Genomic DNA, 115,343 nt, shown 5'->3' on the forward strand with positions numbered 1-115,343 from the left:
TTAAAGGTAAAATAGCAGAGATAGTTAATACAATTTTTTTCATAATGTGTTCCTCAATATTTAATGTCGAGTAAATTGTACCTAACCAACTATTGTTTACGACGAATTACAGAAATTCAAAATAGAGCTCACTGTAAATTATTAATAAACATACATTCATTCGATAAAATGAGCACACTACTATTTTAAATTTTCAATAACATCCCAAATAGTCACCAATAGGAAATCTAAAATCTAAAATCTAAAAGCATATTTGGTACATTAGATGAAAGATGATGAATAATTCCTTTGGCACAAAAAAGGCTCCAATATAGGAGCCATAAGTTTTCAATTAGCTATAAGCTATAAGCTATAAGCTATAAACGGTGGACTATTCACTATGAATAGGATTACCGCCTTCATCTAACAAAGGAGCTTTGGGCTTATAATGCTCAGAAGACAAGCCGATCCTTTCCGGTATTGCTGTACCGATCACTAATGAAGACCAAGTGCCCACAATAATCCCAGCAAACAATGCAAACGCAAATCCACTTAATGTACCGCCTGCGATAAGGCCAATACTGCTTACCGTCAACAACGTCGTTCCAGAGGTCACTAGAGTCCTAAATAATGACGCTCGTATCGCTTGATCCGTAGATTCACTGGTACTCTGATTCGGTCTGCGAGTCAGGTACTCACGAATTCGGTCTCCGATCACAATAGAGTCATTGAGCGAGTAACCGACCACAGCAAGCAACGCAGCAAGAGCGGTGAGATTAAATTCAATCGAAAACACCACAAACAATGCTAGAACCACCAGCACATCATGCAGTAGCGCAGCAATCGCACCCAGAGCTAATCGCCATTCAAAACGCACAGTTAAGTAAAACATAATGGCGATAGACGCAACAATCAGGGCTAAACCACCTTGCTCAAATAATTGCTCACCCACCTGCGCGCCAACAACTGAGCTCGACACTAGATTCAGCGGATGGCCTAGCTCCAACTCTACAGCTCTTAACCACTGCAACAACTCCAATTCGCCTGTTCCGCCAATAGGAAACTGTAACTGCCAAGTTTGGTAGGTGACATCGGGCACTAGATTGGGTAATTCATCAAATACCGTATTCAAGGCTGACTGCATCGCTTCCAAGCTCACCGGGACATCAGCATTGACGACATGGGAAATACCACCGGTAAACTCAAGCCCAAGCGTGAAACCTTTGGTCGATATCAGGACAATTGATATAAACATCAACCCTAGTGAAACTAACAAACCGTTCCACCTTACTTTTGACCACTGAATATCAGCGACTCGTTGGTTAAGCTTTGTCATTGTCATGCCCCCAAAGTTTTGTCATCCACATTTGGCTATAGAGTAATCCCGTAAACATACTGGTTAACAGTCCAATCCCGAGCGTTATTGCAAAGCCCTTAACCGCACCATAGCCAATCGCAAACAAAATAATCGCAGTGATCAACGACGTCAGGTTAGCATCGATAATCGTACTTCTTGCCTCTTTGTAGCCTCTTGGTATCGCGCTCGCTAGCGACCTTCCTGAACGCATTTCTTCTTTGATTCGTTCAAACACCAGAACGTTAGTATCAACCGCCATGCCCATGGTGAGTACAAGGCCCGCAATACCTGGCAAAGTGAGCGTTGCTCCCGGTATCAACGATAGAAAACCTATAATCATGACAATATTGGCGATCAGCGCGGCACATGCGATAACACCGAACTTTCGGTACAAAACCAGCATCGACACAAATGTCAGAGCTAAACCTACCATCACCGCGAGCAAACCCTTTTGGATATTTTCTTCACCTAGGCTTGGACCAATCACTTGCTCATCAATAATGGTCACAGGTACGGTCAATGATCCTGAACGTAGAATTAGCGCAAGGTCTTGTGCATCGGAAATTTGCCCGATACCCGTGATTCTAAAACGACTTCCTAATTGGCTTTGGATCGTAGCAATGTTGATCACTTCATGGCGTTGAACAAGTTGGTTGTTATGATCTTGATGATATTCGCTGTATAAGGTCGCCATAGGTTTACCGATGTTACTACGTGAGAAGTCAGACATTTTGCTGCCTCCCGCACTGCTCAACACTAGGTTCACTTCAGATTGTCCAAACTCGCCAACCGATGCGGATGCACCAATAATGTACTCTCCCGTTAACACCGGTTGCCTAGACAAGCGTACAGATTCCCCATCACGCGTAGTATGAGTCTGTGCAGCTTGGCTTGAATCAACAACCGTATGAAAAGAGATCGTCGCCGTCGCACCAATAACACGCTTCGCTACTTGAGGATCTTGAACGCCCGGAAGCTCTATCAATATACGGTCAGCCCCCTGACGCTGGGTGACGGCCTCAGTAATACCTAAACTTTCAATACGCTGGCGCATAATATTTAGGGTTTGCTGCATAGCGAGGCTTGCCTGCTCTTCTTTAATGCTTTCATCAAGCGAAAAACGTAATACGTTGTCGTTTACACTGATTTTCCATTCAGAAAACTGTGAACGCATGTGGTCGGTTACGTTTTGAATACTGTTTGAATCACGACTACTTAAATTAGTAATAATGACCGAGAATCCATTGTTGTCTATGTCAGCAATTCGACTGCGTATCCCTTCTGCACGAGCCACGTGGCGAGCATTCGTCGATGTCGCTTCTACCAAACTTCTCACGCTATCATCTATTTCAACTTGCAGCATGAACTGCACGCCACCACGAAGATCTAATCCAAGGTTAATGGGTGTTAGCCCTACCTGGCTAAATAGCTGAGGTGCTGCACTGACGAATGAAAAATGAGAATGAGCTAACGGAAACGCCAATGACAATACCTGTTGCGCTTCTCGCTGTTCTTTTTTACTTTCAAAGATTAATGTAGTTTCGTCTTGTTGATTCTCAATACCTAGCGGAGTTATCTGATTTTTAACTAATGTGCTTAACAAAGGCTCAATGGGTAATGAACTATCAGCGTGATTAAGGACCAATGCAGGCTTTTCGCCAAAAAAACTCGGTATAGCGCTAATCAATAAGAGAATTAGCAGGAAATAGGCAAATATTTTTTTCATGTTATCTACCCTATAAGTACACATACTTCACGAGATAAAAGCTACCTTCTGGGGCTTGTAACCAGTTAGTAGCGTTCACATCACCAGGTCGGTACTTCGAGATTTTGATAAGTAAGCTACCATCGAGTTCTCGATGAAAATTCATATTGTCGATATTAGTAATCAATTGCTGACCACCAGCTGCTATCTCGTCACTTTGTCCGTCAATAATAACAATCGACCACAAATCGCTTTCGGCTTCTGCCTTTGTAATTCGATACGTCAGAGATTGATTATTACTGATTTTTTTGACATCACTCGTCGCTTCAATTTGAGGTTCACTGTCATAAATGAGCTTGGCTATTGCAGACACATCCTCCAACATCGAGCTCGAAGACCATGCAAAACTTGAGAAAAAACCGTTTACAAGAAGAGAGAATAACAAAAGATATTTATTGATATTTTTCATTGGGTTGACAACTGTTAATTGATGCTACTTAGATTCTTTTTTGAACCTATCTCCTTTGCTGCATTAGGTTTCCTTTCCTAGAAAACCATGAATGCAGAGATCATAAATAACCAACAGTGTCCTGAATATGGTTTACAGAAATTCAAATATGACTTGAGAGATTCACATTTGAATTTCTCTAATTCTTTGAGTCTTTAAGTGAAATTAAGCAAACTCAATTCAAACGACATTGAGTTAAAAATTAACGTCTAATGCCAACTCAACATTTTCATTTTGGCTGATTATTTAAATCCCGAGGAATCGATAACATGAAATTCAATATTATTTATCTCAATGATCGACGCTATAAGATCTACGATATCGGAGAGGGCCAAAGTGTGATGTTTATTTTCCACAGAGAGAAAAGCATGGCCGATTTAGAAGATATTGTAAGATTGAAGCTAAAAAAGCATCAACGAGTGATCATTGTCGATCTCAGTGATGATTTCCCCAGTGATATTTCAAAAGTGACTGAGGAAAGTTGCCAAGCATTGATTGAAGATCTTCACCTACTTGCAGATATTTACTGGCTTGACGACGTAGCAGTAGAAAGCGATTACATTAACAAGCCAATGATCGCAACGTTGTCGACCCTGTTAGGTAACAGGTGCGTTGCTTTGACTACGTTATAGTTATGTCGGGGTTTCTCGTCATGTTAGCCATGCGAGATCAGCTCGGGTTACAACAAACGGTTCTTATACTGTTCTGGCGTTTGGTTCGCATAACGTTTGAACATGGTAATAAATGGACTCGCTTGGTTATAACCCAATGTTAGAGCGACCTCTTTAACCGATTGGCCATTTCTCAACAAGTCCATTGAGTAGAGGTAGCGTACTCGCAATCGCCACTCTGTAAAGCTCATCCCAAGCTCGGTCTGGCAGTGGCGAGAAAGGGTTCTTTCCGTGGTGTGGACACGCTCAGCCCAATCTTTCAATGTCACTTCATCGGTTGGGTTTTCTTCAACAGAAGCCAGTATAGGCGCTAGGTACTTATTGTCAGTTGAAGGCAAGAAGTGGTGTTCAACTTCACGCTGCGCAAGTTGGTCGAGTAGTACCTGAACAAGCCTTTGATCTTGTTCTGTTTCCGCAACATTGATTCCACGATCGCGAAAGTCATCAATAATCGAAGACACAATCGGCGTGATTTTTATAAGGCTAGTTTTATCTGGAAGATATTGCGTTAGCTCTGGGGCGATATTTAGCGAGCAGTAGTCCAAAGGCTTACGGTTATAACTGCAATGCGTCACCCCGGCCGGTACCCAAATCGCCAAATGTGGTGGCGCTAGAAATCGGGTGCCTTCCGCTTCCATCTCTAATATACCGCCACTGATCAATTGAACCTGTCCCCATGAGTGGCTATGAACTCGGGTTTCCGTGTTCGAAAGAAACGCTTCAAAATTCATAAATACGTTGGATGGTGCCTTATCTATTGATAAGGATGGGTGAAGGTTTCTTGAGTGTTTTTTCAAACTTGTCTTCCTATCGCGCCTGATGTCTTTCTAAAGATACTTGTAAGTATAACGACCTGTCAAACTAGCCGCATCAACTCATTTGCGACGGAATTCACATGCATTATCTCTTACCATTTTTTACAGTCTGTATCTGGGGCGCCAATGCAATCGTCAACAAGCTTGCTGCAAGCACCATAGAACCTAGCGCAATGAGTTTTTACCGCTGGTTTTTTGCGATGTTAATTCTCACCCCTTTCTGTATTCGCTCAGTTATCAAGCAATGGCCGATCATTAAACCTAACTTGTCTAAGTTGGCTTTCCTTGGCTTCTTAGGCATGGTGTTGAACCAATCTCTAGGCTATTACGCGGGCTTAACCACAACCGCTTCTAACATGGCGTTGATCACCTCATTAGTGCCCTTGATCAGTGTGTTCCTTAGCGTTCCTCTGTTGCACAAGTCGATTTCTAGTTTGAGTATTGTGGGTGGTGTATTGTCACTGTCAGGCTTAGCACTGATGTTAGGCAAAGGCGATCCTCTGTTCTTCATCCATCAAGAATTGACCCAAGGCGATGGCTATATGCTGATTGCAGCCTTTGTTTATGCTTCTTACTGTGTGCTATTGAAACGCTGGAAAATGCCAATCAGTAGCTGGGTGGTGATTTACATGCAGGGGCTTTTTGCTGTCGCAATGTTAGCGCCACTTTGGCTTACCAGCGAACAGCTTTTACCACCGCAACAAGCGATCCCATTAATAGCTTACGCCGCGGTGGCCGCTTCGATTTTAGCACCTTGGATGTGGGTGAAAGCGATTGATACCATTGGTGCGGACTCAAGTGCGATGTTCATGAATTTGATGCCAGTTATCGCAATTGTATTAGCTTCCACTTGGCTTGGCGAAGAGATTAACCAGTTCCACATCATTGGCGGTGTGATGGTAATTTCCGGTGTCATCCTTGCTCAAATCAAAAGAAAACCAAGGCTTGAGGCACCTCTCCCTCAACAAGGCTAAACACATTACCCAACGCTCACATTAGGGTAAATATTCAAACTCACTTTTCTCACAGTGCCTACTCCCGAAGTAGGCACTGTTGTTTTATTCACAAGCCTTTCAAATGCTTTTAATACGCGTTCATTGTGGTTGCAACATGTTACCGACTCAGGTTTAATGCATTGAGTACCGTTTAAGTTGTAAAAGGAATTACAATGACTCAACCAACGATCCCTGTGATCATCTCGTCTCTGCTTGCTTTGTCATCTGCTTCAAGCTTTGCTGCCACTGTTCCTGCTGATGTGACATTAGCTGAAGAACTATTAGCTGAGGAACAACATTTTGTGCGTGGTAATGGCGCAGAGCCCAACACACTAGACCCAAGCTTCGTAAACTCAGGTATGCCCGGTGACATTATCGTCAATGATATGTTTGAAGGCTTTGTGATTGAGGACAGTGACGGGCAAATAATCCCAGGGCAAGCCAAAGAGTGGTCTATCAGCAAAGACGGCAAAACCGTGACGTTTGTATTGAAAGATAACCTCAAGTGGTCGAATGGTGAGGCAGTCACAGCGTCTGATTTTGTCTTTGGTTGGCAGCGCGCCGTGTCTCCTAAAACAGGTAACAACACAGGTTTTGTTTTTTCGACGGCTAATATCGTGAACGCTAGCGAGATTCTATCAGGAGACAAAGCTCCCTCTGAGCTTGGCATCAAAGCATTAGATAAGCGCACGGTTGAGATTTCACTTTCAAAACCTACGCCATACTTTATGAGTTTAATGGGCATCAAGACCTTTTTCCCTTTGCCTGCTAAGTTGGTTCAAGAGAAAGGTGACCAATGGACTCGCGCAGAAAATATCGCGACCAACGGTGCTTACACTTTGAGTAAATGGGTGCCCAACGAATACGTAGAAGTCGAGAGAAACCCAAATTATTGGGATGACACATCGACAGTCATCAATAAGGTAACCTATCTCGGCCTATCCTCTCAAAATGCCGAACTGATTCGTTACCAAGCTGGTGAGATCGATATGACCAATCGCGTTCAGCTTGAGTACTACCAAAAATTAATCCAAGAAAGTCCTGAACAAATCAAAGCGCAAGCTCTATTGGGCTCTTACGTTTATTCATTCAATACACGTCAAGCACCGTTTGATGACGTAAGAGTACGCCAAGCACTCAGCATGGCCGTCAATCGTGAGATATTGGTAGATAAAGTCACTGGTCAAGGTGAGCCAGAAGCATACAGCGTGACGCCGAATAATATTCCTGACTACACAGCTCCTTTATCCGAATTCAATTCTTTAGACAGCACGCAGCGTTTAACAAAAGCCAAAACGCTACTTGAAGAAGCGGGATACAACGAAAACAAGCCGCTCAAATTTACCCTGACATACAACACCAGTGAGAATCATAAAAAGATAGCTATTGCGATTGCATCTATGTGGAAGCCACTTGGCGTAAAAGTTGAGTTAGAAAACATGGAGTGGAAAGCCTATGTTGCAGCGAAGGGAAGTGGCGACTATCAGCTAGCTCGCTCATGGGCATTTGGTGACTACCCAGAGCCTTCTGCACTGTTAGAGGCGTTCACTTGTGGTCACACGGCAAATGAAAGTGGCTACTGCAATCCCGATTACGATGAGCTCTTACAGCAAGCAAGTAAAACGGAAGATCAGTCTAAACGCTTTACTTTATACCAGCAGGCTGAATCGCTACTTAACGAATCTGCAGCAGTTATGCCTTTATATCATTACAATCACACCCGATTAGTGCGAAATACTCTCAAAGGCTTCCCTAACAATAATCCGAAAGGAAATATCTACGCGAAGGATCTATACTTTATTCAAGAGTAAAAATGAGCTGAATAACAAATATTTTTAACTACCACTTTAGTGGTAAAAAGACTAAAATAATTTAACTAAACCAGATAAACAGCGGTTAGTTGGCTAAAACAAAATAAGGTACCGCAATGAGTACCAAACGGCTTAGAAACACCTAGCATTACGCTAGGTGTTTTTTTTTGCAATCGACCTTTCTAGCTGTCAGCTCAACATTTATTGGTTCTTACTCAATATGGTTAGGCACCTGCTCAATCTTGCTTCATCCGCGTTTGCCACTCGCCTCTACCGCCTTTAAACATCAATATTCATCCGTTCGTCACCTGTTTGAAAAAATAGTCTTAATCGTGAGAAACACCGCTTTAATTTATGTCATCTTAAGTATATTGTTATTAGCAAGTAACAAGCATGTTATTCAGCACAATAATAATGAAGGAAGATAGATGAGCAGTAACAATAACCGACCAGATGGTAAACGAGACGTTACTCTGCGTTTTTTAGCTGAACCTGGGGATGTGAACTTTGGTGGTAAAGTTCATGGTGGTGCAGCAATGAAGTGGATCGATTTAGCAGCCTACGCTTGTTCTGCTGGGTGGAGTGGTAAATACTGTATTACCGCTTACGCAGGGGGAATTCGATTCGTTGCGCCAATCCATGTTGGCAACCTTGTTGAGGTAAGTGCGAAGGTCATCTATACCGGTTCATCTTCTATGCACATCGCTATCGACGTTCAAGCCAGCGACCCTAAAGAACTCAACAACCGCCTAACGACTCACTGTATCGTTATTATGGTCGCTGTTGATGAAAATGGTAACCCGACCAAGGTGCCGGAGTGGGTACCAGAAACACCAGAAGACATCGAATTAAGAGATTCGGCTATTCGCCTAATGAACATGCGAAAACAGATCGGTGAAGAGATGGAAGCACACGTTAAGTACCTTAAGTAAACTTCACCAACTACGCTACAAAACCTTATTACAATGCCAAGCACCTGCTTGGCATTTACTTATCTAGCTCTACTCCCCTATTTAAACTCTCACAGACAAAGCTTCGTCTTACCCAACACCGCTTACCTCAATACGACTTGTCTCAATACGGCTTATATAGCGTGATACTTAGCCAAGGGCTGAAATGAAGCCGCTATTGTTTAGCAATTTGCTCGAACTGTAATAAAGTCGTCATTTAGCTCTGGTTAAATACCGCCAATCATAATGGATGTATTTGAATTTCCCGGAGCTACTCTTGAGCGTCACACGCCCCACTCTTAGCGAATCTACACTGAATAACCTCAAGGCAGTTGAGTACCAATGGGTCAGAACCTTGTACGTAGAAGGTTACGATAGCAATGAAATTAACCACTATATCCAGACTTGTTTTGGCGGGGATAACACGTTTGCGGATCTCTTTCGCCGTGTCGCACTCGATCAAGAAAGCATCTATGTGCTGTTGCAGCATCTTGGCTGTGCTCCTTCTAGTAGAGAACTCTAATCACAACATCCGATTCCCTCTTACCTTTGAATGGAAAGATACTTCCAAGCAAACCAACAACTACGAGTGATAGCTACTCACAACACATCAACAGTAGCCCGCCGTTATAGACATTTTCTGTGCAATCAGGCTAATCGTTGCATACAAATCATTGAAGTATCACGCATTGAAATATTAGCAATATATCAATAGAGCAACTGCCCTTTATACTGAGTGTCTGATTTGTGAGACTCGTTCATGTCATCCTGTAAGAGGAATGACGCAGGAGAGATTCGGGAGAGAAGTGACTCGAAGCTTTGAACATGAAGCCGTTATGAGCACAAGAATTGACAGGTAAACGAACATCAAGACAAAGTAGAACGCAAAAAGTAGCAGGCATAAAAAAACCCAAGTAAATACTTGGGTTAGAGTTACAAAAACCACTAATCATTAATAGCGTAAGGAACCTGATTAGTAGCCAGCTATGCGTAACCTGAGGGTTATTTTTATTACTGATCGGCGGCCAAACCAAATGATGTAATAAAAATGCCAATACAGAGCGACCTATAAGGTCGCTCTTTGTCTTTCTTATAGGGTACAGCTTATCCTTTTACACCACCCGACGTCAAACCGCCAACTAACCAACGTTGAGCAAGTAAGAATACGATCGTAATCGGAAGTGCTGATAGTACAGCCGCTGCCGCAAAGTCGCCCCATAGATAGTTCTGAGGATATAGGTACTGCTGCATGCCGACTGCTAGCGTGTAAGAGTTCACATCCGATAATAGGATTGAAGCAACAGGTACCTCACCAACAACACCAATGAAAGATAGAATAAACACAACCGCTAGGATTGGCACTGACAGAGGTAATAGAACCAATCTGAACGCTTGCCACGGCGTCGCACCATCCAGTGCTGCAGCCTCTTCCAAAGAATTATCAATCGTCTCAAAATAACCCTTAATCGTCCACACGTGTAGTGCGATACCGCCTAGGTAAGAGAAGATTAGACCGCCGTGCGTGTTCAAGCCTAAGAACGGGATGTATTGACCAAGTTTGTCGAACAGCGCGTAAATCGCTACCAAAGCCAATACTGCTGGGAACATTTGGAAAACCATCATCGCTTTCAAAATAGTTTCTTTACCTTTGAAGCGCATACGAGCAAATGCGTAAGCCGATGTAGTAGACAGCGCCACAATCAAAATAGACGTAATACCCGCTACTTTTATCGAGTTCCACAACCAAGTAAGTACCGGGAATGGAGGTGGCGTTACCGAACCATCAGCGTTGGTCACTGACATGCCCAGAGCTAATTTCCAGTGTTCCAAAGATGGATTATCTGGAATCAAGCTACCGGTTGCGAAGTTACCTTCACGGAACGAGATAGCAATAATCATTAATAGTGGGAAGATAATTAGCGCTAAGAAGCACCACAACACTGCATGCGTTGCCCACACTCGGTATTTAAGGCCTTTACCTTGTACCATAGCCATTGTCGTGCTCCTTAATCTTGAGTCAGTTTAGTGAAACGTAGGTTTAATAACGCGAGTGCACCAACCAATAGGAAGATAAGCGTTGCGATAGCACTTGCTAGACCAAAGTCTTGACCGCCGCCGCCTTCAAATGCGATTCGGTAGGTGTAGCTTACAAGTAAGTCTGTGTAACCCGCGGGCTCTGAAGTGCCAATCATGTTCGGGCCGCCGTTCGTCAATAGTTGAATCATTACAAAGTTATTGAAATTAAAGGCAAATGCTGCAATCAATAGCGGTGTAAGCGGCTTAATCATCAATGGGAATGTGATTCGCTTGAAATTATCAAGAAAGTTAGCACCATCGATTGCTGACGCTTCGTACAAATCTTCAGGAATCGCTTTTAATAGGCCCATACATAAAATCATCATGTAAGGAAAACCTAGCCAAGTGTTAACAATCAACACCATGGTTTTCGCAAGAATCGGGTCGGAGAACCAGTTCGGGCTTAAGCCAAAGATACTCTCAAGCACCATGTTGATCTCACCAAAGCTCTGGTTAAATAGGCCCTTAAAGATAAGAATCGAGATAAACGCTGGGACTGCGTAAGGCAGAATCAGTAGAACACGGTAGATTGAACGACCCTTTAGCTCTTCCCACTGCACAATATTCGCAAGAATCAGACCAATGGCAAGCGTGAAAACAACCGTACAAATAGAAAATACAACGGTCCAGATGAAGATACTGATGAACGGTTCTTTAATGCCGTCATCTTTCCAAACACGTTCAAAGTTAGCCGTACCGATGTCTACAACAAAGCCTGGAGATATTGTGTTACCAATAAACTCTCCTTTCTCGTCAACCGGTTGGTAGAAACCCACTTCCATGTTTGGTTTCAATACTTCACCAGATTCATTGTTGATTAACGTTTCACCGTCACCTTGAAGGGTGTAAAGCGGTGCGACGGCAGCAAACTTACGCAAGCCACTCATACGGATATCATCACCATCTGGCAAGTGGAAGTCTACACCACTGATCGCAGAACGGTTTTGGATGATCGCTTTGATCTTCTCTTTTTCACCTTGTACAGATTCGATTGCAGATAGGTCCATCTCTGTTGCTGTCATACCTGCCAGAGAAAATACATCAGTTGCTAACAGCTGGTCGCCATCTTTCACAACGATCTGGTGACCGTTATCTGTTTTGTACAAAGTAAATGGGTAACTTTCACCGCTTTGGAATGAACGGTCTAAAAGAACGGTTTGAGTACGCTCTAGAGAGAGCTGGTTTTTTGCGCTGTAGTTAGTAAACGCAAGCCCGACGGTGTATGCCAGTGGGAAAAGAATGAATAAAATCATTCCGGCAATACCTGGGTAAATATAACGGTGGGCGTAAGTTTTCTTACTACCAAAAATGTAAAGTGCCAAAGCCGTTAAGATCACAGTAAGAAGCGCAAATGCGAGCTCACCGCGAGAATACATTAAAATTGTAGCGTAGCCATTAATTAAGCCAACACTACCAAGCAACCCCCATTTGATGAAGACGCTTTTACTGCTTGGAAGGCTTGATGGTGCCGGGATCGCATCTGAACCTTGAACTGACTGCATAGAGGAACCTGCTAACGATATAGATAAAAAATAGAAAAGTAAGGAGAGGTTACCCCCTCCTTAAAGGTAGAACTTGAGTATTACTTAGTCATTCGAGCTTCAGCACCTTTCAGTGCTTGATCAACAGTTTGGCGGCCATCAACAACGTTGCCGATCGCTTCTTCCATGCTGTACCAGAATGTAGTGAACTGAGGGATGTTAGGCATGATTTCACCGTTCATCGCGTTGTCCATTGTTGCGGCAATACGCGTGTCACTGTCTAGTTGACGTTGGAAAGAGTTAAGAGCAACTGCGCCTAGTGGTTTGTCATCGTTCAAGCTTTTCATACCTTCATCAGTTAGTAGGTAGTTTTCCATGAACTCAACGGCTAGGTCGCGGTTTGGAGAAGCAGTGCTGATACCACCCGCCCATACACCAACGAAAGGCTTAGACGCTTTACCGTTGAACTTAGGCAGTGTTGCAACGCCGTAGTCTACGCCTGCTTTCTCGATGTTTGCCCAGCCCCAAGGACCATTGATTGTCATTGCAACGTTACCCGCAACGAATTCAGACTCAGCAACTGAGTAGTCCATGTCTGCAGAGATAACTTTGTCTTGTACCATCTTCTCGATGAAACCTAGAGACTTTTGAACACCATCAGTCGCTACGCCCGCATCTTTAATGTCGTAACCTTCGGCTGTTTGTTTGAATGCATAACCGCCGTCAGCTGCTAGTAGAGGCCATGTGAAGTAAGCGCCGCCACGTAGAGGCCACATGATCGCTTTCTTACCGTCTTTTTGAAGCTCAGCGTTAAGTGCTGGGATTTCTTCCCAAGACTTAGGTGGGTTAGGAACAAGTGCTTTGTTGTAGATAAGAGAAACTGACTCAACCGCTACTGGGTAAGCGATTGTTTTACCTTCGTAAGAAACAGCGTCCCATGCGAAGTCTACGATACCTTCTTTAGTCTCTTTAGAAGGTTTGATATCAGCAAGAAGACCCGCTTCTGCAAAACCACCAAAACGGTCGTGAGCGTAGAAGATCATGTCTGGGCCATCGCCAGCCGCTGCAACTTGAGAGAACTTCTCTTCTAGTTTATCTGGGAAAGCCACTGTTACTTTAACACCAGTGTCTTCTTCAAAGCGTTTGCCTACTTCAGCCATTCCTTCATAAGCTTTATCGCCACCAACCCAAATAGTTAGTTGACCTTCTTCGATAGCAGCGTTTGCACCAAATGAACCCAGAGCCACAATTGTGCCTAGAGCTACAGCGCTTAGAGCGTTTTTCATGTCAATATCCTTTTTATATTTATACGTAGGGCGCATTCAATTAAGACGAGCCAGTTTTCGAGGTTATGATCTGAGAAAACAGTCCCTAACTCATCATCCTAGCCACTACGCCCTAGCTATTATGGCTTAATTTCGTGATCGTCATCCGGTCAGATTAGAGAGCGAAGTCACAAAGTGCATACTCATCGTGATCCACATCACCGTTATGTGGTGAATTTATTTGAACTGGATCGCTAATTGGGAGCAACCCCATTTATCTACTCCTCCCCTCCTACTCCCCCTCGTTAAATTTTCATTGGGAGGATGTACGATTGCGCCAATTCACCGAAACTGCATCCATCCAAGAGTGGATAGTAAGAACCCTTTACCAGCGAATGTTATGCGTGAAGCATTGTTCATTTAGTTGGCTTCACTGCCCGCTGTTGTCTTTATTAAGCATCAAGCTAAATCTGTGATTGAATCACGGGGGAGATTTAGCTGGATGTGGGGGAAATAGGCACCAGTTTGGCTATGACGGGTGGGCTTGGTTAAAGAATCCAAGTCTCACCCACTTTTTTTCTTACTCATTCAATACTTACCAATTCCTACAGTTACTGCTGACCCAAAAATTTCTTATAATGATAAGCAGTAAAACTTAAAATTTGATCGATCGAGGACTAGCTAGATGGCGAGTGTCACGTTAAAAAACGTTTATAAATCATATGGTGATGTACAGATTTCTAAGGACGTAACCTTAGACATCAACGAAGGTGAGTTCGTAGTATTCGTTGGACCATCAGGTTGTGGTAAATCGACGCTATTACGCTGTATCGCAGGTCTAGAGGACATTACGTCTGGTGATTTGTACATTGGCGACCAACGCATGAATGACGTTGAGCCTTCAAAGCGTGGCGTAGGTATGGTATTCCAATCTTACGCGCTTTACCCTCACCTTAACCTTTACGACAACATGTCTTTCGGCCTTAAGTTAGCAAACGCAAACAAAGCTGAAATTGATAAGCGTGTTGAACATGCTGCAGAAATCCTTCAGCTTGGTCACCTTCTTGAGCGTCAGCCTAAAGCCCTATCTGGTGGTCAACGTCAACGTGTTGCTATTGGTCGTACTCTAGTTTCTCAACCAAACGTATTCTTACTTGATGAGCCTCTATCTAACCTAGATGCTGCGCTGCGTGTTCAAATGCGTTCGCAAATCACTAAACTACAACGTCAACTTGGTTGCACTATGATCTACGTTACCCACGACCAAGTGGAAGCGATGACAATGGCCGATAAGATTGTTGTTCTTGATGGCGGTTATGTTTCTCAAGTGGGTAAACCTCTTGATCTTTACCACTACCCTCAAAACCGTTTCGTGGCAGGCTTTATTGGCTCGCCGAAGATGAACTTTATGTCTGTTCACATCGAGCAAGCTGAAGCAGAACGCGTCCAAGTTCAACTTTCTAACGGTATGACTTTCTGGATCCCTGTTGATGGTACGACTGTCAATGCTGGTGACCGTATGTCTCTGGGTGTTCGTCCTGAACACTTGTTGTCTGCTGAAACAGGTGATGCGACGATTGAAGCTGAAGTGATGATGGTCGAGAAATTAGGTAACGAAACACAAGTTTACCTAAACCTCGACAGCGCAGATGCTGACGTTATCTATCGCCAGCCAGATACGTTGACGATTGAGTCTGGTGACAAACTAGCGATTGGTATTCCTGCGCACCGTTGTCACTTGTTCCATAGCGATGGTCGAGCATGTCGTCGCTTGTACAAAGAATACGGCACCGACTAGTCGGTTCGCCTTTTTAAGATATAACTTGCCCATATCGAATCCCTCTTACCAAGTAAGGGGGATTTTTTTGTTTAAAGGCGCCAACTACTTTCGCTTTGATTGTTTAACTTTGCGCACAGCTCAGTTAACTTATCGCGCAGCAATAAAAAAGGCCTAGCGGATGCTAGACCTTTATCTGTTTGAGCTAAAAAGCCACCCCATCTAAACGATATAGGTTTGCCCTGCAGAAACTTAGTGGATTGGCGTATCACTTGTTTTGTTGAACTGGCCAAAATGCTTTTCTAACACTTCTGGTGTTAGTTTGCCTTCCGCTTCTAGTCGCTTAAATTCAGCAACGATCGCTTTTTGCTCTTCAATTGATGGCAGTTTTACTTCTGGCTCATCGCCCATCTCTTGAGTCATCTGCTCTAGTTCTTTTTCAAAATCGCTCATGATACTTACCTAAATATTAAACCTAATCAGATTTTACTCATTTACGCTCTGTGATGCTAGAGCGATTAAGTGCAAAGCCCGAAACCAGATCAAGCTAAGGCCAGTTAGAAGAAAACAACCCCGTAAATAAAAAGAGCTGGATTCACGATTAAATGAATCCAGCTCTTCGTCTATGTCTCTTTCTAAGCCAGCTACAGCTTAAAGAGATTAAAGCTTAAACGAGCCAACCATCTTATCTAGGCGAGAAGAAAGGTCGCGAAGCTCTTGGCTAGCTTCAGCAAGCTGCTCAGCGGTACCCGTTGTCACTTCATTGATTGCGTTAATCTCTTCAATGTTCTGGTTGATGGTGTGAACTACGGTTGACTGCTCTTCCGTTGCCGTTGCGACTTGCGTGTTACGATCGGTGATGTCTACGATGCGGTCCGAAATGCCACCCAGTACATCTACGGCTTCATCCGATGCAGCTACACCTTCAAGGGTAATGACTTTACCTGTACTCATTGCTGCTACTGCATCTTTAGCATCGCTTTGCAGCTGGTTGATCATCTTCTGAATCTCTTCCGTTGAGTCTGCCGTGCGACTTGCTAGATTTCGTACTTCATCTGCGACCACGGCAAAGCCACGGCCTTGCTCACCGGCACGCGCTGCTTCAATAGCTGCGTTCAATGCAAGTAAATTGGTTTGCTCTGAAATATCACGGATAACACCCAGAATAGAGCCGATATCTTGTGTTGTTGAAGCAAGCTGCTCCACCACTTGACCCGTGCTCTCAATATCTTGAGCTAAGCGGCTAATTGCATCTTTTGCTTTATTTACAACAGAGCGACCGACTTCAGTATTGCCCGAAGCTTGAGTGGCCGTTTCCGCAGCCGTTGCCGCATTTGATGCAATCTCGCTGATTGTCATGCCCATTTGGTTAATGGCAGCAACCACTTGAAGAGTTTGATCACGTTGCTCTTGGCTATTATCGTGGGTGATGTGTGCTTTGCTAGAAACACTCTCTGCCGCCACTTGAAGCGCTTGGCTTGTCGAGCATACTTCTTTCATAGACTCGTGAATCTTTTCAATGAATCCATTAAAGCCCTTTGAAAGCTGTGCAATTTCATCGTTGCCCTTCACTTCGATACGCTGCGCCAGATCGCCATCACCTTCGCCAAGGTCACCGAATCGCTTAGCCAGAAGTTTAATCGGTTGAGTGATGCTGTTTGCTAGCACTACGCCCATAAGGATAAAGACTAAAGCCACGATAGCAGTCATGATCAGCATCTTCTGCGCAGTCGCATCGAGCTCAGCAAACACTTCACCGGTTGGTACCACACCAATAACGAACCAGTCCATTGACGACACATACAAACTCGCCACAAACAGTTCTTGTCCTTGGCTTTCAGTGGTAATCAAATTGAAACCCGACTTGTTCAATAGTTGGCTTGATTGAGGGCCGTAAAGTTGTTGAAGTGAAGAATCACTGCGAGAACGCTCACGGTGAATCTGTACATCACCTTGGCTATCAGTCAAAAATACAAAGCCTGTATTTTCAATCTTGAAACCGTTCAGCAGGTTAACCATGTCATCCATCGATTTTGATAAACCTGACATCGCCAAACCAGAAGGCTGTTGGTAGTTAGCAAACATCTTCACTTCACCATTGGCTTCTTGGAACATGCTCACCATGGTTGGCTGGCCTGACTGAGTAAAACCAAAGAACCAACCGTCTTGTTGTTGGTTTAGCTGGCGTAAGAAACCATCTTGGTTCCAGTAGTAAGCTGTTTGACGGTTCGCTACCGAGGCATCGTTCAGCTGATATTGGTTACGAACATTGTTCAGTTGTTTAACCAGTTTACTCTCTAGCGCGGCATCGCGTTCGGTCGATTCGATTGCATCAGAAATGAATTCATTTGAAGCAATTTGCTCCGCCGCTAACAATAGCTGAGAGACTTCACGATCAATTTCACCATTGATTCGCTCCAACATACCGGGAAGCTCAATATCAACCAAACGGTGGCTCAATACATCTCTTGCTTGCTGTTGTGCCATCGCGCCGACAATCACTGTCGATGCAAGAACCGCAAAGGTAATTCCAAGTACAACTTTTTGTTTGATACTCAGAGAGTTAGTTTTAAACATATTTGGACCTTTAAAAGAATCGCTCGTTATTGGTATACCCTGAACAGGACTTTTCTAGTGCACTCCAACAAGCAATGCACAATCTGAGTGATGTATCGGCCAAAACCAATAAAACTAGAGACTTTTCTCTCAAAAAACTGCAAATGTGATGTAACGATTCAATCATTTCTTGTGAGGTTGAGATTAATTAGCTAAATACGCCCCCCTTATTGATATTCACCCTTATTATCAAACCCTTTAATTTTTATCTGAGTCAGGCAGCATCACACCTTTGAGCTTTATTGTATAAAAAGCGATTGATATGGTAAAAATTCACTGTTCAGTGATTTTTCTAGCTAAACACTTGTAAATCTTTCCAATTTTGAAAAAATAAATTCCGCAAATGTACTGGAACTTTTTCCTGGTAATCAGTGACCAATACTCAAAATAAGAATCAAATGGCCCCCAGAGAGTCCAAAAATGCATAAAAATAACTTCGAAATCCTTCAAAACTACCTAGAGTCTCAAATCATTGGTCAGCAAGAGCTCGTAAAACAACTGATGATCGCCTTACTGGCAGATGGTCATATCCTTGTTGAAGGGCCTCCAGGGTTGGCAAAAACCCGCGCGGTAAAATCACTGGCTGACTGTGTCGAGGGAGATTTTCATCGTATTCAATTTACCCCTGACCTATTGCCTGCCGACCTGACTGGTACCGATATTTTCCGTCCAGAAACGGGAGAGTTCACCTTCCAATCTGGCCCGATTTTTAACTCACTTATTCTAGCGGATGAGATCAACCGTGCTCCGGCAAAAGTTCAAGCCGCGATGTTAGAAGCTATGGCTGAGAAGCAGGTGACCGCAGGTCGAAAAACCTATGCTCTGCCTGATCTGTTTTTGGTGATGGCAACGCAAAACCCGATTGAGCAAGAAGGTACTTACCCGCTGCCGGAAGCTCAATTAGACCGTTTCTTGCTGCATTTAGAAGTGGCTTATCCAGACATGGAAAGTGAGCTAGAGATCTTGCGCCTGAACCGAGGCGAAGCTCAAGGCAACGAATCTGTTCAGCCACAAGAGATATCTCAGCAAACGATCTTTGAAGCCCGCCAAGAAGTACTCAACATTCACATGGCAGACACCATTGAGCAATACATCATCAGATTGGTAATGGCGACTCGCCAACCTAAACAATACAGCGAACAACTTGATCAATGGTTAGACATGGGTGTCAGCCCGCGTGCAACCATCGCATTAGACCGTTGTGCCCGCGCTCACGCTTGGCTTGCTGGCCGCGACTATGTTACTCCACAAGATGTTCAAGCGATGGCATTCCCTGTATTGCGCCACCGCCTGCTTCGCAGCTACCACGCACAAGCTGAAGGGGTCACTGCAAACCAAGTGATCGCACACCTTATCTCGTTGGTTGGTAGCGCATAGGGATACGCGCATGAATAATCAATTACCCAACCATAGTGACGGCGTCACGTTAAATCTGGATGAACTGCTGCAATACAAAGCGCAGTCTGTTCGCTGGTTGCCTCCAGCCAAGAGCCTGTGGTCGCAACTAAACGGTCAACACGAGAGCAACCGCAAAGGTCGCGGGATGAATTTCTCTGAAGTTCGCCAATATCAGGCGGGCGACGATATCCGCAGCATTGATTGGCGCGTCACGGCGAGAACTGGTAAAGCGCATACCAAGTTGTTCTCTGAAGAAAGAGAGCAACCTGTGATTTTGTTCTTAGATCTGTCGAGCAGTATGATTTTCGGCTCAACCTTGTTGCTTAAATCGGTTCAACTCGCGCACTTTGCCAGCCAACTTTGTTGGTTGACCGTCGCTCAAAAAGACCGTATTGGCGCAGTGATAGATACTGGCCAAGAGATCATTGAGATTAAACCCAGTGCTAGCAACCACGCTCCGCTGCGTATTTTACAAAAAGTCATAGAAATCAATAACGCTGCGCTGACCAATCAAGACAATCACAGCGACACAACCTTAGAGCATGGATTGAAGTCTCTTCATCAGCTTTGCCCAAAAGGCAGTGACATTATTATCCTTAGTGACTTCGTTCGTTACCGAGAAAGTGACTACTCACTTATCAGCCAGATTCGCAGGCACAACAGAGTACGTCTAGTTCATTTTTACGACCCTTTGGAGCAAGGTGAAACTACCTACAAAGGATCTAAACAGGTGACCGATGGTGACAAAACTCAGTGGTTCAACTTCTCTTCCAATAAAGAAAAGGAAAAGCTTAACCAAGCGTTTTCATTAAAGAAGCAGCAGTTGCAGAAACTTGGTTTATCTCTCGCGATACCTTATAGCTCTCTGTCTAGTGCGCAGTCATTAATGAGCCAGATATCAGGATCTCAGTCATGAATCAGTCCTTAGATTTAAGCCCAGTCATTGCACCAGATGCACCGACTTGGTGGCCTTTAGCGTGGGGCTGGTGGGCGGTAAGTATCACGGGCATCGTTCTGATCGCCTTAGTGTTTTTCATTGTAAAACGCAGACAAAAGAACCAAAGCGCGAAGAACGAAGCACTTGCTTGCTTGCGTAATAGTCAGTCTTCAAACACCTTGTCTCCGAGCACAGCTCAAGACATCGTTCGTCAAGCAGCACTAAGCTATTTCCCACGCGAAAAAGTGGCAGGCTTGTCTGGTGATGATTGGTTGGCGTTCTTGGATGCACAATTAGCAAAGCCGTTGTTCGCCGCAAAGCAATCGCAATGGCAACAAGCGCTCTACCAAGATGCAGCTTTAATGAACGACGAACAGAAAAAGGCTCAGCAGCAATTAGTTGATGATTGCGAAACTTGGATTCGCAAAGCCCTTCCTCCAAAGCGAGGTCGTTATGACTAATCTTTTAAACACGAGCTTACTAAATATTGAATTCGTTTGGTGGTGGATGTTTTTCCTCACGCCACTGCCGGTTCTCGTTTACTTGTTCTCTCCTAAGGCGGAATCGAACAATGCCCTAAGGCTTCCGTTTTTGCCCGAGGACAGCAATACCAAAACTCCGAGCAGTCGCTTACCCAAGGCGTTATCGGTCATCATCTGGCTTTTATTGGTAACGGCCATGGCACGCCCAGTTTGGTACGGTGAACCGGTTGAGTTTCAGCCGAAACACCGTGATTTGATGTTGGTTGTCGACCTCTCCTACTCGATGAGCCAAGAAGACATGCAATTCAATGGCGAATACATCGATCGCTTATCTGCGGTGAAACATGTATTGAGTGACTTTATTGATCGACGAAAAGGCGACCGAGTCGGATTGGTGCTATTTGCTGATCACGCCTACTTGCAGACGCCACTGACGTTAGATAGAGACACGCTTTCACAACAACTCAATCAAGCAGTGCTAAAGCTGATTGGTACTCAAACTGCGATCGGTGATGGTATCGGCCTTGCCACCAAAACCTTTGTCGACAGCGACGCTCCTCAGCGTGTAATGATTCTACTCAGTGACGGCAGTAATACTGCGGGCGTATTAGATCCACTAGAAGCCGCGGATATTGCTAAGAAGTACGACGCGACGATTTACACCGTAGGTGTCGGTGCGGGTGAAATGATGGTCAAAGAGTTCTTCATGACTCGTAAGGTCAATACCGCTCAAGATCTAGATGAACGTACGTTAATTGAAATCGCCAAACGCACTGGCGGTCAATACTTCCGAGCGCGAGACAGCAAAGAACTGGCAACGATTTACGACACCATCAATCAGTTAGAGCCCGTGACGAACGCCACTAAGATATGGCGACCGCAACAAGAGTGGTTCGTATGGCCACTGTCTGCGGCAATGTTCTTCGCATTTATGCTGTTAGCCATTAGGAGAAACAATGTCTAACTTTACTTTTATCTACCCATATTGGTTCTTGGCTCTTGCCGTGCTGCCCGCGATTTGGTGGCTTAGCAAGAGACAATCCAAGCAAGGGTTATTGGCGTCCCACATAGCTCGATACTTGGCTCCAAAATCAAGCAAGCCATCGAAAAACCGCAGCACTTATTTCGGTATTTGGTGGTTAGTGGGCGTCATCGCATTGGCTGGTCCAAGCTTTGAAAAAAACGAACAACCAAGCTTTGAAAAAACACAGGCACGAGTTGTGATCATGGATATGTCGATGTCGATGTATGCCACCGATATTAAACCGAACCGTTTAACACAAGCGCGATACAAGGCTTTGGATCTACTCTCATTATGGCAAGAAGGATTGACTGGCATGGTGGCCTACGCAGGCGATGCTTACACCATTAGTCCTTTAACGTCAGACATCAATACCATTAAGAACCTAGTCCCTAATCTCTCTCCGGATATCATGCCCTTTCAAGGCGGGGATGCTGCATCAGCAGTCAAACTCGCGATTAAGATGATGACTCGAGCTCATATCTATAAAGGCGATCTGGTACTTATTGGCGATGATATCGATGATCAAGAGAAGAAAGATATCGACTCGCTACTCTCTGGTAGTAATTGGACGTTATCAGTCTTGGCTTTAGGTACGGAAAGTGGTGCACCGATCTCTCTACCAAGCGGGTCGATGCTGCAAACCGATTCAGGTCAAACAGTGGTGGCAAAAACCAACTTAGAGAACATGCGCGAGCTTACACGCAGCTATGGTGGCACGTTCACTGAGGTGCAATTTAATAACTCAGATATTGAACACATCGCAAGTTACCTCGACCGAGTCGCTACGACATCAGAAGTGACTAAAACCAATAACTCGCTCAACACCAGAGTGAACAACGGTTTCTGGTTATTGCCGTTTTTGTTACTTCCTGCACTTGGGCTATTTCGAAAAGGGGTCATTTGGTGTGGCCTAGCTGTACTTGTCTCGTTCAGCCAACCAAATCCTGCGTTTGCAAATCCTTGGAAAACCGATGACCAAGTAGGTTATCAGTTGTATCAAGATGAGGACTTTCAACAAGCTGCAGAGAAGTTCGAGCAGCAAGAATGGAAAGGCATTGCGCAATACAAAGCCGGTGATTTCGAAGCGGCCGAACAGACGCTGCAAGGTCTTTCTGGCGAAGATGCTCGCTATAACCTCGCCAATGCACAAGCAAAGCAAGGCAAGTACGACCAGGCGATTGAAGAGTATCAACGTATTCTAGAAAGCAACCCTGAACATGCTTATGCGAAGAAGAATCTAGAGATTGTCGAACAGGCTCAGAAGCAACAGCAACAGCAACAGCAACAGCAACAGCAACAGCAACAGCAACAGCAACAGCAACAGCAAGACGATTCTGAGTCCAAAGACCAAAATGAACAAGACCAGCAAGGTCAGCAAGGTCAGCAAGGTCAGCAAGGTCAGCAAGGTCAGCAAAATGATTCTTCGCAAAGCTCGCAGGATCAACAACAAAGCTCAGCTGACAATGGGAAGTCGCAAAGTCAAAGCGACAGCCAAGATCAAAGCAATAACCAAGATCAAAGTGAAAACCAAGCTCAGAATACTGACCAAAGCCAAGCTGATAGCCGCCCTGATTCCAAGGCGGATGAAGAAAACGACAAGCAAGCTGTGCAACAAAACAAAGCGGATCAAGCAGATAAACAGCCACAGGACAAGGGTGACTCAGTATCTCAGGCAGCCCAAGCACAAGAGGCTGCTAAGGAAGACACTGATAACAACGCTCAACAAGCTGCGGCACAAGTATCAGGTCGACCTATGTCGAACGATCCTGATATGCGAAAACTTGAGCAAGTAGAAAGCGCGCGTGATCCGAGCCAACTGCTTAAAGCGCAAATGATTTTACAAGCACGACAAAAAAGTGCTCCTAACAACCAAAACAAAAAGTGGTAACCATGCGATTTTTAAACAAGCCATTTTTATCAATGCTACTGACACTGCTAATCGGTGTTTTCTCGACACACTCTGTATTCGCAGCGACCGCTGTGGCGAGTGTTTCGCAAAACAGAGTGACCAAAGATGAAGTCTTCCGACTTAGAGTGGCTACCGATGAAAAAGTATCGTCCGGTGCTTTAGATCTAACCTCCCTTCAGAAGAATTTCTACGTCGGCACCCCAAGCTTTGGGTCATCGATGCGAATCGTCAATGGTCGCCGCACTGTGTCTAGCGAATGGAATATTACCCTTGCCCCACTTCGATTAGGCCGATTAGAGATTCCTAGCTTTGATATTGAAGGCGCTAAAACTAAGCCGATCACCATCCACGTTACGGTTAATAAAGCCGCTCCAAAGCAGAGTGATATGGCCGAGTTTCAACTTAATCTGAGTAAAGACTCGCTATACCCTCAAGAGGTCGCGGAGCTTGATGTAAAACTCATCATTAAGGCTGATCCTAGAAGACTGCAAGATCCTAAAATTGCGCCACCAAGTTCAGCGCAATTAGACGTGGAACCGATTGGAGAGTCTAAGCAATTTCAAGATGTTATCAACGGACAAGAAGTCACGGTTGTTCAGCAATCTTTCCATATATCGTCACAGCAAGCAGGACAATTTCAGCTTCAAGGACCAAAGTTAACCGGTGCCGTTGTTTACTCAACCAACAACTCAAGCACAACGCGCCTTTTCCAGCTCGACACGCCTGTTGAAACCTTAGATGTAACCGTCAAAGAGCTGCCAAAAGGCTACCAAGGTGAGTGGTTACCAACATCGAACTTTAAGCTGATACAACAATGGTCAGACAGCCAAGGTAATGAGCTGACCAATAACACCGATTTGAGCAACGATAAGAAACAAAGCGTTGAAATGGAAGCGGGTGATTCGTTAACTCGAACCATCACCATGACAGCCAGTAACTTGACTCAACATCAGTTACCAAAACTGAACATCACCTACCCTAAATCGGTGCGTGTTTATGAAGAAAAACCACAATTTGGCACCACCCAATCCGGTGATGCTGTCGTTGTCTATAAGCAGGTACTAATCCCTAAGGAATCAGGAAGCATCTCTCTGCCTGATGTTTCTCAAGCTTGGTTTAACACAGGCTCACAATCACAAGAAACCAGTAAAGCTCTTGGTCTTGAGTTGTCGGTTCAGGCAAGTGAACGCGCTAGCTCAAGCTCGCCAGCTCCTGTTATGGAGACACCAACTCAACAAGCTAGCCCGACGATTGTTACCGTTGAAAACCCTGGAATGTGGCCTTACCTAACCGCGCTATTTGCTGCTTTATGGGTAATTAGCTCTGCGGTTACTTTTTACTTCTGGTCACGCCGCGGTACAGCAGTAAAACCAAAGCAAAAAGATGAACGTCAATCCGATACGGCAGAAGCGCTTATTGCCGCTCTGAAAGCGAAAGATGGTGTGAAGACGAGAACTTTGTTCGAACAGTGGAAAACAGAAAACAAAGACTTGAGTGGTGAGACGTTAGAAACAATCGAAGCCGAGCTAACGAAGCTAAATCAGAGCCTCTATGCTGAAGCTGGTTCACCAAGTCAGTCATGGGATCCTTCTGAGGCAATCAAAGCGATTAAGAAGCCAAAACGCATCTCGAACAAAGCACACAAGAGCACATTAGAAAGGCTTTAATTAACCAGCGTTCTAAGTAAGCAGAAAGCTAACTAAGCAGAAAATCTAAGTAAACAAAAAAGAACGAAGCCGTGATGATCACATTGTGATCATCACGGCTTGAGTCGTTTTTGAGATAGGGAAAACAAACGCCAAACTAAATCAGTGGCGTCGCGACCTTTCTTCGCTTTAGAGCAGAGACAATTCGATTTCGCCCTGAGTCTTTGGCTTGATACAAAGCTTTGTCTGCCTTGCCATACAGTAGATCGAAATCGAATTGGCGTTGATCAGAGGTGATTGAAGCATAACCGACAGATGCGGTTAAATACTGGCTAGTGCTGCTTTCACAATGAAGGATCTTCGCCTCCTCAATGCATTTTCTGATCGACTCTGCACGCTGTTTAGTTTCAGAGTGATGAGTGCCTATCATCAACAACATAAACTCCTCACCACCAATACGGCAAAAGGTTTCCTTATCGCTATGAACATGGGCATTGAGTATCTTGCCGATGGTGCGCAGAGCAGCGTCACCTTCTGTATGCCCATAAACCGTATTGTACAAACCAAAATGATCAAGGTCGACGAGGATCAATCCGAATGTGACTTCATTTTGTATGGCAAACGCCCCTCGATCGTCACAATTTAGATCATCTAACACCTGCGACAACATACGCCGATTTCCAAGACGTGTCAGCGGGTCTAATTTAGAGATGATATCCAACTGCTCATTGGCTCGTTCAAGCTCTTGAGTGCGCTTGCTGACCTCTTGCTCTAGCGTCTCATTAAGCTTTTTGAGTTCCTCTTGCGCCATGGTTCTCTGTAGCACCTCAGCTAAACTAGAAGCGAAGATACGTATCACTTCACGCAGTTGTGACGTTAAAGGGCTGCGAGTTAACAAATTGTCCGCGGCTATAAACGCAATCGGCTCACCCGTATTGGTGGTGAGCATCGTCATTGCCGTCCAACCGACTCCCACAATATTGAAATCGTGATAGATAGGCACCGATTCTTCAAAGGCGACTTGATTAGGGCAAGCGCGAGCTGCGGCTACAATGTCACGCTCCACCAGCTCAGAGCGGTAATAGGATTCATCAACAATGTCGCCTTTTATGTCCGTGCCCCACGTGCCTTGCATGTAACTGCAATTTTTATCGGTGAGGAAAACCGCCAATCGATCAATGCCTAAATGCTGAATCGCAAAGCTTACCGCCGATTTGCACACTTCACTGACGCTATCGCAACGAGACAGCTCCACCATACTTGAGTGCAACATACGGATGTTCTGTTCTTGCCGTTTGCGGATGTAGATTTGAGAAAGCAGAGAACCAAAGGATTCAAGCATCTGCTTTTGGTAATTGGTAATTGGTGAACGGTGGATGTAGTTATCCATTGCAATCCAACCCACGGGTTTATCACCTTCACGTAAGATCAACATTCCATTCCAGCCCTGCCCTACTACTTTTCCTTCGGTGTAGAGAGGTGCCTGTTCGATAATAACCAAGTTGGTGTGATTGTCTGACAACGCTTCAATGTATTCCGCTTCGAGTTGATGCAAGTCGTACTGGGTATGATGTTCGCTGTTGGTTTTACCGGCCTCATCAGTACCATAAGTGCCGCTAAAACAGCGCTTTTTCATATCGAGTAACATGAAGATCGCACGGTCAAAGCCTAGACGGTCGCGCACTGCCTCAACAGAAGCCTTATACAAAGCATCCAAAGAGTCAGGATTAGAAAGCTCTAACGCGACCTGATGGACTAGTTTCATGTTCTCAACAAATAGCTCTCGCAGCTTAATTTCATCAAGGTACTGCGCTTCACGTGTGTCTCTGTATTTGATCTCAAGTGCCGCGTTCTTTTCCGCACGAATACACTGCCAGCGAGCTGCGGCTAGTTGAAGGACATCAAGATCTTGGTCGAACGTTTGGTTGATCTGCTGAGCATTGCAATTTTGAACAATTAAATAAGTTCTGCAGGCAGGCGCGTTGTCTAGCATCATGATGAACGACTCACCACCCAGCACCTCCATGTGTTCCCACTTACAAGTATTGATAGACATTGGAAGCACACCATCTGCGGTATCAAACTGGGAAACCCAAGGCCAAAATGTTGAGGGATACTTGTCGAGGGAGGTTAGCTCACCGCAAGAAAACAAGGGTAACGAATCGCCTTCTGGTGTTGGCTCGGCAAATACTCCGATCCCTTTTGGGGCAAGTACCTCAACAAGGTAACCAAAAAGAGATTCTGCCAACAGACGGTGGTCGCGAGTAGCAGATATTTGTTTTGCAAAGGCTTTAACAGGCACAGCTTCCGTCCATTGGCTAATGAGATTGAAGCAAAAATACCGAAGCCTTGATATGCAATCAATGTAACTAAAAATGAGATGTTAAGCGGGTCGCAATTTCACTTTTTACATTATCACAAGCATGAGAAGGACGACAAAAATGGGATTTCCTGCCCAAAATTTCATCGACATTAAGACTTTTTTAACGACATAAAAAAGCCCCACATTAGAGTGGGGCAAAACTTCCATCGCTTATAGTTATAGTGATAATTCTGTCGAACGATTTGATTATCTAACCTGCGTTTCAGTTAGCGTGCTGTCCTTTAAAAAACTACAACAGCACTGAGTTAATCTAATTAACCAAAGTCACCGTTTACGTAACCTTTGGTACGATCATCTTTTGGTTCGCTGAAGATAACACTCGTTTCGTTGTGCTCTACAAGCTCTCCCATTAGGAAGAAAGCCGTGCGGTCTGAGATACGACGCGCTTGCTGCATTGAGTGCGTTACGATAACGATCGTGAAGTCTTTCTTCAGATCTTCCATCAATTCTTCAATCTTGTGTGTCGCGATTGGATCGAGTGCCGATGTAGGCTCATCCATCAGGATTACATCCGGTTCCATTGCAATGGTACGAGCGATACATAGACGCTGTTGTTGGCCACCAGACAAACCAAACGCGTGTGCTTTAAGACGGTCTTTCACTTCGTCCCAAAGTGCCGCACTACGTAGTGAACTTTCGACTACTTCATCAATGTGTTTCTTGTCTTTGATACCTTGAGCACGTAAGCCGTAAGCGACGTTCTCGTAGATACTCATTGGGAATGGGTTTGGCTTTTGGAATACCATGCCGACACGAATACGTAGGTCAGCCACATCAATATTACCGTAGATGTTTGTGCCATCCATATCCAGCTTACCTTTAATAGTAACGCCTTCAATTAGGTCATTCATGCGGTTTAAACAACGTAGCAGCGTCGATTTGCCACAACCAGATGGACCAATCAGAGCCGTTACCTGACGCGTTGGAATTGGCAGGTTAATAGACTTAAGCGCTTGGTTTTCACCGTAAAACAGATCTAGGTTCTCAATATCAAATTTGTTCATTTTCGTCTTCTCTAAATTCTTAAATTCGTGTCTAACTTGATGCTTTCTTTATCACGGAGGCTCTTTTTATTGTTGAGCCAGCTAATTAGCTTAGTAAGTTGCCGTGTTGAAGCGTCTCGCAATCAGTTTTGTAACCATGTTGATCAAGAGAACCAATACGATTAGGACTGTCGCCGTGCCGTAGGCTTGGTTCCACTCATCGATAGTAAATAGCTCTGTTGTCAGCTTATATAGGTGAACCGTTAGTGTACGGCCAGAATCAAATACCGACTCAGGAACACGTGCCACCATACCTGCTGTTAAAAATACAGGTGCTGATTCGCCAATTACACGACCAATACTAAGAATGACCGAAGTTAAGATACCTGGCATTGCGCTTGGTAAGATCAAACGCCAGATAGTGTAGATTTTTGAAGCGCCAAGGCCGTATGAACCTTCACGATAAGTTTGTGGTACTGACATCAATGCTTCTTCTGTAGTACGAATGATTACAGGAAGAATCAGGATACTTAGTGTTAGTGCACCCGACAGAATCGAGAAGCCAAGACCAAGAATCGAAACAAAGAAGGTCATACCGAACAGACCAAAGATAATCGATGGAATACCCGCTAAAGATTCTGTACAGAAACGAATCACTTTAACCAGTTTACTGCCCACTTTTGCGTATTCGGTTAGGTATATTGCCGTCATAATGCCGAGTGGCGCCGCCACTGCAATCGATGCGATTACCATGTAGATCGTGGCAATGATCATTGGGAAAATACCACGTTCTTCACCGGTTCGAGTGTAGTCGTCGGTGATGAAGTTCCAGTCTACGTATTGCAGGCCATTCGATAGGATGTACCAAATGATCCAGAATAAGAAACCAACGGTGACTGCTGCTGCCGCCCAGATAAAGCCTTTCAAGACATTATCTTTCATTTGACGTGCTTGTTTTAGTTTTACGCGATCCATATTACTTATCCTCGCCTACTTCGTTTTTTCACGATTAAGATAAAGCAGAGCACCATTCAACATCATGATGAATACCAGAAGCACAACGCCGGTTGCGTACAGTGCACTCGCGTGAATACCACTTGCGTAAGACATTTCAATAGCAATGTTTGCGGTTAGCGTACGAGCCGAATCCAAAATACCTTCTGGCATTGCTGGCGCATTACCCATCACCATGATGATTGCCATCGTTTCGCCAAGTGCACGACCGATACCCAGAATCACACCCGTCATAATGCCTGAACGTGCAGCAGGAACGAGTAACTTAAAAATCGTGTAGATTTTCGAAGCACCCAGTGCAAGTGAACCTTCTTTGTACGTACGAGGTACAGCGCGGATCGAAGTTTCAGAAACCGTAATAACGGTAGGAAGAATCATGATACCCAGAACAATGATACCCGCGAAGATAGTGTTACCCGCTGGTACTTGGAAGATGTTCTGAATCATAGGAACGATGATTACTAGACCGAAGAAGCCGTAAACTACCGACGGGATACCCGCTAGAAGCTCTACTGCTGGTCGAATAATATCGGCAAGACGCTTAGGAGCAATCTCAGCAATAAAAATAGCGGTTAATACACCGACGGGTACACCAACAACTACGGCGCCAAGCGTCGAGACAATCGATGCAACAATCATGGTTGCAACACCGAATAGAGCTGGCGGTAACCAATCCACACCCAGAACGATGCCAGAAACACCGGCCTCTTGGAATGCAGGGATACTCTCTGCAACGATAAAGTAAGCGATAACGGCTAGTGATACGATGCCGATTACAGCACTCGATAAGAACAAGCCGTGGAAGATTCTTTCTCTCCAGTCGATGCGCTTCTTAGCACGTAGACTTGGCTTGTTGATTTGAGTCGCTTCAGTATTCATAAGCTTTTCACTATTTGCGATGGTCATATATAAAATCTCAAACTTTGTGGCTCAACAAGAGCTCGAAATAGACAAAGTTGAAAGAAAAGGCTCAGCCTAAGTTAGGCTGAGCAATAATTAAGTGTTGGTCAGTTAAGATTAGTTAACTGTGATGTAGCCTTTCTTGTCAGCGATAGCTTGAGCTTCATCTGCAACCATCCAATCTAGGAATTGTTGAGTTTCAGCTGTTGGAGCGCCGGCTTTGTAAAGAACTAGGAAAGGACGAGCAACTTTGTAAGAACCGTTCTTTACGTTCTCAACTGATGCTGCTGCGCCATCGATACTTAGAGCTTGAACTGTGTTATCTACAGTACCAAGAGAGATGAAGCCGATAGCGTATGGGTTGCTTGCTACAGAAACTTTAAGTGCGCCGTTACCGTTTGCAACTTGTGCACGTTGAGAGATAGCCGATACTTTCTTGTCGCCAATCTTCTTCTTAAGCTTCATGATGTCTTCGAATGCACCACGTGTACCAGATGCAGTATCACGAGTGATTGCTACGATTGGCTTGTCAGCACCACCAACATCTTTCCAGTTAGTGATGTCGCCTTTGTAGATTGAAGTGATTTGCTCAGCTGTAAGAGCAGATACTTCGTTATTTGGGTTAACAACAACTGCGATACCGTCACGAGCGATAACGAGCTCTTTCAGGTCAGCTGTTTTCTCTTCTTCTTTTAGGTCACGAGAAGAGATACCAAGGTCAGCACTTCCATTTTTTGCTGCTTTGATGCCTGCAGAAGAACCTGGTGCTTGAATTTCGATGAACACTGGTTCGCCTTTATTCATGTAGGTTTCTGCAAAAACTTCAACCAGTGGAGAAGCACTGTTAGAGCCAACTACAGAGATAGTTTCTTTAGCTGAAGCTGTATTCACTGTTAGAGCGCCTAGTAGTGCGATTGCACCGATAACTGTCTTTTTCATCACAAATTTCCTTTAGTGGCGTTATTGCCGTAATGTTTTGCTTGAACGAGGCCTACTTTAGAATCCGAATGTGACAGTTGTGTTTCACTTAATTGAAGCCTATATGACAACTACAATTTATTTTCTTGTTTTCCCCCTACCAAATAGCCTTGAAGTAAAAAATTAGCCTCACTCATAGGCACTGAATATTCATTCCAACTTATTTAAGCCAAACCGCTCAATATCTCGCCCCCTGTCATTACCTAATACCGCACAAGGTTCCTCGTCAAATAACCCTATCTTAAAAATGGCTAAAGCCTTGTTTGTACGATAAATAATCAGAATTTATGAAATATCTATCGCATATATAAAAATAGCATCTATTACTGATTGAATTGTCATTCTCAATAGTTAGAATCACTGATTAATAACAATAATAACAATTGCTTCTGCTCATTTACTTATTCATAGAAGGACAATACATGCGCCAACTTCTCAGTGGCTTATCAATCAAAATACAAATTCTGATTCCAGTACTCTTTTCCGTCGTACTACTTTTGACGGGTGTCATTATCGGTGGTGACAAACTGGAAAATGCTTTTAAAGATGTATCAACAGCAACAGATCAGCTGATTCTACATAAAGAAGAACTTAGCGAGATCGTCGACAACAGCTACGGCATGCGCATCAAGGCGATCTATAGCTTATTTAATCCTGACGACGTCAAAACGCTTGTCGAAACGCTAAATCAAAAACGTGACCAAAATACTCGTCTACTGAACTCGCTTGATACCGTACCAGGCATGCAAGATGAAGTAGCCGCAATGAGCAAGGCGATGAATCACTACGTCGACTTTTCTCGCACCACCATGCTTCCTCTATTAAGAGCGAAACACGGCGATGCATCACTCGCTTCAGATTTTGATAACCGCTACCAGATTGCAATCGACCAATACCGTCACGCGGGTAATGAAATGGTGCAGGCTATCAACCTCCTTTCAAAGCAACTAAACCGTATTGCCACTCAAGAAGTGGACATCAATGGCCAGCAACACACCAGCACACTCAATACCGCAACCATCGCACTGTTAGTGATTCTTTCAATTGCATTAGTCATCAGCTGGACGCTGGCTGGCATCATTGTTAAGCCGCTTAGCAATATCCAAGAAACCATGCGCGAAGTGGCAAAAGGTAACCTGCTAGTAAAAGCCGAAGAACATGGTGACAACGAAATATCTCGCCTTGCCCAAGACGTAAACAAATCTGTTGAGCAATTGCGTGACACGGTAAGCTCACTGTCTCGAATCAGTATTGAAGTAGCGTCTGCGTCTACAGAACTGGCGGCAGTAATGACGCAATCAAGTGCTAACTCTGATCAAGAGAAGCAAGAGGTTGAACAGGTTGCTTCTGCTGTAAATCAACTTGAGAGCACAGCATCACACGTCAACGAGAATGCAGTACAAGCCGACTCCGCTTCCAAGCAAGCCGACGAAATGGCGACACACAGCATGAGCTTGTTTAATGAGAGCAACCAAGCAAACGAGCAAATGGCGATTCAGCTTAGCGAAGCTGCGAACGTTGTAGGCACGCTAAAAGAGCACTCTGAACAGATTGGTAAAGTGATTGAGGTGATTCAAAGCATCTCTGAACAAACTAACCTACTTGCGCTTAACGCAGCAATTGAAGCCGCTCGTGCAGGTGAAAGCGGTCGTGGTTTCGCAGTTGTTGCCGATGAAGTTCGAATGCTGGCGGCACGTACCCAAGATTCAACCAAAGAGATCCAAGCAATTATCGAAGGTTTGCAGGTTCAATCGGGTAACGCCAATGAGAGCATGAGCAGTTCACTGTCTATGTTAGAGCACAACCAAACGCTCTCGGGCGAGGTAAGCGCAGCCCTTTCTGGTATTGCGAACTCGGTAACCGACATGACTGAAATTAACACTCAGGTTGCCTCTGCCGCAGAAGAGCAAAGCCAAGTCACTGCAGACATCAACCGTAATATCTCAAATATCTACAGCCTAGTAAGCCAAAACGTAACCGGTATTACCCAAGCCGCTGCAGCAAGCCACGAGCTATCTAACCTAGCCGAGCAGCAAAAGCAGCAGTTGGATTATTTTAAGGTGTAAGGTTTAAGGTGTAGGCTTCAAGGTCTGAGGTCTAAGGTCTAGGTCTAAGACTTAAGTTAAGACCTATATACCAGAACCTTAAAGGCCGTGGAAAACCACGGCCTTTTTATTTACGCATTAAGAACTAAATCATTCTGCAACTAATAAGACGCTAAATTTATATTGTGCGGCGTTGTACTGGTAAACCTCACCATTAATCGAATCAAACGTCATCACGCTCTGACCATCACTCGCAGGAGTTGAACTCCATATATAAACGGCTAAGTTTCCAGCTTCAACGTTAAACGTATCACCAAACACCTTGTGACTCATTGCTGGAGAGTGGCAAGCCACTTCTTTTAATGACACTAACTCTTTGATGTTTGGCATGCGCCACTCTTTTTCACCACCGAACTGATGCAACGCATGACTGCCACTTTGATCATTGATTGATTCAACCATAGAAAGCGCACTCTGCCAGTGGTACGTTTCAGCTGGCCCACTACAAGCTAATGTCTTCGTATCCCAAGTTTTACCCAGTTGGCAGCGCATCCAAGTTAATCCTGTCAGTTCATCGCTAAACGTCCCATTATCATTCGCGACATAACGCGTGCTCGGCGCTGATTTTTCCATATCTAAACTGCACTCTTGTGCCATTGCACCCGCAGAAAACAGAGCCATTAAAGTGATGGCGAGTAAATTTTTCATATCTATTGACCTTGTAGTGAAACTAAACGAACTGGGAATTGGTACGAGTCATAATTATCTGAAGAATCTACATCACCCGAATAGATCTCTATAGAACCAACAACCCCTCTATCTGAGCCCTGGGTTCCAATCTCGTTATAATAGAAGCCACCTTCAACAGCAGTGTTTGTATATTGACTATAAGTAATGGATTGAGTCCATACCGAGCCAGTGTAAGTCGTATAGTCAATACCAAGGGTTTGATGTGGGAAGTACTTGTAAGTTAAACCATAAACTTCACCGTCCGAGTTGGTTTCGGTCTCACCGAAGTCGAGCACGTTGTAGAATTCATTGAACGTTGGCAAGCGCCAATCTGACTTGCCGCATAAGTTCATTGCATTGATATGTTCAACGTAATCTTGAGTGGTACATATCGCATCGCCTTTCGTTTTACACGTCGCTAAATCAACATCTTGATCGTAAGGCGTTACTAGGCCGGGTAGCTCAAGCGCTAATATGCGATCTTTATGTTGAATAGAGCTTTCATCATCCGTTTTCGATTCCCAAATCAAGCCACTGCGTTGATCCAAAACACAAGACCACTCCGCAGCACCATCAGCAAGCACCTGACCACTTGAATCTAACTTCGCGAACTGGAAACCATTGCCGGCATTGGCATTCAGCTCTGTTTTATCAAAGCCGTATTCTGCATCTTGACCTGGGAATGAACTCTGTGGTTCAACGACATCTTGTGTGTCATCGATATCTGAGAAATAGCGTAAAACCCCCGTATCATTCAATGCTGTCGCTGCTTTTAGCTCTCCTTCGAGGAAATTTGCAAAAGCAGTAACTTGCTCATTATCTAGTACTCCACCCACATAATCGGCCGCACTCTTATCAAATTTCGCACTCAATTGAGCCAGCATGAACGCACGATTAGAGTGCTTAAACGCCTTAATTGTTGATACGACATTTTGTTCCAGACTCGCGAGTTCAGATGCCGATAAGTCGTCTTGAATATCGCCAGAGATCGTGATGCCACTTTTCGCCAACTGAGCTTTTAATTTGTTATTTGCTTCAGCAACCGTCAACCCGTCCGCGACATAACCCGCCAATAGTGAACTGATACCATTAATCTCATTTCCAGTATTTTTTTGAAGACCGGGAGCAGCAATATAAGCGTAAGAAGATGCAGAGCTGTTCGTGCTATTGGCTGCAATCCCCGTATCCACCTCAGCTAACAAAGGAACCGATAAAATCGACTTCTTAGTGCTGGTGATACTAAATTCGCCATTCGCGTTAGTCGTCGAGCTTGGTTCTCCACTATCACACATGTAGTTTTGATTTATGTCTGCACAGGCCTTACTTTGTAAATCTATATTCTGTGCTGTCACTGTACCTGACACGGTATAAGTTGGTGCCGCCGACGCAGAGGTATCGGAGCCGCCCGAACCACCGCAGCCAGCAAGAGCTAAAGAGATGGCCAAAATTGTCAATTGAGGTTTCATAGAGTTATCTTCTTGTTTTGTTTTTAAAGAGCCTTGCCATTAGAGACAAGTAACGCGTACCAAATGACCTGCCGAACGAGAGCAAGGACATGAATAGAATTGATATGAGTGAAGCTGAACCACCAGAAGAGCCACTGGTAACTGTTGGTTCTTGTGGTGAAGTCGTTGTTTCTCCACATTCGTATTTCGAAATCGTGCCAAGCCCCCACCGTTTTAAGTGCCCAGTTTCACCATTCACATAATCGGCGATTTCCAAACGCCAAGACCCGTTAATAGACTCACCCTTAAACGAATCAAGAACCGAGTCATGTTTAAGCGAGAAGTAACCATCAAAGCCAGAAAATCGTGTCGATTTATGGTTAAGTAAATCGACTCGTGTTCCCTTCGGTGAAATCAGAGTGACCACTAGATCGCTTAAACGAGAGTGTTCGATATCTAGGTACACTCCGAAATTTTCGTCTGCAGTTTGAGCCGTGCTATTTAGGATGAAATTGAATATTTTAAAGCCAACGATAGGCTGATTGGTCGAGCTAAACCGGCTATCAGGAAGGTAACTGTTCACTTCTTTGATATCGGATTCGAGTACAGGTAAGCCATATACAAGAGACAAATCATGCTGCCAATTGTGTAATTTGAGGGCGTCGCTGTATCGGTAGTCGACACTCGTATTCATCGCGACTGAAGAACCACAAACCTCACCAGTAGGAAGTTTTGCCTCTATCGAAAGTTGGTTAACCGGATCGCTAACGAATGGCTGTGTTAATGTCGATATTTTGATTTTGCCATCGACCTGTGCCTGTCTGAGTGTTGGGTACAACTCGATCGCTAGCGCTTTTTCTGGATCAACATAGCGACTAACAACTTCAACCTTAAACGGTTCTATTACCAGCCCATGCACATCAAATTTTTGCTTCAATATTTCGGTATAATCGCGATTTGGATACAGTTGTTGAGCCACAAAAAGTGTGCTTTCAGCTAGGTCGTGCATTTTCAACCCGCGACCAACCCCGTACATAGACTCGAGTATGATTGAATCGAACTCTTTAAAAGCGAGCTCACCATACTGTTCAACCGATGCTTTCAAAGCTTGGAACAATGGCGTTGACCAAAGCTCGTCACCTAGCTCACCCGCAACACTTTCATGAGGGCGATATTCTGCTTGTCTAAAGTAACGTGCTCTTTGGTTCCAAAGGCTGCGAGTGGTATTCCTTACCCCGAAGTAACCATCCCAGTTAAAGACAGTATCAATCTCGAACTCTTGTCCGCGCGTCTGTGCATTTTCATACTGAGTACGAAAGCTAAAACTACCCGCCCAGTAGTCTCCAAACCCTTCACCGATGGCACCTGTATGGCCGTAAGCCCAATCTTTTACTATGTGATAATGAATCCCATGGCCAAGCTCATGCAGAATCACATCACCATCTAATGCATCAGGTGAGCCACCGCCAATACCAAACAAAGCCGCTTTGGAACCATAATAATACGTCGAGTTATCTGCAGATAAACCTCTGCCATCGAACTCAAGAGGGGCATCAAACAGATCAAAGCCCAAGCTGCTGATATAGCGTAAAGACTGATCTAGATGAGCAAATACCATCAATTGTAGGAATCGCACATCTTGCCAATCCACATTTTGCAGCTCGTTCAGATCGGCAAACTTTGTAACACCTTCAGCTGCGAGAAAGTTTGAACTGTCACGGTTTATGACAGCACCTGAGTCGGAGTCAATCGAATATAAGGCCGCTGCGTCGACCTGAGATACACGAGCATTGGTAAGGTAAATTCCATCATTATGATCCAACACCTCGACATCGGCTTGCATGTAATGTGGGAGACTTGGGTATTGGCTCACATCAGTTAGCAAACTTACTGGTGGCTCAGCTCTGTCCATGGTTCTCAAATCAGGACTGAACACATTCACATGCGTCGCAACAATTTGCCCACTGCTTAAGCTCGGCGCACGCTCTGCTTCTAATAAGCGAGGAGCTTCCAGCTCAGCAGCCGTTGTCGGATTTCCGTTGAGTAACACGGTATTTTCTAAGCTTCTGAAAACGCGTGAAACCTGCTCGTCAGAATTAGTGGATAGAACCACAGATTTCTGTTGTTGGTACTCACCTTCGATCAATAAGTCGAAGTTGTAGTGATGTCCCAACTTAGACTGCGTTGCATAGCGAAACCTCAGCGTACCGACCTCTGGGTAAGCTTGTTCTAAATACGCTTTGGCTTCCTGCTGCGTTGATACAACAGTATTACCGAGAGGGTAATCCCACTCGGCGGCACTGCTTGTTACTGAAACCAAGAACAAAGCAAGGTATAGAGGACTCTTTTTCATATGTCCTCCTTAAAACGCATACTTGGCGTTAACGGTGAAGTAACGACCAGGCTCTGTAGAGTAAACTTTATTACTATCAGCTATGCCCGCGACATCTTGGTAACGGATGTATTCTTTGTCGAAGAGGTTGATAACGTTGGCGCTGACATCCAAACCAAAGGTCCAAGAGTAACTTACACCAAGGTCAACACTCGCCCAGCCAGAAGTAGTCGCACAGTCAGTAACGATACCTAAATCATCTTCACATTGAGGCACGTTGCCCATCGCTTGTGCCCAATTAACCTGTGCATACGCTGATAATGCATTGTTGTCATAAGCAATGCCGGCATTACCTTCCCAAGGCGTTAGTGTGCGAACTTTTTCTCCATCCTCATCTTCTCCATCAACATAGCCGACTTTTGTATTCACACTCCAAAATTCGCTTAAACGGTGTGCGACAGAAGCCTCAATGCCATACGTCTCGACTCCATTTACGTTTTGATACTGCTTGTAGTAGTTACCTGTATTTGGGTCCGGTACAAACGTGACCTGTTTAACGTCGATAAAATTATCGAACTTCTGATAGAAAACAGCCGCATATAACTGTGTTTGTCCATTATCAAACTTACTGCCCAGTTCAAACGAATCACTGGTTTCAGCCTCAAGGTCCATATTTGGCACAATGACAAATGGGGTAATTGGGACAAAATCATGGTTCTGATAACCATAAATTTTGTCATAACCCGGTGCTCTAAAGCCGTGGTTGTACGAAAGATAGGTATTTAGCGAGTCTGTTAACTGATAGCTAACCGATAAGCTAGGAGAAAACTCGTTCGAATTTTGTTCCTTCACTTCGTAGCCATTGATTGTGCTCTGTGATTCAGGCTTCAACTGGTGTAAATCAAAACGGGCTCCTGCCGTCACAGTCCAATGGTCAATTTCAATCGCGTCACGAATAAAACCAGCAAAGTTGTACGAGCGGGCTGGAGCAAAAGGGACATCCGCGTTAAGTGACACTCCGTTCCAATCTAAAACAGAAGATTGACTTGGACGCTCATGGAGGTTGGTTTCCATACTCACGCCATAAGACAAGGTATGGCTCATGTTTTGATGTTGGAATGCGCTAATAAAATCGGCGTTTACACCGAGAAGCTGATCCGTAAAACCACGAACATCAATCGTTCTACGTAACTCAGAAACGTTATTGTTGGTTCGAGACATCAAACGATTGGTGGTATCTTCATTAGTCATATCACGCCAATAGATCTTGGCATCTAATTCCTCAAACCAAGTATTGGCAGGTAGGTACTCAAACCCCGCATACGCAGAGAACGTCTCGGTAGAAGACTGTTGGTCAAAATCTTCAGTGTCCCATTTACCGTCCTTTTGGATCTTAGAAGACCCTTCTTTACGACTTGAGTTCTCTTTGTAATACTCAATATTACCTTTGAGCATTAAGGCGTCACTTGACCAGTAGTTCAGGGTGTAACCACCACCGACGCCATCGATACTTCGGTTATATAGGTCTTCATCAAAATTACGGGTTTCTTCACCTTCCCAATAAGAAAGATTGACCAAGCTTTCGAATTTCCCCGAACGGAAAGCAAGGTTTGTCGCGCCTTTGTATTTATTACTGATACCGGTATAGGTTGCAGAGACGTCGCTATAGAAATCTTTGTCGTCGAGGTAGTCTCCCGGCTTTTTAGATCTCACAACCACAACACCACCAATCGCACCGGACCCATACACAGACGAGCTCGCACCTTTGATGACTTCAATACTGTCGAGGTTCGACATATCGAATGAGTTGCGCCCTATTTTGTCGTTGATGTCATTAGCCCCAAAACCATCAGCAGATTTTATCCCGTCTTTAACAATCAAAATCCGGTTACCTGTCATACCGCGAATAGTAATGTTTTGCGGTCGTCCTGCCCCCCCAGAAACACTGACTCCAGGTTCACTCTTTATTGCGTCGTAGAGTTCTGTTGCGCCTTTTTTTTCTAGGTCTTCACCCGTGATCACGGCAACTGAACCTGCTACTTCAGATAACGGTTGCTCTATTTTGTTCGCCGTTACGAGCACCTCTTCAAAGTGGTAAACCTCAGATTCGGCGTGCACGACGTTGGCAGCAAGTACACTCAGTACTGCCGCTGATAGGGGGGAAAGCTTCATTTACTGCTCCGCTTTAATGTCTTTCAGGGTAAGTGATAAAAGGAATGCGTATTCAAACGCTTGTTGTGCTAAGGATTTTCGTCTATCTGTCGAATGTCCTTGAGTAAAGTGTGTCGACAATAAATAGGGCCCACTTCCAGTCGTTAGCTCGCTTAATTTTGCGTAATACTTAGCCCCTTCCCAATAGGGAACGCGGCGGTCATTCAGTCCAATCTGAATCAATATTGGTGGGTAGTTTTGTTCGCTAAGATTCAGGTAAGGGTCATATTGCTGCATTACCTTCAATTCATCAGCAATGTTTGGGTTGCCCCACTCACCGTACTGCTGAGCCGTTAAAGGTAATGCAGAATCAGACATGCTGTTCACAACGTCGACAAAGGGCACTTTAAGGACAGCACCATCAAACAAGTCAGGAGCCTGATTTAAGGCTGCAGCAACAAGAGTGCCACCAGCACTTCCACCCATTGCGTAAATAGAGCGCTTACCTAGATTGTATGCTGTCAAATCACGAGCAACTGCGATGAAATCCAAGATGGCATTTTCTTTTTTAATCCTTTTACCGGCTTGATACCAAGACTCACCATAAAACCCGCCCCCACGAACATGCGCAATTGCATAAATAACACCTTCATCAAGTAAGCTAATAATTTGTGGCATGAAATAGGGCTTCATCGTCATGCCATAAGCCCCGTATCCATACAAAAACACTGGTGTGGTCTTAGTCAATTTGTCTTTGCGATAAGCCAAAGTGACTGGAATCGTTACCCCACCAGAATTCACCATAACTTGCTCGGTTTGATACGCTGATTGTTGGTATTGAGGGTAATGGTCTTGAGAGAAGCGTTCTCGTTGTAAAGTATCAGTATTCAACCGGACCCACTTCGCAGGCTGAGTCAGAGACATGCTGCGAATGTGCAATTTGTTACTTTGGTAGTCGCCCACTTGGCTTACCCAAGCAACTTGGCCCACGTCAGCCAATAACTGGCTTGAGCGATATCGGTTATCTTTGTCGAGAAAGTTTAGAGACTGAGACGCACCACTTTGGCTAACAACCACAGCGCCGGACTCAAACAGATAAAAGTTACTGATTCTGGAATCGTCATTAGGTGCATAGATCGTTTGCCACTGAGTTACTTGTGCAGCCTGACTGAGTGGAGCTGAGTAAAAAGCGAAATCACTACGGGTATGGTTACTATTGGCATACAAGGTTGAACCCGCAACATCAACGTAGTATTCCACTCCCGCTTTACGTGACAAAAGTGGTTTGGAGATCTCGCCTGTATCGAGATTTAGTAATCGTTGCTCGCTGGAGTTTTCACTGTTTGCCTGAACCACAGCAAATTGCTTATCACTGGAAAGGTAATACGAAAGCAACCAAGCGGGATCTAGCTCTTCGATTAAGCGGATTGGCTTGGACTCGCTTAAGAAATTTAGGGTTAACGCATACGGTCTCGAAGTATGTTGTTCAAGCTGAATTAAATACAGAGACTGACCATCTTTCGACCACGCAATCGAACTGTCTACATTTTGAGCTACTGGTGTCACTTGACGACTTTGAAGATCAACAACACTGACTTGGTAGTGCTCTGACCCAGTTACATCTTCTGCAATCGCGAGCTTTGTTTTACCTGAATTTAAGGCCCAACCACCTAGCTGATAGTAGTCAAAACCAACAGAGCGAGCGTCAATGTTAAGCAACTCAACTGAATTCGCACTCCCAACTTGTCGAGAGAGTAATACTCTCCCATTGTTACGATTTTGGATCGCGTACTCAAATCCACCGATTTCTTTCCATGGTTTATCTGCACGCACGGGACGATGGTCTTGCCAATTTTGTTGTAAGGATTCACTCAGAGATCGAACGCGTTCTTGATAAAGCTGAGTTTGATCATTCTGTTTATTAAGATAATTGAGTACTTCGCTAGCACTACGTGAATCATCCCTTAGCCAAGAGAACTGATCCGAAGCACCAACTCCTCCCGAAAAGGCGAGAACAAAAGCTAACAACACAAACGCTTTCATAAATAAAACAAATCCATACGCTAAATTAATAAATTTCGCGCATAATGCACCCAAACGATAATGAGATCAATTATCATTTACAGATATTCGTGAGATTAATCACAAGAAGAGTATCAATTAATGATGGATTACTATTGTAATCTTGGAAGGAATTTATATTTAGATAAGCTTGAAAAATTAGTCGATAGTGTTCATTTAATTCAGAAAATTGACCATTTACAGAATAAGCAAACGTTTACTAAGTTTGTGACACGACTATCTCCACTAAGGAAATTTTGAAAACTTGAATAACTTCGTTAACTCAGCAAACCTTACTGACCGTTCTCAGTGGCTCTGATTCTCTCAATCGCTTCTACCCTTCTAAGTTGCTGGGGCTGAAAATGAGCTTCTCGAAGCTGGGCAATCGTCTCTTTTTGTTCAATTTCAGAGAGTGCTGAGTCATTCAAAATGTCATTTCGTTCGACAAAGTAGACCTCTAAAGCTCCATCAAAGTCCGCCCTTTGTTGATCAAGCGCTTCGAGCCTCTGTGTCGCTTCTTCGCCAACCAGTTCGCTTCTCTTCAAGTATTTCCCTTGTTCATCTAGGCCTTGTGAGCTGGATAGGTGCGGGAGTAATACTTGATTTTGATGGCTGACTTGAACGTAATCCGGCTGCTCAGATAGATAAGACTCAAGCCTTTGTTGATATTCCGACTCGTCTAACCCTTCTTGTTTCAGAAGTAACTTTTCTAAAGCGACTTCCCTCATTCTGTTGTCATGGGTAAATAGAATACTTATCTCGCTCTCACTGAAAAATTGAGATTGGAGGTCGAGCAACGCTTGATTGAGTGCGCGTAGGTCCTCAGCGGATATTGATGTGGTGTCAAATTGGACATCTAATGATGTCAGTGCCGACTTGTACTCAAGATACTTTGCGAACAATGCTTCATCGACAATAGCAGCTTGTGATTGTTCGTGGTGATTCGCCACATTGTCACGAATCTCTTCAAGGGTTAACTCGGTGTTGCCTGACACGAAATATTCCATCATGTCTTTGGCTGATGCATTATCGATTTCGGTATCTTGTTGAGAAGCAACTTTCAAGGAAGAAACCTTTGGTTCTCTATTACCGTTTGGATCTAGGTCCTCTTTTACGACAATGAAAAAGACCGCCGCTGCACTCATCAGGGCTATTGTGGTTATCGACAAAATGGCGGTCTTTTTCATTGTATTTTCCTTGTTCTCTTATTAAATGGGCAGAGCCACCTACAGGCCTGCCAGCTTCAATCGATTCGCATGTTGACGATATAGCGTCACAGGATCGGTCTCAAAAAGATGGTGGATACCCAACAAGCCATTGATCTCGTCTAGGTGATTCATTTTATAATCGTCACCAATCACTTTGCCCAAATGCGCGCTGCATGCTCCCACTAAACCATCATTAGGTTCATTGAATGCTAAGCCAAGGATTGTCATCGCCCCATCAGTAGGATCAAGAAGGTTGGTAAAATTGGAAGACCCTGTCCACGAGTAGTAATAAACGCCATTACTCGCTTGCCATTCGCCATCACCACACTCAGACGTAGGAACGCCTTCAGGGTAAAACTGATTGAATGCTAGCGAACCTTCGGTGGTCAAAGCTTCAAGAGAGGCAAGCCCGTCTTGATCCAAATCTGAGCCACCAGACAGCAAGTTAATAAGCGTGGTCAATCCACCAGCCAACTTAACCGCAATACCTTCTGTCGCAGAGCCTTCATCTACGGTTCCACGCACTAAGTCAGCCACCTTTGAGCCTTTATGAACCCCGCCAATACTCGTCACGGACGCAACAAGATCAGGTCGAACCGACGCCACATAACGTGCAGTCGGCCCTCCGTGGCTATGACCAACCAAATTCACTTTGCTTGCCCCAGTCGCAGCTAACAGAGTCTCTACTTGAGCCAGTAACTGCTCTCCACGTATTTCAGAGCTGTTGGTCGCTGATACTTGCGCTACATACACACTCGCGCCATCTTTGGTTAGGGACTCAGGTACGCCATAGAAATAGTCCACACCCGCTAATGTATCGAAACCAAACAGACCATGTACCAACATAATCGGGTATTTAGTTTCTGTGTACCCGCTGACTTCTAATGCCGATGCGCTTGTTCCGGCATAGACACCAAAACTCGATAGACAGGCTATTGTCCAAATTAATATCTTTTTCAATGCTCTTTCCTTAAACAGATTAGACCTCTGATGAGTAAAGGAACCGTAGGTTATAATTTTATAAAATAAAAAATTCGAGATTGATATTTGTGATGATGAGCTTAAATTAAACAGGGGTGATTAACATTGAAATATGTATCCCAATAGACAGTTTTTTTTAACTCTTTGATTAAAAGAATATTACCTTGGTTTTTGGCACATTTTATAAAGATCACATTAGATCTAACAACTTACGAAAACCGCACAGACTGCTAATTTACCCTCACTGCATACCTCTAAAACGGATACCAAAACCTTCAAAAAAAGTGACGAATTTCATCCTGTACTTGAGTGTTCTAACAACAGAAAACACGTTGAAAATTTGATGTTTATGCCAGTTATAACCGACGGACAGTTGAATGTATTGACGTGAATTATTGATGTTAGATATAGGTCTTACCAGTTATTCGCTATTCAGTTATTAAAAGTAACAGGCAACAAGAAACAACGTTTTTTTGGCTTACCTAAATACAATAAGAGAATGCAGTGATGAAAAATACGGCTTTAATACTCGCGTTATCCATCCCTTTTGGTGCTCATGCAGCTGAAGATTCTATACCCACTCCAGAATCCATAACATCTGCACAGGTTCTAAAAACGCAAGGGGAACAAACTTATTCGTATGTTCGATGTTGGTATCGAACCGACGCATCACACGATTCCTCAGCCACTGATTGGCAATGGGCAAGAAAAGAGAACGGGGACTATTACACCATCAACGGATATTGGTGGTCTTCAGTCTCGTTCAAGAACATGTTTTATAGTGACGCGCCTCAATCCGAAATAAAGCAGCGTTGTGAAAAGACGCTCGACATCCAACATGACGTCGCAGATATCACCTATTTTGCAGCAGATAATCGCTTCTCTTACAATCACTCCATCTGGACCAACGATAACGCTGTGCAAGCCAATACAATTAATCGTATTGTCACTTTTGGTGATAGCCTTTCCGACACTGGCAATCTATTTAATGGCTCTCAATGGGTTTTTCCGAATGCTGATTCGTGGTTTTTGGGACACTTTTCAAATGGTTTAGTCTGGACTGAGTACTTAGCAAAAGCTAAAGACCTTCCTCTGTATAACTGGGCAGTGGGTGGAGCAGCAGGCACCAATCAATATGTCGCGCTGACTGGTGTTTATGACCAAGTCACGTCTTACTTAACCTACATGAAAGTGGCTAAAAATTATCGCCCTGAGAACTCGTTATTCACTTTGGAGTTTGGTCTGAATGATTTCATGAACTACGACCGAGAAGTCGCTGATGTAAAAGCTGATTTCAGCAGCGCTTTGATTCGATTAACAGAGTCTGGAGCGAACAATATCTTGTTGTTCACATTACCCGATGCGACCAAAGCGCCGCAATTTAAATACTCGACCGAGCAAGAGATCATTAAAGTTCGTGGCAAGATATTAGAATTCAACCAATTCATCAAAGCCCAAGCCGAATATTATCAAGGTATGGGGAAAAACGTGGTGTTATTCGATGCAAGTGCACTCTTCGCGAGTATTACCGATAACCCTGAGCAGCATGGCTTTAGAAATGCGAGTGACGCTTGCCTAAATATCAACAGAAGCTCATCAACCGACTATTTACGCAGTCATAGTTTAACCAATGACTGTGCCACATACGGCTCTGATAGTTATGTGTTCTGGGGAGTTACGCATCCAACGACGGCTACTCATAAATACATCGCAGACCATATCTTGGCGTACTCATTCTCTACCTTTGATTTCTAACGAGGAAACCTCGTCGAGTATCATCAAATACCGTCTGTAAGTACCAGAAGCTAAGGGCTTACACGAAGTTCAGGTACAAAAAAACCGCCATCATTGGCGGTTTTTATTTACGTTAACTTTTATAAAGATCAGTTTTTATAAACATCAGCTTTTGGGTCACGCAAGTTGATTACTCGTCATCCACTTTTGGTGCGACTTTCTTCTTAGGGATAAACACGGTATCACCCACTGCCACATTTTGGTGGAAGCTCTTATCACGCTTAACTGGTTTCTTCGGCGTTTTCTTAACTTGAGTGCTGGTCTTCTTCTTCGCAGGTCCGCCTTTAGCAAAAGCAGGTTGACGAGGCTTAATACCTTTGAATTTACCTTTTAGACCGTCAAGCACAGAGAAAGTAAGATCTTGTTGAAGGTAAAGCTCAACACGCTTAAAGCTGTCCCAGTCTTTTGGACCAACCAAAGAGATTGCATCACCTTTGTTACCCGCACGACCAGTACGACCAACGCGGTGCACGTACTCTTCTGTATGCTTAGGCATATCAAAGTTGATAACGTGGCTTACGTTTGGAATATCGATACCACGCGAAGCAACATCGGTTGTTACCAAGATCTTGTAAACCGCACGCTCAAATTGACTCATGATCGCGTTACGTTGCGTTTGGTTTAGGTTGCCACTCAATGCAACGGCTTTAAGCTTCTTCTCGTTTAACTTATCCGTTAAACGATCAGTATCGGCACGAGTTGCAGTGAAGATCATCACCTGACGGTATTCAGCTTCTTCAATCACACGATCCAAAATCGCTTCTTTATGATCGAGATGGTCACAAAGGTAGAATTTCTGAGTGATATCAAGGTGCTGCTCGTTAGAAACACCAACAGAGATACGCTTAGGTGCGTCTAGCATTTCATTTGCAATGCCATTCACTTCAGCGTGATCAAGCGTCGCAGAAAACATCAACGTTTGACGACGACGGTGCTTAGCTGCATTCGCAATGCGACGCAATTCAGGCGCGAAGCCTAAATCCAGCATACGGTCAGCTTCATCAAGAATTAGCGTTTCAACACCATCTAAAAACAGTGAGCGGTGCTCAAGGTGATCGGCCAGACGACCTGGAGTCGCAACAATAAAACGAGGGTACTTACGCAGGGCTTTAACTTGGTCGTTAAAGTTTTCACCACCCAAGATAAGTGTGGCTTCGTAAGACAGACCGCCAAGCATGCTACGCAGCTCGCCGTAAACTTGTTTTGCTAGCTCACGAGTAGGAGCCAAAATTACACCACGAGGATCTTTAGCAGAAAACGCTTTTGTTTTTAATGCTTTATGTATCATCGGCAACACAAACGCCAATGTTTTACCTGATCCCGTTTTTGATGAAGCCAATAGATCCTTACCAGCAATAGCAACAGGGATCGCTTTTGATTGGATCTCTGTCGCCTTCTTGAAGTCGTAATGTTTTAAGTTCTTCAGTAAGCGGTTATCTAAGCCTAAATCTTTAAAGTGCAAAGGACTCTCCAGTCATGATGGTATTGAATAAAATTAATTTAACGTGACATGATACCGCGAAAGTACTTTATAAGGATAGAGATCACAGTAAATTTATCCTTTTATCTGATGTTAACTAGAACATTGTATGCGTTGCTAACAAAGGGAGCACTCTCCAAAGTAGTATCAAAACGGCCTCGAAACCCCTACTCTCAGAAATGAGACAGAACGTGATGCTTGGCTAATTACCTCAAAAATTTAGCAATTTCTTTAGTTATTGTTTTTGCAGTTAAAAAATTAGTCGCTACAATCATTAATGAAGCGACTATATGATAAAGAATGTATAGCGCATCTTTTGATGGTAAATAAGCAAGGAGTTCTTATGAATAAGACGTTAATCGCAGCTGCAGCCTCAGTATTTATTTTAGCTGGTTGTTCTTCAGAGCCTGAAGAAGCAGCGGTATCAGAAATGGACCAACTAACTAACCAAGTTGCTGAGCTAAGCAGCGAAGTAGAAGCACTTAAGAGTGACAAAGCGGCTGCTGAAATGAAAGCTCAAGAAGCATCAGCTGCGGCTATGGCAGCAAAAGAAGAAGCGGATCGTGCTAACGACCGTATCGACAACATTGCTGAGTCTTACACTAAGTAATTGAGATAGAAACTCAATGAAGCTGTAGATTTCAAAAGACGTATATACATGCAGTAAATTGAAAACACCACCTCTTTCGAGGTGGTGTTTTTTTATTGAGGGAAAAGAAAAAGAAGGCTATTGGGCTTTACTCACAACCGATCAAATTAGAACTCAATCACAGGCGGTGCAATTTCAACAGGCACACCATTTTGAGCAAAGATCACTGCTTTGGCTTTTGAATTAGGAAGATCAGCGTCTTCAAGCCACCATTTTAGTTCAACAGGGATTTGCAGTAATTTCTTAGAGCCATCACTTCGCGTCAAAGGTTCGTGAGCTTCAACAAATACACTTCTATCTGGCTCTAGAGACACCTTAATCGGCTCATCGATTATTGTGACTTGTTCACCACGACTCACCTGTTCAAAAAGCCATTCAATATCTTTAGGTTCCATACGGATACACCCTGAGCTCACTCGCAAGCCAATCCCAAAGTCTTTATTGGTACCATGTATCAGATAATCACCAGCACCATAAGCAAGCCGCAATGCATATTCACCTAAAGGATTTTCAGGCCCAGCAGGAACCACTCTTGGTAACTCTATGCCTTTCTCTAAGTACTCTTTGCGAATTGAGCTTGGAGGAGTCCAGGTCGGGTTAGGTCTTTTTTGGCTTATCTTAGTGATCATCTCGGGAGTATCACGCCCTACTCGACCAATCCCGACGGGGAATACATGCACCTGATTCATCTCAGGCTCAAAGTAGTACAGCCTCAGCTCGGCAAGGTTAATCACAATGCCTTTTCTCGGAGTATCCGGCAGAATCAAACGGCTAGGAATGCTTAGCACATAACCTTCAGAAGGAAGAAAAGGATCGACACCTTTGTTTGCCGCCATTAAAGAAAGAAAGCCAATATCGTATTGCTTTGCAATGATCGCCAAGGTTTCACCCGCCGCAACTTCGTGTTGCTGTATTCTGCCCACGATACGGCTTTCTGTTGGTGGCAACTCAAAAGTTGCAGCAGACACCCACGACGAAATCGTCGCGCCAGCAAGCAAAATAATTACCCGAGCAAGTAAAGCAGTTCTCACAGCAAACAAAGTCGTTCTAGCAGTAATCAATGTGGACTTAACAGCAATTAATGTCGATTTAGCAGCGACTAACGCTAGCTTATGTAACCTTGTTTTCGTCTGTAACTGTGTTTTCATCGAGTGCGAAGGCGTCGAGTTAGCGCAATACGACATACAATTCCTTGGTTTGTCTCTTTATCAAAGTTTAGATTATCGCTGATCAAACGTCTCTACAACGTATTGTTGCCTCCAAGGCAATATGCAACAGATTTATATTTCGAGCTTTATCTTTAAATATCGTGCAATTTACCCATACAAAATCGATTGCCTTTACGCTTTCAACATATTTGGTTATCAATATTAATAAAACTATAATGGCAAAGCGGTTTTGTGACTAAAGTCTCATGGAGCCTCGTTTTAACTCGCTAATATTGCCTCAACAAAACGAATTCAATTCAACAGAATCGGTAATTGATTAAATCCTGTTCCTATCATTACCGTTTAAACTTTGGAGAACGACCATGGCTACACCTCATATTAATGCTCAAGCTGGTGATTTCGCAGAAACAGTACTTATGCCGGGCGACCCGCTTCGCGCAAAATACATTGCAGAAACATTCCTTGATGACGTGAAGCAAGTTTGTGACGTTCGCAACATGTTTGGTTACACAGGCACTTACAAAGGTAAGAAAGTTTCTGTAATGGGCCACGGTATGGGTATCCCATCATGCTGCATCTACGTACACGAGCTTATCGCTGAATACGGCGTGAAAAACGTTATTCGCGTAGGTAGCTGTGGTGCGGTACGTGACGACGTTAAACTAATGGACGTTGTTATCGGTATGGGTGCTTCTACTGACTCAAAAGTAAACCGCATTCGTTTCAACAATCACGACTTCGCTGCAATCGCTGATTTCGGTCTTCTAGAAGAAGCTGTAAACCAAGCACGTGCACAAGAAGTTCCAGTTAAAGTTGGTAACGTATTCTCTGCAGACCTTTTCTACACTCCAGAAGCTGACCTTTTCGAAAAAATGGAAAAGCTAGGCATCCTTGGTGTTGATATGGAAGCAGCTGGTATCTACGGTGTTGCTGCGGATCTTGGTGCTAAAGCCCTAACTATCCTAACAGTGTCTGACCACATCATCCGTGGCGAGAAATTAAGCTCTGAAGATCGTCAAAAATCTTTCAACGACATGATGAAAGTTGCTCTAGAGACTGCAATCAACATCTAACAGTTTGATAAAGATACATTGAAAAGCGTTACCTCGCAGCCGAGTTCACTTGGCTGCTCAAATAATCCCGAGGGGGAGATCGTGTCTAACGACAAGCTGCCAAAAGATGCGGATGGTTTGCAACTCAACTTTTGTAAAACATTGGCGTGTGACAACTTTGGCTTGAGCGATGCAAAACGGTATGTTTTGCAACACGCGAACCCTAAGCGTCCAGCGATGGTTTGTCGTGAATGTGGAGCTTTCCCCCCCTTACTTAACAATCGTGAAGTGTTAAGCGAACTTCATCGCCTGCGACAACTTCACAGCGATGGCCTTCCTGCTTGCCGCAATGATGATTGCGATAACTTTGGCCTATCGGTTCATACCCACAAACATCTTTACCATGCCTTCGGCTACAGTGGCGACAGGCAGCGTTATCGATGTAAAGACTGCCAGTCAACCTTCGTTGACAAGTGGTCTGGATCCAATAAAAAACTTCAGTTTCAAGAAAACCTCATGGGCTTATTGTTCATGGGTTATTCCGTACGTGAAATCTGCAGAAAACTTGAGATCAACCCAAAGACTTTCTATGATCATGTTGACCACATCGCGAGCCGTTGCCGCCGTAAATTAGCGATGATCGATGCACGATGGGTTAATCATGCCAAAGATTATCAATTCGCTTCTCACTATCAACGTCTGCAACCGCAAAGCAACAATGGTGTGGTTTGGATAGCAACGGGTGAGGCGCATTCTGGCTATATCCTTTGCCAACACGTCAACTATTCTCAAAATGAAGAGCCTTCAGGGAATGTTGACCACAATCCTTACGATGATGTTGCGCGTTTTGTATCCAAAGATCACTCATCAGAAGCGAACCTCGAACAACCTCAGCCATCTGACAAGTTGAAAGAGCGTATTGAACAGCAGTACCAAGTGATTCTAGCGAGAGGTAACGTTGAGGATCCTATGGGTAACCTCACCACATTTAGCTACCCTTCGAAAGGCGCGCTGATTCGACCGCCTTATACCTCCTATGCTCACTTCTTACATGTGCTTGATATGTGTAATGAAGACAAGCATGTTGCTATCTATATGCCACAAGATCCATTACTAAGATCTGCCGCTTTAAGTGTATGTTTGCCGCGCATTCAGAGTCAAAATATTGACCTTATGTATGTAGAGGAAGATCCTGGGTGGCAAGACGATCAAAGTTTCGAAAAGATCGACATCGTTCACATGAGCTGGTGGCGCGATCGTTGGGCTATCGCAAATCAAGGTGATAATCAGAAAGGTATTTGCTACCTGACGGGTAACAATCCAGAACCAAAACAGTGGTTTAACACTGCCTCAATTCAGCAAACCAAGTTCTATCAACAACGCTTCCAGCTGTTATTTGATAGCTTCATTAATGAGCCCAGACGTAAGCTTCGTCCTGGGGGCATTCTTCCATTACTCGACATATTCAGAGCTTGGCACAATCTGTGCTACCAAGATAAGCAAGGGCTCACGGCAGCGCAGCGCTTAGGTGTAGCAGAGCAGCCATTGACCTTAAAGCAACTACTTTCATAGACACGTATCAGCTAGATAATTATTCGGGAACTCATTGATTTTAAAGCAACAACATGAGGTAACACCCATAATTAGAAAAGATACATGTTCCTTTGACGCTCTAAGAAAGATAATTGGTGCTTATCTCAAATCACACACTTATAATGATTGTGTTATCAATATGTTCGATAATTATGGATCTAAGTCTTGGACAAAAACCAGTACCTTCTTGAAACAGAACTAGAACAACTCAAAACTCGTGTCGACTCTGAGCCATCGGTGATCCTTGAGATTGCTCAACAGTGCCTAGTCCGATCGGAGCAAGTTCTGTTTGAAGAGGGTGCTATCCAGTCGTTGATGTTAATGGCAAGGTGTAGCTGGAACCTGATGGATTACCAAAAAGGTTTGAAGTACATCAAGGAAGCCTACAAGCGCCAGAACCGATTAGATACCGACCTTTTCCTCCCTGAAATACTCCATTTACACGCGCTCCAGTACTGGGGACAAGCCAAGTATTACTCCGCCCAACAGTTCTGGATCAATGCCTTAGAGCAATCTGCACTGGTTGATGAAGTCGAGATTCAAATTGAATGTCTCATTGGGCTTGGCAACATTTGGCGAATGACTCATGAATATAAGCTTGCACGTTCTACCCATCAGCTTGCCGTTAAAGTGGCTAACAACAGCCGCATTGGTTGGCTAGAGGGCAAAGCAAGAATACTGCTCGCTTGGGATTACTACCTGCTTAACAACTATGTTGAAATGCTGTCGGTACTCGACGGTGCAGAAGAAGCGTTAAAAGAGCATAAAGATAACACTTGGCATGCCGAAGTATGGGACTTTCGAGGCCTTGCTCTGCTTGGGCTTGAACGTCTAGATGATGCAGAGCGCGCGACAGCCAAAGCGCACAATCTAGCCGTAGAACACAACCTCGTTTGGATGAAAGCGCACTCTTACATCAGTCGAGCTCGATTGGAGCTCCTGAGAAAAAGACCAGAACATGCGGCAGAATTGCTGAAACTCGCTGAACACTCTGCAAATGAATTCGATAATGGTGAGTTGCTTAGCCAAATTTGTTACCAACAATCCTTGGTTGCCGAAGAAAACCAAGATTTCAAAGCTGCGTTGGTCGCCTTTAAAAAGTACCGTCAATATTCCATCGGTATGCTTAAAGAGCAAACTAATCGTGTCGGTTTAGACAAAGCGCGCAGTTCAAAACGCCAGCTTGAACAGAGAGCACGAAAGCTGATTAATCGTATTCGTGGCCAGCATGAATACGATCCTGAAAAGCACCTCTCTTATGTCGTCTCTGAAACCTTTTGGTGGGAGAAGCTGGTCCTCTTTAAAACAGAACTTAAGCGTTCGAACCACAGCATCATTATGTTCCATCATGTCGATACCGATTACTTAGATGTCTGTACCGAGATTGCTCATACCTTGTGTAATCAAAACGACTTCATCGCTAGGCTGAGTTCAGAGCGTGTTGCTATGATGCTTTCAGAAAAAGGCGAAGCCGCAGAACAAACCTTCCAAACTCTCAGCACCATGCTAGAAATATATCCATGGCATAGAAAAGGATTAAAAGGTTCGAGACCTACCGTCAGCCTCAATGATATTTTGACGTTCCCGTTCACTCTTGAACAATTAGAAGAAGACGATGCTGAGGTAATAGAATAATGGAAACCCTATTACGCAAAATCACAGATGCTGGTTTAGACCCTTCATCGGTATCGGGTGAAGAAGCGATCATATTCTGGAACCACATTCGCCAGCACGTTTCGACCACGCAAACAGAGCAAGCGCACTGCTATATAATCAGCTCTGAGTACCGTGCCGAGTTGCAACAAAATCAAACCAGTATTGAAGAACTCAGGCTTGCACTCGACCTACTCCACCTTCCTGTAGATATCGAAGACATTCTCACAGTAAAGACCAGCCTTAGTGACCGCTTAGTTGAAATTGGTGATTACACGTCAGCACTGAATGAATTCGTCAGTTCATCGACAATCGCGGTTGAACATGGCCATATCGATGAATATGTATTAGCAATTTTAGGCATGGGGAACCTGTGTGATGCCTATGGCGATCACAACAGAGCTCTTCGCTATTACCAAAAAATCAGCAGTATAGACCACGCGATTAGCAGTCGCTCACTTCGCCTCAAATTCAAGCTGCATATGGTAGCAAGCCTACTTCTGCTCAACCGCATTACCGCGGCCAGCGATTTACTGAATGAGTGCGAAGAATTAAGTATTCTAGTGAGTGACAAGTTGCTCACAGCTCAAATATTGCTCTACCAAGCGAAAGTGCTTCGTGCTAAGAAAAAATACCATGAAGCCTTACGTTGCCTATCAAAAGTTCAATACCCAGCCAACAGCACTCAAGCAAGCTGGCTCGCGACCATGACTCGTCTCGAGTTAGCACATTGCCTAAGTGCAACCGGAAAGCAAGACTATGCGAGCATGATTTTGTCGAGCACAGACAAACGTGTAAAAGCCTACTCATCGCCAGTGCTTGCAAAGCGTTTCTATGACTCTTTGAGTGACGTATGTATGAATCAGGGCCGTTTTCAAGAAGCTCTGAGCTATGAGAAAAAAGGTTACCGAATTGAAACGGATCTGATGAAGCAGATCCCGATCAGCGAACTCGGTGCAAGCCAACTACGCCGCCTATCGCGTTTTGAGTTACAACTAAAACTCATTCTCTCTGAACAAGAAAATAGAGAACTCAAAGAGACGACTGAACAGCACAAGAATACAGTTGCTCAACTACAACAAGATGTTTTCACCGACCCACTGACCGGGTTACACAACCGTCGATGGTTAGATGTAAAACTAAAAGACCTGTTGCTTCACGAAGCACCTTTCGCCTTGATGGTTGTTGATATCGACCACTTTAAGTCTATCAATGATGAACTAAGCCACTTAGTGGGTGATAAAGCGATTGTCAGCGTTTCTCAAGAGCTGCGCTCATACTTTAAGTTTAGAGGCGCGTCATGTGTCAGATTTGGTGGAGAAGAGTTCCTCGTCATTCTAGAGAACACGGATCTTCCTAAAGCAGAAATGCACTCTGAAAATTATCGAGAGCGCATCTTCCAATTCGGATGGCATGAAATACTCGGAGAACGCGGTTTAACCGTGAGTATCGGTATCACTTTACATCGCGATGGAGAAAATACTCAGCGTACCTTCTACCGTGCCGATAAAGCGCTATACCGAGCTAAAGCCAACGGCCGTAATCAAGTGTGTACAGAGTAGTTGTATGTAGCTCTGTGACTCTATAGATCTGTAGCTCTGTAGCTAAGCCCGCACCTTATTGATAAAAGAACAGAGAAATACCAGCAAGGGCAGCAAGCGTCCCTATGACGCTTTGCTTTGACACCTTCTCCCCTTTAATCGCATAAATCACCAAAATAAAGACCGGGCTGGTCGCTATCAACGTTTGTGCAATCGCAGGGTTCGCATTTTTCAGCGCCACTTGTTGAAGCCATAGAGCGAGAAACGTCCCGACAAAGATTGCCCCTAATAACCAAAGTTTATCGAGCTTGGTCATTTCCCATAAATCTCTTTTTATCGATGAATACGGCTTCTTTTCAACAAAAGGGATAATCAGCATTACGGCAAACACGCCAATCGTCAGGCGAATCAAAGCACCTAACAATGGTGGAATGTCACCCGCCACTAACGCGTAATGAGAAATAACCACACCAGATGCCTGACAAACACTCGCCACAAGCCCATAACCAATGCCACCCCACTGTGCTTTGTCATTCGATTCACCGCTCGCCGGTTTTGATGGCTGAAAGACAACAAAGGTCACCGCTAATGTTGTAATCACGACTCCGAGCCAACTTTGCAACGTTAATGCGGCACCAAGAAACATGAGTGCCAGCACGCCAGAAAGAGGCGGTGCTAAAGATTCCAGTAACAGCGTCTTATTAGCACCGATTCTTTTCAACGCCGCAAAATAGGCGCTATCTCCAATCGCAATGCCAATCACACCTGAAATTGCCAATATCAGAAAATGGTTGGTACTCAATTCAAATTCAGGCATCGGTATTAACGGCATGACTAACAGCATCATGCCAGAGGCTACAACACCCTTAACAATGTTCAATTGCATCGCAGAGAAGCGATGTCCAAATTGCCCATAGATCCATGTCGCACACGCCCACACAATTGCAGCGCCAATGGCCGCCAATTCACCTATATACATCCGTATTTGCCCCTTGTGGTTATGCACGTCATTTAGAATCGTAGCTGTCATCATTTCAGCTGAAATACCAACCAGAAAGCCGAAATAGCCTCTTCAAACGCGATGAGATTTTATAAGATTTATCAATGCTTTTATTCGCATTAGAAGCGACAACACATTATTTTCAACTCGGTAAATCATTTTTATAACAATTACTTGGATGATAGCGTAGTATATTTATAACTAATATCTAACATTACAAGGATCTGTTATGTTTTTAGACTACTTTGCGCTCGGCTTACTTATTTTCGTAGCATTAGTCATCTTTTACGGCATCATCGTTATTCACGATATTCCTTACGAAATAGCGAAAGAACGCAATCATCCTCATCAAGATGCTATTCATGTTTCAGGCTGGGTTAGCCTATTCACTTTGCACACAATTTGGCCGTTCCTATGGATTTGGGCGACACTATGGCGCAAAGATCGTGGCTGGGGCTTTGCTAAATTAGAAGAAGAACAACACGACATTCATCATCGTGTTGATATTTTAATCGATCAGGTTAGCACGCTTCAGGAAGAAATTGCTCAACTCAAACAAGCCGATTCAGTGAAAGAGAATCAAGCTAAAGATCAAAATAACGCTCAAGATCAGGAGGCTAAATAATGGATTTACTGCTGATAATGACCTATGCGGCGCTTTGTATCACCATTTTCAAGGTGTTCAATATCCCGCTAAATAAGTGGACAGTACCCACTGCCGTACTTGGAGGTGTGATCATAGTAGGTACCCTAATTCTACTAATGAACTACAACCATCCATTTACGCAAATCGGTAACCAAGTTTACTCAACAACGCCAGTCGTTTCAGGCGTTAGGGGTAAAGTTATCGAAGTTCCTGTAGAAGCAAACAAACCTCTGAAGCAAGGGGATATTCTTTTCAAAATCGACCCAGTTCCATTCGAAGCTGAAGTCGCAAGGTTAGAAGCCAAGGTAAAAGAAGCAAGCCAAGGTGCGCTTGGAATGGAATCTGAAGTGGCTGAAGCAGAGGCTTCAAAAATCAAAGCCATCGCAGAAAGAGATAAAGCCAAACGTGAGTTTTCTCGTTACAAGCGCGGTTACGACAGCGGCGCTTTTACCGAGCAGCAATTGGATACTCGCAGACAAGCTTACAAAGCATCGGAAGCGGCCGTGAAAGTTGCGGATGCAAACCTAGAACAAACAAAGATCGCCTTGGACTCTGAAATAGGTGGCGAGAATACAGCGGTTTTAAGCTTATTAGCTGAATTACGTAAAGCTCAGTTTGATTTAGAACAAACCGTGGTTCGAGCTCCCACAGACGGATACGTTACGCAACTAGCATTACGCCCAGGTGTAATGGCAGTACCACTTCCTTTAGCTCCCGTGATGACATTTGTTCACACAGAAGAACAGTTCTATACCGCTGCATTTAGACAAAACTCGCTACAGCGCCTACAACCAGGTTACAAAGCTGAGTTCCTATTTAGAGCATTGCCAGGAAAAGTATTTAAAGGACGTATTGATGAAGTGATTCCAGCTATTGGTGAGAGCCAATTCCAAGCTAGAGGCGCGCTTCTAGGTACTGACGCATTGCGCACCAGTGGTCGTGTGTTTGTTAAATTGAGCATCACTGATGATCTGTCTGACTACCATTTACCTATGGGTACTGCAGTCGAGGTTGCCGTTTATTCTGACAGCTTCACTCATGTGTCTATCATGCGTAAGGTCCTTATTCGCATGAAGAGTTGGCAAAACTATCTATATCTAGACCACTAACTATACCTAGACCACAAAATGGTCGTAGATATACGATGAACCCACTTAACACATTGTTAAGATGAATCAAAAAGCCAGACCCGTTCTGGCTTTTTTGTTGCTTGATTAACCGTAAAAGTGGGCTTTTTACATGATATTTGAGTGTTCGGATGGAATTTTAGACATCTAGACACTTACCTTCCCTTATGGAAGGGTTCTACTGTATAATGCGCGCCTTATTTTTTATATTTGCCCAAAAAACGTTCTCCTTGAGACACATATTAATAATGGCGAATATTCGTTCTTTATCATGCTTTATCTTTCAGTATTCGAGGTTATCTATGAACTTTTCAGCTAAAACAGTGGTCGTTATCGCCATTGGCGCGGCACTGTACGGCATTGGTGGTTTACCTATGTTTGGTGTCCCTGTGTTTGCTAACACGACATTGAAACCAGCAATGGCAGTCTTAGCACTATTTTCTGTTTTGTTCGGCCCTATCGTTGGCTTCTTGGTTGGCTTTATTGGTCACTGGGTAACGGATTTATTTGCTGGTTGGGGCGTATGGTTAACTTGGGTATTAGGCTCAGGTATCGTAGGTATGGTTATCGGCTTGTTCCCTATGATGACTAAGAACCGTCTTCAACAAGGCGAACTACCAATGAAAGATTTTGTATTATTCGTGGTACTTGCCCTTGCAGGTAACGTTGTAGGCTACGGCTGTTCCGCGTTCCTAGACACTATCCTATACGCAGAACCGTTTACTAAAGTCTTCACTCAACTGTCTATCATCGCAGCGGGTAACACCGTTCTGATCGCTGTTGTGGGCTTCCTGATCCTAAAATCAGTCGCTAAACGCAACAAACAAAGCCGCAACCTGACTGAGGCATAAGCGCCAATGACTATAGAATTTTCGAACTTCTCTTTTAGATATGAGTCGCTGGATAAACCGACGCTAAAAAATATCAATCTAAGGATAGAGAAAGGAGAGAAAATCGTCATTATTGGACCAAGCGGAAGCGGTAAATCTACCCTAGGTCAATGCCTCAATGGCCTAATACCTCATGCAATTAAAGGTGAGGTAACTGGCTCTTTAGAGATCAACGGCAAGAATATCTCTGAATTTTCGATGCACGACTATACCGAGCAGGTAGGCACAGTATTGCAAGATACTGACAGCCAATTTGTGGGTTTAAGCATCGGCGAAGATATCGCATTCGCATTAGAAAACCAGTTGATGTCGAACATTGACATGTACCCGTTAGTTAAGTCGACGGCAAAAATGGTTGACCTAGCGGACATGCTTGAGCGATCGCCACACGATCTTTCAGGTGGTCAAAAGCAGCGAGTATCGCTAGCCGGCATCTTAGTTGATGACGTTGATATCTTGCTGTTTGATGAGCCTTTAGCCAGTCTTGACCCTAAGACAGGTAAGGCGACCATCGAGATCATCGACCAACTTCATAACGAAACCAACAAGACTATCGTGATTATCGAGCATCGCCTTGAGGATGTCCTGCATCGCGATATTGATCGTGTGATTTTAATGGAGCGCGGTGAAATTGTCGCGGATATGACTCCCGATGAAATTTTAGCGTCTAAGTTACTTGATACGCATGGTATTCGTGAACCTCTTTATCTGTCTGCGCTTAAAGCAGCGAAAGTACCTCTGACTAGCGAAGATAAGCTTTCAAACCTCAAAGCGTTGGATTACAAAAGATTCCGCCCTTCAGTACAAGGTTGGTTTGCTGAACGCCCTGCACCGCTAGCAGAGAAGCAGTACACGCCTTTACTCGAAGTACATGGCCTGACTTATTCTTACGATGGCGAGAAGAACGCACTCGAAGATGTGAGCTTCAAGATTGGCAAAGGCGAGTTTGTTTCGATTCTGGGCAAGAACGGTTCGGGTAAATCTACCATCACCAAACTCATCATGGGTGTGATCGATGCCGATTCAGGCTCTTCCTATCTAAATGGTGAAGACTTATCTGAGCTTTCTATCTTCGAAAGAAGCCAAAAGGTCGGTGTAGTAATGCAGAACCCAAATCATATGATCTCGCATCATATGATTTTTGACGAGATTGCTTTTGGTCTTCGTAACCGTGGCGTTGCAGAAGATGAGGTCAAAGAAAAAGTTGAGAACATTCTTGAGCTGTGTGGGCTGAGTAAGTTCCGTCACTGGCCTATCGAAGCTTTGAGCTACGGTCAGAAAAAGCGTGTAACCATTGCTTCTATCTTAGTGTTGGAACCTGAACTCCTCATCTTAGATGAGCCAACTGCAGGCCAAGATTACCGAAACTACACGTCAATGTTGGCGTTTATCCAAAAGCTTAACCGTGATTTGGGTATTACTGTGGTGATCATCTCACACGACATGCATCTCGTTCTAGAGTACACCACACGTTCGATCGTAATCGCAGACAGCAAGCTTATTGCCAATGCCGCCATGACAGAAGTGTTTAGTCAGCCATCGCTTCTAGAACGTGCAAACCTCTGTACCACTAGTATTTATGAACTCGCGACTATGATGAAAATCGACGATACCAATGCGTTTATGCAGTACTTCATCGACTACGAGAGAAGTTCTCTATGAACGCATCAAAAGTAAAATTCGGCATCAACTACATTGATACCAAATCCCCCCTGCACGCATTAAATGGCATCACGAAATTTGCACTCTTCTTAGCTTGGGTAACCGTGGTATTGACTACGTTCGACCTGAGATTGATTACGCTGCTTATTATGACTGGTTTATACCTATTAAAGCTCACCAATGTACCTATACGCGTGTATAAGCCTTTGTTATTAGGTACGGCGAGTGTCTTAAGTCTAAATGCTTTATTCATGTTCCTGCTTGCTCCGCAGCAAGGCACTGAGCTCATCGGTAGCGAAACTGTATTACTGACATTACCGGGTAACTACTCGTTGAGCCAGGAGACTCTGTTTTACTTAGTCACCGTCACGCTTAAGTACATGAGCATGTTTCCGATAGCGTTAATATTCGTCTTCACTACGCATCCGACTGAGTTTGCCGCAAGCCTCAACCGTATCGGTGTTCCGTACAAGATCGCCTATGCGGTAAGCTTAACGCTGCGTTACTTGCCAGAGGTTAAGAAGGACTTCATCAATATCATGCATGCTCAGCAAGCTCGTGGTGTAGAACTCTCGAAGAAAGCGCCCCTAATAACTCGAATCAAAAACGTGGCTAAGGTTCTAGGGCCGCTCATTTTCTCTAGCTTAGACCGCGCAGACGAGATTTCAAATGCAATGACGCTTCGAGGCTTTGGCCGACACAAGGCGCGTACTTGGTATAGCTATGCACCTTTGAAACGTATCGACTTTGTCTGTTTAACAGTTATTACATTAGCCGTGATACTCGCAATCACAAAGAGAGCACTCGAAGATCAACTGTTCTGGTACCCTTTCTAAACTTCGCAAACTCTACACAAACATACCCAATACAAACAAAGGCCGCTTACTCAAGCGGCCTTTATTATTCATAAACAACTATTTACGTATTAAATATGGATAAATTATATTTTTTTATGTGTGATTTTTTGTTTTTTAAGGTCTATTCCCAGATAGTTTGCTAATATCCTCAATCCGTAATTTATATACAGAATGTCACACTCAATAGAGATTTGTAATGGCTCGAATTACTCAAGTACAGAAACTAGAAAATCAAAAACACTACGATGAGATCGTACTAAACCTTTTTCTGGCTGAAGGACATGAAGCACTAACTTATGCAAGGATTGCTCAAGAAATTGGCATTAGTTTGACGACGCTTCAGGGCTATTATCCATCGACCCGCGCTATCCGATCAGCGCTACACCAACACATGCTATCAATTGTTATAGAGAATCTAGAGTTCTCGTCGGAAGAAGTATTCATTCAATCTTGGCAAAACGCTCTAGATAATGATCAATTTCGATTCGTGATCAAATTGATGTTTTTCCATGCCTCCCAGGTCAAGAGCCCTGAACAGTTTAATATCAGTTCAGATGGTCAATTCCGCGAGATAATGTTTAATAGCTTTGGGCTTGATACCGTTCGAATCCTTGAGACTGTCGTAGGACGTTCAATGTTCTATCTCACAAACTTCAAGCAGCAATAAACCAAGCATTAGAAATACAAAAATGGGAGCCTTTCGGCTCCCATTTTCTTTTTAGTTATCGCTTACTTCAACTTATAGACCTAATTTAGCTTGTAAAAAACGGTCGATAACGGTGGTAAACGCAGCTCAATCGATGTGTCTAAGCCTTCGCTTTCTACTGATTCAACCTCAGCAACCGGCTTCACTTCAAAGCCACTGCCTGCATAATCCGCAGAGTCTGTATTCAATAACAAAGAGTACTGACCTTGTGCTGGAACACCTAAGCGGAAGTGCTCATGAGGAACGGGTGTAAAGTTAGAAACCACCAATACACGCTCGCCTGATTCACTGATACGCTCATGAGCTAAGATACTCGCTTCAGCTGAATCCTGTAGACGCCATTCAAAACCTTTCGGGTCGAAATCAAGATCATGCATTGCAGCTTCAGAACGGTACAGATTGTTCAAATCTTTCGTTAAGCGCTGAACACCTTGATGACGTTCATAATCTAGCAAAAACCATTGCAGTTGATCATCGTGGTTCCATTCCGCCGTCTGACCAAATTCAGCACCCATGAAGTTCAGCTTCTTACCCGGCTGCGCGTACATGTAACCCATGTAAGCACGTAGATTTGCCGTTTGCTGCCACTCATCACCAGGCATTTTTTCGTGGATAGATCCTTTACCATAAACCACCTCATCGTGAGATAGAGACAATACATAGTTCTCACTGTGTGCATAAACCAATGGGAAGGTAATTGTATCGTGGTGATATTTACGATTGATTGGATCTTCTTGGATGTAAGACAAACTATCGTGCATCCAACCCATGTTCCACTTAAAGCCGAAGCCTAAGCCGCCCATAAAGGTTGGGGCTGAAACACCAGGGAAAGCCGTTGATTCTTCAGCAATCGTCATCGCATTCGGGAAGTGCTTGTACACTTCTTCGTTCATCCACTTAAGGGTTGCGATAGCATCGTAGTTTTCGTTGCCGCCGTCTGCATTCGGAATCCATTGATCATGGCTACGCGAATAATCGAGGTACAACATCGAAGCAACCGCATCAACACGAATGCCGTCGATATGGAATTGTTCAAACCAGTACAGTGCGTTTGCAACCAAGAAACGGCGCACATGCTCTTTGCCTAAATCGTAAATGTACGAATTCCAATCTTGGTGCCAACCACGACGTGGATCTGGATCATGGAACAAAGGTGTTCCATCAAAGTTGGCTAAGCCGTGATCATCACTAGGGAAGTGTGCTGGAACCCAATCCAGAACAACACCCAGACCAGCTTGGTGACATTGATCGACGAAGAATTTGAAGTCATCAGGAGAGCCAAAACGACTCGTTGGAGCGAACAAGCCTATTGGCTGATAGCCCCAAGAACCGTAAAACGGATGCTCTGAAACCGGCATCAACTCTACATGCGTGTAACCCAAGTCCGTTAAATATGGGATCAATTCAGCAGCAAGCTCACGGTAGTTTAAGAATTCCCCTTCAGCGTTACGCTTCCAAGAACCAGCGTGCAGTTCATAGAACGAAAGTGCTTCTTTACGCTTTTGCGTTACTGGGCGATTCTGCCACTGAGTATCTTGCCACTCGTAACGAGCGTGATCGTAAGTCACAGAAGAAAATGAAGGGTACTGCTCAGAGTAAAAACCCCATGGGTCAGCTTTGTGTGGTAAGCCTTCGCCATCAGGTCCTTTTAATTCAAACTTGTATTGAGCGCCTTCTTCCAGTTCAGGAATGAATAGGCCCCACATGCCATAATCTAAGCGTTGCATTGGATGACGACGACCATCCCAAGCGTTGAAGTTACCCACTAAGCTTGCCGCTGTTGCATGCGGTGCATACACCAAGAAACGCGTACCTGAAATCGTCTGTCCATCACGCTCTAGCGTAATAAACTGAGCCCCCATGTGATGATACATATCTTTAGGTGTATGGAGATCTTCATAACTCGCGTACAGATCGTGGTACTGGTATGGATCATCGATGATCTGCTCGACTCCAGCCCAATCAACCGCGAGCTTGTAGTGAGTAAAACGTAAATCTCTCTCTTGCTTAAGAATGAAACCACTTTCACCCTCTCGCGCTAACTCAATACGAGGTTCCTTTCCAACAATCAACTCGACTTTATTTGCCCCAGGAATCCACACACGTAATGCACCTTGCTCAGAAGGTAGGTATGGCCCTAAAAACGCAAATGGGTCAGTGAAACAAGCCTGTGATAGTTGGGTATATATTTGTTTTTGCTTTGAAATCGAACTTAGTTCCAAAACGCTTCTCCCTAACCAAACATCCAAAAAATATAATACAAAAATGCCCGCTATTAGTGCGGGCAATATAACGACGGTTTATTCTACCAGATGAGCATTCATTATTGAGTGACCGAGGTTGTAGTTTCGTACGGCGTAAGCAAAAAACCACCGATTTTCAAGCCACTCAACGTCATTACTTAGCTGCTTTTTCTCGAACGTCAGTCAGCTTAGAAGCGATACGATTTACCCCTTCGTGAGCAAATATTTCGTCCAAGTTCATTGATAGTTTACGACGCCAGTTAGGGTATTCATCGACAGTACCAGGAATGTTTACTGGCTTGTCCATCTCTAACCAATCTTCCAGTTGAACACTAAGAAGTGTCGAACCACCAGCCGCAACGTGCAGTTGAAGTGCTTCAGCAAGATAAGAGTCCATCGGTACTTGGCTTGCATCACGACCAACACCTTCAGGTAAGAAGCCATGCCACGCCACCGAATCTAAGATACCTTGTTTGCATTCCAGACGGTCATCGAACAAGGTTTCTAGCTGTTCTGCATCTGGGTATAAACCAATCTCTTGACCCATTTTCAAGTCATCACAATGCCAGAAGCCGCGAAGCGTTGGCATATCATGAGTACAAAGTGCCGCCATCGATTGTGGCGCATAATGTTTCGGTGAGATAAAGCCACCGTCATCTTCTGATGTTTCGAAGAAGAATACTTTGTAAGAATGCACACCCGCATCCGCTAGAATATCGACGATTTCATCCGGCACAGTACCTAAATCTTCACCAATAACGCTACATTGGTAACGGTGAGATTCAAGCGCCAGAATTGACAGCATGTCTTGTACTGGGTAGTAGATGTACGCACCCTTGGTTGCGTTTTCGCCTTTTGGAATCCACCACAAACGCAGTAGGCCTAAAACATGATCAATACGAAGTGCACCACAGTGCTTCATGTTGGCACGAAGTAGCTTGATGTAAGCGTCGTAGCTCGTTTCTTGAAGCACTTCAGGATTAAGTGGTGGTAAACCCCAGTTTTGACCTAGAGGACCAAGCACATCCGGTGGAGCACCGATGCTCGCATCCATCACTAGGTTGCCTTCATCGGCCCAAGTTTCGCTGCCTGAATCAGCAACACCAACAGCTAGGTCACGGTACAAACCAACGGCCATGCCTTTCTCTTCAGCAAGAGACTGTGCATCGTTGATTTGGCAATCCGCTAACCACTGCAGGTACATGTAAAGATGAACATTCTCTAGGTTCTCTTTAATGTATTTCTGTGTCGCTGGGCTTTCGAATGTACGATACTTCTCTGGGAATACTGGCCAGCCCCACATACCTGAATCTTCGGCATGTAACTCACCGTGCAGAGCATCAAACGCCGCTTGATGCATCAGGCTTTCACCACCTTCTTCTACAAACGCTAAGAACGCTTGTGCACGATCGCTGTTCTTGTCTAGATGACGAGTCTTAAATTCTGCGAATAACAGAGGCAAGATGCTCATCTTAAGCTCAGACACTTCGGTGTAATTTACCCAGTGCGCTTCACGAGCTTTTTGTAGACGCTGTTGGAATTCAGCGCTGCCTACCGTTTGTTGTGCTTCAGCACTTAATGCGAATTCAGGTACTGAGCTCACATCAATGTATAAGATGTTCAACCAACGACGTGACGACGGGCTGTATGGGCTCGCGCCTTCTGGGTTCGCTGGGAATAATGAGTGAATTGGGTTTAGGCCAACAAAATCACCACCGCGAGAAGCGATATCAGCAACAAGCTGTTTAAGGTCACCAAAATCACCAATACCCCAGTTGTGCTGAGTTCTTAGTGTGTACAGTTGAACACTTGGTCCCCAAAGCTTTTTGCCTTGCTCGATTGGTGACTGCTTGAAACACGCTTTTGGCGTAATGATCAATGTCATCTCGTAAGGCTTCTTACGGCGCTTACGGCTCACAATCAACTTGTGATAACCCCATGCCAAATCACTTGGCAATGCAAACACTAAAGGGCCACCCTCGGCACGCTCGTCACGAACGACTTGAGATTGAAGATAGCCTTCAAGTACCTCTCCTTGCTCGGTTTCTAAGCGCCAGCTGAACTCACTTTCACGAGCACTTACACCTAGATTAAGCGCCACTTCTACTGGCTCACCGTCACGCAAGACAAGAACTGGGTCTAGTACATCTTTTTTGTGTTTTCTTTCTGCAGATTTAAGCAGTGCATCATCGCTGCTTGTATCGTAGCCCAATGAAGCCAATAGAGACGTAATCGTCTCTTCTGATACTTGTGCTTCATCGCCCCACGCACTAACGTAACTGTCGGCAATATTTGCCATTTCTGCGACTTGTTTTAATACGGTCTGTTCTTTCATCGCTCTCTCCGAAAACGTTCTGACGCTTTCAATTTTGTAGGGTTGTTATTTAATTTGTTACTAATCAATTAGCTTGTGACAATCAGTTTGTAAGCATCTTGTTTATAAACGACAAACCTTTAAGCCTTTCGTTTGCTCACAAGCTAATTGAGCCAAGGCAGAAACTGCCTTGGCTACTTTGGAAGTATTAACGGTTAACCGCTTCAAGTTTCCAAATGTTGTTCACGTAATCGCGAATAGAGCGGTCTGATGTGAACTTACCAACCAATGCTGTGTTAAGAATCGCTTTCTTAGCCCAACCTGCTTGGTCTTTGTACTGCTTGCCCATGTCTTCATGTGCTTTCACATAAGATGCGAAGTCAGCAAGACATAGGTACGGGTCGCCACCGTCTAGTAGGCTATCAAACGTTGCACGTAGAAGGCCTGGTTGACCTGGAGAGAACTCATCGCCAGTCAGTAGGTCTAGAGATGCTTTCAGCAGTGGGTCTGCGTTGTAGTAATCGTATGGGTTGTAACCCTGAGCTTGCAATGCCACTACACCATCAACGTCTAGGCCAAAGATGTAGATGTTTTCATCGCCAACTTCTTCACGAATCTCAACGTTTGCACCATCCATCGTACCGATAGTTAGCGCGCCGTTTAGCGCCATCTTCATGTTGCCCGTACCCGATGCTTCTTTACCAGCCAGTGAGATTTGCTGAGAAACATCTGCCGCAGGAATAATGATTTCAGCCATGCTTACACGGTAATCAGGGATGAATACCACTTTCAGCTTGTTGCCAATGCGAGGGTCGTTGTTGATCTTCTCTGCAATCTTGTTAACCGCGAAGATGATCTCTTTCGCTAGGTGGTAACCCGGTGCTGCTTTCGCTGCGAAGAAACATACGCGTGGCTCACACTCGAAACCAGGTTCGTTAAGAATACGGTGGTACAGAGATAGAATGTGTAGCAAGTCTAGGTGCTGACGCTTGTATTCGTGAAGACGCTTGATTTGCACGTCGAAGATAGCGTTCGTATCTAGCTCGATACCCATGTTCTCTTGAACCCAATCAGCAAGGCGCTGTTTGTTTTCTTTCTTAACAGCCATGAATTCTTTTTGGAATTTCGCGTCTGTTGCAAACTTAGCTATGCCTTCAAGCTGCTCTAGTTTTGCTGGCCACTCAGTGCCTATCTTGCCAGTAATTAGCGTAGATAGCCCTGGGTTACAGAACTTCAACCAACGACGTGGCGTAATGCCGTTCGTTACGTTAGTCAGTTTGCCTGGGAAGATTTCGTTGAACTCAGGGAACAAGTCTTTCTTAACCAGTTGAGAGTGAAGCGCAGCTACACCGTTTACTTTGTAAGAGCCAATCACACATAGGTTTGCCATGCGAACCATGCGGTGGAAACCTTCTTGGATGATAGAAAGCTTCGCTTGCTTCTCACCGTCACCAGGCCACATCTTGCGAACTTCTTGCATGAAGCGGTGGTTGATTTCAAAAATGATTTCCATGTGACGTGGAAGAAGACGGTTGATCAAAGATTCAGACCAAGTCTCTAATGCTTCTGGAAGTAGTGTGTGGTTCGTGTATGCGAACGTATGAGCACTGATTTCCCAAGCTTGGTCCCAAGTTAAACCTTTCTCATCGATCAGGATGCGCATCAATTCAGGGATAGCGATCGTTGGATGCGTATCGTTCAGTTGAATCGTTTCTTGCTTAGGCAGATCTTCTAGAGAGAAACCTGCTGCTTCGTGACGACGTAGAATATCGCGAACAGACGCTGCTGAGTGGAAGTACTGCTGCATTAGACGCAGTGTCTTACCTTTCTCGTGGTTGTCGTTCGGGTAAAGTACTTTAGTGATGTTGCCTGCATCGATTAGCGAGTGTTGCGCTTCGAAGTAGTCGCCGTTGTTAAAGCTTGCTAGTGAGAATGGTGCGATTGCCTGACATTCCCAAAGACGCAATGGGTAAACTGTGTTTGACTCGTAACCTACGATAGGTAGATCCCAAGGCATTGCTTTCACTTCCATACCCGGAACCCAAGTACGAACTTCTTTACCGTCGATATATTCAACTTCTACATGACCGTAAAAACCAATGTGTTGTGCTAGTTCTGGACGAGCTACTTCCCATGGGTAACCTTCAACACCACGCCATGCGTCAGGTGCTTCTTGTTGACGACCGTCTTGGAAAGACTGTTTGAATAGACCGTATTCGTAGTGAAGACCGTAGCCTACTGTTGGGTATTCTTGAGCGGCACAAGAATCCATGAAACAAGCGGCTAGACGACCAAGACCACCATTGCCTAGTGATGGGTCGCGTTCTTCTTCTAGAAGATCAGTTAGGTTTTGACCTAGCTCTTCCATTGCATGAGTGATCTGTTCGTACAGACCCATGCTGATCAGGTTATTACCTGTTAAACGACCAATCAAAAACTCTAGTGAAAGGTAGTTAACGCTCTTCGCGTTCTTAATTTTTTCGTCATTTTCAGTTTCTAACAGATCAAATGTTGTCAATTCTGCTAGCGCACGCCCCATTGCTAGGTACCATGCGCGGCTATCTGCGTTTTCAATCGTTGTTGCGTAGGTTGCAGATAAATGCTTCTTAACGCTTTCTTGGAACGACACTTTATCGAAAGTTTTTTGCTGAGTTGGTTTCATTTCAGAAATCTCGCTTTTAATAGTTCTAATTCATCTGTCACATATCGTGCATGGTCACCATTAACTAAACATCCTCCCGCTAACGCGACAAACTAGGAGTAGATGGGAGGGCGTAGGGGGCGTACCGACATAGGGTTAGTGATCTGACTCTCATGTTCTGACTTCGAACAAAAACTTGGAGTGACTAAGATCACAAGCTCCCGTTCGATAACTTACCTTCAATTGATGTGACTTTTATTTAACCGGATTAAAGTCATTATCAAATTTGATATTCAGATCACGAAAATAATTTCTTCCTCTCATCTTTTGCATAGATTTACGTGTTGGGATGAAGGAAGTCACATTCACAAACCAACCCGCTATGTGAGCGGAGTCTCAAATAAAGGGCGTAGAAGCCTAAAAACATGCAGGAGTGCAAGGTTTCTGAGGAGGATCATAGTCGGTGCCGTTTTGCTTCACGTAATATGATTGAAGACTTAAGTAATTAGGCTGATGTCATTCGATTACACTCAACGATAGATTGAGGTAATCCAGAACATAAGCCACGGAATAGGTGAAAAACTTCGACATGTGGATCCCTTCGAAACTGACTCGTCCCGGCCGCTTACATAATGCAATCCTACGACCTAGGGTTCTCGATCTGCTCCAACACGCAGATTGCTATAAGCTTGTATTATTCCGCTCTCCAGCGGGGTACGGCAAAACCACAATGGCAGCTCAATGGCTGGTAGATAAGCCCAATGTGGGTTGGTACAGCATTGATGAAAGTGACAACGATGCCTTTCGCTTTATCAACTACCTAATGCAATCACTCAATAAAGCGACTCAAAATGCCTGCCCTAATGCCCAAAAGCTGGCAGAAAAGCGACAATTTTCATCGTTGCATTCTTTGTTAAGTGAAGTGTTTGCTGAGATGTCTGAATTCCATCACGAATGTTTCCTTGTGTTGGATGACTATCACTTGGTCAACAATGACGATATCCACGAAGCTATGCGCTTCTTCCTTAAACACATGCCTGACAACCTGACGCTTGTTGTGACTAGCCGCGGGACACCACCACTTGGCACTGCAAACCTTCGTGTTCGTGATCTGATGATTGAAATTGGAAACGATTCGCTGGCTTTTGATACTGAAGAGACGACGCGCTTCTTCAATCAACGTGTCGCCGATGGCGTAGATGACACGACCGCTGGTAGTATCTGTACTTATGTTGAGGGGTGGCCTTCGGCATTACAGCTTATTGCCCTTCAAGCTCAACATCAAAAACGTACCCTTGCGCAATCTGCAGAATCGTTCTCTCACTTTAACCATGCCCACCTTTGGGATTACTTGGTTGAAGAAGTATTCGATCTACTGGATAAAGAAACCCGACAGTTCTTGATGCAGTGTTCAGTACTTGATCATTTCAATGACGAATTAGTCTGCGCGCTTACACAGCGTGAAGACGCACTGGGTATGATCGAATCACTCAACCGATTTGGCTTATTCATCTACCCGCTTGAAGGCGAGAAAAACTGGTACCGATTCCACAATCTATTCGGTGAGTTTCTTGCCCATGAGCGCCAAGCTCGAATTCCGCAACAAGAAGCCGAGTTGCACCGGAGTGCCGCGAAAGCGTGGATCAAACAGAAAACGCCTCATCAAGCACTGCGACATGCACAACGTGCTGAAGATCCAGAGCTGATCATCCAAATCCTGACTGAACACGGTTGGCCGATGTTCAACCAAGGTGAGCTTTCATCATTAGAGATGGCGATCAAGCAACTGACTACGGATCAACTATACAGTGAGCCGAAGCTATCAATGCTGCGCGCTTGGCTGGCACAAAGTCAGCACCGTTATGATCAAGTGGGTACTTTGTTGGAAGAGGCTGAGACTCAATATCAAGCTCGAAACATTGAACTCGATACTCAGCAACAAGGCCAATACAATGCCTTGCGTGCCCAAGTTGCCATCAACAGCAATGAGCCTGAGAAAGCATTGGAGTTGGCTGAGCTTTCGTTGAGCCAGTTAAACACTACGGTTTATCGTAGCCGCATTGTGGCAACGTCTGTTGTTGGCGAAGTAAACCACGTAATGGGCAACCTCAGCCGTGCGCTACCGATGATGCAACAAACAGAAAAACTGGCACGTCAGTATCAGGTTTACCATCAGGCTCTATGGGCAATTCTTCAGCAAAGCGAAATCTTGATTGCTCAAGGTTATGTTCAAGCTGCATTTGAGCTACAAGACAGCGCATTCAAATTGATCGAAGAGCATCAGCTTCAATACGTTCCTCTACATGAATTTTTGCTGCGTGTTCGCGCTCAGATCTTCTGGTGTTGGAACCGACTAGATGAAGCGGAAGAATGTTGCTACAAAGGCTTAGATATCCTTGGTCACCACTCTCCGAGTAAACACCTGCACAGCTATTCTATGCTGGCTCGAATTTCATTGAGCCGCGGCGAGATTGATAAAGCGTCGAAGTTTATCGACCAAATTCAACACCTGCTACGTCAATCAACTTACCACGTAGATTGGACCGCAAATGCTTCTTTGTCTTTGATTCTTTTCTGGCAAGTAAAAGGCAATAAAGAGGCAATCCGTGATTGGCTAAGCGTGGCGGTTCGACCTGAATCGGCGAGTAACCACTTCTGTCAGCTTCAATGGAGAAACATCGTACGTTCTCACATCATCCTTGAGCAGTATGAAGATGCGGAAGAAGCGCTGACTTTCCTTAAGAGTGAAGCGCAGCGTTCACATCTGATTACAGACACCAACCGAAACTTGATCGTTGAAGCGGTGTTGCGTACACAAATTAACGATGAGGACAGCGCACGCGTGCTACTTGAAGAAGCGCTTCATATGACCAACCAAACCGGTATGGTTGGTAACTTCTTGGTCGACGGTGGGACTATCGGGCATATCTTGGATAAATTGAGCAACAAGCCAGGCTTAGGTGACTTAGAACGCCATCGCGCTCAACAGATCATGAAAGATATCTCAACCACCCAACGCAGCCGCTCGGTTCACTTCGATGAAGACTTTGTTGAGAACTTGGTTAATCACCCGAATATTCCTGAGCTTGTGCGCACTAGCCCACTCACCCAGCGTGAATGGCAAGTACTTGGTCTGATCTATTCTGGGTTCAGTAATGAGCAAATCGCTCAAGAGCTCGATGTAGCGGGGACCACGATCAAAACTCACATCCGTAACCTTTACCAAAAGCTCAACATTGCTAACCGCAAAGAAGCAATCAGCACGGCAGAGAACTTGCTGCAGTTGATGGGTTACTAAAACGGATTCGAGATTGATTCGAGAAAAGCTTAAGCTAGTCACCAATGGTGGCTGGCTTTTTTTTCATCTGAGGTTAGAGCTTAAAAATGTAGGAACTGGAAAAGAAAAAAGACAATCACCAAACGACAGGCAAAAAAATAGCCAACCGCAATAATCGCGATTGGCTCTATATATTTGTGAACAAATCAATAGGTTCACTAACAACGTCAGTTGGCTAGGTGACCCTCGGCTTAAGAAGGGTCAATGTACATAATGCAGTTAGCGTGCCAACTTTTATTCGACGTTTTATAAGCCCTGCATCGCATAAAAACCATGAATTTGTCATGCGAATTGCAAAGTGCATTTGCATAATGCAACCAAGATGCAATATCGATAAGAGATCAGTTTCATCTCTGCTCTTAATGACAAATTACTAAGTGGTTGTATTTTAAATGTTAGGCAAATGTTCAGTTCAACTTATTGCCTTACAATTAAGAGAGTAATAAAAGCCCTTCCCCAATGGCATATTCATACTTTTTTTACACTAAAGTTTGTATACTGCACAAAATCACCCTCAACTCTATGAAGCAATGAACTACTTAAGTACTTTTTTCAAAGGCATGGCAATGGGCGCAGCAGACGTTGTTCCTGGCGTGTCGGGCGGAACCATCGCATTCATCACTGGTATCTACGATACGCTGCTAGAAAGCATTCGAAGAATTAACCCTAGCGTACTTGGCTTATGGAAACGCGAAGGCTTCAAAGCCGCGTTTAACCACATCAATGGTTTCTTCCTGATTTCACTGTTCGCAGGCGTATTCACGAGCATTGCGACATTTGCAAAACTAATTTCTTGGTTATTAGTCACCCACCCCGTTCCACTGTGGTCTTTCTTCTTTGGCCTGATCTTGGTGTCGGTTTTCCATATTCTTAAGCAAGTAGAGAAGCGCGATATGATTCGATTCGTGTTTTTGCTGCTTGGCGTTGCTTTCGCCTATAGCATTACCGTGCTTAAGCCGCTACAAATGGAACCAACCAGCATCAATGTTCTCATTGCGGGTGCGATTGCGATCTGTGCGATGATTTTGCCGGGTATCTCGGGTAGCTTCATTCTGCTATTGATTGGTATGTATGGGCCGGTTCTTGGCGCGGTTAAAGAGTTCCAAATCGATGTGCTTGCGCTATTCCTTAGTGGCTGTGTGATTGGCCTACTGACTTTCTCGCACGTACTTTCTTGGTTACTGCGCTCATTCCGCGATTTCACATTAGTGTTCTTAACTGGTTTGATGATCGGTACGCTGCCTAAGATTTGGCCGTGGAAAGAAACCATCAGCTGGCGTACAAATTCAAAGGGTGAGCAAGTTCCTCTGATTCAAGAAAACCTGTCACCGTTTGATTTTGAAGCCGTAACCTCTCAGCCTTCTCAGTTAGTAATGGCGATTGTGATGATGTTTGTTGCGATTGCATTGGTTCTAGGACTAGAGAAATTTGCAGAGCGCAACGCTGACTAATCATTCAACCAACTTCTGGAAAGCGTTTAAAACGGATAATGCTTAGAAATACTAAGCTCACCTCTCGATTAAACAAACAAAAGCGAAGCCAATAGCTTCGCTTTTTTAGTTCTACCATACGCACAAAATTGCTTTTTGATACAAGCACGTATTGAGGGGTATGATAACATCGCCGCTCTTATAAAATTAGATGAGAACACGACATGCACCCAGCATTAAAGGTGGTGGCTCTTGGCATAGCTCTCGTGGCAGGTTTTTATGGGCCGCAAGTATTTCAAAAATTTAAATCGATGATTGAGCACTCAACTGCCGAAGTCAACTTGGATGACTACTGCATGCTTTCAACCATATCGTGTGAGCAGGAATCCATTTCAATGTCGCTTGACCGAGAAACCGCACAACCTCTTCTACCCACAAAGATAAAGGTAGTTTGGGAAGGTGCTGCATCTGAGACACTGATTTTATCGCTCACAGGTTTAGAAATGGAAATGGGATCAGCGCGTTTTCAATTAAAGAGCATTGGCAATAATACCTATGAAGGTGATGTGATTTTACCTGTATGTACTTTAGATAAAATGACATGGGTCGGTGAGCTCACTGATGGTGTCGATACTGTAAACCCTGCAATAAGGATGGCAAGATGAGTAGAAATTGGTCGTTAGCATTGGTTGTCGCTTTTGTACTTGGCTTTGGTGTCAAAAGCTATCTTGATGGGCAAAACGAAGTTCAAGAACAACACGCTGCAAAACAAGAGTTCTCCGCAACGACTCTTTTCGGCAAAGACAACCAGCCAACGGAAATCTTTGACCAAACCGATGACAGAATTCGTATCGTTTACTTCGGTTTCACACGTTGCCCAGATGTATGCCCTACTTCTTTAGCTATGTTGGCCGGAGCACTTAACCAAGTATCTGATGAAGCAAAAGCAAAGATTCGCCCAATGTTTGTTTCTCTCGATCCTGAACGTGATGCCGCTGAAGCCTCGTATGAATACGCGCAATACTTCCACCCGATGATGGAAGGACTAAGTGGTCCATTGGATGTCACCACTACTCTGGCTCATAACTACGGCGTTATTTTCAGAAAGACCAAGCTTGAAGGTTCAGAGTTGGAATACACCCTAGACCACAGCTCATATTTTTATTTTTTAAAGCCCGACGGTACCTTGATTACCAAAGTACCGCACACGTTGACGCCAGCGCCAATTGTTGAGGCTATCAACAAGCTGACGCAGTAAAACGTAAAAACAAAGAACTTACTCAATAAAGTTCAAAAAAAGTCAGGTCCCAGACCAAAAACATAAAAATTAAGGACAACAACATGAAGTTAAAAGCACTTGCTCTAGCAGGCTTATTGCTCACCCCTTTTGCTCAGGCTAGTAGCGACATTATGGTTCATGACGCGTATGCTCGTGCAACCCCGCCTTCAGCAGTGAACAGCGCGGTGTTCACGACTCTGATGAACCACAGCGATAAAGATCGCGCTATTGTTTCTGCAACAACACCTGCAGCAGGTAAAGTAGAACTTCATGATGTAATCATGGATGGCGATGTTATGAAAATGCGCCAAGTTCAAGAGATCACCATCCCTGCGAACGGTGAAGCAGTACTTAAACCAGGTAGCCTACACATTATGTTGTTCGACCTAGCAAGCAGCCTAAAAGAAGGTGAGCAAATCGAGATGACACTGACTTTCGCTAATGGTGAAACGCAGACCTTCGATGCGCCAGTTAAGAAAGTAATGAGCGGCATGAAGAAGATGAATCACGATCATCATTAATCGTATTCACAATTGATAAAATCATTTAAGCCACGATGACTTCTCGCCATCGTGGCTTTTTGTTAAACTGAGTTCGCTTTTTATTCAAAGCCTGAACACATAAATAACCCAAGGAGAATAGAAGATGATTGTAATGAACACACTAAAACTGGCAGTAAAAGTAGCGCGTTAATTTGTTTGGTTAATCAAACTTAAATACCGAGCGACCAACACCTCGTCACCCGTGACGACCGCACACTTTTACCCGGTTTACTATTGATCGTAAGTGATCAATACCTGCATGCCCAATAGCGCATGACTAAATCCGGGGTCCTATCTATTTGAATTCGACCCAAGCTCAAAACATTTTTGACGTCTCGACGCTTTTTAATCTCAGCAACTCTTTTTGATCTCATCAATGCTTATTGATCTCATTAATAACCTGAGATCTCACAAGAAGTTAATGCTCTCATAAGAAAAGAAAAGAAAAGAAAAGAAAAGAAAAGAAAGCTCGCACGTCTGGGTAAATAGACATGAATTCACAAAACGCATTTTCTCATCCAATGTCACTTCAACAACTTGGATGGCAACCTGTATTCCAGCAACAACTGACACTCGAAGACTATGACCATTCCGTCATTGCTCGCATTACCGCGCACCATCGCAGCGGATATACGCTTGCGTCAGAACAAGGCGAAATCATTCTACCCGTTCATCAAAACCAACCGGCAATGACGGTTGGTGATTGGGTAATGTTGAACTCTGATCTGCAATTCGACCGCTTACTTGAGCGTCAGTCGCTCTTCAGCCGTAAAGCTGCAGGCAGTCGCGTAGCTGAACAATATACTTCATCCAATATCGACACCGTGTTTATCGTGGTCTCGCTAAATAATGACTTTAATCTAAGCCGCATCGAGCGTTATCTCGCTCTCGCCAATGAAGCGCAAGTTGAAACCGTTATCGTACTCACCAAGAAAGACTTGTGTGACGACTACCAAGACAAAGTACAACAAGTTCAAAGCTTAGATTCTATGCTGATGATCGAAGCCGTTAATAGCCTAGACCAAGACTCTACTCAAGTATTATCACCTTGGTGTAAAACGGGCAAAACGGTGGCTTTGATGGGGTCGTCTGGTGTTGGGAAATCTACGCTGGTCAACTCACTGCTTGGGGAGACTCACCAAGCCACGGGTGGCATTCGTGAAGACGACAGCAAAGGCCGTCATACAACCACGTCACGATCGCTCCACTTGCTAACATCGGGCGGTTTATTGCTCGATACTCCTGGTATGCGAGAGTTACAACTCGCCGATTGTGCTGAAGGAGTAAGTGAAACTTTTTCTGATGTGGAAGAGTTAGCGATACATTGTCGCTTTTCTGATTGCAGTCATGAGTCAGAACCAGGATGCACAATACGCAAAGCCATTGAAAGCGGTGAGCTTTCTGAAAGGCGATTCTCTAACTATGAGAAGCTACTCAGAGAGCAAGCAAGAAATGGAGCCTCATTGGCAGAACAGAGAGCGAACAGTAAACAGCTTTCTAAAATGTACAAAACCGTGCAGTCAGAGAGCCTTAATATCAAGAAATCGTCTAAATAGCCGATTATTGGATTAGGTTTACAACACGTAAATAAGCCCTATGTCCCTATCGCGTATTAGCTCATTAATTCATGAGCTCTTTAACGCATTGGGCTGGGGCTTCTTTGTATCAACAGGTCTTCTTTATATCAACAGGAACCCAATGGGATCATTTCTGCACACAATGATCTTGCTAATCGACTCTGACGGCACCAGGACCAGAACATTGACCCGAATGAGTATTATCATGCAGATTTATATCTCAACAAGAGTACAAAAATTTAACATTTAGCTCTAAAAACACCACGTAGCGCAAACAATCACCCTAAAAGTAAACTATTCCTAGACACCCTCTTAGATCCCGCTAATATGACCGCCCATTCCACTAGTGTATAGTTGGATTTGGTACAACTTTATAAAAAAATACATCACTATAATAAATTAACAATTGCAGGTATTTTATGCAAAATCACAACATGCTCGCCCGCATCGCTCGTGGAAATCTCGTTCTACAGATCCTTGCTGGTATTGTTTTCGGTGTCGTTCTCGCCATGGTTTCTCCTTCAGCAGCTCAAGATGCAGGCCTATTAGGTAGTCTGTTTGTTGGTGCTCTGAAAGCTGTTGCCCCAATTTTAGTATTCATTCTTGTTGCAGCTTCTATCGCAAACCAAAAGAAAGGTCAGCATACTCATATGCGTCCAATCATTGTGCTTTACCTGATTGGTACGTTCTCTGCTGCATTGACTGCGGTAGTACTGAGCTTCATGTTCCCAACCACTTTGACACTGGTTGCTGGCGCTGAAGGTGCTAACCCTCCTCAAGGTATTGCAGAAGTTCTTCATACGCTTCTATTCAAGCTTGTAGATAACCCAGTTAGCGCACTAATGAACGCTAACTACATCGGTATTCTTGCTTGGGCAATCGGTCTTGGTCTTGCTCTGCACCACGCATCAGCAACAACAAAAGCGGTTTTCGAAGACCTAAGCCACAGTGTTTCACACATTGTTCGCTTCATTATTCGTCTTGCGCCATTCGGTATCTTCGGCCTTGTTTCGACTACATTCGCAACAACGGGCTTCGATGCACTAGCAAGCTACGGTCAACTGCTAGCGGTTCTACTAAGCTCAATGCTGATCATTGCTCTTGTCGTTAACCCACTGCTTGTCTTTGTAAAGACAAAAGAGAACCCATACCCACTTGTACTACAATGTATTCGTGAATCTGGTGTAACGGCATTCTTCACTCGTTCAAGCGCTGCAAACATCCCAGTGAACATGAACCTTTGTAAGAAGCTAGAGCTAGATGAAGATACTTACTCTGTATCAATCCCTCTAGGCGCAACCATCAACATGGCAGGTGCTGCAATCACCATCACTGTGTTAACGCTTGCAGCTGTACACACTATGGGTATTGAAATTGATATCTTCACTGCGATTCTACTAAGCCTTGTTGCTGCAGTATCAGCATGTGGCGCATCAGGCGTTGCCGGTGGTTCACTGCTACTGATTCCTCTAGCTTGTGGCCTATTCGGTATCTCAAACGATGTAGCGATGCAGGTTGTAGCGGTTGGTTTCATCATTGGTGTGATTCAAGATTCGGCTGAAACAGCGCTTAACAGCTCAACTGACGTAGTGTTCACTGCGGCTGTATGTAAAGCTGAGCAAAACAAAGCTTAACAGCTCTTGGATATTAGGCTTTAACTCTAAGCTCTAAAAGCAAATAGCACACAAATAAAAAGGGAAGCATTCGCTTCCCTTTTTTGTTGTCTTGGTTTTCTAGATTACGGTTAGAAGCTTCATAGCTTCAGTCATTCTTGTCCAACTCATCAAAGCTAACCAACACGTTTTAGTGGTTGCTTTTCCAGCTTGGATCCACTGCTGCCTGACTGAAATCTAGAGAGTTAGGGCTTGCTTCTTTGTTATGCGTTGCTTGATCGCTGGGTGACCCTTGATTCGCAGCTCCGCTATCATGGTTTGGCGTCGCCTGCTGGCTGTAATCGACGTTAGAAGCTTGCTCACTCGACGCTTTGGTCTCTAAATGACGACCATCGACATTTAACTCCTCACCTTCTTCATCGGAGGCTTCTTTAACCTTCTTAGGAACAGGCACATTGCGTTTGTAGAGCTTGTTGAGCGCCTTAATGATTGAGTGCTTAGTGATCGCTTCTTGGGTCAGCTTAGTCATTATTGGCTTAGTCAGAGCCTGTAAGCCCACGACGGCATCGACACCAAGTTCCCCGCCGACTTTATCCCTCAAATGCTTCGCTTCTGCGTAGCCAAAATGAGCTGATAGGAATAACCAGATATAAGCGATGGCGTTGCCGTGTTCACCATGGTCAATCCAAGCTTCGCCTGCTCTAAACATCGCTTCTGCACTGTTCTTTTCTGCGGCCGTCTCAAACCAGTAAACAGCCTCGCCATGGTTAGGCTCAACACCAATACCGTTCAAATAACTCATACCAAGTTTGATCTTGCCGTCTAAGCTATTCTTTTCCGCGGCCTTTTGGTACCACTCGACAGAGCTTTCGGCAGAGTAGTCTGGGTTTTCTTTATCTAAACACCAGTCACCGATGAACAGCATCGCTTCGGTATTACCACCAGCCGCAGATTCTTCGATATAGGTGTAACCTTTAGGGATATTTTTATCAGTTCCACGACCAAAGACAAGTGCTTTACCCATCTCAAATTTCGCAGACACGTCATTGTCCAATGCGGATATCGCAAGCTGCCAAAAGTTGGCTTTCTCTCTTAAAATCAGGTCTTCTTTGCGCTTCATGCTTAGGCGCACAATGCCGTACATGCCATTGATATTATCGAGTTGCGCCGCTTTGTCGTACCAATACAGAGCTTCCTTAATATTGTTACGTTCCGCCTCCTTCGCCAAATACAGAATCGACGGAACATGCCCGGTTTCGGCTTTGAAGTGACGCTCTTTTTGCTCTTGTATACGCGCTTTTTCAATCGCTTTTCGATAAGCGACAGCACGAGCCTTACGTTCTTGTTCCAAGCGCTGCTTTCTTAGCGATAAAGAGATCAGCCACACGGCGACAAGTATTAACGAAAGAGCCGTCGCACCAATTGCGATTCCCATTGTACTCATAAAATATTTTAACCTAACTCGGCTGATACTAGCCCCGATACCGGGAAAGTGATCAACCCATAGTGAATGGTATGTTTCTAGTTACAGGGAAAAGCGCCGTTATTAAAACGTTCCGCCCTAAAATGAACTTAGTTCAGTATCTCAGGAATACATAGCGATAAAAAGTCTACTAAGACCTATCCTTATGCACTCCATAAATGGTGTGATCTTGCTTCAATAGAGTTCGATAATGAAGACCACCTTTAAGCAAAATAATCTTAAAAAACGACAACGAAATTGATGAATACCTATCAGCAATCCCATGTCGCTTTAGTTAGTTCAGTTGGCCGTATATGTAAGCCAGTTCAGCAACCGTTTTAGCAGAAAATTTCTTCATTAAACTCGCTCGATGCACTTCCACCGTTCTCATCGCGATACATAACTCATCAGCGATTTTTTGGTTACGTTTTCCGTCGATGATCTGCTTAAGAATATCGATTTCTCGGTCAGTCAACGATGCATACGCTTGGCGGTAAACATTCATGTGTAAATGCTTTTCAGAAGCGTCCAAACCTTGTTTGATCGCCTCAGCTAACTCACCGCCTTTAACTGGCTTTTGAAAGAAGTTCACCGCGCCGGCTTGTAAGGCTTCAACCGCCATTGGCACATCACCGTGACCCGTCAGGTAAATCACCGACAGTGGGCTCTGCGCCTTCACCATCAACTCATGAACTTGTTGCCCTCTCATTTCAGGCATTCGGCTGTCTAACACCACGCAACCTGGCGCACTCAAATCCACTGAGTCCAGAAAGCTCGGGCCATCTTCATAGGCTGACACCGTAAAATCATGCTCTTCCAATAAGAACACCAATGAGTCACGCATCGACTCATCGTCATCAACCACATAGACCGGCAACGTTTGATGAAGTTCAGACATAACAAGATTCCTTATGAATCATTTGAAATAGAGGAAGGTAGTGTCACCGCGACATGACAACCATGAGGAGTCAGTGAAGCAATGCTCATTTTGCCACTGTGGTCTTCAATCACATCTTGGCAAATCGCAAGCCCTAATCCCAAGCCGTTTTCTTTGCTGCTCACAAAGGCTTGAGTGACTTGTTGCTCGGTAAAATCTAAGCCCGTGCCGTTATCGATAACCGACAGCATCATTTTATCCGGTTGATACTCGGTAATCACTTTAATTGTCGATGGTTCGTTATTTTTGTTACCAATATCAGACGTAGCGCTTTGTTCGCGATGCATCTGAGCATTACACGCATCAGTCGCATTGTTGATCAAATTTACAACTACCTGCTGCAATCCGACAGGGTCAACATATAGCGTGATAGGTTTACCCACAACATAACGTTCAATGGTTATCTTGTGTTTCTCTAATCTAAACTGCAGTAGCTCGATGGTATCTGTAAGAAGCACTTCTATATCAATTTGAGATTTATCTGATGAGCGTTTTTTGATCATGTTTCTTAGGCGCTGGATGATCGCATCAGCACGGTCCACTTGAGACTGTATCTTCTCAAATACAGGCTCTATGTCAGTCAGCGGTTTGTTCTTCGAAATCCGCAGTAAACCACCTTCGCTATAATTCCGAATTGCTGCCAGAGGCTGATTAATCTCGTGTGCCAAGCTACTTCCCAGTTCACCAACTACCGCGATACGTTGTGAGTGCTCTAGTTGTTCACTCTTACTTTTCAGCTTATACAGCGTCGCTTCTAGTTGCTTTTTGCTGCGACTGAATTTGTATTCCAACCAGAAGTGGTAAGCATTTAGAGACACGACAAGAATAAAGAACGCCCATGCCCACTGTTGATTGTACTTGAGCCAGATTAACGCTTCTTTCCACCAAGGTTGTTGCAGTGGATGCACGTCGAGTTGTTGATATAGCTTATCGATCGACAGCAGGCTTGTCGGTGACGTCCAGCCCGATGCATTCGCTGCAATGGCTGGCGCACTGCTTTTTGGCATAGCAAATAACACCTGACTCATTTGTTTCGCCAGTGCCGAAGACGCTCGCTCTGTTCTGGCAAACGACCAGTTAGGGTACAACGGTGTAGACACCTGACATCGGAACTCTTCTGGTGCTTGATTCTCGATAACACGATATTGACCCGCCACCAGCAAACCTTCGCTGATCATGCTCTCGACCAAACACGCAGGCACCACCGCAGCTTCAATGTGCCCTTCACGCAGTTGATACAAGCTAGCATCAATAGGGAAACCTAAGAACTGGGTATTAGAGAAAAAGTGATTGGGGTTGAGCCCCTGTTGCATCACTTGGTAACGCATAGTGAGGTAACCACCAAAAGCATTTTCAGAGACTGCCGCAATCGGCTTACCGCTGAGTTGTTCGAGAGAGATATAAGGCGACATTCTTCTCACCACCAAGGCGGAACCAATGCTGCGTGTATTACTGGTGCCTTGAGCTTCAAAGTTATGACTGGTCATGGTTGCCATCCAAGAAAGCGCATACTGGCGTCCTAATCGAACCGCCTGACCGGGGTTGGTGATAACAAAATCAACAGTCACATCTTTTACCGCTTCGGCCATCTCTTCCAAGTTGAAAGGCTTAAGAACAAAGTGTTTTCCGGGAATGCGCTCAGACAGCCAATCCATTGTCGGCTGCCAACGCTGCTGCGCCGCAAGTTTGCCTCGGGTCGCCAACACACCAACCTCGATAACCTGATCGGGTTCATCTGTGTTTTGGTTTGGGCTTGAGCTTGGGGCTGCTATCGCTTGTTCAGATTGAGCTGCTAAACACACTCCTGCGGTTAGGCTCAGCCAACAAAGGCTAACGACTGTCATTAGGTTTCGAACGGTCACTGAAATCTCTTTCTCCAAGCAGATTGTTTATTCAATTTATTCTCTCGTCATTTCACTTTTTCTTGAAGCTGACGACATGTTCAACGCTTAACTCACCCTTTAGAGCGCTTGAGATAAGCCTCTAAAACAAAGCATAACAGCTAGATAGCGAAAACCACATTTGTTCTAGATCAACTTTGATCTGGGTATGTGGAAATCCACAATACCCCATGTGCGGTCAAAAACTGACAATGAGCCTAACAGATCGAATACCCATTTATAGGTACCTCTATGGACTCATTGAAAAGACGGTTTCTCAGCCAATTCGGTAAAGTTTCCGCCAGCGCTGCGCTCATTCCCATTACCGGAATCAACACCGCAGTCGCGAGCACAGCCGTTCGCAATAACAACCAGCCTGACCGCAAAGGCGAAGTAGGCAAGCGCTACGCGATGGCGATTGATTTACGTAAATGCGTTGGCTGTCAGGCATGCACTGTTGGCTGCAGCGTGGAAAACCAAGCGCCGATTGGCCAGTTCAGAACCACCGTAAAACAGTATGAAGTCTCCCTTGATGATGGTTCGACAGCTCAACAAGACGTGAAATCATTCATGTTACCTCGCCTATGTAATCACTGTGACAACGCACCCTGCATCAAGGTTTGTCCTGTTCAAGCGACCTTCCAGCGTGAAGACGGCATTGTGATGGTGGATAACGAGCGCTGCGTAGCCTGTGCCTACTGTGTTCAAGCTTGCCCTTACGATGCTCGCTTCATCAATAACGACACCCTTACCGCTGATAAATGTACCTTCTGTGCACACCGCCTTGAAGACGGCTTACTGCCCGCTTGTGTAGAAACTTGTGTCGGTGGCGCGCGTGTCATCGGTGACCTTAAAGATCCAAACAGCGAGATCAACCGTCTGCTTAATGAAAACCAAGACGACATCAAGGTGCTCAAGCCAGAGCAGAATACCAACCCCCATGTTTTCTATATCGGCATGAACGAGCGATTCGTTAGCCACATTGAAGGCCAACCTGCGATTTATGATCCAGCCGCCATCGATAACTCATCCTCTAGCAAACAAGAATTGGCAATCGCGACACAAGGCAAACAAGGAGAGACAGCATGAATATCACTGAGGTGTTAGTTCCCGCTCAAGAGATCGCTTGGCTACCGTGGGCGGTTCAATATTTCTTCTACATCGGTTCGGCTTATGCGGCGGCTATTCTGTTTTTAATTGCACTGATATTCAAAAACTCAACCAGCCATCAATTCCGTTCAGCGCTTGTGCTTGTGATGGCCATCGGTGCGATTGTTGGGCCATTAGCATTAACCGGTGATTTGCACCAACCGGGACGTGCTTGGCACTTCTATGCTCACATTACGCCTTGGTCATGGATGTCGTTAGGCTCTCTATTCCTACCTTTGTTCTCTGGTCTGGCTGTTGCGACAGCTTGGGTTTACCTGCGTGACGACATCGCACAGCTTAAAGAGAGTGAAAACCCGCTTCTAAAGCGTTTGTCTTGGCTCACACTGGGGCAATGGCAGGTTTCAACAAAACTGATGATTGCACTCGCTGCTGCTACCGCTATTTCTGGCTTAAGTATCGCGCTTTACACCGGTGCCGAGATTGCAATTTTGGCGAGCCGACCGCTTTGGCATCAACCGGCTTCCCCGCTGCTTTGGTTCACAACAGCCTTCTTTGCTGCAACAGGCTTAACGTTATTGATTTGGGCTCTACTGCCTTCAAGCAAGCCAAGTTTAAAACCCACAGATCTCGCTCTAGTGCAAAGAACGATTACGTTAACGGGCGGCCTTGCCATTATTCTTACGTCGATTTGGGCATCTAACCATGGTCACTTCAATTTGTATGAGAACGACGCGTGGGGCATTAATTTAGGCATCATGACTACTAGTATTTTACTTTGCATGATCTTGGTTCTCCCGCTGCAGCGTCTATCGCAAAGCAAACTAGGAATTATCTGTGTTGCGCTTGCTACCATCGTTTCAGCATGGGCGGTGCGTTGGGTGACCATGATGGAGGTTCAAACCATTCCACGTTTTGATGTAGGTCCATTCCCCTATGAACTGCCAATGGGTAGCGCTGGTTTACTTGGCATTGTTGGTATGTGTGGCCTTTGGTTAGCACTTGCGTTGTTCGCCTCTGAAATCGTGTCTACTCGAACTGTTGGGTCTACAAGAGCAACTGGCTCTGCGCCAAAGGCAACATCAAAGCCTAACCAAAATACACCTTCACCACTTAACCGCTCACATAGCTTGTAGTCTGAGGAATCATCATGGATAACAAACGTCGTCAATTTTTGAAAACAGGCCTTGCTGCCGGTGGTGTTGGAGCTTTTGCTGCAGGTTATGCGACAACCACAAAACACATGGTTCACGGTGCTATCGATGGTACCGCTGGTAAAAAAACCAACCACATCCACCACGGTAATTCGCTAGAGACGGAATACAGTGTCGATGAACAAGGTAAAATCACACCTAATCCAAACCAACGCGTTGCACCCTCAATGTGTTTTGGTTGCTGGACACTGTGTGGCTTGCGTGTACGTATCGATAATCGCAATGACGAGATCTTGCGTATCTCGGGCAACCCGTATCACCCGCTATCAAGTGACCAGCAGATCCCGTTCAAAACGCCCGTAAAAGACGCCTACATTGGCTTGTCTGGTGAATCAGGTATTAATAACCGCTCGACAGCCTGCGCCCGCGGTAACGGCATGTTAGAAATTCAAAACAGCCCATACCGAATCACTCAACCGCTAAAACGTGTTGGCAAACGTGGTGAAGGCAAGTGGGAACCAATCAGCTACGAACAGCTTATATCTGAGATCACCGAAGGTGGTGACTTGTTTGGGGAAGGCGAAGTAGAAGGCCTACGTTCGATTCGTGATATCGAAACACCACTCGATCCAAACAACCCTGAATACGGACCAAAAGCCAACCAACTATTAGTAACTAATGCCGGTAATGAAGGTCGTGATGACATCTTGAAGCGTTTTGCGTTTAACAGCTACGGAACACGCAACTTTGGTCATCACGGCTCTTACTGTGGTTACGCATTCCGTGCAGGTTCTGGCGCGATCATGAATGATTTAGACAAGTTCTCGCACTTAAAACCAGACTTCAACAACGCAGAGTTCATTCTTTTCATCGGTATGTCTCCGGCTCAAGCGGGTAACCCGTTCAAGCGTCAAGCAAGACAACTGGCTGAAGCTCGTACTAATGGAAAACTGAGCTACACCATTGTGACTCCAAGCCTTCCAGCAGGATCATCGAGCCTTGCGGCGGGCGATCGTAACAACTGGCTACCGATCAAACCGGGCACTGATTCAGCATTAGTCCTGGGTATGATCCAATGGATCATCGAAAACCAGCGCTACAATCACGATTTCTTGTCTCGCCCAAGCGCACAAGCGATGCAAAAAGCAGGCACCACGCATTGGTGTAATGCTTCACACCTTGTGATCAGTGACGAAACACACCCACAAAATGGACGTATGCTCCGTGCATCGGATATTGGATTGCTAGAAACAGGCGAACCGATGTCTGACGATGACGGATTTATCGCACTAGATGTGACAACGTCACTCATATCATCGCATATTCAGGTGAATGAAGCGGCTCTGTTCGTTGATCAATATGTAGAAATCGATGGTCAAACCGTTCGTGTTAAGTCTTCTCTACAAAGATTGAAGGAAGAAGCCTTCAAATATGACCTTGCTTACTACAGTGAGCAGTGTGAAATTCCACAAGATCAAATTATTGCGCTGGCGAAACGCTTTACCAGCTACGGAACGAAAGCAGTCGTCGATACCCACGGTGGCAACATGCACACCAACGGCTTCTACAACTCGTTCTCTATTCTGATGCTGAACGCGCTGATCGGTAACATCAACGCGAAAGGCGGTGCGATGGCGAAAGCAGGCGGCTACCCAACTTCTGTTGCTGGTCCACGTTACGACTTTACCAAATTCAAAGGCAAGACTAAGCCTCAAGGCGTGTTCTTATCTCGCAGCAAATTCCCGTATCACAAGACCAGCGAATACAAGCGTCGCGTTGCAGCAGGTGAATCACCCTACCCAACGCGTGCTCCGTGGTACCCAATCTCTGCGCCGCTTTTAACCGAGCATTTATCAGCTGCGATTGATGGCTACCCTTACCGTGCAAAAGCGTGGATCAACCACATGGCAAATCCACTTTATGGCGTTCCGGGTTTAGACAACCTATTAGGCGAGAAGCTTAAGGATCCAAAGCAGCTTGGCTTGATCGTCTCTATCGATGCCTTCATCAATGAGACAACAGCATTATCAGATTACCTTGTGCCAGACACAGTAACCTACGAGAGTTGGGGCATGGCAACACCTTGGCATGGCGTTGCAACTAAAGCGATCACTGCTCGTTGGCCGATTGTTGAGCCTAAAACTTCCCGCACTCAAGACGGACGTGCCATCAACCTAGAGAACTTCTTTATTGATGTGGCAAAAACACTGGGCTTAGGTGGCTTTGGCGACAACGTAATCAAAGACAATCAAGGTAACTGGCACGGTATTCATAGCGCTGAAGATTTCTATCTACGCTCTGCAGCTAACTTGGCATTCGTAAAAGGCGGCGTACCGAATGTAGACGCTGAAGATATCGTTTGGTCTGGTCTAGAGCGCCTTATACCTGTAATGAACAAAACGCTTAAACCAGAAGAGATGCTCAAAGTGGCGTATATCTTTGCGCGTGGCGGTCGTTTTGAAGACGCAACCAATGCCTACACCAATGAAACCATGAAGTACAAATGGACCAAACCATTGGCTATTTGGAATGAAAAACTCGGTACGTCTCGTAATACCATCAGTGGCGAGCAATACATGGGTTGTCCTACATGGTATCCACAAAAGTTAGCAGACGGTACGCCTTTGGTAGAGCAGTTCCCAGTAACAGAGTGGCCATTCACCCTAACCAACTTTAAGTCCAACATTCACAGTGCGGTGTCTAACTTGTCACCACGATTGGAATCTATTAAAGGCGTGAACCCGGTTTACATTCACCCGCAAGACGCCTCTTCTGCTGGCATCAAAACAGGCGATGTATTTGCCATAGAAACACCGAGTTCAACCACACATGCGTTGGCGATGGTGATTGATGGTATAAAACAGGGAACATTAGGCTTTGAACACGGCTTTGGACACAAAGAGCTCGGTGAACGTTCACACTGGATTGGTGACACACAACAACCAGTGAAGATGAAGTCGAACGATGGAGTTAACATCAATGATATAGGCTTGATTGACCCGACGAGAGAAGGCAAAGGCGTCATGTTAGATTGGGTTGTGGGTGCAGCAGCAAGACAAGCGCTTCCGGCTAAGATCTACAAGGTCTAGCTTAAACTCTGTAAGCTCTAACTTAAGCACTTAATCAAAACACTTCTTTATCTGATTTGCAGATGAGAACACAACAGGGCAACTTCGTCATTCGAGGTTGCTCTGCTTTTTCATCCCCTTGATCTGGAAAAGCACCCTATTTGGATAAAACGCCCAATCTACATACAGCATCGGAACTAGATAAAGCATCCGGTCTAGATAGAGTAATCAACCCAAAGCCATTAGGTAATCTTCATTTCACCACAACTTTTTTAGCCAGCATCCATAAAGCAGCTATGCTTATACAATCGGTGCCATAAAAGAGCCTTAACAAGCAGTTACACCGAGGCGAACATGGCAGTTCCCTTGCATTTCGTAAACAGCGATTGGATTGGCCTAACGGAATTCACATCAATACCATTATGGTGGTTGAGGTTATTAATGTGAGACTCACCTCAAATTCAAAGTGAATTAATGTGGAAATCCACAATAGCGCGAACAATCAATTATGTCGAAAATGCGTGCACTACAACCAATAGCGACGCCTCATGACTAAGCTGAAAATTAAACCTCAAACATTAACGCTTTGTATCGCAGCTCTGGGAAACCTTTCTTTATCCGGTTTGGCACAAGCAGCGCCTAATCCAATGCCAGAAGCTGCAGAAACCTGTAGTGGCTGCCACCAAGCTGACGGTAAAGGCATGCCCAACATTGCCCCTATGCTAGCAGGGCTCAATGCTGACTACCTTGAACATCAACTGGTTCTATTCTCTAGTGGTGAGCGTCAAAGCGCGATCATGAAGGGCATGGCGGATGGTGTGTCAGATCCTGCTATTCGTCGTGAAGTAGCAGAGTACTTTGCTTCACTACCTTCATACGAATTTAGCGATTTAGAACAGCGCGGCTCACAAGCGGATATTGATAACCCCTACCGTAAGCTTGTATTCCAAGGAGATTGGGATCGAAACATTCCTGCGTGTGCAACCTGCCACGGCCCAAGTGGTATGGGCGTAGACAAATTCCCACGCCTAGCGAGCCAGCACGCCGACTACATTCAAACTCAGCTCAATGCTTGGAAAAACGGCACTCGAAAGGGTGATGATTTGAACATGATGGGCAATATCGCCGGTAAGTTAACTGACGATGAAATCAAAAACCTGTCTTACTACTTCGCATCTTTCCGATACTAAAGGGCTCGCATGAAAACATTACTTTTAATTACCGCAACCCTTGCCTCTGGAATCACTTATGCCGAAGCAGAGTTGCCTGATCGCCAAACCGAGCTGCCAGCAATTGAGAAACCTCAAGATAACAAATATCTGGTGCCACGAGGCTTGGTTGATATCCCAGCTGGGGAATTTGGTGACAAAGTCAAACTGGGCTATTCGCTGTTTGTCGATTCTCAGCAGATGCGAGGTACGTTCGTAGGCAATGAGCAAAACTGTGTAAACTGCCACATGCAAGCGGGCATGAAGGCAAATGCTGCACCTCTTTGGGGAGCGTACATGGCTTACCCTGCTTACCGTAAGAAAAACGACAAGGTAAACAGCTACGCGGAACGTATCCAAGGTTGTTTTACCTATTCAATGAATGGCTTACCACCAGCAGTAGGCTCAAAAGAGATGGTCGCGCTCACGGCATACTCATATTGGTTGGCGATGGGTGCCATCTTAGATAAGAACGGCATGCAAGACACGCCCGTCCCTGAGATCAGCGATGCGGATTTACAAGTCGGAGGAAAAGCGGAGAGCTTCCCTCTTCCAGAAGAATTGCTAAGCAAATACCCAATTGATGACCGCAGCAAGCTGGCAGGTCGTGGCTACCCTAAGATTGCTAACCCTGAACAAGAGCCGTCGATAGCGCGTGGTGAAAAGGTTTACCAAACCAGCTGCCAAACCTGTCATGGTCAAAATGGTGAAGGAATCAAAGGAGCAGATGGTCGCTCATACCTGCCACCACTTTGGGGCGAGAACTCATTCAACTGGGGCGCAGGTATGCACCGCGTGAACACCGCCGCCTACTTCATCTATGAAAACATGCCGCTTGGAAAGAGCCAACAGCTTTCAATTCAGGATGCATGGGATGTGGCCGCTTTTGTGAACAGTCATGAACGCCCACAAGACCCACGATACAAGGGTGATGTTGCAGGCAATGCTAAGCGTTACCACAACCACCAAGGTTACTATGGTAAAGAAGTCGACGGTGATGTGCTGGGTTCCAAAGCGTACCCAAGCGGCAAGGAAGCGATTCACGAGCACTGATCTCGAATCATGAGCCTCTCTTTTCGAGAGTAAGAACCGCTCACGCCAGCTATAGCTAAGCTTTACATTGTAAATCAGTGTTCGCCGGAATAATAAAAAGGAGCCAGATCGTGTGACGATCTAGCTCCTTTTTTAATTTGAACTATTAGAAACACAACTAACCTTGCTGCATCTTCTCCCAAATGGTCGGAGAGCCAATATAGTCTTGAACCGTAGTAATAAACTCTTTGACCAGTTTGGTCTGCTTACGATGCGGATAGACAGCGTAGATTGCGGTATCAATCGTAGAGATCGGATAATCCGGCAGCAAAGTGACCAAGCCAAGCTCTTTCATTGAGGCATACAGGTTTGATTGATCAAGGAAGCCATAACCTAGACCATCTTTCACACAAGACACCATAGTACGAACATCACTGACCTTATAGTTGCCACGAATCGTTAGGCTTTGGAAAGTGTTGCCATGCGGCTCTTCACTGATGCGCAGATGATCGACCGTCATATCGCCATTGGTATAAATTACAGCGGGTAACGCGAGTAGATCTTGTGGCGTCTTCGGCTCACCATGCTGCTTCACAAAGTCGTTCGATGCAACAAGCATGAAGTTACTGTCGGCAATCTTCTTGGCAATCAAGTTCGATTCAACAAGCTTACTGAAGCGAAACGCGATATCAAACTGCCCAGCAATGATGTTGGCGATCTTATCGTCTAGTGAAAGTACAATCTGAACATCAGGGTACTTTCTCATGAACTGAGTGATGATAGGTTGCAGATATTGCTGACCAAAATAGATCGGTGAAGTAATTCGCAGCACGCCTTTGGGTTCTGACTGGTATGAATCAGCAATGCCTTGGATCTGATTGATAGTATCTTTCAGCACATAGGTTTGCGCGAGAATATCTTCCCCTGCCGACGTCAACGAGAACGAACGCGTAGAACGGTTGAGCAACTGAACACCTAAATCTTGCTCGAGTTTTTTTATCTGTTTAGAGAGTGATGAGTTGTCCATATCATGCAAGGTTGCCGCTTTGGTAAACGACCCTTGTTGAACCACATCTAAGAACAATAACAACTGATTAGTATTTGGCACTGCGCTTCTCCTGAAATAAAACTCGACTAACGTTCATCTTTGGGTGTATCCATCACAACCATGGTGGTAATGGATTGAACCTGAGCACATTCCCCAAGCACATCGGCATGAAACTTCTTATAGCCCGGTAGATCTTTGGTCTCAACTCTAAGCAAGTACTCGTTAGCACCAGTAATGTTATGGCACTCCACCACCTCTTTTTCCATACTGACATGCTGTTCAAACTCTAACTGAGCCGCTTTGCTGTGGCTCGATAAACCAATCGAAACGTAAGCAATAAAGCCAACGCCCATCAGGCCATTATCCAGAACAGCTCGGTAACCTTGAATGATCCCTTTACGCTCGAGATCTTGTACTCGCCTTAAGGTCGCTGAAGCAGACAAACCAATTCGTTCTGAAAGCTCAATGTTGGAGATTCTGCCGTCCAACTTAAGCTCTTGCAATATCCTTTCGTCAAATCTATCCATAGGTACTTATTATTGTGCATTTAGTGATAATAAGTGAAATAAAAGCACATAATTGCCTCACTTTCCACCTACTATGCTTCTCAACACGTGAAAGTCATGACCGGTCAGTCACTTCGTTCATTTTATTGTAGGAGAACCATTATGCCTTTAGAACAACTTAGCGCACTTGCCTTGTTTGCGTTTGTCTCGACCTTCACGCCGGGTCCAAATAACATCATGCTCATGACATCAGGTGCCAATGTTGGCTTTGCCCGAACTATTCCGCACATGCTTGGGATAGCTCTAGGGTTTGCCGCGATGTTGTTGTTGGTTGGCTTCGGTTTAATGGGCATTTTCAACGCTTATCCTGTCTCTCACCAGATCTTGAAATATCTAAGCCTGACTTATCTTGTGTACCTAGCAATTAAGATAGCATTGAGCGGCAAAGCAAAAAGTACAGAGGCTTATAAGCCCATGACCTTCATTGGCGCTGCCAGTTTTCAGTGGGTAAACCCGAAAGGTTGGTCAATGGCACTGACTGCGATTTCAGTGTACAGCAGTGGCAGTTCATGGTGGGAGCTTGCGATCATCGCGGCAATATTCACGCTAGCCAACTTACCATCTGTGACATTCTGGACGGCAGCAGGCAAACAGCTACAACACTGGCTAACAACACCAGTACGCATCAAAAGCTTTAACTACGGTATGGCGGGATTACTGCTCGCGTCGACCATTCCAATGCTCTAATTTCTAGTTATTGATTCATCTAGCTTCTAGATTCTAGCCATTGAGCCAAAACGTTATCTGGATATCTAACGCTTTCACACAGCTGAAAATTCAGTTCACTTAAATGCTTAACTGCTCAATAACTCAGTTAACCAATAATTTAGTTAGCAAATGGTTTAGTTAGCCAATAAGTTGGCAAGGATAGGCTGTAACACGGCTTGTCCTTGCGCCGTCAAAGCCCACGCAAAACCACAAATATTCCCAAAAATCGACATCCATAAGATGGCTTTAAATGGCTGTTTCTGAGTTTTATGACGTAACTTCGCTTGCGCCAGTAACGCCCCAGGCCAACCTCCCAATAAAGAAAACAGGTGTAACGTACTTTCCTTGGTTCGCCACTGACCTTTTATTGCCGCTCGCTTATCTTTCGCGTAAAGCGCAAAGGTCAAAAGGCTCATCACAATGTAGGTAATAAGAATCTGTACATAAGACGCAACAAACAACATGCTCACTGCAACAATAGCTAGGTATACAAAACTGAAAATAATTGAGATAAACAAAAATGAACCCTTAAATTTACTCGGTATATATTTGATTTATATATCACTTATCGAAGTATGGATCTGACATGCTTAGCTTAGCGACTCAAACCGTCAAATAAAACCCAACTACGCCCTTAAATCTTTAATAAAGGAGGAGTAAGCTTTTTTACAAATACGTTAGCCTAAATGCCTTATCCATCCCTACATAACATGATGGAATATAAAGGAATTATAACAATGAATGATAAAAAACATGCTATCTATCAAGTTTTTACACGTTTGTTTGGCAACAAAAATACCACTAATACTCCATGGGGCACGATGGAAGAAAATGGGGTAGGAAAATTCAGTGATTTCACGCATCACGCTCTGGCTGAAATAAAAGACCTTGGCATTACTCATATTTGGTATACCGGCGTTCCGCATCATGCTGTCATCAAGGATTACACCCATATCGGTATTACCAATGATCACCCAAGTGTCGTCAAAGGGCGTGCTGGCTCTCCTTATGCAGTCAAAGATTACTACTCAGTAAACCCTGATTTGGCTAATGACCCTGCATCACGCCTTGAAGAGTTCGAAGCGCTAATACAAAGAAGCCATGAAAACGGCTTAAAAGTCATTATAGACATCGTACCCAATCATGTTGCGCGCCAATACAAAGGGGAAAACAACCTGCTTGGTATCAAAGATTTCGGTAGCCAAGACAATACCAGCGTAGAGTACCACCGCGATAATAACTTCTATTACATTCCTGATGCTGCGTTTGAATTGCCAGACATCATCTCCGAATTCCTGCCTCTTGGTGGAGAAGATCATCCAAGCCTAGCGACTCCATTTATTGAAAACCCAGCCAAATGGACAGGTAATGGATCTCGCCTTTCCAAGCCAAATTTCGACGATTGGTACGAAACCGTTAAAGTGAACTATGGTATTAAGCCCGATGGCACCAAAGATTTCCCGGAATTACCTCGTGACTTTGAACACCGCGATTACATGGATCATTATCACTTTTGGCTTGAATTTGAAGTCCCTGACTCTTGGGTTAAATTCCGAGACATAGCCCTATACTGGCTATCTAAAGGCGTGGATGGTTTCCGCTATGATATGGCAGAAATGGTGCCCGTTGAATTTTGGAGCTACCTCAACTCATCGATCAAAATGAATAATGCAGAAGCGTTTTTAATGGCCGAAGTATATCAGCCTCACCTTTACCGAGATTACATCAAGCTCGGAAAAATGGATTACTTATACGATAAGGTCGATCTGTATGATGGTTTGAAGGCGATTATGCAAGGCAAAGCATCAACCGCAATCATTCCGGAGATTCAGCATCAGCTGCAAGACATTGAACACCATATGATGCACTTCCTTGATAACCATGATGAGCAAAGAATTGCTTCACCAGAGTTTGTCGGTAATGCCAATATTGCTAAGCCTGCAATGCTAGTCAGCGCTTTATTGAGTAGCTCACCAACTATGTTGTATTTTGGTCAAGAAGTCGGTGAATCAGGGGCTGAAAATGCAGGGTTTGGGCAACCTTCACGCACTTCTATCTTTGATTACATTGGCGTACCTCAGCACCAAAAGTGGATGAATGACGGGAAGTTTGACGGCGGGCAACTCAATGACGATGAAAAGCAACTTCGTGCCTTCTACAAAAAAGTGATGAATTTCACCCTAAAACATTCATCCATGACAGGTGCTTATGTCGACTTACATCAATCCAATCATTTAAACGATTCATGCTACGCGTTTATCCGCCATGACCAGAATGAACTGGTGATTGCTGCGGCGAATTTCCATCAACTGAACTCCGAGTTCATTGATCTCGCCATTCCGCAAAACGTCCTTCAAGACATTGATTTAAAAGAAGGAACATATGGTATGAACGAATGTATTGGTAACCATTCAACGGCTACATTAAAAGTGAACAACCACGGGGAAGGTTTCATCAGTTTACAATTAGAGCCACTAGCAACCTCCGCATTAGTTTTGACTCTACCACTTTAATGAAGCAAATTTAGTCCATAAAAAACGAGCTTAAAGAGCAAATCTAATACTGATTTTCGCACTAAGCACCCCCAATAAAGGGTGAATGAGTCACCCTTTATTTTCGATAAAAAACAAGATCGCTCTATATCGGCATTAAACTCACACTTCTGAGGAGTAGAGCTCATCCTCACCTCCTACTCCCATGCACTACGCCTTTACCTCATGAATAGTTAATTTGTGAGCGACTGATCAAACGTAATATTCATTTTAGTTATACAAAGCGTGACGACCTCACTGTATTTTCTAAATTTCCCTATCAAAAATAACTTTGGATATATCGCTCACACACCGTTCGACCTATTAAACACTACGATATTCACCTGAAATAAAAACTATATGGATATCAAACGTGAATACAAAAACCTTTAAGCTATCGACCTTATCCAAGGCTATGCTGCCAATTCTAACGGCAACAGTGATTGCGGGCTGTAATGATGATGACTCATCAAGTTATACCGCTCCTACACCATCAACCTCTGTACCCGCTGAAGTTGAACTTGCACCGAATGTCGCTCTCCCCGCTGCTGCTGCAACACCCGCAGCCACCGAAATTTCGGTTAGCTACATTGCAGATACAACATCTACGGTTTCTCGTATGGCGAATGCCACCACCGATTTTAGCCAATGGGTATTGGAGTGTGGTGATAAATCATTCACTGCAGCATCGTCAGATAACTTCGGACCGACCTGGCTAGTAACCGCAACAGAAGCACAAGGCGCGTGCAGTATTTCAGATGGCACAACCCAACAGGCAACAGTCACGTTAGACAGCAGTGATGCAGGTAAGTCATTGGGTGTGACTCACACTGGCGACAAAGTTGAAGGTTCTCGCCAAGACACCATGATGATGGCTCACGGGCTTGACCAAACCGGTACTGATGTAAAATTGCCCGAAGTCGCAGCCCCTGGTGAATTGCCAGCTCCACCGTCTGGTCACTTTGCATTGCACCTATACGATGCACTAGGTGATTACAAAGAAGAAGGTGCAGAGAAAAACGGCTACGCAAACTTAAACCTGCATATCTGGAATAACGCAAATTGTGCCGCAGCAGGTGAAGACTACCTAAATGGTGGATGGGACGACGTAAGCGTAACACCAGATGCCTCTGATGAGTTTGGTCCCGTTTGGTATGTACCGGTTACTGATGATGCCACTCAATGTTTCAACGTAATTTTCCGTAATGCCAACAAAGATAAGCTTATTGGTAACGACCTTGTGATTGATATTTCAGGTCAAGCAGATAACCCAGGCGTCACTTATATTCCTGGCAGCGGAACGTCTTACCCAACCCGAGATGATGCATTTGCAGTAGGCGGTCCATCTTCAGAATTCACTATTGATACCGTTGGGGCAATTTTACTTGATGACAACACCATGGTGTGGCGTGCAGGCAGCGGTGCTGACCTTGTGCAAATCATGTTCAGCTCAAACGGCAAGTACGATGTATCAGAAAACGGTGTCGTCACCGGTGCCTCAATCAAGCTTACTGGTGCAACACTAACAGAAGCGCAAAAAGCACAATTCCCACACCTTGCTGACTACCCAGCATTTGAGGTGCCAGATCTTCCAACGGATCTGTCATTGGCTTCTTTGATGAAAGGCAGCTTAATTGCGATTGCTTCTTCAAACGGTGCTGCGAATGAACCATCAGAGCTGCGTTCTTCTACTGCGATTCAGTTTGCTGGCGCAATTGATGCTATTTTTGCTGAAGATGCAGCAGACCTAGAATACGGTCCAATTTATGGTGATGACGGGGTGACCTTCCGCCTTTGGGCTCCAACAGCTTCTGAAGTTGAATTGGTGGTTTACAACAGCGACAAGTCTGAAGCTTCACGTCACGCAATGACTGAAGATACTGCTTCTGGTAGCTGGAGCGTTGAACTAGAAACTGACGCGGTAGACAACAAATTCTACCGTTACGCAATGAAAGTGTTCCAACCAAGAGAGCAAAAAGGTTACGGCTACGAAGTAACTGACCCGTACTCAGTGAGCCTTTCAACAAACTCTCTATACAGCCAAGCCATCGATTTAGATTCAGATGATTTGAAACCTGCTGGTTGGGACGGTTTAGACGCACCACACTCTCAAAATCCTGAAAATGGTGATTTGTCTAACATGGTGATTTACGAATCTCATGTCCGTGACTTCTCGGCTCAAGATGCAAGTACAGACAACAAAGGTAAGTACCTCGCCTTCACCGAGCAAAATTCGGTTCCAGTAAACCACCTAAAAGAGCTAAGTGATGCGGGTATGACTCACCTGCACTTAATGCCTGTGTTTGATATCGCGACGATCAACGAAGACCCTGATCAAGTTGCTAATATCAACGAACCATTTAGCAAACTATGTTCACTGAATGCGTCTGTTGAAAAAGATGACCGATTCAGTGGCTACTGTACAAGTGGTGGCACTATTGCTGACGCATTTGAAGAGCTAAAAGCAAGCGATTCAAAAGAGAACCCAGTGGTTGAAGGGCTTAACGAATACGTCCGTTCAGTCGACTCATACAACTGGGGCTATGACCCATTCCATTACACGGTTCCTGAAGGTTCATACTCTAGCGATGCAGAAGGTACCGCGCGTATCCTAGAATTCCGTGAAATGGTGAAGTCAGTTAAAGAAGACATCGGCATGAACGTCGTTGTGGATGTGGTGTACAACCATACCAACGCTTCAGGCATGAACGACAAGTCGGTACTGGATAAAGTGGTTCCTCTTTATTACCAACGCTTAGTACCAGATACAGGCCTAGTAGAAACATCAACCTGTTGTGAAAACACAGCACCTGAAAATGCCATGTTTGCCAAGCTGATTGATGACTCTATCCAAACTTGGGTTGAAGCTTACAAAATTGATGCTTTCCGTTGGGACTTAATGGGTCACCACCCACTTTCACAAATGGAGCAAACTTTAGCGGCAGCTCGTGAAGTCAACTCTGAAGTTTACTTCTACGGTGAAGGCTGGAACTTTGGTGAAGTTGAGAACAACAAACGTTTTGTACAAGCAACTCAACCGAACCTTGGCGGCACTGGTATTGGTTCATTCTCAGACAGATTGAGAGATGCAGTACGTGGCGGTAGCCCATTTGATGAAGCTAACGGCATCCGTGAAACTCAAGGTTTTGCTACTGGTGCAGCAGTATTACCTAATGAGTTAAGCCGAGATGCAGAAGGCAATGTGTCTGATGCAGAATTAGCTCGCGCACTTCACCAAACTGACTTAACTCGCTTAGGTATGGCTGGCAACTTGAAGAAATTCAAGATGGTCGATTACGAAGGGACCACTCAAGTAGGTTCAAGCATTGACTATAACGGCCAGCAAGCAGGTTACGCAGAACAGCCTTGGGAAGTTCAAAACTACGTTTCTAAGCACGATAACCAAACGTTCTGGGACATCAACATGTACAAAGTGCCTTCAGAGGCATCAGTTGAAGTTCGCGTTCAAATGCAGTCTGTTGGTATGGCGACCGTTCTACTAGGTCAAGCAATGCCGTTCAACCATATGGGGGGGGAACTGCTACGTTCTAAATCAATGCAGCGTGACTCTTACGACTACGGTGATTGGTACAACCTTGTCGACTTTACTCTTGCAGACAACAACTGGAACAAAGGTTTACCTGCAAAAGATAAAGACTTCGCTAACTATGATTTGATCAGCCAAGTAACGGCCGACGTTAACGCGCACCCACAAGCTAAAGACTTGGAATTGATGTACTCAAATTACAAAGAAATGCTACGCATCCGTAGTGCTTCTGATTTGATGACACTGCCAAGTGCTGAAGAAATCATGAAACGTGTCGACTTCCGTAATTCAGGCAAAGGTCAAACACCTGGTTTGATTGTGATGACTATTGATAACGGTTCAACACAAACGACGGACCTAGATTCTAGTCTTGATTCAATCGTAGTGGTTATTAACGCATCACCAGAAACTCAAGTAGTGGGTGACTTCGTTGACCATGAGAGCAATGCTATCGAACTGGCTGGATTTGCATTAAGCGAAGAACATGTGGATGGCGGCGTAGCCGGTGCTTCACAATTTGCTGAAGGTAAATTCTCGGTTCCAGCTTGGTCTAGCGCAGTGTTTGTACAAGCTCGTAATGGCGAACGTGGGCTAGGTTTACCAGTGAGTGAAAAACTTGATGATTTACCTCCATTTGGTAACACCAAGATCTACATTGCTGGTGACTTCCCTGCTGCATCTTGGGATCCATCAACTATCGAAGTACCTTACGCTAATGGCGGTTTGTATACAGTTCAACTAGGTCTTGCTAAAGATACTGGCTACAAATTTACTAAAGGCTCATGGGATACAGAAATTAGCTGTGGTGGTGATAACTGCCCAAGTAACTTCTCTGAAATGGGTATGTACGAGTTTACACTTGATGCAACCAATGCTGAGACACCAGTTGTGGTTGATGCAGTATTAAGTGAAAGCTATGTAGGCAAAACTTGGTTCATTCCAGGTACTATCTCTGGAGATTGGGCACACGGTGATGCACAGAAAATGACGTCAGATGCTGATAAGCCTGAAATGATTTCATTTACAACAGCGGAGCTGACTGCCGGTGAAACTACTCAGTTTAAAATGACTTGTGGTAACTGGGGCGAATGTGAACATGCCTTTAATGATGTTGTTCAGGGTTCTGAATCTCTAGAGATTACTGACTCAAGCGGCAATATTGCTTTCACTCCTGCAACAGCGGGTAGCTACCAAGTGGCATTCAACATACTAAACAAAGAGCTAACAATTACGGCTAAGTAACTTTAGTCAATGTAATATGAAAGCGTAATGTTGGGCTGCTCTAAAACAGCACCAACTAAAAGCAAGCGCCAACCTACATAAGGTTGGCGCTTTTTCGTTTCTAGACCTTTGTTTTCTAGTGCATTAATTTCTAGTGCATGAGTTTCTAGAAACGTAGCTTCAATAGCCTTAAGCAAGTCGCTATATACAAATCAGTTTTTGGTTCAGCTTGAAGCTAGGTTTGACATAGCTTGTATCTTGATTTGGCATAGCTTAGAAGCCGCCTTACATAACTGCTTTAAATTGATTCCTGCAAAATCTGCACAAATCGTTGTATCTTTTGGTCATCAATACCTTGCTTGGTATAGATCCCGACATTACCTAACCTTTCTTCATTCACCAGTAAGGTTTCAATCTCTCGCTCTTTCATCCAAGCGCACATTTTCTGACTATATGGCATCACCGCATCGGTCATTTTCAACATATCAATGCTGGCGAAAAGTGAATCTACATCATACACATCGCGCCCAACCAATTGGCTTTCCATTGCATCTTCTTGGGAATTAACATGATCAGAGAGAACCGAATTGTGCCTTGAATGCTCAGGCGTCACTCGTAATAACGGGTACTGTTCTTGACTCTTCAATTGATCACTAATACCCAATTTTTTCTTAGTCAGCAGCGGGTGATCTTTTCGAACAAAAATGGCTTCTTTATCTTGAAACAAAGGGTGAAATGTCACTTTACAGCGTTCATGTAAACCTGTCACTTCATGCCCCACAAACAAATCGATATCACCTTGAACAAGGTGGTGCATCAAAGACAAGTTATTTCCAAATTCCAAATGCAATGAGCAAGCGGGCTCTATTAGTTTGTATTCTTTAACAGAGTGGCAAACAAATTGTTCCCACCAAGCTTCCCCGGTTCCGAGCTTCAATTTACCTAATTGTCGCTGCTGCATATCAGTAAAGCGGTGCATCAACGACAGATGCTTTTCTTGCTGTTCTTGTGCAAACTCCCGAAACAACACCCCGTACTCGGTAAGCTCAACGCCTTTTGACTTGCGAGTAAAAATAGCAACACCAACATCACTCTCTAATTTCTTGATCGCCGCGGTCAAGGAGGGTTGGCTAATATTCAGCTTTTCTGCTGCACCTTTAATGCTGCCTGTATGCGCAACCATCAGAAAGTATCGGTATAGCTTGTTCATAGGATTCTCTTAGTTTGCATTCGATCACAAAATGCGAGGTTAGAAATTCAACAAATTAAACCACTGAACACAGTGCGCAATGGATAGAGCTCATGATATAGGATTTTTCTATAGAGAGCATTAGTAATGCTATTTCCCACAGAAAGGTGAAATCACTATAGTAAAGTCAATTAACTCATTAAGTGGACATTGAGATGGAACAGAAATGGTGGCATGACGCAGTGGTCTACCAAATTTACCCGCGTAGCTTTTTAGACTCGAATAATGACGGTATCGGTGACCTAAATGGAATCATCAGCAAACTGGATTACCTAAAGGAACTTGGCATTAATGTCATTTGGCTATCTCCAGTTTATCAATCTCCAATGGATGATAATGGCTACGACATCTCGGACTACCAAGCGATTGCTGAAGAGTTTGGCACGATGGAAGAGATGAAACTCCTGATGGATGAAGCGAAGGAACGTGACATTAAGATTGTTATGGATTTAGTGGTAAACCATACGTCAGATGAACACCGTTGGTTCGAACAAGCACGCTCTTCAAAAGACAATCCGTATCGAGACTATTACATTTGGCGCGATGCGCAACCGGATGGCAGTGCACCGGATGACCAAGGCTCTATCTTTGGCGGAAGTGCTTGGCAGTGGGATGAACTCACACAACAATATTACTTCCATCTATTTTCGAAACGTCAGCCAGATTTGAACTGGGAAAACCCGAAGGTTCAAGAAGAAGTTCATACTATGATGAACTGGTGGATTGACCTTGGTATAGGCGGCTTCCGCTTAGATGTGATTGATCTTATTGGTAAAGAGATCGATAAAGGAATCACTGGGAACGGACCAAGGCTGCACAAGCTATTACAACAAATGAATCAGGCGACCTTTGGTAACAAGGATTTGTTAACCGTAGGAGAAACTTGGGGCGCGACACCAGAAATAGCCAAGCTATACAGCGGACAAGATAGAAATGAACTTTCTATGGTATTCCAATTTGAGCACATCACCCTGACATGGGAAAACGGTGACAAATGGAACCCTATTCCGCTTGATCTTCGAGAGTTCAAAAATGTGCTGACTAAGTGGCAGCTCGAGCTGGCTGATGGTGGCTGGAATTCCCTTTTTTGGAACAACCACGACTTACCACGTTTGGTGTCAAAATACGGTGATGACAAACACTTCCGAGTTGAGTCAGCAAAAATGCTGGCAACGTGTTTGCACTTCTTAAAAGGCACACCTTACATTTATCAAGGTGAAGAGATTGGCATGACCAATGTCGCTTTTGACAATCTAGACCAATATAAAGATATTGAAACGCACAATTTCTATAAAGTAAAAACGGAATCGGGTGTCACTCATGAACACATGATGGACGCCATTCACGAGAACAGCCGTGACAACGCTAGAACACCAATGCACTGGAACAACCAAACTAACGCAGGGTTCTCTGAGGGAACACCGTGGATTGAGCTGAATCCAAACTACCCAGAGATAAACGTCGAAAGTGCGTTGGCCGATCCAGGCTCAATATTTTACCACTACAAGACATTGATAGAGTTACGAAAAGCTCATCCAGCGATTGTCTACGGTTCATTTATTCCTGTTTTTGAAGAACACGACAAGGTTTTCGCCTACGTGCGTGAGTTGGATGGTGAGCAACTATTTGTCGTATGTAATTTCTCTGGTGACTCATTAACGCTTGACGTCCCTGAGCAATATCGTACTCAAACAGCAACTTGCCTAATCAACAATTATGGTGAGGTTTCGAGTCTCGACACGCAACTAAACTTAGCCCCTTATGAAGCATTCACTTTAAAACTGTAGCTATGGAGCTATGTCGCCATAAGAACTAACCCCCGAATAAAGGCAAGGTACCCCCTTGCCTTTTTTGTTGTTCTTTAGCGCGTAAACTTAACTGTCATAGCCGCATACCTAGCCGACATCGCTGTGTATTAGATCCAACATAAACATACATTTAACTCAACATGTCCGCATATTGAATCCGACATCGCATAAGCCAATATACGCAACGCTCTGCTTAGCGAGCGATAGCCAAATCACCATTAATTTGTTTGAGCCCGTCTTCACATTTCTTTTCACGTTCAACATCACAAAAGCTACACACTACCTCCAAAACACTAAGCTCACAATAATGATATAGATTTTTACTATACCTCTTAGCTGTTTACCTATTTCTCAAGAAGGGACGAAACCGATAAAATCACTCTCAGATAATAAGAACTGATAGAAGTGATTATCGTTATGGATAACCTTCTGAATATGGAATGAAACTATGAAACCTCTATTGAAAACACTGTCTATTTGTACCCTTGCTGCTCTTTTCAATGCACCGGCTTTTGCTATGGAAGAAGGTGAAATCACAATCTGGATCAATGGCGATAAAAGTTATGCTGGTCTTGCTGAAATTGGTAAACAATTCGAAGAAGATACTGGTGTAAAAATTAACGTTCAGTACCCAGATTCACTGGAAGCTAAATTCCAACAACACGCAGCAACAGGCGGCGGCCCTGACATCATTTTCTGGGCACACGACCGTTTTGGTGGATACGCAGAATCAGGCCTACTTCACGAACTTAATCCAAGTAAAGAATTCAAAGAAAAGCTTGTCGACTTCAGTTGGGATGCGGTAACAGTCAACGGTAAAGTTGTGGGGTACCCTTTAGCAATCGAAGCACCTTCTCTAATCTACAACAAAGACCTACTTCCAAACCCACCAAAAACATGGGAAGAGCTTGCTGCCATTCAGAAAGAGATGGCTAAGCAAAACAAAAAAGCCATCATGTGGGATGTAAAAAATGCGTACTTCACGTGGCCGATGATCTCTGCCGGTGGTGCCTTTGCGTTTGAAAAAACAGCAACAGGGTATGACGCCAAGAGCACAGGAGTTAACAATGCAGCAGGTGTTCGCGGCCTTCAATTCCTGGTTGATATGGTAAACCAAGGGGTAGTTAACCCGAATATGGATTACTCAGTAGCAGAAGCAGAGTTCACTAATGGCAATGTGGCAATGACCATTAATGGCCCTTGGTCTTGGGGTAACTTAGACAAGCTTGGTGTTAATTATGGGGTTGCGGAGCTGCCGACATTAAATGGCGGTAAAGGTAACCCATTTGTTGGAATCCTAAGTGCGGGTATCAATGCTGCGAGTCCAAATACTGATCTTGCTGTCGAGTTCTTAGAAAACTACCTATTCCAAGACGACGCTCTGAAAACCATGAATGATGACAAGCCTCTTGGCGCGGTGACACTAAAGTCATTCCAAAAGATTCTTGAGAGCGATGATCGCATCAAATCAACCATGACGAATGCTGAAAACGGCGAAATCATGCCAAACATCCCGCAAATGACGGCTTACTGGTTTGCTGAAGGTGCGGCTATCGATAACGCAATGCAGGGTAAGCAAACCGTTAGAGAAGCACTAGACACAGCAGCAAAACAAATTACCAAATAACCTTTATTATTATTATTAATATCCTATTGTCCTTTGGCACAGCGCATGCTGTGCCTTTTTTGTTTTGGAAATCAACTCGCTATGCAAATCCCTACTCTTTACCTAAAAGGTACGTTCAATGGCTGGGGGTTAGACACCCCATTGTTCAAAGAGCAAGACGGCTCCTACAGAGCAAACTTATGCTTATCTACCGACCTTTATCGCTTCAAAATTTCGGATTCAGATGGCACCAAGCAATGGACACTTTCAGGGCATGAAAGTGAAGCCACTCTCTGTGAATTGGAACAAGCAATGCCGCTTATCAATACACAAGGTATTGGCAATGATCTGCTGCTCTCTCCTGTTGTCGCTGGTCAATACTCCTTGAAGGTGCAATTCGGCTCTTCGACGCCAACGATCACCGTAACCAAAGGGGAATACAATGATCTATCAACACCTCAACGAAAGCCTGTTAACACACGTCTGATAGAGGTTGAGACAGAGGAGTCGCAGCCTAGCTGGCAATACCCTGAATTTTCAATGCCACATGACCAACTGTTCCAAGAGCTCACCATCTCAGAGACACAGTCATTCCCGTTTGTGTTCGGGGATAATGTCGATGGTTACTATCATGGAGCAACCTATAGCTATATAAACGGTGGCAGATATCGTCATCACCAAGGTTGGATACTGGGAACCTTCTCCAGCTATACCAACGGCAAATTCAATAATAAGTTAGAGGCTGAGCGTGCCAGCCTGACGCCTTATGGTATTGAACATCATTATGAGAATAGTCGAGAGTCACTGAGCCTAATTCAAGGTTCTAGACTTGTATCACTTACGGTTTCGTCCAACAAACCGAGCGCTTTAAGCCTAATTCCAGAACTCAACATACCGACAACGCACTCTAAAGTTCATACCTCAGACTCAAATATCGTCATAGAACTCAGCCCTCAAGTTTGCCCAGACGGCTGCCCAAGGTTTGTCGCCATCGCAAGCAATCATGCAGTACATGCACGAGAGATCTCGCTAGACGCTCAGCCTGAACTTCGCGACCTAGTTCAGCTCTCAGAGAGCAATACAAAGCTCATGCTCACGACGTCAGATAAACAAACTGAACTTGTCGTCTACCTCGGCTTTGCTGAAACTCTTGAAACCGCTAGCTCATTGGTTAATCAAGCGGTCAAAAATAACGAACACGTTCTTCACCAACAGCGGATTTATGAGTTCTTAACCAATAATTATTTGTGGACCAACGACCTTGAATATAACCGAGCCGTTATGTGGTCACGCCTTGCAAGTCGAACCTTTGTGAGTCATGAGTTCGGCACGGGCATATGGGCTGGCTTACCTTGGTTTAAGGACTGTTGGGGTCGCGATACCTTTATCGCCTTGTCGGGAACAAGCTTGGTCAATGGGCTGTTTAGTGAAGCAAAAGAGATCATTGAAAACTTTGCGTCCATGCAGATGCTCGACGAAAATTCCGCGAATTACGGGCGAATACCGAACCGAGTGACCAGTAAAACGAACATCATTTATAACACCACCGATGGTACTCCTTGGATGATTCGTGAAGCCCTTGAGTACATCAACTATTCTGGCGATGTGGCTTTCGCTAAGGCCATTTACCCTACTCTCAAGCGTTTCATCACGGGTGTCGAAAAACACTACTTGAATAAAGATGGCTTAAATGAAGATTATTCGAATAAAGATAGTCTGATGGCACATCGCCACCCTGATACGTGGATGGATGCAAAAATTGACGGGATGACACCTTGGTCTCCTCGCGGGCCTAAAGCCAATGACATCCAAGCTTTGTGGTTTGAAAGCTTAAACTGCGCGATTCAACTCGCTAATCTGGTGGGCGACTCTGAATCAGAAAAGAGCTGGACAATCCAAGCAGGAAAAGTGAAAGAGAGTTTCGCCACTAAATTTTGGGATGATAAAAACCATCGCCTAGCCGATCATTTATCGCAAGGTGATGTGCCTGATTATAGCGTGCGCCCGAATCAGTTGATGACGATTTCAATTCCTCAGAAAAATCAGCTTAATCAGAATGAAATAGAGCAATATATCGTCAAGAACGCGATAGAAACGCTATTGTTCCCATGGGGCATCTGCTCGTTGCAACAAGAGCATGTCGATTTTCATCCTTATCACGACAATCAAGCCATGTACCACAAGGACGCGGCTTATCACAACGGGACGATCTGGGGGTGGAATGCGGGCTTTACCATTACGGCGCTCAACAAGTTTAAGCAGCAAGATCTCAGTTACCAACTATCCAAAAACTTGGCAAAACAGATCCTTACACAAGGCTGTAGAGGGACAATGAGTGAAAATTTAGACGCTTTCCAAGATAGTGACCGCGACCTTGTAGAATCAGGCACGTTTGCTCAAGCCTGGTCTGTTTCAGAATACGCTCGTAACGCGCAACAGGACTATTTGGGATATTGCCCGCGCTTATTGGACAATCAGATACACCTAACACCAAATTTCCCAAGTTGTTGGAGCGAATTAGTGGCTTCGTTGCCTTTTGGTCAAGGAAACCAGCTACGACTGTCATTTGAATCTAAAAATGGGATTTCTCATTACAAGATTCAGTCAAATCTAGAAGATACGGTAAGTCCCGAAATCACATTAGTTCTTAAACTGGATATCGACCAAAAATCTGTGGCTGTTATCTCAACACCATTAGCACAATCGTTGGAGATCATGATCGACAGTCATCAACAACAGGTCACGGTTAACGACAAACAAGCGCAGTTTGAGATTCAACCAAAGCCAAATAACGCCATCTTACGCGATTTACAGTTTGCCAAGCCCGACTTTGCAAGACAACACAACAGCTTGATGAGTAAGGACTACTTGTTGAACAAGCGCAATAAGCAAAAATTGTCAGCAGCTAAGGACTAACTTCGCTGATATTAAGCCTATCGCTTTATAGACGTATAAAGCGATAGAAAAGCAGGCCTAATACACCGGTTACGAAGACAAGAACGGAGTTAGGCCTTCTTTTATTATCTAAAAATAAAGTCGATAAAATCCGGGAATCGCAACGACCAAGCCAGTTCATTGTGTTGATGACCTTGTCCTTCTTGATAAAACAGCGTCACGTTCGGCTTTTGAGTGAGTAACGTGTTCATTGCCCTTGAACCACTCAGATAAACGTCAGCAAAATCTACGCTTGCCTCTTCACGAGCTTCATTCGTTCCCATATCCATATATATTTTCGTTGGAGACAGAAAGCTAAACTCTTTCATATACTCGAAGTATGAGGGTTTATTGAACCAAAACGCCGGAGAGAAAACCCCAAGCACGCCAAAGGTATTCTGGTACAGTGAGCCGCCATACAAGCTTATTAACCCGCCCATGGAACTGCCAGCAAGATACGTAAACTCTCGGTTCGGCTTTGTTCTGTATGTTTGGTCTATATAAGGTTTCAATGTTTGACAGATAAACGCCATATACTCGTCCCCTTCACCACCAAATTTAAGTAACTCCTCACCAACACCCAACTCTTTTATCTCTTGATTGGCGCGCCAAGGCGAATACTCATTATAACGCTCCATGCCATCAAGCTCATGACTGCTGTCGATTGCGACAACAATTAACCCTGATAACTTACCGAGCCTTTGCAACTCATTGAGTGTCGTTTGTGCATCCCAACACATCCCATACGTCGCTGTAGACTTCTCAAAGACATTCTGCCCATCATGCATGTATAAGACAGGGTAAGCGTGCTCTTCTTGGTGATACCCCGCGGGAAGATAAATGCGGAGCGTTCGAGTTCGATTCAACTGTGGAATAAAGAACTCATCGATAATAATCAATTCAGATTGCATAACGACCTCTAAACTTGAAGCGTCTATAAATTCGGATACAAAAAACGCCCCTTTAAAGGAGCGTTCTATCTTTATCTTTATCTAAGCGACTAAGATACTGGGCTGCTAAACCATTCAGCCTACTAATCTATTACGTTATTAAGCTAACAAGCTATTTTGCGTTGACGGCTCGCACAAAAGCTTCTTGTGCGCCTTCAACATTAAGTGCCTTCGCTTCATCTAGCAAACCTAAAGCTTTCGGTATGTCACCCGATTTCACCGAATTTTGTATAGCGGACAAATAGAAGTCTTTTGTCTCTTGCTGCACACGTATCTGCGTGTCTGCTTTCTTCGGTGCTACTGCTGTAGTCGTTGCCAGAGCGACAGGTGCCGCAACAGCAGCCACTGGTACTACAGCAGGTTTAGCACGGTAAGGGCGAAGCTTTAGAGTTTCGACTTCTAACTCTAGACGCCCACCTAGTTGGTTGGTGTATACAGGATCGGTGACCATAGGCATCACTTCACCAAACTCTTTCGCGCGAACTTTCGCAGGATGATCAACTTTAATCGCTTTTCCTAGCTCATCAGCTGGTGTGTAGATAATGATGTAAGGTGTTTTACTTGCATCAACACGTAAGCGTTCAATGTAACTAGTGCGTGTAAACGCATCGGATGCTTGAACCTTAAAGTCTTCAAACTTCAATGTTTGCACTGGCTTAAAGTTCTCATCGAGAAGTATAGCTTCTGGAGCAAAAACCGAATCATCGATCATCAAACTGGATAGCTTAACTACCATCTCACCTGAGCGTTCGCTGAACTTGAACGCTGCAAAGTGGCTATTACCGGTCGTAAATGTACCGACAGGTGAACCCAAGTCGATATCAAATTTTAAATCTTCATTGTCATTTAATCGAGCGTATGGGAATTGCGAAAAATCGCTGCAGCATACTTCTGCATTAGTAGGTGCATCTAATTTAGTTTGAACCTGAACATCTGAAGCACAACCGCTTAGCAAGGCACCTAGTACCACGGCTAACATAGAGCTTTTATTTGTCATTTTAATCTCTCTTACTATTGGTTGTTTGGAGGAAACAGAAAAAGGCAGCCAGTTGGCTGCCTTCTACTGCAAATGGTTTAGAACCAAATTTCAGTGTGCACACCGAATACAAACTGGTCATTACCGTTTTCGATACCAATTTGCTTAGCACTTGCATCGTCATCAGCTTTGATGTAGCTGATGTAAGGTTTTACCTGTGGACGACCGAAGTAATCTGAGTTTGCCGTAAATGCTGTAGCAATCTCTAAGTTAATGATGTTACTTTCTACATCGTCACCTGTACGACCCCAGTAACCTTCATCACCTTCTTCGTGACCGTAAGAAGCTGTTGCTTCTAGACGAATGTTGTCATTCAGTTTGTAAGAAGGACGAGCTGCAACAATATAACGTGTTAGGCCTTTAGCGCCCCAAAGTTCGTCAAGAGCTGTGATATATGTCGCTTCTGTACCAAGCTGCCATCTTTCTGAGATGTTTAGCACACCGTAAGAAGTCAAGAATAGAGACTCGGCATCATCATTACCGCCAGACCAGCCACCGAAGTTAACACCACGGTTTTGCATTACACCAGTACCGTATGCAATCGCGTTTTGTGTCCAACCGTCTAAGCCATAGTAGCTTGTATTAAGCGTTACAGATGCTCCGATACCGTCTTCGTTTTCATCGCCGTTTACAACTTTTTGACCGTATTTCAAATCAAAGTCTAGAGAGCCAATACCTGCATCTACTCCGTAGTAATATAAGTCTACAGAAGAAGCAGTAGTGCGCTCTGCACCTGGAGTTGAAGAACCAGCATCAGGGTCAGCCATTACATATGCGATACCAGCTGTGTTGCCACCTAACTTAGTTTGAATACCTGCACCGATACCAGATGATTGTTTCCAGAACTCACCAGACAAAATACCTGCAGCACGGTTTAAGAAGCGTTGACCACCCCAGATTGAAGTGTCGTCACCTAGAATACCACCTAACTCAACATATGCTTCTTTTACTTCAAATTGTGCTGTGGTGTTATCTTTTTGGCTACCGGATGAAGAGTAAGCGTAAGAGTTACCATTACCATACTCAGTACGTAGAACGTAGTCAGCCCAAACACCATTTTGGTATTCAGAGTGCTTCTTAACTACAAACTCAACTTGGTTTGTACTCTTACCGTGAGTACCAGCCGTTTTGTAATCTGGCTTACCAAATTCAGTGTCTACTGTTTTACCATCTACTACACGAACGTTGGAAGACATATAACCATGCACTTCCCAACCGTCAGCGATAACATCAGTAGGGTTTTTCACCTCTACTTCCATTGCAGAGTCACCGCTTGTTACATCCAGTGCAACTTCATTCTCAGCAAATGCAGAACCAGCCATAAGTGCAGTAGTCACCGCTGCAGCAATCAAACTTACTTTTTTCATTCTTAACTCCATTAAGGACGATTTATTATTAGGTTTTATATTTTTGCTCTCTTGCGACAACCAAAGGCAGTTATGGCGGACGTAAGATAGAGAGGTTTAGGGTTGCCCCTGATTCGTTTCAACGGAGCCAATATTAAGAGGGGATGACAAGTTTGACTTCCTCCGCCCTGAACTAAATTAAGGGGGATGAGAAGGGAGTAGAAATTATACGGAACGGTGTTTACAGGAGTTAGATCACTTAATCTAGGAGGAGTAGGCAGCACACAGATCTAATTATTCACCTTAAGTGAGATCTACTTCAAATATATAATTTGAACCTAATCGGTAAATTATTTTTTTAACAATAATTATTCTGTGAAGTTGCTTGACCTTACTGTGACAAAGCTTTTTACTTATAGTTCACTGATGTCGATAAACGAACAAGAAATCAAGCAATGACTAGAACGCTCGCTCGCCCTTATCCGCTAGGCGCAACGCTAGGTAACACTGGCTGCAACTTCTCAATTTTTTCTCCTGACTGTAAATCACTTTCCCTCGCACTCTTTGACGAGAACGATGAGTTCACCACTTATAAGTTGGAAAATGAATACGCTGATATCAGATATGTGTTTATCGACGGTATAAAAGCAGGGCAAAAATACGGCTTCATTGCTGAAACTGAAAATGGTCCAATCCTGCTTTCAGACCCTTACGCTAAAGCAATCAGCGAACCGCTCGATTACGTCACGCCGTATACCAATGAGAAAAGCTTTGCTATGGCGAAATGTGTTGTTATTGATGACACTTTCGACTGGCAAGATGTAGAAAAGCCGCGTATTAGCCGAGAAGAGACCGTTCTTTTCGAAACCCATGTAAAAGGCCTATCTAAGCTTCACCCTGAAGTCGCACTCCATACTAAAGGCCGTTACTTAGGGTTAGTTAGCCCTGAAATGCTCGCGTTCTACAAACAGCAAAATATCAACTCTCTACAACTTTTACCTATTGCTGCGTGCATGCATGAGCCTCACCTACTAGATATGGGGAAAGTGAACTATTGGGGTTACAACCCATACTTATTCATGGTGCCTGATCCACGCTACGCCGAAAAGGACGCCGTGAATGAGCTCAAAACTGCGATTCGCGAACTGCACCGTAATGGCATCGAGGTCATTCTAGACGTCGTGTACAACCACACAGCAGAAGGCGGTGAAGGTGGAACTACCTTCAACCTAAAAGCACTGGATAGTCGCTACTACATTAAACATGGTTGTCATTATGCGAACTTTACTGGTTGCGGTAATACGGTCGACCTAACCCACCAGCCAGCACTCAACTTAGTGATGGATACGCTTCGCTATTGGGTTAATGAGTTTAAAGTTGATGGCTTCCGCTTTGATTTAGCAGCAACGCTAGGCCGTGAAGGCGATAATTACAATCCTGAGGCCGCTTTTTTCAAAGCCGTTGCTCAAGATCCTGTACTTAAAGAAACTAAGTTAATTGCAGAACCTTGGGACATCGGCCCGAATGGCTACCAAGTTGGTAATTTTCCTTTAGGTTGGAATGAGTGTAACGACAAGCTCAGAGACATTACACGCAGCTTCTGGCGCGGTGATCAAGGCTATCTGAAAGAGTTTGCGACTCGTTTGATGGGATCGCGTGACATCTACAGTGCTGCGCACTGGCCGTACAAATTAACCGTCAACTACATCACTTATCACGATGGCTTCACCATGCAGGACCTTGTTTCTTACAAGCATAAGCACAACGAAGAGAATGGTGAGAACAATCGCGATGGGCACGGTGACAATCGCTCTGAAAACTATGGCGTTGAAGGCGAGACTGAAAACCTCTTGGTCGTCGCAACACGTGAAAAGCAGAAGCGTAACTTCATGGCAAGCCTGCTGTTCGCCTTTGGTATTCCGCATATTCTGACAGCTGATGTGTTATCTCATACTCAAAAGGGTAACAACAACGCTTACTGCCAAGACGGCGTAACCAGCTGGTTGAACTGGGAAGATTCTGAGCGTAAGACTTACTTCAAGACTTGGCTGTCTGAGATGATATCCGCACGTCAGCAATACATGGTGCCTTTTATTAAGGCATTCAGTGGCGAAAAGCGTAACTCTAACCGCATCTTCTGGAGCCGTGTCGATGGCACTCTCATGGAGCATGATGATTGGAACCGTTTAAGCTCGGTTGCGTTGCATTTAGGTATTGGTAAAGATGGTGACGAGTTGATCTATCTGATCAACCAAACCAACGCACCAGCGCGTTTTTCTTTACCTAGTGACCGTGAGCAAAACTGGGTGACTATCTGCGATACTAACCTACGAAATGTAAAACCAGGTCATGCTGAAGGTGAAATGCTGCTATCTCCAGCTTCAATGGCGATTCTGCACTATTCGCCAGACAAGACTGATTTAAGTTAAGTTAAGTTAAAAGCTAAGCCAGCTTAATAAACCACCAGAAACCATAGGAGCCAGTTATGTTTATGACTGGCTTTTTTGTTAGCCGAATATCACAAAAGCCATTCATTTATATGGAATCATTTGCATTGATGTGATTACGAAAACTGTTTAGTATGGCCGTACTATAAAAATGAATCTATAACGTCTTTGGATATCATGGCTTTACCTAAAACATTAATTCGGCTTTTTAAACCATACATTATTTTATTAACTGGAGGGATGCTCTATCTTGCTGTGGCTCAGCTTGAAAAAGTAGAAACAGCAGCAACCGAACAATCATCATCAAATATTCGAATCGCAAGCTCCACGATTCGTTCCAACATCGAAGCCACATTTGGCAAGCTCTATTTTTTAGAAACCAGTCTAGGCTTACCTCAAACGGCTCCAATCGGTGATCGAAAATTCAGAGAACTGAGTGATAACATTCTAAAAAGAACACCTAACTTCTCCGATATCATTCGATACCAACCTCAAACTCAACAATATATATCAAGTCGTGGCTTACCTCTTTCCAACGAACAAGTTGGATCCATCAAATGGAACCCAATAGACAGTGTTGTTGACGATTTTTATATCTCTTCTATTTATCAAAAGCCCGATGGTCGTTGGGTATTCGCGGTAAAACATACAGCGGAAAGATTGAACGAAGAGATATGGATTGAGTTTGATCTATTGCACACAACCCAAGGGTTAAGAGACTTAAAAACGCTTAATCACGGCTATGTGTTTGTGGTTGATCGAGCAACAGAACGACTTGTCTTTCACCCTAATCCGAAACGTATCGGCTCTAAATCTATCAGCTACCACGCTGGAATAAGCCACCAACTCTCGCAAGGCGAAACCGTCGGTAAACACGAATACTACTATCAAGATAACTTCAAAATATCGGTATTTGACGCTGACAACAGCTTGAACTGGGTATTCATCGCGGGTACCGATCGTCACGATATCCTAACCAGCTCATATCAATTCACATTAACTGGTGTCGTACTTGGTTCTCTGATTCTGTTGTGGGTTGGGGCAAACTATTTGTCTTATCGCTTGAACGTATCTTTATCTCAACTGAATAA

General features: G+C 44.4%; 83 protein-coding genes (2 of these 83 cut by a window edge). 45 read left to right on the forward strand and 38 right to left on the reverse strand.

Going from position 1 to position 115,343, the window contains the following annotated elements; translation table 11 throughout:
* The 4 genes from AC3CID_RS22120 to AC3CID_RS22135 form a co-directional block, all read right to left on the reverse strand.
* Positions 1–43 carry the 5' portion of a hypothetical protein gene (locus tag AC3CID_RS22120; protein WP_488527479.1) on the reverse strand. The gene continues 641 nt to the left of window position 1, outside the view, so only the first 43 of its 684 coding nucleotides appear in the window; the start codon lies at positions 41–43; the stop codon falls past the left edge of the window.
* Between the two features lie 327 nt (positions 44–370).
* Complete coding sequence (gene secF / locus AC3CID_RS22125; RefSeq protein ID WP_488527480.1) at positions 371–1,315, reverse strand: protein translocase subunit SecF; 945 nt, start codon at positions 1,313–1,315, stop codon at positions 371–373.
* On the reverse strand, positions 1,302–3,062 hold the full coding sequence (gene secD / locus AC3CID_RS22130; protein ID WP_488527481.1) for a protein translocase subunit SecD: 1,761 nt from the start codon (positions 3,060–3,062) through the stop codon (positions 1,302–1,304). The genes secF and secD overlap by 14 nt, the downstream gene beginning before the upstream one ends.
* 10 nt (positions 3,063–3,072) lie before the next feature.
* A complete protein-coding gene (locus AC3CID_RS22135; RefSeq protein WP_488527482.1) occupies positions 3,073–3,510 on the reverse strand; it encodes a DUF1214 domain-containing protein in 438 nt (145 codons plus the stop codon).
* Between the two features lie 308 nt (positions 3,511–3,818).
* Here AC3CID_RS22135 and AC3CID_RS22140 point away from each other — a divergent pair, with 308 nt between their 5' ends.
* Positions 3,819–4,181 carry a hypothetical protein gene (locus AC3CID_RS22140; RefSeq protein ID WP_054545834.1) on the forward strand — a complete coding sequence of 121 codons (363 nt, stop codon included), beginning with the start codon at positions 3,819–3,821 and terminating at the stop codon, positions 4,179–4,181.
* A 47-nt stretch (positions 4,182–4,228) separates the two neighbouring features.
* Here the strand turns inward: AC3CID_RS22140 and AC3CID_RS22145 are convergent, their stop codons facing one another.
* Positions 4,229–5,017: an AraC family transcriptional regulator gene (locus AC3CID_RS22145; protein WP_488527483.1), complete on the reverse strand. Its 789-nt coding sequence runs from the start codon at positions 5,015–5,017 to the stop codon at positions 4,229–4,231.
* 98 nt (positions 5,018–5,115) lie between these two features.
* On the opposite strand from AC3CID_RS22145, the gene AC3CID_RS22150 reads away from it, so the two are divergent.
* From AC3CID_RS22150 to AC3CID_RS22165, 4 genes are all read left to right on the forward strand, one after another.
* Entirely contained in the window at positions 5,116–6,009 is an 894-nt protein-coding gene (locus AC3CID_RS22150) for a DMT family transporter (RefSeq protein WP_114634747.1), read from the forward strand.
* Between the two features lie 194 nt (positions 6,010–6,203).
* Positions 6,204–7,841 (forward strand): peptide ABC transporter substrate-binding protein, encoded by a 1,638-nt coding sequence (locus AC3CID_RS22155; protein ID WP_488527484.1) that lies wholly within the window; start codon positions 6,204–6,206, stop codon positions 7,839–7,841.
* A gap of 428 nt (positions 7,842–8,269) precedes the next feature.
* Positions 8,270–8,773, forward strand: a complete 504-nt coding sequence (locus AC3CID_RS22160) for an acyl-CoA thioesterase (protein WP_004732005.1) — start codon at positions 8,270–8,272, stop codon at positions 8,771–8,773.
* Positions 8,774–9,041: 268 nt separating this feature from the next.
* Positions 9,042–9,314, forward strand: coding sequence for a hypothetical protein (locus tag AC3CID_RS22165; protein ID WP_114634746.1), 273 nt, complete (start codon positions 9,042–9,044; stop codon positions 9,312–9,314).
* Between the two features lie 581 nt (positions 9,315–9,895).
* On the opposite strand, the gene malG is transcribed toward AC3CID_RS22165, so the two are convergent.
* The 3 genes from malG to malE (AC3CID_RS22180) all read right to left on the reverse strand — a co-directional run bounded on the left by malG (position 9,896) and on the right by malE (AC3CID_RS22180) (position 13,634).
* Complete coding sequence (gene malG, locus AC3CID_RS22170) at positions 9,896–10,786, reverse strand: maltose ABC transporter permease MalG (RefSeq protein ID WP_004732010.1); 891 nt, start codon at positions 10,784–10,786, stop codon at positions 9,896–9,898.
* 11 nt (positions 10,787–10,797) lie between these two features.
* Entirely contained in the window at positions 10,798–12,369 is a 1,572-nt protein-coding gene (malF, locus tag AC3CID_RS22175; protein ID WP_171327918.1) for a maltose ABC transporter permease MalF, read from the reverse strand.
* Positions 12,370–12,449: 80 nt separating this feature from the next.
* Positions 12,450–13,634, reverse strand: coding sequence for a maltose/maltodextrin ABC transporter substrate-binding protein MalE (malE, locus tag AC3CID_RS22180; RefSeq protein WP_004732013.1), 1,185 nt, complete (start codon positions 13,632–13,634; stop codon positions 12,450–12,452).
* 664 nt (positions 13,635–14,298) lie between these two features.
* Between malE (AC3CID_RS22180) and malK the strand changes: the two genes are divergently transcribed.
* Positions 14,299–15,411, forward strand: a complete 1,113-nt coding sequence (gene malK, locus AC3CID_RS22185; protein WP_171307598.1) for a maltose/maltodextrin ABC transporter ATP-binding protein MalK — start codon at positions 14,299–14,301, stop codon at positions 15,409–15,411.
* A 231-nt stretch (positions 15,412–15,642) separates the two neighbouring features.
* Here malK and AC3CID_RS22190 read toward each other — a convergent pair whose 3' ends face one another.
* Both AC3CID_RS22190 and AC3CID_RS22195 read right to left on the reverse strand, forming a co-directional pair.
* Positions 15,643–15,843, reverse strand: a complete 201-nt coding sequence (locus tag AC3CID_RS22190; RefSeq protein ID WP_004732016.1) for a restriction endonuclease subunit S domain-containing protein — start codon at positions 15,841–15,843, stop codon at positions 15,643–15,645.
* Positions 15,844–16,050: 207 nt separating this feature from the next.
* Positions 16,051–17,967: a methyl-accepting chemotaxis protein gene (locus tag AC3CID_RS22195; RefSeq protein ID WP_488527485.1), complete on the reverse strand. Its 1,917-nt coding sequence runs from the start codon at positions 17,965–17,967 to the stop codon at positions 16,051–16,053.
* A 459-nt stretch (positions 17,968–18,426) separates the two neighbouring features.
* Here AC3CID_RS22195 and AC3CID_RS22200 point away from each other — a divergent pair, with 459 nt between their 5' ends.
* Genes AC3CID_RS22200 through AC3CID_RS22225 form a run of 6 tightly spaced genes read left to right on the forward strand, consistent with a single transcriptional unit; the run spans position 18,427 to position 25,423 of the window.
* The gene (locus AC3CID_RS22200) at positions 18,427–19,383 is read left to right on the forward strand and encodes an AAA family ATPase (RefSeq protein WP_017079788.1); all 957 of its coding nucleotides are present in this window, start codon (positions 18,427–18,429) and stop codon (positions 19,381–19,383) included.
* Between the two features lie 10 nt (positions 19,384–19,393).
* Positions 19,394–20,320, forward strand: a complete 927-nt coding sequence (locus tag AC3CID_RS22205; protein ID WP_171315392.1) for a DUF58 domain-containing protein — start codon at positions 19,394–19,396, stop codon at positions 20,318–20,320.
* Positions 20,317–20,802 carry a DUF4381 family protein gene (locus AC3CID_RS22210; protein WP_372243431.1) on the forward strand — a complete coding sequence of 162 codons (486 nt, stop codon included), beginning with the start codon at positions 20,317–20,319 and terminating at the stop codon, positions 20,800–20,802. Before AC3CID_RS22205 ends, AC3CID_RS22210 begins: the two co-directional genes overlap by 4 nt.
* A complete protein-coding gene (locus AC3CID_RS22215) occupies positions 20,795–21,787 on the forward strand; it encodes a VWA domain-containing protein (RefSeq protein WP_372243430.1) in 993 nt (330 codons plus the stop codon). Before AC3CID_RS22210 ends, AC3CID_RS22215 begins: the two co-directional genes overlap by 8 nt.
* On the forward strand, positions 21,780–23,735 hold the full coding sequence (locus tag AC3CID_RS22220; RefSeq protein WP_488527486.1) for a VWA domain-containing protein: 1,956 nt from the start codon (positions 21,780–21,782) through the stop codon (positions 23,733–23,735). The genes AC3CID_RS22215 and AC3CID_RS22220 overlap by 8 nt, the downstream gene beginning before the upstream one ends.
* 2 nt (positions 23,736–23,737) lie before the next feature.
* A complete protein-coding gene (locus AC3CID_RS22225; RefSeq protein WP_488527487.1) occupies positions 23,738–25,423 on the forward strand; it encodes a BatD family protein in 1,686 nt (561 codons plus the stop codon).
* A gap of 136 nt (positions 25,424–25,559) precedes the next feature.
* On the opposite strand, the gene AC3CID_RS22230 is transcribed toward AC3CID_RS22225, so the two are convergent.
* From AC3CID_RS22230 to AC3CID_RS22250, 5 genes are all read right to left on the reverse strand, one after another.
* Positions 25,560–27,704, reverse strand: coding sequence for a sensor domain-containing diguanylate cyclase (locus AC3CID_RS22230; RefSeq protein WP_146457829.1), 2,145 nt, complete (start codon positions 27,702–27,704; stop codon positions 25,560–25,562).
* Positions 27,705–28,039: 335 nt separating this feature from the next.
* Entirely contained in the window at positions 28,040–28,789 is a 750-nt protein-coding gene (pstB, locus tag AC3CID_RS22235; RefSeq protein WP_065111481.1) for a phosphate ABC transporter ATP-binding protein PstB, read from the reverse strand.
* A 90-nt stretch (positions 28,790–28,879) separates the two neighbouring features.
* Entirely contained in the window at positions 28,880–29,743 is an 864-nt protein-coding gene (gene pstA, locus AC3CID_RS22240) for a phosphate ABC transporter permease PstA (protein ID WP_004732038.1), read from the reverse strand.
* 15 nt (positions 29,744–29,758) lie between these two features.
* Positions 29,759–30,688 (reverse strand): phosphate ABC transporter permease subunit PstC, encoded by a 930-nt coding sequence (pstC, locus tag AC3CID_RS22245; RefSeq protein ID WP_004732040.1) that lies wholly within the window; start codon positions 30,686–30,688, stop codon positions 29,759–29,761.
* 111 nt (positions 30,689–30,799) lie between these two features.
* Positions 30,800–31,621 carry a phosphate ABC transporter substrate-binding protein gene (locus AC3CID_RS22250; protein ID WP_428782992.1) on the reverse strand — a complete coding sequence of 274 codons (822 nt, stop codon included), beginning with the start codon at positions 31,619–31,621 and terminating at the stop codon, positions 30,800–30,802.
* A gap of 461 nt (positions 31,622–32,082) precedes the next feature.
* Between AC3CID_RS22250 and AC3CID_RS22255 the strand changes: the two genes are divergently transcribed.
* Entirely contained in the window at positions 32,083–33,726 is a 1,644-nt protein-coding gene (locus AC3CID_RS22255; protein ID WP_108092999.1) for a methyl-accepting chemotaxis protein, read from the forward strand.
* Positions 33,727–33,855: 129 nt separating this feature from the next.
* Here the strand turns inward: AC3CID_RS22255 and AC3CID_RS22260 are convergent, their stop codons facing one another.
* The 7 genes from AC3CID_RS22260 to AC3CID_RS22290 form a co-directional block, all read right to left on the reverse strand.
* The gene (locus AC3CID_RS22260) at positions 33,856–34,413 is read right to left on the reverse strand and encodes an Lcl C-terminal domain-containing protein (RefSeq protein WP_488527488.1); all 558 of its coding nucleotides are present in this window, start codon (positions 34,411–34,413) and stop codon (positions 33,856–33,858) included.
* A gap of 2 nt (positions 34,414–34,415) precedes the next feature.
* The gene (locus AC3CID_RS22265) at positions 34,416–35,900 is read right to left on the reverse strand and encodes an Lcl domain-containing protein (RefSeq protein WP_488527489.1); all 1,485 of its coding nucleotides are present in this window, start codon (positions 35,898–35,900) and stop codon (positions 34,416–34,418) included.
* Between the two features lie 4 nt (positions 35,901–35,904).
* Positions 35,905–38,232, reverse strand: a complete 2,328-nt coding sequence (locus tag AC3CID_RS22270; RefSeq protein ID WP_488527490.1) for a proprotein convertase P-domain-containing protein — start codon at positions 38,230–38,232, stop codon at positions 35,905–35,907.
* Positions 38,233–38,241: 9 nt separating this feature from the next.
* A complete protein-coding gene (locus AC3CID_RS22275; RefSeq protein ID WP_488527491.1) occupies positions 38,242–40,383 on the reverse strand; it encodes a TonB-dependent hemoglobin/transferrin/lactoferrin family receptor in 2,142 nt (713 codons plus the stop codon).
* Positions 40,384–42,405, reverse strand: coding sequence for a prolyl oligopeptidase family serine peptidase (locus tag AC3CID_RS22280; protein WP_488527492.1), 2,022 nt, complete (start codon positions 42,403–42,405; stop codon positions 40,384–40,386).
* 311 nt (positions 42,406–42,716) lie between these two features.
* On the reverse strand, positions 42,717–43,610 hold the full coding sequence (locus AC3CID_RS22285; RefSeq protein WP_488527493.1) for a lipase secretion chaperone: 894 nt from the start codon (positions 43,608–43,610) through the stop codon (positions 42,717–42,719).
* A 39-nt stretch (positions 43,611–43,649) separates the two neighbouring features.
* On the reverse strand, positions 43,650–44,591 hold the full coding sequence (locus AC3CID_RS22290) for a lipase family alpha/beta hydrolase (RefSeq protein ID WP_108121857.1): 942 nt from the start codon (positions 44,589–44,591) through the stop codon (positions 43,650–43,652).
* A gap of 528 nt (positions 44,592–45,119) precedes the next feature.
* Here AC3CID_RS22290 and AC3CID_RS22295 point away from each other — a divergent pair.
* On the forward strand, positions 45,120–46,367 hold the full coding sequence (locus AC3CID_RS22295; RefSeq protein ID WP_488528006.1) for an SGNH/GDSL hydrolase family protein: 1,248 nt from the start codon (positions 45,120–45,122) through the stop codon (positions 46,365–46,367).
* 169 nt (positions 46,368–46,536) lie between these two features.
* Here the strand turns inward: AC3CID_RS22295 and AC3CID_RS22300 are convergent, their stop codons facing one another.
* Positions 46,537–47,868 carry a DEAD/DEAH box helicase gene (locus AC3CID_RS22300; RefSeq protein ID WP_488527494.1) on the reverse strand — a complete coding sequence of 444 codons (1,332 nt, stop codon included), beginning with the start codon at positions 47,866–47,868 and terminating at the stop codon, positions 46,537–46,539.
* A 361-nt stretch (positions 47,869–48,229) separates the two neighbouring features.
* On the opposite strand from AC3CID_RS22300, the gene AC3CID_RS22305 reads away from it, so the two are divergent.
* Positions 48,230–48,496, forward strand: a complete 267-nt coding sequence (locus AC3CID_RS22305; RefSeq protein ID WP_004732066.1) for an Lpp/OprI family alanine-zipper lipoprotein — start codon at positions 48,230–48,232, stop codon at positions 48,494–48,496.
* A gap of 146 nt (positions 48,497–48,642) precedes the next feature.
* Here the strand turns inward: AC3CID_RS22305 and AC3CID_RS22310 are convergent, their stop codons facing one another.
* The gene (locus AC3CID_RS22310; RefSeq protein ID WP_488527495.1) at positions 48,643–49,719 is read right to left on the reverse strand and encodes a L,D-transpeptidase family protein; all 1,077 of its coding nucleotides are present in this window, start codon (positions 49,717–49,719) and stop codon (positions 48,643–48,645) included.
* 347 nt (positions 49,720–50,066) lie between these two features.
* Between AC3CID_RS22310 and deoD the strand changes: the two genes are divergently transcribed.
* The 4 genes from deoD to AC3CID_RS22330 all read left to right on the forward strand — a co-directional run bounded on the left by deoD (position 50,067) and on the right by AC3CID_RS22330 (position 55,564).
* Entirely contained in the window at positions 50,067–50,777 is a 711-nt protein-coding gene (gene deoD / locus AC3CID_RS22315) for a purine-nucleoside phosphorylase (RefSeq protein ID WP_004732072.1), read from the forward strand.
* A gap of 81 nt (positions 50,778–50,858) precedes the next feature.
* Positions 50,859–52,328, forward strand: coding sequence for a lactate dehydrogenase (locus AC3CID_RS22320; protein ID WP_029222154.1), 1,470 nt, complete (start codon positions 50,859–50,861; stop codon positions 52,326–52,328).
* A 186-nt stretch (positions 52,329–52,514) separates the two neighbouring features.
* Positions 52,515–53,984 carry a hypothetical protein gene (locus AC3CID_RS22325; RefSeq protein ID WP_017090319.1) on the forward strand — a complete coding sequence of 490 codons (1,470 nt, stop codon included), beginning with the start codon at positions 52,515–52,517 and terminating at the stop codon, positions 53,982–53,984.
* A complete protein-coding gene (locus AC3CID_RS22330; RefSeq protein WP_017094635.1) occupies positions 53,984–55,564 on the forward strand; it encodes a GGDEF domain-containing protein in 1,581 nt (526 codons plus the stop codon). Before AC3CID_RS22325 ends, AC3CID_RS22330 begins: the two co-directional genes overlap by 1 nt.
* A 55-nt stretch (positions 55,565–55,619) precedes the next feature.
* Here AC3CID_RS22330 and AC3CID_RS22335 read toward each other — a convergent pair whose 3' ends face one another.
* The gene (locus tag AC3CID_RS22335; RefSeq protein ID WP_065206709.1) at positions 55,620–56,522 is read right to left on the reverse strand and encodes a DMT family transporter; all 903 of its coding nucleotides are present in this window, start codon (positions 56,520–56,522) and stop codon (positions 55,620–55,622) included.
* Between the two features lie 250 nt (positions 56,523–56,772).
* On the opposite strand from AC3CID_RS22335, the gene AC3CID_RS22340 reads away from it, so the two are divergent.
* The 6 genes from AC3CID_RS22340 to AC3CID_RS22365 all read left to right on the forward strand — a co-directional run bounded on the left by AC3CID_RS22340 (position 56,773) and on the right by AC3CID_RS22365 (position 62,392).
* Positions 56,773–57,168 carry a DUF3302 domain-containing protein gene (locus tag AC3CID_RS22340; RefSeq protein WP_065206708.1) on the forward strand — a complete coding sequence of 132 codons (396 nt, stop codon included), beginning with the start codon at positions 56,773–56,775 and terminating at the stop codon, positions 57,166–57,168.
* The gene (locus AC3CID_RS22345; RefSeq protein ID WP_065206707.1) at positions 57,168–58,298 is read left to right on the forward strand and encodes an HlyD family secretion protein; all 1,131 of its coding nucleotides are present in this window, start codon (positions 57,168–57,170) and stop codon (positions 58,296–58,298) included. The genes AC3CID_RS22340 and AC3CID_RS22345 overlap by 1 nt, the downstream gene beginning before the upstream one ends.
* A 320-nt stretch (positions 58,299–58,618) precedes the next feature.
* Entirely contained in the window at positions 58,619–59,167 is a 549-nt protein-coding gene (locus AC3CID_RS22350; protein WP_048609818.1) for an ECF-type riboflavin transporter substrate-binding protein, read from the forward strand.
* Between the two features lie 6 nt (positions 59,168–59,173).
* Complete coding sequence (locus AC3CID_RS22355; protein ID WP_171307581.1) at positions 59,174–60,868, forward strand: ABC transporter ATP-binding protein; 1,695 nt, start codon at positions 59,174–59,176, stop codon at positions 60,866–60,868.
* Positions 60,865–61,704, forward strand: a complete 840-nt coding sequence (locus AC3CID_RS22360; RefSeq protein ID WP_171307580.1) for an energy-coupling factor transporter transmembrane component T family protein — start codon at positions 60,865–60,867, stop codon at positions 61,702–61,704. The genes AC3CID_RS22355 and AC3CID_RS22360 overlap by 4 nt, the downstream gene beginning before the upstream one ends.
* A gap of 217 nt (positions 61,705–61,921) precedes the next feature.
* Positions 61,922–62,392 (forward strand): TetR/AcrR family transcriptional regulator, encoded by a 471-nt coding sequence (locus AC3CID_RS22365; RefSeq protein ID WP_171307579.1) that lies wholly within the window; start codon positions 61,922–61,924, stop codon positions 62,390–62,392.
* 80 nt (positions 62,393–62,472) lie between these two features.
* Here the strand turns inward: AC3CID_RS22365 and glgB are convergent, their stop codons facing one another.
* The 3 genes from glgB to AC3CID_RS22380 form a co-directional block, all read right to left on the reverse strand.
* Positions 62,473–64,653 (reverse strand): 1,4-alpha-glucan branching protein GlgB, encoded by a 2,181-nt coding sequence (gene glgB / locus AC3CID_RS22370; RefSeq protein WP_065206705.1) that lies wholly within the window; start codon positions 64,651–64,653, stop codon positions 62,473–62,475.
* Positions 64,654–64,828: 175 nt separating this feature from the next.
* Positions 64,829–67,009, reverse strand: a complete 2,181-nt coding sequence (gene malQ, locus AC3CID_RS22375; RefSeq protein WP_004732094.1) for a 4-alpha-glucanotransferase — start codon at positions 67,007–67,009, stop codon at positions 64,829–64,831.
* Positions 67,010–67,196: 187 nt separating this feature from the next.
* The gene (locus tag AC3CID_RS22380; RefSeq protein WP_010431613.1) at positions 67,197–69,650 is read right to left on the reverse strand and encodes a glycogen/starch/alpha-glucan phosphorylase; all 2,454 of its coding nucleotides are present in this window, start codon (positions 69,648–69,650) and stop codon (positions 67,197–67,199) included.
* Between the two features lie 568 nt (positions 69,651–70,218).
* Here AC3CID_RS22380 and malT point away from each other — a divergent pair.
* The 7 genes from malT to sstT all read left to right on the forward strand — a co-directional run bounded on the left by malT (position 70,219) and on the right by sstT (position 79,428).
* Entirely contained in the window at positions 70,219–72,927 is a 2,709-nt protein-coding gene (malT, locus tag AC3CID_RS22385) for an HTH-type transcriptional regulator MalT (protein WP_473579106.1), read from the forward strand.
* 569 nt (positions 72,928–73,496) lie between these two features.
* Complete coding sequence (locus AC3CID_RS22390; RefSeq protein WP_048610568.1) at positions 73,497–74,417, forward strand: polyprenyl-phosphate transporter; 921 nt, start codon at positions 73,497–73,499, stop codon at positions 74,415–74,417.
* A gap of 203 nt (positions 74,418–74,620) precedes the next feature.
* Positions 74,621–75,061 (forward strand): hypothetical protein, encoded by a 441-nt coding sequence (locus tag AC3CID_RS22395; protein ID WP_488527496.1) that lies wholly within the window; start codon positions 74,621–74,623, stop codon positions 75,059–75,061.
* Positions 75,058–75,654: an SCO family protein gene (locus AC3CID_RS22400; RefSeq protein WP_004732104.1), complete on the forward strand. Its 597-nt coding sequence runs from the start codon at positions 75,058–75,060 to the stop codon at positions 75,652–75,654. Before AC3CID_RS22395 ends, AC3CID_RS22400 begins: the two co-directional genes overlap by 4 nt.
* Before the next feature lie 83 nt (positions 75,655–75,737).
* The gene (locus AC3CID_RS22405) at positions 75,738–76,196 is read left to right on the forward strand and encodes a copper chaperone PCu(A)C (RefSeq protein WP_017061862.1); all 459 of its coding nucleotides are present in this window, start codon (positions 75,738–75,740) and stop codon (positions 76,194–76,196) included.
* Positions 76,197–76,708: 512 nt separating this feature from the next.
* Positions 76,709–77,773: a ribosome small subunit-dependent GTPase A gene (gene rsgA, locus AC3CID_RS22410; RefSeq protein WP_488527497.1), complete on the forward strand. Its 1,065-nt coding sequence runs from the start codon at positions 76,709–76,711 to the stop codon at positions 77,771–77,773.
* Positions 77,774–78,213: 440 nt separating this feature from the next.
* The gene (gene sstT / locus AC3CID_RS22415; protein ID WP_488527498.1) at positions 78,214–79,428 is read left to right on the forward strand and encodes a serine/threonine transporter SstT; all 1,215 of its coding nucleotides are present in this window, start codon (positions 78,214–78,216) and stop codon (positions 79,426–79,428) included.
* A gap of 169 nt (positions 79,429–79,597) precedes the next feature.
* Here sstT and AC3CID_RS22420 read toward each other — a convergent pair whose 3' ends face one another.
* The 3 genes from AC3CID_RS22420 to AC3CID_RS22430 form a co-directional block, all read right to left on the reverse strand.
* Positions 79,598–80,842 carry a tetratricopeptide repeat protein gene (locus tag AC3CID_RS22420; protein WP_488528007.1) on the reverse strand — a complete coding sequence of 415 codons (1,245 nt, stop codon included), beginning with the start codon at positions 80,840–80,842 and terminating at the stop codon, positions 79,598–79,600.
* A gap of 322 nt (positions 80,843–81,164) precedes the next feature.
* Positions 81,165–81,767, reverse strand: a complete 603-nt coding sequence (locus tag AC3CID_RS22425) for a response regulator transcription factor (protein WP_061022228.1) — start codon at positions 81,765–81,767, stop codon at positions 81,165–81,167.
* A gap of 11 nt (positions 81,768–81,778) precedes the next feature.
* Positions 81,779–83,668 (reverse strand): sensor histidine kinase, encoded by a 1,890-nt coding sequence (locus AC3CID_RS22430; RefSeq protein WP_488527499.1) that lies wholly within the window; start codon positions 83,666–83,668, stop codon positions 81,779–81,781.
* Between the two features lie 270 nt (positions 83,669–83,938).
* Between AC3CID_RS22430 and dsrO the strand changes: the two genes are divergently transcribed.
* From dsrO to AC3CID_RS22455, 5 genes are all read left to right on the forward strand, one after another.
* The gene (gene dsrO / locus AC3CID_RS22435; protein WP_488527500.1) at positions 83,939–84,775 is read left to right on the forward strand and encodes a sulfate reduction electron transfer complex DsrMKJOP subunit DsrO; all 837 of its coding nucleotides are present in this window, start codon (positions 83,939–83,941) and stop codon (positions 84,773–84,775) included.
* The gene (nrfD, locus tag AC3CID_RS22440) at positions 84,772–85,929 is read left to right on the forward strand and encodes an NrfD/PsrC family molybdoenzyme membrane anchor subunit (protein WP_488527501.1); all 1,158 of its coding nucleotides are present in this window, start codon (positions 84,772–84,774) and stop codon (positions 85,927–85,929) included. The genes dsrO and nrfD overlap by 4 nt, the downstream gene beginning before the upstream one ends.
* 14 nt (positions 85,930–85,943) lie before the next feature.
* A complete protein-coding gene (locus AC3CID_RS22445) occupies positions 85,944–89,036 on the forward strand; it encodes a molybdopterin-dependent oxidoreductase (RefSeq protein ID WP_488527502.1) in 3,093 nt (1,030 codons plus the stop codon).
* Positions 89,037–89,563: 527 nt separating this feature from the next.
* On the forward strand, positions 89,564–90,205 hold the full coding sequence (locus AC3CID_RS22450; RefSeq protein ID WP_488527503.1) for a c-type cytochrome: 642 nt from the start codon (positions 89,564–89,566) through the stop codon (positions 90,203–90,205).
* A 9-nt stretch (positions 90,206–90,214) separates the two neighbouring features.
* Positions 90,215–91,276: a c-type cytochrome gene (locus tag AC3CID_RS22455; protein WP_488527504.1), complete on the forward strand. Its 1,062-nt coding sequence runs from the start codon at positions 90,215–90,217 to the stop codon at positions 91,274–91,276.
* Between the two features lie 157 nt (positions 91,277–91,433).
* On the opposite strand, the gene AC3CID_RS22460 is transcribed toward AC3CID_RS22455, so the two are convergent.
* Together AC3CID_RS22460 and AC3CID_RS22465 are read right to left on the reverse strand one after the other, a co-directional pair.
* Entirely contained in the window at positions 91,434–92,363 is a 930-nt protein-coding gene (locus AC3CID_RS22460; protein ID WP_004732134.1) for a LysR family transcriptional regulator, read from the reverse strand.
* A gap of 26 nt (positions 92,364–92,389) precedes the next feature.
* Entirely contained in the window at positions 92,390–92,830 is a 441-nt protein-coding gene (locus tag AC3CID_RS22465) for an Lrp/AsnC family transcriptional regulator (protein ID WP_009845852.1), read from the reverse strand.
* Between the two features lie 141 nt (positions 92,831–92,971).
* Here AC3CID_RS22465 and AC3CID_RS22470 point away from each other — a divergent pair, with 141 nt between their 5' ends.
* Positions 92,972–93,556 carry a LysE family translocator gene (locus AC3CID_RS22470; protein WP_010431665.1) on the forward strand — a complete coding sequence of 195 codons (585 nt, stop codon included), beginning with the start codon at positions 92,972–92,974 and terminating at the stop codon, positions 93,554–93,556.
* A gap of 155 nt (positions 93,557–93,711) precedes the next feature.
* On the opposite strand, the gene AC3CID_RS22475 is transcribed toward AC3CID_RS22470, so the two are convergent.
* Positions 93,712–94,041 carry a DUF1294 domain-containing protein gene (locus AC3CID_RS22475; protein ID WP_171310967.1) on the reverse strand — a complete coding sequence of 110 codons (330 nt, stop codon included), beginning with the start codon at positions 94,039–94,041 and terminating at the stop codon, positions 93,712–93,714.
* Positions 94,042–94,314: 273 nt separating this feature from the next.
* Here AC3CID_RS22475 and AC3CID_RS22480 point away from each other — a divergent pair, with 273 nt between their 5' ends.
* Together AC3CID_RS22480 and pulA are read left to right on the forward strand one after the other, a co-directional pair.
* Positions 94,315–96,090 carry an alpha-amylase family glycosyl hydrolase gene (locus tag AC3CID_RS22480; protein ID WP_488527505.1) on the forward strand — a complete coding sequence of 592 codons (1,776 nt, stop codon included), beginning with the start codon at positions 94,315–94,317 and terminating at the stop codon, positions 96,088–96,090.
* Between the two features lie 391 nt (positions 96,091–96,481).
* Positions 96,482–100,897 (forward strand): pullulanase-type alpha-1,6-glucosidase, encoded by a 4,416-nt coding sequence (gene pulA / locus AC3CID_RS22485; protein WP_488527506.1) that lies wholly within the window; start codon positions 96,482–96,484, stop codon positions 100,895–100,897.
* Positions 100,898–101,174: 277 nt separating this feature from the next.
* On the opposite strand, the gene AC3CID_RS22490 is transcribed toward pulA, so the two are convergent.
* A complete protein-coding gene (locus AC3CID_RS22490) occupies positions 101,175–102,086 on the reverse strand; it encodes a LysR family transcriptional regulator (protein WP_145562510.1) in 912 nt (303 codons plus the stop codon).
* Between the two features lie 194 nt (positions 102,087–102,280).
* Here AC3CID_RS22490 and AC3CID_RS22495 point away from each other — a divergent pair, with 194 nt between their 5' ends.
* The 3 genes from AC3CID_RS22495 (at position 102,281) to AC3CID_RS22505 (ending at position 108,455) form a co-directional block, all read left to right on the forward strand.
* The gene (locus AC3CID_RS22495; RefSeq protein ID WP_171329993.1) at positions 102,281–103,912 is read left to right on the forward strand and encodes a glycoside hydrolase family 13 protein; all 1,632 of its coding nucleotides are present in this window, start codon (positions 102,281–102,283) and stop codon (positions 103,910–103,912) included.
* Between the two features lie 469 nt (positions 103,913–104,381).
* A complete protein-coding gene (gene malE / locus AC3CID_RS22500; RefSeq protein ID WP_004732148.1) occupies positions 104,382–105,560 on the forward strand; it encodes a maltose/maltodextrin ABC transporter substrate-binding protein MalE in 1,179 nt (392 codons plus the stop codon).
* 33 nt (positions 105,561–105,593) lie between these two features.
* Positions 105,594–108,455: an amylo-alpha-1,6-glucosidase gene (locus AC3CID_RS22505; protein ID WP_488527507.1), complete on the forward strand. Its 2,862-nt coding sequence runs from the start codon at positions 105,594–105,596 to the stop codon at positions 108,453–108,455.
* A gap of 104 nt (positions 108,456–108,559) precedes the next feature.
* On the opposite strand, the gene AC3CID_RS22510 is transcribed toward AC3CID_RS22505, so the two are convergent.
* The 3 genes from AC3CID_RS22510 to AC3CID_RS22520 all read right to left on the reverse strand — a co-directional run bounded on the left by AC3CID_RS22510 (position 108,560) and on the right by AC3CID_RS22520 (position 111,826).
* A complete protein-coding gene (locus AC3CID_RS22510) occupies positions 108,560–109,384 on the reverse strand; it encodes an alpha/beta hydrolase (RefSeq protein ID WP_488527508.1) in 825 nt (274 codons plus the stop codon).
* Positions 109,385–109,535: 151 nt separating this feature from the next.
* Complete coding sequence (locus tag AC3CID_RS22515) at positions 109,536–110,420, reverse strand: MalM family protein (protein WP_114634619.1); 885 nt, start codon at positions 110,418–110,420, stop codon at positions 109,536–109,538.
* 77 nt (positions 110,421–110,497) lie between these two features.
* Positions 110,498–111,826, reverse strand: a complete 1,329-nt coding sequence (locus tag AC3CID_RS22520) for a carbohydrate porin (RefSeq protein WP_114634617.1) — start codon at positions 111,824–111,826, stop codon at positions 110,498–110,500.
* A gap of 434 nt (positions 111,827–112,260) precedes the next feature.
* Between AC3CID_RS22520 and glgX the strand changes: the two genes are divergently transcribed.
* Together glgX and AC3CID_RS22530 are read left to right on the forward strand one after the other, a co-directional pair.
* Complete coding sequence (gene glgX / locus AC3CID_RS22525; protein ID WP_488527509.1) at positions 112,261–114,234, forward strand: glycogen debranching protein GlgX; 1,974 nt, start codon at positions 112,261–112,263, stop codon at positions 114,232–114,234.
* Between the two features lie 258 nt (positions 114,235–114,492).
* Positions 114,493–115,343 carry the 5' portion of a sensor domain-containing diguanylate cyclase gene (locus AC3CID_RS22530; protein ID WP_488527510.1) on the forward strand. 883 nt of this gene lie beyond the right edge of the window, so 851 of the gene's 1,734 nt are visible here — the first part of the coding sequence; the start codon lies at positions 114,493–114,495; its stop codon lies beyond the right edge, outside the window.

It is taken from the genome of Vibrio sp. QJM3NY_21, from assembly GCF_057785975.1.

Bases quoted from the DNA above. Each gene is read 5' to 3' on its own strand.
- secF (WP_488527480.1), bottom strand. From the start codon at position 1,315: ATGACAAAGCTTAACCAACGAGTCGCTGATATTCAGTGGTCAAAAGTA.
- secD (WP_488527481.1), bottom strand. From the start codon at position 3,062: ATGAAAAAAATATTTGCCTATTTCCTGCTAATTCTCTTATTGATTAGC.
- AC3CID_RS22135 (WP_488527482.1), bottom strand. From the start codon at position 3,510: ATGAAAAATATCAATAAATATCTTTTGTTATTCTCTCTTCTTGTAAAC.
- AC3CID_RS22140 (WP_054545834.1), top strand. From the start codon at position 3,819: ATGAAATTCAATATTATTTATCTCAATGATCGACGCTATAAGATCTAC.
- AC3CID_RS22150 (WP_114634747.1), top strand. From the start codon at position 5,116: ATGCATTATCTCTTACCATTTTTTACAGTCTGTATCTGGGGCGCCAAT.
- AC3CID_RS22155 (WP_488527484.1), top strand. From the start codon at position 6,204: ATGACTCAACCAACGATCCCTGTGATCATCTCGTCTCTGCTTGCTTTG.
- AC3CID_RS22160 (WP_004732005.1), top strand. From the start codon at position 8,270: ATGAGCAGTAACAATAACCGACCAGATGGTAAACGAGACGTTACTCTG.
- AC3CID_RS22165 (WP_114634746.1), top strand. From the start codon at position 9,042: ATGTATTTGAATTTCCCGGAGCTACTCTTGAGCGTCACACGCCCCACT.
- malG (WP_004732010.1), bottom strand. From the start codon at position 10,786: ATGGCTATGGTACAAGGTAAAGGCCTTAAATACCGAGTGTGGGCAACG.
- malF (WP_171327918.1), bottom strand. From the start codon at position 12,369: ATGCAGTCAGTTCAAGGTTCAGATGCGATCCCGGCACCATCAAGCCTT.
- malE (WP_004732013.1), bottom strand. From the start codon at position 13,634: ATGAAAAACGCTCTAAGCGCTGTAGCTCTAGGCACAATTGTGGCTCTG.
- malK (WP_171307598.1), top strand. From the start codon at position 14,299: ATGGCGAGTGTCACGTTAAAAAACGTTTATAAATCATATGGTGATGTA.
- AC3CID_RS22190 (WP_004732016.1), bottom strand. From the start codon at position 15,843: ATGAGCGATTTTGAAAAAGAACTAGAGCAGATGACTCAAGAGATGGGC.
- AC3CID_RS22195 (WP_488527485.1), bottom strand. From the start codon at position 17,967: ATGTTTAAAACTAACTCTCTGAGTATCAAACAAAAAGTTGTACTTGGA.
- AC3CID_RS22200 (WP_017079788.1), top strand. From the start codon at position 18,427: ATGCATAAAAATAACTTCGAAATCCTTCAAAACTACCTAGAGTCTCAA.
- AC3CID_RS22205 (WP_171315392.1), top strand. From the start codon at position 19,394: ATGAATAATCAATTACCCAACCATAGTGACGGCGTCACGTTAAATCTG.
- AC3CID_RS22210 (WP_372243431.1), top strand. From the start codon at position 20,317: ATGAATCAGTCCTTAGATTTAAGCCCAGTCATTGCACCAGATGCACCG.
- AC3CID_RS22215 (WP_372243430.1), top strand. From the start codon at position 20,795: ATGACTAATCTTTTAAACACGAGCTTACTAAATATTGAATTCGTTTGG.
- AC3CID_RS22220 (WP_488527486.1), top strand. From the start codon at position 21,780: ATGTCTAACTTTACTTTTATCTACCCATATTGGTTCTTGGCTCTTGCC.
- AC3CID_RS22225 (WP_488527487.1), top strand. From the start codon at position 23,738: ATGCGATTTTTAAACAAGCCATTTTTATCAATGCTACTGACACTGCTA.
- pstB (WP_065111481.1), bottom strand. From the start codon at position 28,789: ATGAACAAATTTGATATTGAGAACCTAGATCTGTTTTACGGTGAAAAC.
- pstA (WP_004732038.1), bottom strand. From the start codon at position 29,743: ATGGATCGCGTAAAACTAAAACAAGCACGTCAAATGAAAGATAATGTC.
- pstC (WP_004732040.1), bottom strand. From the start codon at position 30,688: ATGACCATCGCAAATAGTGAAAAGCTTATGAATACTGAAGCGACTCAA.
- AC3CID_RS22250 (WP_428782992.1), bottom strand. From the start codon at position 31,621: ATGAAAAAGACAGTTATCGGTGCAATCGCACTACTAGGCGCTCTAACA.
- AC3CID_RS22255 (WP_108092999.1), top strand. From the start codon at position 32,083: ATGCGCCAACTTCTCAGTGGCTTATCAATCAAAATACAAATTCTGATT.
- AC3CID_RS22260 (WP_488527488.1), bottom strand. From the start codon at position 34,413: ATGAAAAATTTACTCGCCATCACTTTAATGGCTCTGTTTTCTGCGGGT.
- AC3CID_RS22265 (WP_488527489.1), bottom strand. From the start codon at position 35,900: ATGAAACCTCAATTGACAATTTTGGCCATCTCTTTAGCTCTTGCTGGC.
- AC3CID_RS22270 (WP_488527490.1), bottom strand. From the start codon at position 38,232: ATGAAAAAGAGTCCTCTATACCTTGCTTTGTTCTTGGTTTCAGTAACA.
- AC3CID_RS22275 (WP_488527491.1), bottom strand. From the start codon at position 40,383: ATGAAGCTTTCCCCCCTATCAGCGGCAGTACTGAGTGTACTTGCTGCC.
- AC3CID_RS22280 (WP_488527492.1), bottom strand. From the start codon at position 42,405: ATGAAAGCGTTTGTGTTGTTAGCTTTTGTTCTCGCCTTTTCGGGAGGA.
- AC3CID_RS22285 (WP_488527493.1), bottom strand. From the start codon at position 43,610: ATGAAAAAGACCGCCATTTTGTCGATAACCACAATAGCCCTGATGAGT.
- AC3CID_RS22295 (WP_488528006.1), top strand. From the start codon at position 45,120: ATGAAAAATACGGCTTTAATACTCGCGTTATCCATCCCTTTTGGTGCT.
- AC3CID_RS22305 (WP_004732066.1), top strand. From the start codon at position 48,230: ATGAATAAGACGTTAATCGCAGCTGCAGCCTCAGTATTTATTTTAGCT.
- AC3CID_RS22310 (WP_488527495.1), bottom strand. From the start codon at position 49,719: ATGTCGTATTGCGCTAACTCGACGCCTTCGCACTCGATGAAAACACAG.
- deoD (WP_004732072.1), top strand. From the start codon at position 50,067: ATGGCTACACCTCATATTAATGCTCAAGCTGGTGATTTCGCAGAAACA.
- AC3CID_RS22330 (WP_017094635.1), top strand. From the start codon at position 53,984: ATGGAAACCCTATTACGCAAAATCACAGATGCTGGTTTAGACCCTTCA.
- AC3CID_RS22335 (WP_065206709.1), bottom strand. From the start codon at position 56,522: ATGTATATAGGTGAATTGGCGGCCATTGGCGCTGCAATTGTGTGGGCG.
- AC3CID_RS22340 (WP_065206708.1), top strand. From the start codon at position 56,773: ATGTTTTTAGACTACTTTGCGCTCGGCTTACTTATTTTCGTAGCATTA.
- AC3CID_RS22345 (WP_065206707.1), top strand. From the start codon at position 57,168: ATGGATTTACTGCTGATAATGACCTATGCGGCGCTTTGTATCACCATT.
- AC3CID_RS22350 (WP_048609818.1), top strand. From the start codon at position 58,619: ATGAACTTTTCAGCTAAAACAGTGGTCGTTATCGCCATTGGCGCGGCA.
- AC3CID_RS22355 (WP_171307581.1), top strand. From the start codon at position 59,174: ATGACTATAGAATTTTCGAACTTCTCTTTTAGATATGAGTCGCTGGAT.
- AC3CID_RS22360 (WP_171307580.1), top strand. From the start codon at position 60,865: ATGAACGCATCAAAAGTAAAATTCGGCATCAACTACATTGATACCAAA.
- AC3CID_RS22365 (WP_171307579.1), top strand. From the start codon at position 61,922: ATGGCTCGAATTACTCAAGTACAGAAACTAGAAAATCAAAAACACTAC.
- malQ (WP_004732094.1), bottom strand. From the start codon at position 67,009: ATGAAAGAACAGACCGTATTAAAACAAGTCGCAGAAATGGCAAATATT.
- AC3CID_RS22380 (WP_010431613.1), bottom strand. From the start codon at position 69,650: ATGAAACCAACTCAGCAAAAAACTTTCGATAAAGTGTCGTTCCAAGAA.
- malT (WP_473579106.1), top strand. From the start codon at position 70,219: ATGTGGATCCCTTCGAAACTGACTCGTCCCGGCCGCTTACATAATGCA.
- AC3CID_RS22390 (WP_048610568.1), top strand. From the start codon at position 73,497: ATGAACTACTTAAGTACTTTTTTCAAAGGCATGGCAATGGGCGCAGCA.
- AC3CID_RS22395 (WP_488527496.1), top strand. From the start codon at position 74,621: ATGCACCCAGCATTAAAGGTGGTGGCTCTTGGCATAGCTCTCGTGGCA.
- AC3CID_RS22400 (WP_004732104.1), top strand. From the start codon at position 75,058: ATGAGTAGAAATTGGTCGTTAGCATTGGTTGTCGCTTTTGTACTTGGC.
- AC3CID_RS22405 (WP_017061862.1), top strand. From the start codon at position 75,738: ATGAAGTTAAAAGCACTTGCTCTAGCAGGCTTATTGCTCACCCCTTTT.
- rsgA (WP_488527497.1), top strand. From the start codon at position 76,709: ATGAATTCACAAAACGCATTTTCTCATCCAATGTCACTTCAACAACTT.
- sstT (WP_488527498.1), top strand. From the start codon at position 78,214: ATGCAAAATCACAACATGCTCGCCCGCATCGCTCGTGGAAATCTCGTT.
- AC3CID_RS22420 (WP_488528007.1), bottom strand. From the start codon at position 80,842: ATGGGAATCGCAATTGGTGCGACGGCTCTTTCGTTAATACTTGTCGCC.
- AC3CID_RS22425 (WP_061022228.1), bottom strand. From the start codon at position 81,767: ATGTCTGAACTTCATCAAACGTTGCCGGTCTATGTGGTTGATGACGAT.
- dsrO (WP_488527500.1), top strand. From the start codon at position 83,939: ATGGACTCATTGAAAAGACGGTTTCTCAGCCAATTCGGTAAAGTTTCC.
- nrfD (WP_488527501.1), top strand. From the start codon at position 84,772: ATGAATATCACTGAGGTGTTAGTTCCCGCTCAAGAGATCGCTTGGCTA.
- AC3CID_RS22445 (WP_488527502.1), top strand. From the start codon at position 85,944: ATGGATAACAAACGTCGTCAATTTTTGAAAACAGGCCTTGCTGCCGGT.
- AC3CID_RS22450 (WP_488527503.1), top strand. From the start codon at position 89,564: ATGACTAAGCTGAAAATTAAACCTCAAACATTAACGCTTTGTATCGCA.
- AC3CID_RS22455 (WP_488527504.1), top strand. From the start codon at position 90,215: ATGAAAACATTACTTTTAATTACCGCAACCCTTGCCTCTGGAATCACT.
- AC3CID_RS22465 (WP_009845852.1), bottom strand. From the start codon at position 92,830: ATGGATAGATTTGACGAAAGGATATTGCAAGAGCTTAAGTTGGACGGC.
- AC3CID_RS22470 (WP_010431665.1), top strand. From the start codon at position 92,972: ATGCCTTTAGAACAACTTAGCGCACTTGCCTTGTTTGCGTTTGTCTCG.
- AC3CID_RS22475 (WP_171310967.1), bottom strand. From the start codon at position 94,041: ATGTTGTTTGTTGCGTCTTATGTACAGATTCTTATTACCTACATTGTG.
- AC3CID_RS22480 (WP_488527505.1), top strand. From the start codon at position 94,315: ATGAATGATAAAAAACATGCTATCTATCAAGTTTTTACACGTTTGTTT.
- AC3CID_RS22490 (WP_145562510.1), bottom strand. From the start codon at position 102,086: ATGAACAAGCTATACCGATACTTTCTGATGGTTGCGCATACAGGCAGC.
- AC3CID_RS22495 (WP_171329993.1), top strand. From the start codon at position 102,281: ATGGAACAGAAATGGTGGCATGACGCAGTGGTCTACCAAATTTACCCG.
- malE (WP_004732148.1), top strand. From the start codon at position 104,382: ATGAAACCTCTATTGAAAACACTGTCTATTTGTACCCTTGCTGCTCTT.
- AC3CID_RS22510 (WP_488527508.1), bottom strand. From the start codon at position 109,384: ATGCAATCTGAATTGATTATTATCGATGAGTTCTTTATTCCACAGTTG.
- AC3CID_RS22515 (WP_114634619.1), bottom strand. From the start codon at position 110,420: ATGACAAATAAAAGCTCTATGTTAGCCGTGGTACTAGGTGCCTTGCTA.
- AC3CID_RS22520 (WP_114634617.1), bottom strand. From the start codon at position 111,826: ATGAAAAAAGTAAGTTTGATTGCTGCAGCGGTGACTACTGCACTTATG.
- glgX (WP_488527509.1), top strand. From the start codon at position 112,261: ATGACTAGAACGCTCGCTCGCCCTTATCCGCTAGGCGCAACGCTAGGT.